This window comes from Streptomyces sp. NPDC057900 (genome assembly GCF_042887885.1).
In the GTDB taxonomy this organism is placed as follows: Bacteria; Actinomycetota; Actinomycetes; order Streptomycetales; family Streptomycetaceae; genus Streptomyces.
In genome coordinates this window covers 509,174-601,418 of the sequence record NZ_JBHVOI010000004.1, presented here as the reverse complement: position 1 = coordinate 601,418, position 92,245 = coordinate 509,174, and the positions used below count along the sequence as shown (strand labels likewise).

At 71.8% G+C, this 92,245-nt stretch carries 84 protein-coding genes (1 of these 84 only partly in view); 34 read left to right on the top strand and 50 right to left on the bottom strand.

Going from position 1 to position 92,245, the window contains the following annotated elements; translation table 11 throughout:
• The 7 genes from ACFVQ0_RS20175 to ACFVQ0_RS20145 all read right to left on the bottom strand — a co-directional run.
• The coding region (locus tag ACFVQ0_RS20175; protein ID WP_390089787.1) for an adenosylhomocysteinase at positions 1-685 on the bottom strand (685 nt) is incomplete at its 3' end.
• Between the two features lie 247 nt (positions 686-932).
• Complete coding sequence (locus ACFVQ0_RS20170) at positions 933-1,937, bottom strand: cation diffusion facilitator family transporter (RefSeq protein ID WP_390089786.1); 1,005 nt, start codon at positions 1,935-1,937, stop codon at positions 933-935.
• An 89-nt stretch (positions 1,938-2,026) separates the two neighbouring features.
• Positions 2,027-3,208 (bottom strand): mannose-6-phosphate isomerase, class I, encoded by a 1,182-nt coding sequence (gene manA, locus ACFVQ0_RS20165; protein WP_390089784.1) that lies wholly within the window; start codon positions 3,206-3,208, stop codon positions 2,027-2,029.
• 116 nt (positions 3,209-3,324) lie between these two features.
• A complete protein-coding gene (locus ACFVQ0_RS20160) occupies positions 3,325-4,461 on the bottom strand; it encodes an SIS domain-containing protein (protein ID WP_390089783.1) in 1,137 nt (378 codons plus the stop codon).
• Positions 4,462-4,513: 52 nt separating this feature from the next.
• Positions 4,514-4,696: a Trm112 family protein gene (locus tag ACFVQ0_RS20155; RefSeq protein WP_073738559.1), complete on the bottom strand. Its 183-nt coding sequence runs from the start codon at positions 4,694-4,696 to the stop codon at positions 4,514-4,516.
• Positions 4,697-4,897: 201 nt separating this feature from the next.
• Positions 4,898-6,265 carry a phosphomannomutase/phosphoglucomutase gene (locus ACFVQ0_RS20150; RefSeq protein ID WP_390089781.1) on the bottom strand — a complete coding sequence of 456 codons (1,368 nt, stop codon included), beginning with the start codon at positions 6,263-6,265 and terminating at the stop codon, positions 4,898-4,900.
• Positions 6,266-6,351: 86 nt separating this feature from the next.
• Positions 6,352-6,732 (bottom strand): DUF3499 domain-containing protein, encoded by a 381-nt coding sequence (locus tag ACFVQ0_RS20145; protein ID WP_390089779.1) that lies wholly within the window; start codon positions 6,730-6,732, stop codon positions 6,352-6,354.
• Positions 6,733-7,056: 324 nt separating this feature from the next.
• Between ACFVQ0_RS20145 and ACFVQ0_RS20140 the strand changes: the two genes are divergently transcribed.
• The gene (locus ACFVQ0_RS20140) at positions 7,057-7,485 is read left to right on the top strand and encodes a metallopeptidase family protein (protein WP_390089777.1); all 429 of its coding nucleotides are present in this window, start codon (positions 7,057-7,059) and stop codon (positions 7,483-7,485) included.
• A gap of 86 nt (positions 7,486-7,571) precedes the next feature.
• Here the strand turns inward: ACFVQ0_RS20140 and ACFVQ0_RS20135 are convergent, their stop codons facing one another.
• The 3 genes from ACFVQ0_RS20135 to ACFVQ0_RS20125 form a co-directional block, all read right to left on the bottom strand.
• On the bottom strand, positions 7,572-9,107 hold the full coding sequence (locus ACFVQ0_RS20135; protein WP_390089775.1) for a DUF5719 family protein: 1,536 nt from the start codon (positions 9,105-9,107) through the stop codon (positions 7,572-7,574).
• On the bottom strand, positions 9,104-12,985 hold the full coding sequence (locus ACFVQ0_RS20130; protein WP_390089773.1) for a glycosyltransferase: 3,882 nt from the start codon (positions 12,983-12,985) through the stop codon (positions 9,104-9,106). Before ACFVQ0_RS20130 ends, ACFVQ0_RS20135 begins: the two co-directional genes overlap by 4 nt.
• Positions 12,986-13,316: 331 nt before the next feature.
• The gene (locus ACFVQ0_RS20125) at positions 13,317-13,580 is read right to left on the bottom strand and encodes a WhiB family transcriptional regulator (protein ID WP_024494319.1); all 264 of its coding nucleotides are present in this window, start codon (positions 13,578-13,580) and stop codon (positions 13,317-13,319) included.
• Positions 13,581-14,303: 723 nt separating this feature from the next.
• Between ACFVQ0_RS20125 and ACFVQ0_RS20120 the strand changes: the two genes are divergently transcribed.
• From ACFVQ0_RS20120 to ACFVQ0_RS20110, 3 genes are read left to right on the top strand one after another with little or no spacing between them, the layout of a single operon-like run.
• Complete coding sequence (locus ACFVQ0_RS20120) at positions 14,304-14,795, top strand: cysteine dioxygenase (protein WP_390089771.1); 492 nt, start codon at positions 14,304-14,306, stop codon at positions 14,793-14,795.
• Positions 14,796-14,847: 52 nt separating this feature from the next.
• On the top strand, positions 14,848-15,804 hold the full coding sequence (gene cofD / locus ACFVQ0_RS20115; protein ID WP_390089769.1) for a 2-phospho-L-lactate transferase: 957 nt from the start codon (positions 14,848-14,850) through the stop codon (positions 15,802-15,804).
• Entirely contained in the window at positions 15,801-17,117 is a 1,317-nt protein-coding gene (locus tag ACFVQ0_RS20110) for a coenzyme F420-0:L-glutamate ligase (RefSeq protein WP_390089767.1), read from the top strand. Before cofD ends, ACFVQ0_RS20110 begins: the two co-directional genes overlap by 4 nt.
• A 118-nt stretch (positions 17,118-17,235) precedes the next feature.
• On the opposite strand, the gene ACFVQ0_RS20105 is transcribed toward ACFVQ0_RS20110, so the two are convergent.
• From ACFVQ0_RS20105 to ACFVQ0_RS20095, 3 genes are all read right to left on the bottom strand, one after another.
• Positions 17,236-18,216: a DNA-3-methyladenine glycosylase family protein gene (locus ACFVQ0_RS20105; RefSeq protein ID WP_390089765.1), complete on the bottom strand. Its 981-nt coding sequence runs from the start codon at positions 18,214-18,216 to the stop codon at positions 17,236-17,238.
• An 89-nt stretch (positions 18,217-18,305) separates the two neighbouring features.
• On the bottom strand, positions 18,306-19,397 hold the full coding sequence (locus tag ACFVQ0_RS20100) for a sugar phosphate nucleotidyltransferase (RefSeq protein WP_390089764.1): 1,092 nt from the start codon (positions 19,395-19,397) through the stop codon (positions 18,306-18,308).
• A gap of 149 nt (positions 19,398-19,546) precedes the next feature.
• A complete protein-coding gene (locus ACFVQ0_RS20095) occupies positions 19,547-20,902 on the bottom strand; it encodes an N-acetylmuramoyl-L-alanine amidase (protein ID WP_390089762.1) in 1,356 nt (451 codons plus the stop codon).
• A 138-nt stretch (positions 20,903-21,040) separates the two neighbouring features.
• On the opposite strand from ACFVQ0_RS20095, the gene ACFVQ0_RS20090 reads away from it, so the two are divergent.
• From ACFVQ0_RS20090 to ACFVQ0_RS20070, 5 genes are all read left to right on the top strand, one after another.
• Positions 21,041-21,790, top strand: coding sequence for a TIGR03089 family protein (locus ACFVQ0_RS20090; RefSeq protein ID WP_390089760.1), 750 nt, complete (start codon positions 21,041-21,043; stop codon positions 21,788-21,790).
• Positions 21,791-22,011: 221 nt separating this feature from the next.
• Complete coding sequence (locus tag ACFVQ0_RS20085) at positions 22,012-23,538, top strand: LCP family protein (protein ID WP_390089758.1); 1,527 nt, start codon at positions 22,012-22,014, stop codon at positions 23,536-23,538.
• Positions 23,539-23,761: 223 nt separating this feature from the next.
• Positions 23,762-25,552 carry an LCP family protein gene (locus ACFVQ0_RS20080; protein ID WP_390089757.1) on the top strand — a complete coding sequence of 597 codons (1,791 nt, stop codon included), beginning with the start codon at positions 23,762-23,764 and terminating at the stop codon, positions 25,550-25,552.
• 49 nt (positions 25,553-25,601) lie between these two features.
• Positions 25,602-27,329: an LCP family protein gene (locus tag ACFVQ0_RS20075; RefSeq protein WP_390089755.1), complete on the top strand. Its 1,728-nt coding sequence runs from the start codon at positions 25,602-25,604 to the stop codon at positions 27,327-27,329.
• A gap of 302 nt (positions 27,330-27,631) precedes the next feature.
• Positions 27,632-28,996 carry an LCP family protein gene (locus ACFVQ0_RS20070; RefSeq protein ID WP_390089753.1) on the top strand — a complete coding sequence of 455 codons (1,365 nt, stop codon included), beginning with the start codon at positions 27,632-27,634 and terminating at the stop codon, positions 28,994-28,996.
• Between the two features lie 33 nt (positions 28,997-29,029).
• Here ACFVQ0_RS20070 and ACFVQ0_RS20065 read toward each other — a convergent pair whose 3' ends face one another.
• A complete protein-coding gene (locus ACFVQ0_RS20065; RefSeq protein ID WP_124284167.1) occupies positions 29,030-29,578 on the bottom strand; it encodes an acyl-CoA thioesterase in 549 nt (182 codons plus the stop codon).
• A 119-nt stretch (positions 29,579-29,697) separates the two neighbouring features.
• On the opposite strand from ACFVQ0_RS20065, the gene ACFVQ0_RS20060 reads away from it, so the two are divergent.
• The 4 genes from ACFVQ0_RS20060 (at position 29,698) to ACFVQ0_RS20045 (ending at position 33,872) form a co-directional block, all read left to right on the top strand.
• Positions 29,698-31,014, top strand: a complete 1,317-nt coding sequence (locus tag ACFVQ0_RS20060) for an LCP family protein (protein ID WP_390089750.1) — start codon at positions 29,698-29,700, stop codon at positions 31,012-31,014.
• A 113-nt stretch (positions 31,015-31,127) separates the two neighbouring features.
• Positions 31,128-31,685 (top strand): TetR/AcrR family transcriptional regulator, encoded by a 558-nt coding sequence (locus ACFVQ0_RS20055; protein ID WP_390089748.1) that lies wholly within the window; start codon positions 31,128-31,130, stop codon positions 31,683-31,685.
• Positions 31,686-31,771: 86 nt separating this feature from the next.
• Complete coding sequence (locus ACFVQ0_RS20050) at positions 31,772-33,433, top strand: alpha/beta fold hydrolase (RefSeq protein WP_390089746.1); 1,662 nt, start codon at positions 31,772-31,774, stop codon at positions 33,431-33,433.
• A 4-nt stretch (positions 33,434-33,437) separates the two neighbouring features.
• On the top strand, positions 33,438-33,872 hold the full coding sequence (locus tag ACFVQ0_RS20045; protein WP_390089743.1) for a VOC family protein: 435 nt from the start codon (positions 33,438-33,440) through the stop codon (positions 33,870-33,872).
• A 34-nt stretch (positions 33,873-33,906) separates the two neighbouring features.
• Here the strand turns inward: ACFVQ0_RS20045 and ACFVQ0_RS20040 are convergent, their stop codons facing one another.
• From ACFVQ0_RS20040 to ACFVQ0_RS20030, 3 genes are all read right to left on the bottom strand, one after another.
• Positions 33,907-34,677, bottom strand: coding sequence for an MBL fold metallo-hydrolase (locus ACFVQ0_RS20040; protein ID WP_390089741.1), 771 nt, complete (start codon positions 34,675-34,677; stop codon positions 33,907-33,909).
• A 64-nt stretch (positions 34,678-34,741) separates the two neighbouring features.
• The gene (locus ACFVQ0_RS20035; protein ID WP_390089739.1) at positions 34,742-35,548 is read right to left on the bottom strand and encodes a class I SAM-dependent methyltransferase; all 807 of its coding nucleotides are present in this window, start codon (positions 35,546-35,548) and stop codon (positions 34,742-34,744) included.
• On the bottom strand, positions 35,545-36,039 hold the full coding sequence (locus tag ACFVQ0_RS20030) for a hypothetical protein (protein ID WP_390089736.1): 495 nt from the start codon (positions 36,037-36,039) through the stop codon (positions 35,545-35,547). The genes ACFVQ0_RS20035 and ACFVQ0_RS20030 overlap by 4 nt, the downstream gene beginning before the upstream one ends.
• A gap of 159 nt (positions 36,040-36,198) precedes the next feature.
• On the opposite strand from ACFVQ0_RS20030, the gene ACFVQ0_RS20025 reads away from it, so the two are divergent.
• Positions 36,199-37,359 (top strand): MFS transporter, encoded by a 1,161-nt coding sequence (locus tag ACFVQ0_RS20025; protein ID WP_390089829.1) that lies wholly within the window; start codon positions 36,199-36,201, stop codon positions 37,357-37,359.
• Between the two features lie 25 nt (positions 37,360-37,384).
• Here the strand turns inward: ACFVQ0_RS20025 and ACFVQ0_RS20020 are convergent, their stop codons facing one another.
• The 5 genes from ACFVQ0_RS20020 to ACFVQ0_RS20000 all read right to left on the bottom strand — a co-directional run bounded on the left by ACFVQ0_RS20020 (position 37,385) and on the right by ACFVQ0_RS20000 (position 43,387).
• Complete coding sequence (locus ACFVQ0_RS20020; RefSeq protein ID WP_390089734.1) at positions 37,385-37,978, bottom strand: GrpB family protein; 594 nt, start codon at positions 37,976-37,978, stop codon at positions 37,385-37,387.
• Between the two features lie 42 nt (positions 37,979-38,020).
• Positions 38,021-38,476: a hypothetical protein gene (locus ACFVQ0_RS20015; protein WP_390089732.1), complete on the bottom strand. Its 456-nt coding sequence runs from the start codon at positions 38,474-38,476 to the stop codon at positions 38,021-38,023.
• Positions 38,477-38,535: 59 nt separating this feature from the next.
• Positions 38,536-40,161 (bottom strand): ABC transporter substrate-binding protein, encoded by a 1,626-nt coding sequence (locus ACFVQ0_RS20010; protein WP_390089730.1) that lies wholly within the window; start codon positions 40,159-40,161, stop codon positions 38,536-38,538.
• Positions 40,162-40,193: 32 nt separating this feature from the next.
• Entirely contained in the window at positions 40,194-42,302 is a 2,109-nt protein-coding gene (locus ACFVQ0_RS20005) for an ATP-binding protein (RefSeq protein WP_390089728.1), read from the bottom strand.
• Positions 42,303-42,400: 98 nt separating this feature from the next.
• Complete coding sequence (locus ACFVQ0_RS20000) at positions 42,401-43,387, bottom strand: hypothetical protein (RefSeq protein ID WP_390089726.1); 987 nt, start codon at positions 43,385-43,387, stop codon at positions 42,401-42,403.
• A gap of 485 nt (positions 43,388-43,872) precedes the next feature.
• Between ACFVQ0_RS20000 and ACFVQ0_RS19995 the strand changes: the two genes are divergently transcribed.
• The gene (locus tag ACFVQ0_RS19995) at positions 43,873-44,769 is read left to right on the top strand and encodes a helix-turn-helix domain-containing protein (protein WP_390089725.1); all 897 of its coding nucleotides are present in this window, start codon (positions 43,873-43,875) and stop codon (positions 44,767-44,769) included.
• A 107-nt stretch (positions 44,770-44,876) separates the two neighbouring features.
• On the opposite strand, the gene ACFVQ0_RS19990 is transcribed toward ACFVQ0_RS19995, so the two are convergent.
• Together ACFVQ0_RS19990 and ACFVQ0_RS19985 are read right to left on the bottom strand one after the other, a co-directional pair.
• Positions 44,877-46,064 (bottom strand): serine hydrolase domain-containing protein, encoded by a 1,188-nt coding sequence (locus ACFVQ0_RS19990; RefSeq protein WP_390089723.1) that lies wholly within the window; start codon positions 46,062-46,064, stop codon positions 44,877-44,879.
• A 117-nt stretch (positions 46,065-46,181) separates the two neighbouring features.
• On the bottom strand, positions 46,182-46,808 hold the full coding sequence (locus ACFVQ0_RS19985) for a TetR/AcrR family transcriptional regulator (RefSeq protein ID WP_390089721.1): 627 nt from the start codon (positions 46,806-46,808) through the stop codon (positions 46,182-46,184).
• Positions 46,809-46,921: 113 nt separating this feature from the next.
• On the opposite strand from ACFVQ0_RS19985, the gene ACFVQ0_RS19980 reads away from it, so the two are divergent.
• From ACFVQ0_RS19980 to ACFVQ0_RS19970, 3 genes are all read left to right on the top strand, one after another.
• Positions 46,922-48,478, top strand: coding sequence for a long-chain fatty acid--CoA ligase (locus ACFVQ0_RS19980; RefSeq protein WP_390089719.1), 1,557 nt, complete (start codon positions 46,922-46,924; stop codon positions 48,476-48,478).
• Between the two features lie 24 nt (positions 48,479-48,502).
• Complete coding sequence (locus tag ACFVQ0_RS19975; RefSeq protein WP_390089717.1) at positions 48,503-49,672, top strand: acyl-CoA dehydrogenase family protein; 1,170 nt, start codon at positions 48,503-48,505, stop codon at positions 49,670-49,672.
• 210 nt (positions 49,673-49,882) lie between these two features.
• Positions 49,883-51,235, top strand: a complete 1,353-nt coding sequence (locus ACFVQ0_RS19970; protein ID WP_390089715.1) for an MFS transporter — start codon at positions 49,883-49,885, stop codon at positions 51,233-51,235.
• A 121-nt stretch (positions 51,236-51,356) separates the two neighbouring features.
• Here ACFVQ0_RS19970 and ACFVQ0_RS19965 read toward each other — a convergent pair whose 3' ends face one another.
• Positions 51,357-52,514 (bottom strand): acyl-CoA dehydrogenase, encoded by a 1,158-nt coding sequence (locus ACFVQ0_RS19965; protein ID WP_390089713.1) that lies wholly within the window; start codon positions 52,512-52,514, stop codon positions 51,357-51,359.
• 177 nt (positions 52,515-52,691) lie between these two features.
• On the opposite strand from ACFVQ0_RS19965, the gene ACFVQ0_RS19960 reads away from it, so the two are divergent.
• Positions 52,692-54,035 carry a UDP-glucose dehydrogenase family protein gene (locus ACFVQ0_RS19960; protein WP_390089712.1) on the top strand — a complete coding sequence of 448 codons (1,344 nt, stop codon included), beginning with the start codon at positions 52,692-52,694 and terminating at the stop codon, positions 54,033-54,035.
• A gap of 14 nt (positions 54,036-54,049) precedes the next feature.
• On the opposite strand, the gene ACFVQ0_RS19955 is transcribed toward ACFVQ0_RS19960, so the two are convergent.
• A complete protein-coding gene (locus ACFVQ0_RS19955) occupies positions 54,050-54,562 on the bottom strand; it encodes a CGNR zinc finger domain-containing protein (RefSeq protein ID WP_390089710.1) in 513 nt (170 codons plus the stop codon).
• Positions 54,563-54,664: 102 nt separating this feature from the next.
• Here ACFVQ0_RS19955 and ACFVQ0_RS19950 point away from each other — a divergent pair, with 102 nt between their 5' ends.
• Positions 54,665-55,024 carry a VOC family protein gene (locus tag ACFVQ0_RS19950; RefSeq protein ID WP_390089709.1) on the top strand — a complete coding sequence of 120 codons (360 nt, stop codon included), beginning with the start codon at positions 54,665-54,667 and terminating at the stop codon, positions 55,022-55,024.
• A 9-nt stretch (positions 55,025-55,033) separates the two neighbouring features.
• Here ACFVQ0_RS19950 and ACFVQ0_RS19945 read toward each other — a convergent pair whose 3' ends face one another.
• Genes ACFVQ0_RS19945 through ACFVQ0_RS19935 form a run of 3 tightly spaced genes read right to left on the bottom strand, consistent with a single transcriptional unit; the run spans position 55,034 to position 57,961 of the window.
• Complete coding sequence (locus tag ACFVQ0_RS19945; RefSeq protein ID WP_390089707.1) at positions 55,034-56,218, bottom strand: dipeptidase; 1,185 nt, start codon at positions 56,216-56,218, stop codon at positions 55,034-55,036.
• Positions 56,219-56,225: 7 nt separating this feature from the next.
• Positions 56,226-56,765 (bottom strand): 5-(carboxyamino)imidazole ribonucleotide mutase, encoded by a 540-nt coding sequence (gene purE / locus ACFVQ0_RS19940; protein WP_073738524.1) that lies wholly within the window; start codon positions 56,763-56,765, stop codon positions 56,226-56,228.
• Positions 56,762-57,961: a 5-(carboxyamino)imidazole ribonucleotide synthase gene (locus ACFVQ0_RS19935; RefSeq protein WP_390089705.1), complete on the bottom strand. Its 1,200-nt coding sequence runs from the start codon at positions 57,959-57,961 to the stop codon at positions 56,762-56,764. The genes purE and ACFVQ0_RS19935 overlap by 4 nt, the downstream gene beginning before the upstream one ends.
• Before the next feature lie 98 nt (positions 57,962-58,059).
• On the opposite strand from ACFVQ0_RS19935, the gene ACFVQ0_RS19930 reads away from it, so the two are divergent.
• Complete coding sequence (locus tag ACFVQ0_RS19930) at positions 58,060-58,617, top strand: GtrA family protein (protein ID WP_390089703.1); 558 nt, start codon at positions 58,060-58,062, stop codon at positions 58,615-58,617.
• Positions 58,618-58,645: 28 nt separating this feature from the next.
• Here the strand turns inward: ACFVQ0_RS19930 and ACFVQ0_RS19925 are convergent, their stop codons facing one another.
• The gene (locus tag ACFVQ0_RS19925; RefSeq protein WP_390089701.1) at positions 58,646-59,911 is read right to left on the bottom strand and encodes an ATP-binding protein; all 1,266 of its coding nucleotides are present in this window, start codon (positions 59,909-59,911) and stop codon (positions 58,646-58,648) included.
• A 15-nt stretch (positions 59,912-59,926) separates the two neighbouring features.
• Positions 59,927-60,604, bottom strand: a complete 678-nt coding sequence (locus ACFVQ0_RS19920; RefSeq protein WP_018104033.1) for a response regulator transcription factor — start codon at positions 60,602-60,604, stop codon at positions 59,927-59,929.
• Positions 60,605-61,023: 419 nt separating this feature from the next.
• Between ACFVQ0_RS19920 and ACFVQ0_RS19915 the strand changes: the two genes are divergently transcribed.
• Complete coding sequence (locus ACFVQ0_RS19915; RefSeq protein ID WP_390089699.1) at positions 61,024-62,520, top strand: peptide MFS transporter; 1,497 nt, start codon at positions 61,024-61,026, stop codon at positions 62,518-62,520.
• Between the two features lie 80 nt (positions 62,521-62,600).
• On the opposite strand, the gene ACFVQ0_RS19910 is transcribed toward ACFVQ0_RS19915, so the two are convergent.
• From ACFVQ0_RS19910 to ACFVQ0_RS19885, 6 genes are all read right to left on the bottom strand, one after another.
• Entirely contained in the window at positions 62,601-63,965 is a 1,365-nt protein-coding gene (locus ACFVQ0_RS19910; protein WP_390089827.1) for a hypothetical protein, read from the bottom strand.
• Positions 63,966-64,003: 38 nt separating this feature from the next.
• Positions 64,004-65,143, bottom strand: coding sequence for a hypothetical protein (locus ACFVQ0_RS19905; protein WP_390089697.1), 1,140 nt, complete (start codon positions 65,141-65,143; stop codon positions 64,004-64,006).
• Positions 65,140-66,156, bottom strand: a complete 1,017-nt coding sequence (locus tag ACFVQ0_RS19900) for a hypothetical protein (protein ID WP_390089695.1) — start codon at positions 66,154-66,156, stop codon at positions 65,140-65,142. Before ACFVQ0_RS19900 ends, ACFVQ0_RS19905 begins: the two co-directional genes overlap by 4 nt.
• Before the next feature lie 45 nt (positions 66,157-66,201).
• Positions 66,202-66,894: a peptidase gene (locus ACFVQ0_RS19895; protein WP_390089694.1), complete on the bottom strand. Its 693-nt coding sequence runs from the start codon at positions 66,892-66,894 to the stop codon at positions 66,202-66,204.
• A 219-nt stretch (positions 66,895-67,113) separates the two neighbouring features.
• The gene (locus ACFVQ0_RS19890; protein WP_390089692.1) at positions 67,114-67,662 is read right to left on the bottom strand and encodes an ATP-binding protein; all 549 of its coding nucleotides are present in this window, start codon (positions 67,660-67,662) and stop codon (positions 67,114-67,116) included.
• Between the two features lie 258 nt (positions 67,663-67,920).
• Positions 67,921-68,289 (bottom strand): STAS domain-containing protein, encoded by a 369-nt coding sequence (locus ACFVQ0_RS19885; RefSeq protein ID WP_311307836.1) that lies wholly within the window; start codon positions 68,287-68,289, stop codon positions 67,921-67,923.
• 282 nt (positions 68,290-68,571) lie between these two features.
• Between ACFVQ0_RS19885 and ACFVQ0_RS19880 the strand changes: the two genes are divergently transcribed.
• A complete protein-coding gene (locus tag ACFVQ0_RS19880) occupies positions 68,572-69,534 on the top strand; it encodes an RNA polymerase sigma factor SigF (RefSeq protein ID WP_390089826.1) in 963 nt (320 codons plus the stop codon).
• A gap of 88 nt (positions 69,535-69,622) precedes the next feature.
• Here ACFVQ0_RS19880 and hutI read toward each other — a convergent pair whose 3' ends face one another.
• The 4 genes from hutI to hutU all read right to left on the bottom strand — a co-directional run bounded on the left by hutI (position 69,623) and on the right by hutU (position 75,232).
• Positions 69,623-70,810: an imidazolonepropionase gene (gene hutI / locus ACFVQ0_RS19875; RefSeq protein WP_390089689.1), complete on the bottom strand. Its 1,188-nt coding sequence runs from the start codon at positions 70,808-70,810 to the stop codon at positions 69,623-69,625.
• Positions 70,811-70,881: 71 nt separating this feature from the next.
• Positions 70,882-72,249 (bottom strand): formimidoylglutamate deiminase, encoded by a 1,368-nt coding sequence (locus ACFVQ0_RS19870; protein WP_390089824.1) that lies wholly within the window; start codon positions 72,247-72,249, stop codon positions 70,882-70,884.
• A gap of 68 nt (positions 72,250-72,317) precedes the next feature.
• Positions 72,318-73,529, bottom strand: a complete 1,212-nt coding sequence (locus ACFVQ0_RS19865; protein WP_390089822.1) for an allantoate amidohydrolase — start codon at positions 73,527-73,529, stop codon at positions 72,318-72,320.
• A 41-nt stretch (positions 73,530-73,570) separates the two neighbouring features.
• Positions 73,571-75,232: a urocanate hydratase gene (gene hutU / locus ACFVQ0_RS19860; protein WP_390089688.1), complete on the bottom strand. Its 1,662-nt coding sequence runs from the start codon at positions 75,230-75,232 to the stop codon at positions 73,571-73,573.
• A 255-nt stretch (positions 75,233-75,487) separates the two neighbouring features.
• Between hutU and ACFVQ0_RS19855 the strand changes: the two genes are divergently transcribed.
• The 4 genes from ACFVQ0_RS19855 to ACFVQ0_RS19840 all read left to right on the top strand — a co-directional run bounded on the left by ACFVQ0_RS19855 (position 75,488) and on the right by ACFVQ0_RS19840 (position 77,674).
• Entirely contained in the window at positions 75,488-75,910 is a 423-nt protein-coding gene (locus ACFVQ0_RS19855) for a hypothetical protein (RefSeq protein WP_390089687.1), read from the top strand.
• Positions 75,907-76,707: a transcriptional regulator gene (locus ACFVQ0_RS19850; protein ID WP_390089685.1), complete on the top strand. Its 801-nt coding sequence runs from the start codon at positions 75,907-75,909 to the stop codon at positions 76,705-76,707. The genes ACFVQ0_RS19855 and ACFVQ0_RS19850 overlap by 4 nt, the downstream gene beginning before the upstream one ends.
• 38 nt (positions 76,708-76,745) lie before the next feature.
• Positions 76,746-77,216, top strand: coding sequence for a roadblock/LC7 domain-containing protein (locus tag ACFVQ0_RS19845; protein ID WP_390089683.1), 471 nt, complete (start codon positions 76,746-76,748; stop codon positions 77,214-77,216).
• Positions 77,217-77,299: 83 nt separating this feature from the next.
• Positions 77,300-77,674 (top strand): hypothetical protein, encoded by a 375-nt coding sequence (locus tag ACFVQ0_RS19840; protein WP_390089681.1) that lies wholly within the window; start codon positions 77,300-77,302, stop codon positions 77,672-77,674.
• A 75-nt stretch (positions 77,675-77,749) separates the two neighbouring features.
• Here ACFVQ0_RS19840 and ACFVQ0_RS19835 read toward each other — a convergent pair whose 3' ends face one another.
• Positions 77,750-78,595, bottom strand: a complete 846-nt coding sequence (locus ACFVQ0_RS19835; protein WP_390089680.1) for a MurR/RpiR family transcriptional regulator — start codon at positions 78,593-78,595, stop codon at positions 77,750-77,752.
• 101 nt (positions 78,596-78,696) lie between these two features.
• Complete coding sequence (locus tag ACFVQ0_RS19830; RefSeq protein ID WP_390089678.1) at positions 78,697-79,143, bottom strand: MarR family winged helix-turn-helix transcriptional regulator; 447 nt, start codon at positions 79,141-79,143, stop codon at positions 78,697-78,699.
• A gap of 59 nt (positions 79,144-79,202) precedes the next feature.
• Here ACFVQ0_RS19830 and ACFVQ0_RS19825 point away from each other — a divergent pair, with 59 nt between their 5' ends.
• On the top strand, positions 79,203-79,556 hold the full coding sequence (locus ACFVQ0_RS19825) for a hypothetical protein (RefSeq protein ID WP_390089676.1): 354 nt from the start codon (positions 79,203-79,205) through the stop codon (positions 79,554-79,556).
• 83 nt (positions 79,557-79,639) lie between these two features.
• A complete protein-coding gene (locus ACFVQ0_RS19820) occupies positions 79,640-80,056 on the top strand; it encodes a hypothetical protein (protein ID WP_390089674.1) in 417 nt (138 codons plus the stop codon).
• Positions 80,057-80,070: 14 nt separating this feature from the next.
• Here the strand turns inward: ACFVQ0_RS19820 and ACFVQ0_RS19815 are convergent, their stop codons facing one another.
• Positions 80,071-80,832, bottom strand: a complete 762-nt coding sequence (locus tag ACFVQ0_RS19815; RefSeq protein WP_390089672.1) for an SDR family oxidoreductase — start codon at positions 80,830-80,832, stop codon at positions 80,071-80,073.
• Positions 80,833-80,980: 148 nt separating this feature from the next.
• On the opposite strand from ACFVQ0_RS19815, the gene ACFVQ0_RS19810 reads away from it, so the two are divergent.
• Entirely contained in the window at positions 80,981-81,796 is an 816-nt protein-coding gene (locus tag ACFVQ0_RS19810) for a helix-turn-helix transcriptional regulator (protein ID WP_390089670.1), read from the top strand.
• A gap of 272 nt (positions 81,797-82,068) precedes the next feature.
• Here the strand turns inward: ACFVQ0_RS19810 and ACFVQ0_RS19805 are convergent, their stop codons facing one another.
• Complete coding sequence (locus tag ACFVQ0_RS19805) at positions 82,069-83,478, bottom strand: cystathionine beta-synthase (protein ID WP_390089668.1); 1,410 nt, start codon at positions 83,476-83,478, stop codon at positions 82,069-82,071.
• A gap of 164 nt (positions 83,479-83,642) precedes the next feature.
• On the opposite strand from ACFVQ0_RS19805, the gene ACFVQ0_RS19800 reads away from it, so the two are divergent.
• From ACFVQ0_RS19800 to ACFVQ0_RS19790, 3 genes are all read left to right on the top strand, one after another.
• Positions 83,643-84,737 (top strand): SGNH/GDSL hydrolase family protein, encoded by a 1,095-nt coding sequence (locus tag ACFVQ0_RS19800; protein WP_390089820.1) that lies wholly within the window; start codon positions 83,643-83,645, stop codon positions 84,735-84,737.
• Between the two features lie 123 nt (positions 84,738-84,860).
• Positions 84,861-86,081 (top strand): acetyl-CoA C-acetyltransferase, encoded by a 1,221-nt coding sequence (locus ACFVQ0_RS19795; protein ID WP_073738500.1) that lies wholly within the window; start codon positions 84,861-84,863, stop codon positions 86,079-86,081.
• 308 nt (positions 86,082-86,389) lie between these two features.
• A complete protein-coding gene (locus ACFVQ0_RS19790; protein WP_390089818.1) occupies positions 86,390-87,253 on the top strand; it encodes a hypothetical protein in 864 nt (287 codons plus the stop codon).
• A 94-nt stretch (positions 87,254-87,347) separates the two neighbouring features.
• On the opposite strand, the gene ACFVQ0_RS19785 is transcribed toward ACFVQ0_RS19790, so the two are convergent.
• The 3 genes from ACFVQ0_RS19785 to ACFVQ0_RS19775 all read right to left on the bottom strand — a co-directional run bounded on the left by ACFVQ0_RS19785 (position 87,348) and on the right by ACFVQ0_RS19775 (position 89,756).
• Positions 87,348-87,665, bottom strand: coding sequence for a hypothetical protein (locus tag ACFVQ0_RS19785; protein ID WP_390089666.1), 318 nt, complete (start codon positions 87,663-87,665; stop codon positions 87,348-87,350).
• A 137-nt stretch (positions 87,666-87,802) separates the two neighbouring features.
• Entirely contained in the window at positions 87,803-88,663 is an 861-nt protein-coding gene (locus tag ACFVQ0_RS19780; protein WP_390089662.1) for a Bax inhibitor-1/YccA family protein, read from the bottom strand.
• A 103-nt stretch (positions 88,664-88,766) separates the two neighbouring features.
• Complete coding sequence (locus ACFVQ0_RS19775; protein ID WP_390089660.1) at positions 88,767-89,756, bottom strand: ArsR/SmtB family transcription factor; 990 nt, start codon at positions 89,754-89,756, stop codon at positions 88,767-88,769.
• 134 nt (positions 89,757-89,890) lie between these two features.
• On the opposite strand from ACFVQ0_RS19775, the gene ACFVQ0_RS19770 reads away from it, so the two are divergent.
• Positions 89,891-91,174, top strand: coding sequence for an MFS transporter (locus tag ACFVQ0_RS19770; protein ID WP_390089658.1), 1,284 nt, complete (start codon positions 89,891-89,893; stop codon positions 91,172-91,174).
• Position 91,175: 1 nt separating this feature from the next.
• Here the strand turns inward: ACFVQ0_RS19770 and ACFVQ0_RS19765 are convergent, their stop codons facing one another.
• Both ACFVQ0_RS19765 and ACFVQ0_RS19760 read right to left on the bottom strand, forming a co-directional pair.
• Entirely contained in the window at positions 91,176-91,769 is a 594-nt protein-coding gene (locus ACFVQ0_RS19765) for a DinB family protein (protein ID WP_390089656.1), read from the bottom strand.
• 40 nt (positions 91,770-91,809) lie between these two features.
• Positions 91,810-92,245: the 3' portion of a class I SAM-dependent methyltransferase gene (locus tag ACFVQ0_RS19760; RefSeq protein ID WP_390089654.1), read on the bottom strand. 365 nt of this gene lie beyond the right edge of the window; only the last 436 of its 801 coding nucleotides appear in the window; its start codon lies beyond the right edge, outside the window — the gene reads right to left on this strand; it ends in the stop codon at positions 91,810-91,812.

Here is a 92,245-nt window from a genome sequence, read left to right as displayed (position 1 = left end):
CCGGGAACAGCAGCGTCCCGTCACGGTGCATCTCGTACAGCCGGTGCACACCCGTCGTGGTCTCCTCCGTCACACCACGGATCTCCGACGCCAGCCGCGTCCACTTCTGCGGCGCCTCACCAAGGGTCCGGTTCAGCGTCGTGAGGATGTGCGCGTACTCCTCACTGTCCGCCGTCGACGGATCCGGAGCCGCACCCGCCTTCTCGAACTCCACACCCTTATGAACCAGGAGCGTGGCGTCACCACCGTCGTCAAGAATCATGTTCGGACCACCGGTGGGCGTGTTCGGCCAGGTCAACGCCTGCTCCGTGCACCACCAGTACTCCTCCAGCGACTCACCCTTCCACGCGAAGACCGGAACACCGGCCGGAGCGTCCGGGGTACCCGTCGGGCCGACCGCGATAGCAGCGGCCGCGTGGTCCTGGGTCGAGAAGATGTTGCAGGAGGCCCACCGGACCTCGGCACCCAGAGCGACCAGGGTCTCGATCAGCACCGCCGTCTGCACGGTCATGTGCAGCGAACCGGTGATACGAGCACCCGCCAGCGGCTGCGCGGCGGCGTACTCCTTACGGATCGACATCAGACCCGGCATCTCGTGCTCGGCCAGAGTGATCTCCTTACGGCCGAAAGCCGCGAGGGAGAGGTCAGCGACCTTGAAGTCCTGTCGATTGGCGACCGTCGTCATAACGGGCTGCTCCTCAGTTGGTTCGAGGGTGGATGGGCGCGCTTTGCGGCCTCGGGCACACGAATGCCCGAGAGGCTCGCAGCGCAGTCCGTCGGAGGCCCTCTCTCCCTCGGCCGGTCCGTGGCTACGGACCGATCGACCGCCATCAGCAGCGACGTCTGGCACTGCCGTCGAATCTACACCGAACGGCCCAGCCGCTCCCAGCCCACCGGTCCGGGAGCGGCCGCGAAGGGCGCGTACGGCGCGTTCAGTGGCTGGTTTCGTTCGGGTCGGAGGGGTCCTCTGTGTTCGCGGAGGGGTCCTCGGTGTTCTTGGCCGGGTTGGTGCCGGAACGGGCTGCGGCCTCGTTGTAGATATCCGGCTCCAGGTAGATGACCCGGGCGATCGGGACGGCCTCGCGGATGCGGGATTCAGCGGCGTTGATCGCGTTGGCGACCTCGGTGGCCGTGTCGTCGTGCTGGACCGCGATCTTGGCGGCGACCAGCAGTTCTTCCGGGCCGAGGTGGAGCGTGCGCATGTGGATGATGCCGGTGACGGTGTCACCGTCCACGACCGCGGCCTTGATCTTGTCGACCTGGTCGGTGCCTGCGGCCTCGCCGAGCAGCAGCGACTTGGTCTCGGCGGCCAGGACGATCGCGATCGCGATCAGCAGGATGCCGATGCACAGGGTGCCGATGCCGTCCCACACACCGTCGCCGGTGCCGATGGCCAGGCCGACGCCGGCGAGGGCGAGAACCAGACCGATCAGCGCGCCGAAGTCCTCCAGGAGGACGACGGGGAGTTCCGGTGCCTTCGCGCGGCGGATGAACTCCGGCCAGGACAGCGCGCCGCGGGTCTCGTTGGACTCCTTGATGGCCGTCCGGAAGGAGAAGCCCTCCGCGATGATCGCGAAGACCAGGACGCCGACCGGCCAGTACCAGGCCTCGATCTCGTGCGGGTGCTTGATCTTCTCGTAGCCCTCGTACACCGCGAACATGCCACCGACCGAGAACAGCACGATGGAGACGAGGAAGGCGTAGATGTAGCGCTCGCGCCCGTACCCGAAGGGGTGCTGGGGGGTGGCCTCGCGCTTGGCCTTCTTGCCGCCGAGCAGCAGCAGCCCCTGATTGCCCGAGTCGGCGAGCGAGTGGACGCTCTCCGCGAGCATCGAGGAGGAGCCACTGAACAGGAACGCCACGAATTTGGCCACTGCGATCGCGAGGTTGGCGCCGAGCGCCGCCACGATCGCCTTGGTTCCGCCTGACGCGCTCATGGGTGCCTGGTGTCCCTTCGTTCGGTGCTGCGGCTCCGGCGGCCGCGGTACGGCCGGACATTGTTGCAGTCCATGGTGCGGACGGTACGTCAGGCCACCACAGTGGCACGGAACAGCGTGCCCGTACCCGAGACTTCGGCCTTCTCGCCGGCCGGTACGAAGACCGAGTCGCCGGGTACGAGACCGAGGTCGCCGGTCCGCGGTGCGCCCGCTGTGCAGAGCAGGATCTGAGGCGTGGCCGCGGTCAGGTCGACGGGGTCGCCGCCCGGTGAGAGGTCGAAGCGGGAGAGCCGGAACTCGTCGACCGGGGTCTCGTACAGCTCCTCGCCGGACGGGGACGCCTCGGGGCGCAGGATGCCCGGATCGGTCGCCTCGAAGCGGACGATGCGCAGGAGTTCGGGTACGTCGATGTGCTTGGGCGTGAGTCCGCAGCGCAGCACGTTGTCCGAGTTGGCCATGATCTCGACGCCGAGGCCGTCGAGATAGGCGTGCGGGACACCGGCGCCGAGGAACAGCGCCTCGCCGGGCTGGAGTTGTACGTAGTTCAGCAGCATGGCCGCGATGACGCCCGCGTCGCCCGGGAAGTGGTGGGCGATGCGCGCGTACGGGGCGTACGCGCCGCCGAGCCGTTCCGCGGCGGCGGCCGCGGCGGTCACCGTCTCCGTCATCTGTGCCGGGTCCGCGGTGAGGATCGCCGTGAGGACCTCGCGCAGGGCGGCCTCCTCGGGGTGGGCGCGGAGCAGGTCGGCGTAGGGCTTGAGGGAGTCGACGCCCAGCGCCTCCATCGCCTCGGCCGCCTCGATGGGCCGGCGGAAGCCGCACAGGCCGTCGAAGGGGGTGAGCGCGCAGATCAGTTCGGGCTTGTGGTTGGCGTCCTTGTACGTGCGGTGGGCGGCGTCGATCGGAACGGACCGGCGCTCCTCGTCCGCGTACCCCTGCTGTGCCTGGGCGAGGTCGGGGTGGACCTGGAGGGAGAGCGGTGCTCCGGCGGCGAGCAGCTTGAGGAGGAAGGGGAGCCGGGGGCCGAACTTTTCGACGGCGGCCCGGCCGAGCTCGCCCACCGGATCGGCTGCGATGACGTCGGTGAGGGGCTGCTCGGTGCCGGATGCGGTGGCGGGTGCGGTGCGGGTTATCCGGGAGGGGGCTCCGGGGTGGGCGCCCATCCACATCTCGGCCTGGGGCTCGCCGGTGGGGGCGACGCCCAGCAGGGCGGGGATGGCTGTGGTGGAGCCCCAGGCGTACGGGCGCACGGTGTTGGAGAGCCGGTCCATGGAGTTCGTCCTCGTGCTGTGTGTGTCGGATGCGTGGATCTCGGTGCTGCGTGAGCTGGGCTGGACTGGGATGCGCCGGGACGCGCCGGGCCGGGTGCGGGTTGCCGCGTGGTGGTTCAGGCGCGGGCTTCCGAGGCCAGGGCCAGGTAGACGGCGGCGAAGTCGGTGACCGCGAGGAGCTCGGCGAGGGCTTCGAGCCGGCTGCCCTCCTCCGGTTCGAGTTCGCTGATCGGCGTCTCGTGGCCCAGGGCGAGTTCGCGGGCCGCCGGGGCCGCGCTCAGGCCGCCGGTGGGCCGGTCCCTGAGCAGGACGACCCGGGCGCGCAGGGCCTCCGGTTCGTCGACCCGGTCGCGGAAGAACTCGTCCGGGTCCGCTCCCGCGGCGAAGGCCCCGGCCAGCAGGCCCCCGTGGGCGGGGAGCGCCTCGGGGAGTTCGGCCGCGAGGGCCGGGCGGCCCGAGAGCTCGGCCAGGACCGCGGCGAAGCGGCGTCCGACCGGGGCCGCGGCCTCGCCCTCGGTCCAGACGAGCGGAAGGCTGTCCGCGAGTTCGGCGGCCAGGGTCTTGGCCGGATTGCTGTACGTGGCGATGGCCGGTCCGCAGCGTTCCGCCGTGCGGTCCAGCCGGTCGGCCACGCTCTGCAGCGTCTCCGGGGGCGCGGTGACCAGGCCGACGCGGTCGAGCAGCGCGAGCAGCGGGGTGAACAGCGCCCACAGGGTGCCGGGTCCCGCGGCCGACGTCTCGGCGTCGTACTCGCCGTGCGGGGCGGAGGCCATGGACACGACGAGGCCGTGCACGCCGTCCACCGCCTCCCGCAGCGGGGACTGTTTGGGGGCGACGGCCACGACGCTGCAGCCGCGCCGGTACGCCTGTTCCGCGACGAGCGCCAGACCGGGCTCCGAGCCGTCCGCGGTGACGATGAGCAGCAGGTCCAGCGAGCCGGCCCAGCCGGGCAGGGTCCAGCGCATCGCGCCCGCGGCGGGGGCGACGCCGGTCGGCTGGATGCGCGTGACCGGCGCGGAGGCTCCGGCGAGGGCGGCGATCAGGTCCGCGACGCCGGACGCGGCGGTGCCGGAGCCGGCGACCAGGACGGCGCGCGGGCGGCCCTCCGGGTTCAGCTCGGGGATCCCGGCCTCCGTCGCGTGCCGGGCGGCGGTGCGGACCCTGGCCCCGGCCTCGGCGGCGCCGCGCAGCAGACCGCGGCGGTCGGCTCGGGCCAGGGCTTCCGGGGCGTCGAGCAACGACTCGTCGAGCATGGGGACGGTCCTCCGATCACACGCTGATCACCGTGCGGGGGTGTGGGCCCGGTTACGCGGGGCGGCGGGCCTCGTCGACGAGGAGGACGGGGATGCCGTCCCGTACCGGGTAGGCCAGTCCGCAGCCCTTGCCCGTGCAGACCAGTTCGGGGCTGTCGGCCGCGGAACGGTCGTCCAGGGGGGCGTGACAGGCCGGGCAGGCCAGGATCTCCAGGAGACCGGCTTCGAGCGGCATGGGGTGGGTCCCTTCGGGCGGGCACGAGTGCGTGTTCTTGTGTCTTGGTTCGGGCGACGTCAGCCTACCGCTGGGGTGGCGGGGGCGCGGCCCGGCCGGGGGTGCTTGTCCGGGGGTGTGGCGGGGTGCGGGTGGGGGCGCCTGCGGCGAGCCGGTTCCGGGGGTGCGGCGGAGGGGTGGAAGCAGGCCGACGACGTTGGATCAGGGCCTGCGGATTACGGCCAGGGCCTCGTCGCGTACCGCTGTCATCGTCTTCTCGTCGCGGGCCTCGACGTTCAGGCGCAGCAGGGGTTCCGTGTTGGAGGCGCGGAGGTTGAACCACCAGTCCGGGGCCGTGACGGTCAGGCCGTCCAGCTCGTCGGTGGTCACGCCCTCGCGGTCCGCGAACGCGGCCCGGACCTCCGCCGTGCGGGCCGGCTGGTCGTCGACCGTGGAGTTGATCTCGCCGGAGCCGGTGTAGCGGTCGTACTGGGCCAGCAGGGCCGAGAGGGGCTCCTCCTGGCCGCCCAGGGCGGCCAGGACGTGGAGGGCGGCGAGCATGCCCGTATCCGCGTTCCAGAAGTCGCGGAAGTAGTAGTGCGCGGAGTGCTCGCCGCCGAAGATCGCCCCGTGTGCGGCCATCTCCGCCTTGATGAAGGAGTGGCCGACCCTGGTGCGGACCGGGGTGCCGCCGTTCTCCCGTACGACCTCCGGGACCGAGTGGGAGGTGATCAGGTTGTGGATGATGGTGCCGCTGCCGCCGTTGCGGGCCAGTTCGCGGGCGGCGACCAGGGCGGTGATCGCCGACGGGGAGACGCCCTCGCCCCGCTCGTCCACCACGAAGCAGCGGTCCGCGTCGCCGTCGAAGGCCAGGCCCAGATCGGCGCCCTCGGCCACCACGCGGGCCTGGAGGTCGACGATGTTCTTCGGGTCCAGGGGGTTGGCCTCGTGGTTCGGGAACGTGCCGTCCAGCTCGAAGTACATCGGGACGAGCTCGACCGGCAGGCCCGCGAAGACCGTGGGGACCGTGTGGCCGCCCATGCCGTTGCCCGCGTCCACGACCACCTTGAGCGGGCGGATCGCGGACAGGTCCACCAGCGACAGCAGATACGCGGCGTAGTCGGTGAGCGTGTCCCGTTCGGTGACCGTGCCGGGGGTGGCGGCCGGCTGCGGAGCGCCGGTCGCGGACCACTGCTCGACCAGGGTGCGGATCTCGGCCAGGCCGGTGTCCTGGCCGACCGGGGCGGCGCCCGCACGGCACATCTTGATGCCGTTGTACCGAGCCGGGTTGTGCGAGGCCGTGAACATCGCGCCCGGCAGGTCCAGTGCCCCCGACGCGTAGTACAGCTGGTCCGTCGAGCACAGGCCGATCATCGTGACGTCCGCGCCCCGGGCTGCGGCACCACGGGCGAAGGCACCGGAGAGACTCGGTGACGTGGGGCGCATGTCGTGGCCGACCACGATCGCGGCCGCGGCCGTCACCTCGACGAAGGCCGCTCCGAACCGCTCGGCCAGGGCCTCGTCCCACTGGTCGGGCACGACTCCGCGCACGTCGTACGCCTTCACGAGCTGCGACAGGTCTGCAGTCACGGGACGGTCCTCCTGAGGGTTTCTTCGGACCGCCAAACTACCCGGCGGCCACGGACTCCCCGCGCGCCGGGCGTACCGGCGACCGCTCAGGACTCGGGCGAGCGCAGCACCCGGAGGTGGCCCCGGCGGGCGACCTCCGCCGGATCCGCGGTGCGACGGCCGCCGGCGCCCCTGGACCCGTCGCCCCGGTCCTGCGGACGCGCCGCTTCCCGTACCGCGTTGGCGAGCGCTTCGAGGTCGTCACCGCTGGGGCGCACGGGCGCGGAGGGGTCGGAGAGCCGGACGACCTCCCAGCCGCGTGGCGCGGTCAGCCGTTCGCTGTGCTCGGCACAGAGGTCGTAACAGTGGGGCTCGGCGTAGGTGGCGAGCGGGCCGAGGACCGCAGTCGAGTCGGCATAGACGTACGTCAGTGTCGCGACGGCAGGGCGGCCGCACGCGGTGCGCGAACAGCGACGTACAGGGCTCACGATGTTGGACGCTACCGCACTCTTGAGCGGGCTGCGACGACTCTCCCCCGGCTCACCCCACCGTGTCGCCCTGTGACCGGCGGTACGGCCGCCTCCGGGACATCTCTCCTGACCTGCGCGGAAGCGCAAGGGGCGCAGGTCGCGGCGGCAACGATTCCGGTCGCCGCTCACCGCGAAAGCGGTCATAGGACAAGAGGAGTTCGGTCACGAGCAGGGCCGGAATCCGGCTCCCCCGTGGCCGGATTGTTCAGAAGCGGACAGGCCGGATTCGTCCCCGCGCAGCCGCCGTCCACTCGTCGCGCGGAGCGTTACGCTGCGTCGGTGATGGACAGTCCTGTACCGCCCCACCCGTCCGAGCCGCGACCTCGGCGCCGAGACCGCCACGGCCGAGGCATGCGCGGGCCCGTCGCACCGCCCCAGGTGCCGCTCTCGGCCAGCCGGGCGGACAGCTTCCGCGATCTCGTCCAGGACTCCGTGGAACGGCTGGAGCGGCGCTGGCCTCAGCTGGCCGAGGTCGACTTCGTGGTCCTCGATGTGCCGAGCACCACGGAGGAGACCGTTCCGCTGGGGAACGCGCTGTCCGCCGAGAAGGGGCGGCCTGCGCAGATCGTGATCTACCGGCGTCCCGTCGAGATCCGTACCAAGAACCGCGACGAGCGCTCACTGCTGGTGCACGAGGTCGTGGTCGAGCAGGTCGCGGAACTGCTCGGACTCGCCCCGGAGTCGGTCGACCCGCGCTACGGGCAGGAGTAGCGGGAAGACGGGGACCGGGGGCGCGTTCGTTCCCTCTCCCCGGCCCTTGGGCCTCCCCTGTCCCCTGCGTCCTGCGTGCTTCGCGTTCAGTCGTCCAGGACCGACAGGTCCTGTTCTGCCTCCGGCACCTCGACCGTTCCGCCGTCGTCCGACAGGGTCTGCACCGTGAACATCGGGATGCCGTCCTGCGGAAGCGCGAGCGTGCGGGCGGCGTGGACCGGGCCGCCCGACTGCGTGTGGACCGTCAGCGCGTACGTGCCCTTGAGGCCGGACGGAACCGGCGGAGTGACCGCGAGCGTCGTGCCCGCGGCGACCTTGTACGTCTTGCTGACCGGGGTACCCGCCTTGCTGCCCGCCGACGCCGTGACCTTCACGGTGCCGGTGGCGCCGGGTGCGGTGAGCGAGAGCGTCGAGCCCTTCGACCGGTTGTCGGCGACGGTCGCCTGCGCACCCACCGGTCCGGTCGCCGGGATGTAACCGACCTCCTGCTTGTCGCCCTTGCCCCGTACCACCCGCAGAGCCGCCACCACGGGAGTGGCCCTGTCCTTCTGGGTGGGGGTCAGCAGCAGGGAGCCCGCCTCGCCCCGGGTGAGGTTCTTCAGGTCCACCCCGGCCGTCATCCGGGACTTCACGTGGAGGTCCTCGTTGCCCACCGGCGCGAAGGGCCCGGTCTTGCCGAGGAGCCGTACGGTGAAGTCCGCGTCGTCCTCGCCGGGGGCGAAGGCCACCAGCCGGACCGAGGTCGCGTCCGCCGGGATGCCGGGCAGCACCAGGGTGCCGGCCGGGGCGGCGGAGGCGGTGAGCCAGTCGCTGCCGGTCTTGCTGTCCGACGTCCTGACGACCGCGCCGACCCGTCCGGTGCGGGTCGTGACGTGGACGGTCACATCGTCGGCGGCCGTGCTGGTCAGCGTCGAGATCAGGACTCGGACGCCGGACCCGGCGGGGACCGTGATGCCCTCGCCGACATCGGACTTGAGCGTGCCGTCCGGTCCGTACAGCTCGATGTCGGCCACCGCGGCGGTGTCGTCCGGGTTGGTGAGGTTGACGTAGTCCTCACGGGTCTTGGCGGTGCTCGCGGCCGGGAACCAGAAGTCGGTGTCGGGTGCCGTGCAGCTGACCCCGAGCACGCCCCGTCCGTCGCCGGCCTCGACCGTGGTGGTCTGCTGGGCGCTCCAGCCGGGCGCGAGCCGGCCGGTGGCGGTGCCGACGAGCGCGGGGGCGCCCGAGCCGGACACGTCTGCGGTGACCGGCTTGCCGGGCTCCTTCAGAGCAACGACAGGCTTGTCCGAATCGGCCGCCTTGGACTTGGACTTGTCCTTGCTCTTGTCCGTGCCCTTGTCCTTCGACTTGTCCTTTTCCTTGTCGGCCGTGGGTGACTTCAGTTCGGCCGTCCCCGCTTCGCCGTCGCCGTTCCCGGGCGGGGTGAAGGACGTGTACGCCGTCTCCGCGAGGTCCGAGAGACCGGGCGCCGGGCAGAGCAGGCTGGACCGCTCCACGGGCAGCCGGGAGGACGCCCCGGCCTCCGTCGTACCGTCGTCCCCCGGCACGGAGAGCGCGGCGAATCCGGTGACTGCGGCGAGGGCGACGGCCCCCGCGATGAGGGACAGGCTGGTGGACTTCACTCGGACTCGCCTCGCGATGTGTTACCGGTCGGCCACGGGTTCTGGCCCGGGGCGGGGTTCTCGTCGGGATTCTGGTTCTGGTCCTGGCTCTGGTTCTGGTTCTGGTTCTGTGGGTCGTACGGCTGCTGATCGCCGTACTGGCCCGTCCCGTACTGGGCGTTGGCGTCGTACGACGGGTCGTACGGGGCGTTGGTGTACTGCCCCTGGGCGTACGACGTGTAGTCGCTCTGCTGCTGCGGATAGCCGTACTGGTCGTACGCGCCGGCTCCGTACTGGCCTTCCTGGTACTGGCCTTCCTGGTACTGCCCGGCTCCGTACTGGCCTTCCTGGTACTGACCCTCCTGGTACTGCTGGTAGTCGGCGCCCTGGTACTGCTGGGCGTCCCACTCCCCGTACTGCTGCTGCTGCGGCACGGCCGCGTACTCACCGGTGTCGCCGTCCGCCTGCTGCGGTACGAAGACCTCCTGGCCGTCGGCGGCGTGCGGTTGCGGCTCGGCGGACGGCTGCTGGGGCAGGGTGTACTCCTCCGGCTCCGCCCCGTTTCCGTCCGCGTTTCCGTCCGCGTTGCCGTCCGCGTTGCCGTCCTCTTCGGCGTCCTCGCCCTCCGCCTGGGCGGCCGCGCGCAGCCTGCGTGCCCGGCGGCCTTCGCCCGCGACCGGCTCGGCGGGGACCGGCACGGACTCCTCCGGCAGGTCGTCGTCGATCTCCCGGCGGCGGCCCGGAAGGGCCAGGACCAGCAGGACCAGGCCGAGCGCCGCCTGGGCCCAGATCCACGCGGAGTGCGTGATCGACGCCTCGTACGTGAGGTTCAGCGAGCCGCCCCCGGTGGGGAGCTCGAAGCCCTGGGCCCAGCCGTCGACGGTCTTGCGGGTCAGCGGCCGGCCGTCGAGCGTGGCCTGCCAGCCGGGGTCCGCGGCATCGGCGATCCGCAGCACCCGGCCCGCGCCGCCCGACGGGATGTCGGTGTGTGCCTCGACCGGGCTGGAGCCGACCGGCAGCGGCTCGGCGTCCGCGTCGGCGGCGGACGGGACGATCATGATCCGGGCGACCTGCCGGTCGACGCGCCAGAGCGCGCTGCCGTCCAGCTGGCTGAGCCGGCTGAGACCGGGCGTCGCGTCGAGCACCCGGCTCATCTGCTTCGGCGCCCCGTCCCGCACGAGGACGTAACGGATCGCGAAGCCGCTGAGCTGGCTGCCCTGGTCGGCGCCCGAGCCCGCGACCAGATTGGCGACGACCTTGTCGAGGTGGCTGTTGCCGCCACCAGCCGCGGCGAGTTCACCGTCACCGAGCCGGGCACCGGAGCCGCGGACCAGGGTGTACGCGACGTGGGAGGGCGATGTGCCGTCGAGCACCAGGGTGCGCGGCTGGTCACGGGTGCCGCTCTCCTCCGCGACGAACGCGGGCACCTGCACCGGGTCGCGCCGCTCCAGCGGGCCCGCCGCGCCGCCGATCATCCAGCCGGCGGCGGCCAGCACGGGGGCGATGCCCGCGGCGAGCGCGATCAGGACGGCGACCGGCTGGCGCCAGCCGAAGCTGAGTTCCGCGACGCGGATGCGCGCGCCGTCCGCGCCGACCAGCGCGGCGGCGATGAGCGCGGCGCCGTAGACGAGGGTGGCGGGGCCCGCCCAGCCGGAGCCGTTGGCGAGCCCGGCGAAGGCCAGGCCGACCAGGGCCACGACCCAGGCGGTCCGGACCGCGAACTGCCGCTCCCCGCGCAGCAGCGCGGCCAGCGCCGCGAGCACGATGCCGAGCAGCAGGACGCCGCCCGCCGCCTTCGGCCCGCCGGGGCTGATGCCGAGCAGGTCGAGGGCGGAGGCCGATCCCGTACCGGCGTCCAGGCCCGCTTCCTTCAGGAAGGACGAGGGGCTGGACAGCAGGGAGAGCGACCAGGGCGCCAGGACGAGCAGCGGGGTGCCGACGGCGGCGAGGAAGCGGAGCCCGTAGGCCGTGATGTCGTTGCGGCGCAGCGCGAGGACACCGACGCCGAGAACCACGGCGAGCGGCCACACGATGGGGGTGAACGCCATCGTGAGGGTGAGGAGGAGGGTGTACGCCCAGGTGGCGCGCCAGCTGCCCCGGCTGTCACCACTGCCGCGCATCCCGTGCGCCGAGACGGCGGCGCGGGCGATCAGGGGCAGCAGGACGAGCAGGACGGCGGTGCCGAGCCTGCCGGTCGCCAGGGCTCCGGTCGCGGCGGGCAGGAAGGCGTACGCGACGCTCGCCCAGGCCCGCAGCAGCCGGGAGGGGATCAGCGGGCGGGAGACGAAGTACGCGGTGAGTCCGGCCAGCGGGACCGAGCAGACCAGCAGCAGGGTGAGCGCGAATCCGGTGGAGCCGAGGAACAGCGCGGAGAGCGCGGAGATCATGGCCAGGTAGGGCGGTGCGGTCTGGGTGCCGCCGGTGCCGACGGTGTGCCAGGCGTCCGCGTACCGGCCCCACAGCTCGGAGACGTCGCCGGGTGCGGGCAGCAGGGCGCCGCCCGCCAGTGCGCCGCCGCCGATGAGGCTGCGGCAGGCGACGAGCGAGACCAGGAGCAGGACGGCGAAGAGCACGGGGCCCGGCTTGCGGCCGACCCGCTTCAACTTGGCGAACTGGTCGATCTCCAGGAAGTCCGCGTCGTCGCCGCCCGGTCCGGACTCCACGGCGCCGTGCCGGGAGCCGCTGGACTCGGCCTCCGTGGAGCCGCCGAAGTTCCCGGCGACCTGTTCCACGGTGGCGCGGACGGTGGCGCCGGGCGCGGGGAAGAGCCCGCGCAGCTCCGCCGGGTCGATGACCCCCTTGCCGCGTTGGCGGCGGGCCGCGAGGATCCGGCCGGGCCGCAGCAGGGTGCCCAGGAGTCCGGCGACCTCGTCGAGGGCCTGTCCCGGCACCTTGCCGACGAGGTAGGCGAGCGTACGCAGCAGGGTGCCGAGCACCAGCCGGAGCAGCGCCCAGAGCAGCAGCTTGCCGCGGGCGTTGACGAGCATCGTGTAGACGGCGCCGGCCTTGTCGACGCGGTGCGGGCTGGAGACGGAACGCCCGGCGCAGTCGATGGGGCGCCGTTCGCGGGCGGACGCCTCGGCGTGCCGCAGGACGGCGTCGGGGGCGATCAGCACCCGGTGCCCGGCCATGTGGGCGCGCCAGCACAGGTCGACGTCGTCGCGCATCAGGGGGAGCCTGCGGTCGAAGCCGCCGAGCTCCTCCCACACGTCACGGCGGATCAGCATGCCGGCGGTGGAGACGGACAGCACGGTACGGACCTGGTCGTGCTGGCCCTGGTCCTGCTCGCGCCGGTCGAGACCGGTCCAGCGGCGCCCGCTGTTGGCGATGGAGACGCCGACTTCGAGGAGCTGCCTGCGGTCGTACCAGCCGCGGAGCTTGGGGCCGACGATCGCGGCGTGCGGGTCGTTGTCGACGACGCGCAGCATCTCGGCGAGCGCGTCGGGCTCGGGCGCGCAGTCGTCGTGGAGCAGCCAGAGCCACTGCACCGGTTCGCCGTGCGGCAGTTCGGGCAGGTCGTAGTTGTCGTCACGCCAGGACCGGGTGACCGGGTCCCAGCCGCTGGGGCGCTTCAGGTACGGCAGGTCGTCCGGGGTGAGTACACCGGCGGTGCGGCTCGCCTCGTCGACTGCGGTGCCGAAGCTCGTACGTCGCGCGAGGTGCAGGACGCGGTCGGCGCCGAGCGCCTCCGTCACCAGCCGCGCGGAGTCGTCGGCGCTGCCGGTGTCGGCGGCGGCGACGCTCTGTACGGGGCGTTCCTGCCCGAGCAGCCCGGCGAGTGCGTCGGGCAGCCAGCGTGCGCCGTCGTGGGAGACGAGCACGGCGGTGACGACATGCCTGGGGAACTCTGGGGCGGCGGCGGCCGCGTACGGCGCCGTCGAATGGCTGTGCACGGACATCGAGGTACGGGCCCTCCGGCCGGGTCCGGGGGAACGTACCCCCGGGGGCTGCATCGGTGTACACGCGCGCCCTGTCGGGTCGTTGGCGCGTCTCGGACGGGGCCCCACACTAACGGTACGGATAACCGGGGTGGCGCGGAGCGGTTGAACGAGAGCGACGGTAGGGGCCGGGGGCGGTGCGCCGGGGCAGTGTGCCGAGCGCTGTGCCGGGCACGGCGATGGCCCGCCGCCTGCGGGCAGGGTGCAGGCGGCGGGCCATGGGCGGGCCGGGTCGGGGCGGGGCCGGGGAGCGGTCAGCTCCGCGGAGTCCGGCGTCTTCGGCCGGTGTGCGTCAGATCGCGGCCTTCTTCAGCCGTCGTCGCTCGCGCTCGGAGAGGCCGCCCCAGATACCGAACCGCTCGTCCTTGGAAAGGGCGTACTCAAGGCATTCCGACCGGACTTCACAGGCGAGACAGACCTTCTTCGCTTCGCGGGTGGATCCGCCCTTCTCAGGAAAAAAGGACTCAGGGTCGGTCTGGGCGCACAGTGCGCGCTCCTGCCAGCCGAGCTCCTCGTCCGCGTCCTCGACCAGCAGTTGCTGGAACAGCTCGGTCATGTGCGCCCCTCGTCTGTCTCTTGCGTCCCCGTGATGCGGCCGTTATCGAATCGGCCGAACGACACGAGTGAAATTACAAGTGTGTAGCTTCGTGCCAGTCAAGCGCAGATCTGCTATTGGGCCCGGTATTCACTCTGCGGCACCAAGCCTATGCGGTAAGTGTTCAAATAGCCAAAAACCTGACATATGCCATGGGCCTCTCGCGTGCCCGTCGCGCGATCACCCGTCACAGGGAGGAACTCCCTGGAGGGCGGGCACGTTGCGATTCGATCACCGAAGCGACCAAGATCACAGTCGGGTCACGGAGCCGCTACCGCGTTTACGGACACTTCCGTTGCGCCATGTCTCCGCCGCAAGCGCTGCACAAACCTTTCTCCGCTCACAGCAACCGGATGAGGTGAAACATTAGCCTCAAATCGGGCATTGGGTTGACAGTCCGGTGGTTCTCCAGCTCTCCTTGATCTCATGCCAGTGACCTCAGCGATGCGCGTCACCCACACCCGTGGGTTCCGTAGCGCTGTCCAGGCTCGCTGTTGCTGTTCCAGCTGTCTCAGCTGTTGAAGCCCTCGCGCTCCAGCCCGACACAGCTCATCCCGGACCCCCGGACCCTCCCCTGCGGCCTTCACGGCCCGTGGTCACCCGGTCCCCACGGTCCTCGCGACACCCCCGCACCCCCACCGGACCCGCACTCCCGTGCACTCCTGCCGAGGAACCACCGCACCCATGAACAGCGACAGCGACCTCCAGATCGCCGGCGACCTCCTTGAGGTCCAGCACCTCCTGCGCCCCGCCCGTGAGCACCCCGCCACGGTGGCGGAGTTCGCCGGCCTCGCCCGCTCCATCGCCGACGACCGCCCCCGCTGGGCCCCGCTCGTCCAGTACGACGCCACCACCCGCTGGTACCACCGGCTGCTCAGCCTCCCCGGGTACGACGTCTGGCTGCTCAGCTGGATCCCGGGCCAGGGCAGCGGGCTGCACGACCACGGCCCGTCCTCCGGCGTACTGACCGTGCTGGAAGGCGAGCTGACGGAGCGTACGGACCGGAGGAAGCGGACGCTGGGCGCCGGCGCCCAGCGCGTCTTCGCCCCCGGCTACGCCCACGAGGTGGTCAACGACTCCCTCGAACCGGCTGTCAGCCTGCACATCTACTACCCGGGACTGACCGACATGCCCATGCACGCCTCGCAGCGAGCCACGGCAACGGTCACCGTCTGAACAGCCCCACCACCCCAACAACGACCGGGCTCCGCCTGACAGACTGTTTCCCATGCGCATTGTGGTTCTGGCCGGCGGTATCGGTGGTGCTCGTTTCCTGCGTGGCCTCAAGGAGGCCGCGCCCGACGCGGACATCACGGTCATCGGCAACACCGGTGACGACATCCATCTGTTCGGGCTCAAGGTCTGCCCCGACCTCGACACCGTCATGTACACCCTCGGCGGTGGCATCAACGAGGACCAGGGCTGGGGCCGTACCGACGAGAGTTTCCACGTCAAGGAGGAACTCGCGGCCTACGGCGTGGGCCCCGAGTGGTTCGGCCTCGGTGACCGCGACTTCGCGACCCATATCGTCCGCACCCAGATGCTCGGCGCGGGCTATCCGCTGAGCGCCGTCACGGAGGCGCTCTGTGCGCGCTGGAAGCCGGGGGTCCGGCTGCTGCCGATGTCCGACGACCGGATCGAGACCCATGTGGCGGTCGACGCGGACGGCGAGAGCAAGGCCATTCACTTCCAGGAGTACTGGGTGAAGCTGCGCGCCTCCGTCCCGGCACGGGCGATCGTGCCCGTCGGCGCCGAGCAGTCCAAGCCGGCGCCGGGCGTCCTGGAGGCGATCGCCTCCGCCGACGTCATCCTCTTCCCGCCGTCGAACCCCGTCGTGTCCATCGGGACCATCCTCGCCGTGCCCGGTATCCGGGAGGCCATCGCGGAGGCGGGAGTGCCGGTCGTCGGCCTCTCCCCCATCGTCGGTGACGCACCGGTGCGCGGGATGGCCGACAAGGTGCTCGCCGCGGTGGGCGTCGAGTCGACGGCCGCGGCGGTCGCCCAGCACTACGGCTCCGGGCTGCTGGACGGCTGGCTCGTCGACACCGTGGACGCGGGCACGGTGCGAGAGGTGGAGTCCGCGGGCATCCGCTGCCGCTCCGTCCCGCTGATGATGACCGATGTCGCCGCCACCGCCGAGATGGCCCGGCAGGCGCTCGCCCTGGCGGAGGAGGTACGGGCATGAGCACTGCTTCGGACGCCTCACCCGCCTTCCGGGTGTGGGCGCTGCCCGGGATTCCCGAGGTGCGGGCCGGTGACGATCTCGCCAAGCTGATCGCCGCCACCGGGCCCGGTCTCCTCGACGGTGACGTACTGCTCGTCACCTCGAAGATCGTCTCCAAGGCGGAGGGCCGGATCGTCGAGGCCACCGACCGGGAGGCGGCGATCGACGCCGAGACGGTACGGGTGGTGGCCCGGCGCGGCACCCTGCGGATCGTCGAGAACCGGCAGGGCCTGGTCATGGCCGCCGCCGGGGTCGACGCCTCCAACACCCCCGCCGGAACGGTCCTGCTGCTGCCCGAGGACGCCGACGCGTCGGCGCGGGCCATCCGCGAGGGGCTCCGGGACACGCTCGGCGTCGAGGTCGGCGTCGTCGTCACGGACACCTTCGGGCGCCCGTGGCGCAGCGGGCTGACGGATGTCGCGATCGGCGCGGCCGGGGTGCGGGTGCTGGACGATCTGCGGGGCGGGACCGACGCGTACGGCAATCCGCTGAGCGCGACCGTGGTCGCCACCGCCGACGAGCTGGCCGCTGCCGGTGACCTGGTCAAGGGCAAGGCGAACGGGCTGCCCGTGGCGGTGGTGCGCGGGCTCGGCCACGTCGTGGACCCGGCGTCCGACGAGGGCGCGCGGGCGATGGTGCGGGGCGCGGCCGATGACATGTTCCGGCTGGGCACGTCGGAGGCGGTACGGGAGGCGGTGACCCAGCGGCGTACGGTGCGCGAGTTCACCGAGGACCCGGTGGACCCGGGCGCGGTGCGGCGGGCCGTGGCCGCGGCGGTGACGGCGCCCGCGCCGCACCACACGACGCCGTGGCGGTTCGTGCTGCTGGAGTCGCCCGAGTCGCGGACCCGGCTGCTGGACGCGATGCGGGACGCGTGGATCGCGGATCTGCGGCGGGACGGGAAGAGCGAGGAGTCGATCGCCAAGCGGGTGCGGCGCGGCGAGGTGCTGCGCCGGGCGCCGTATCTGGTTGTCCCGTGCATGGTGATGGACGGCTCGCACACGTACGGGGACACGCGGCGGGACACGGCGGAACGCGAGATGTTCGTGGTCGCCGCGGGAGCCGGGATCCAGAACTTCCTGGTGGCGCTGGCGGGCGAGCAGCTGGGATCCGCGTGGGTGTCCTCGACGATGTTCTGCCGCGAGGTCGTACGGGAGGTGCTGGCGCTGCCGCCGTCGTGGGATCCGCTGGGGGCGGTGGCCGTGGGGCGTCCGTTGGAGGCAGCGGCGCCTCGGGTGGGGCGCGATGCGGAGGACTTCGTCGTCGTGCGGTGAGGCCGTGCGGCGCGTGGGGGGGGCTCTGCCCCGGACCCCGGTCCTCAATCGCCGGACGGGCTTGTTTTTGCCCGACCTCGGATGTGAAGTGCCGCAGCGGGTCTGATGTCGCCCGGCTCTACAGGCGCGCGATGTCGCCCCTGGTCATCCGGGGCGCGTGGCGGGGCGGGGTGTTGCCCGAGAGCATGATCAGGCGGGTGGCCCGGTGGCGCTGGCCCTCGTACGGGGAGAGCAGGGCCAGCATCTCCTCGTCGTCGGCGTCGCGGTTGCCGGCCAGCGCGTGGCCGACGATGCCGGGCAGGTGGAGGTCCCCGACCGTGACCGCGTCCGGGTCGCCGTTGGAGCGTTGCAGGGTCTCGGCGGCCGTCCAGGGGCCGATGCCCGGGATCACCTGGAGGCGGGCCATCGCCTCGGTCAGCTCCATGGCGGCGGCCTCCTCCATGCGGCGGGCCACCCGGACCGCGCGCAGGATCGTCGCGGAGCGCTTGCTGTCGACGCCCGCGCGGTGCCACTCCCAGGACGGGATCAGCGACCAGGTGCGGGCGTCCGGCATGACGTACAGGCCGTACTCCTGCGGGCCCGGCGCCGGCTCGCCGTACTTGCGGACCAGGAGGCGCCAGGCGCGGTACGCCTCGTCCGTGGTGACCTTCTGTTCCAGCACCGACGGGATCAGGGACTCCATCACCAGGCCGGTGCGCAGCAACCGCAGTCCCGGTCGCCGGTGATGGGTCACGGCGAGCAGCCGGTGGCGCGGGGTGAAGGCCTCCGGTTCGTCGGAGGCGCCCAGCAGTGTCGGCAGCTGGTCCAGCAGCCAGGCCGCGCCGGGGCCCCAGGCCGCCGCCTCGATCCGCCCTTCGCGGGCGACGACATGGAGGGTGCCGGGGCCCGCGGGGGTGCGGCTGGCGCGGCGGACGGAGCCGTCGGCGGACATCCGGAAGGTGGGGTCGGCGGGGCCCCGGCGCAGCGGGCCGAGGACGAGCCGCAGGTCGAACGGGCCCGGCGGGGTCCAGTCGCGGGTCAGCGCCGCCGGTTCGGGCGTCGTCACCTGGCGCGGGACGGCCGCGTGCGGGCCGCTGCGGGGTGCGAATCGTCCTGCCACGGGTGAGGTCCTCGGTAGTCGGGGGTGCCTGTCGAGGGTACGGCTGATTCCGGCCATTCGGGGCGTGCTGCGAGGAGCGGCTCGCCCGGTCATTCGTCCGAGGAGAAGCGCACCGATGCGGCGGGCAGGTGTGCTCCGCACCAGACGCGGACGCCGTCGCGCAGTTCGTTGTCGGCGCCGACCTTGGCCCCGTCCCCGATGACCGCGCCGGCCAGCACCGTACGGCTGCCGACCCTGGCACCCGCTCCGACCAGGGAGTCCGTGATCACCGCACCGGGTTCGACGACCGCGCCCGCCAGTACGGCGGAGCCCTCGATCCGGGCGCCCGCACCGATCACGGCGTCGGCGCCGATGACCGTACCTCCGGTCAGTTTGGCGTCGGGGGCGACCGAGGCGGTCGGCAGTACGAGCCGGTCGCCGCAGCGCCCCGGGACGGCCGGGGAGGGCGCGCGGCCCAGCACCAGGTCGGCGGAGCCGCGTATGAAGGCCTGCGGGGTGCCTAGATCAAGCCAGTATGTGGAGTCGACCATGCCCTGGAGATGGGCGCCGGAGGCGAGGAGTCCGGGGAAGGTCTCGCGCTCCACGGAGACCGGGCGGCCGACCGGGATGGTGTCGATGACCGAGCGGCGGAAGATGTACGCGCCCGCGTTCACCTGGTCGGTGACGATCTCCTCCGGGGTCTGCGGCTTCTCCAGGAACGCGGTGACCCGGCCGGTGTCGTCCGTCGGTACGAGACCGAAGGCGCGCGGGTCCTCGACCCGGGTGAGGTGGAGCGAGACGTCCGCGCCCGAGTCGGCGTGCGAGGTGACGAGCGCCCGGATGTCGAGGCCGGTGAGGATGTCGCCGTTGAAGATGAGGACCGGTTCGTCCGGGCCTGAGGTGAGCCGTGCGGCGACGTTGCGGATGGCGCCGCCGGTGCCGAGCGGTTCGCGTTCGGTGACGTACTCGATGTGCAGGCCGAGCTCCGAGCCGTCGCCGAAGTACGGCTCGAAGACCTCGGCCAGGTAGGACGTCGCGAGGACGATGTGCTCGACCCCGGCGGCACGGGCACGCGCCAGCTGGTGCGTGAGGAAGGGGACGCCCGCCGCCGGAACCATGGGTTTCGGGGTGTGCACCGTGAGCGGGCGCAGCCGGGTTCCCTTGCCGCCGACCAGGAGAATCGCTTCTTTTGCCTCTGTCACAGCACTGTCTCTGCTTCCTGCTGGGGCCGGGCCTGGTAACGGACAACCGCTTCTTCGGCTGGCCAGTGTATGCAGACCTCAGGGGGTGTCCTCGGCCAGCGGCCCGCAGCAGGATCCGGGGCGGCCCGCGCCCTTCGGCTCCTTCCGTGTCAGCGGCCCTGGAGCTTGGCCGAGCTGGTCCGGGTCGTGCCGAGCTTCTTGTAGAGACGCGCTCCGGGGCATTCGGTTGCGAAACCGTCCCGGTGACCGGAGATGACGTTGAGTTTGACCTTCTTGCCCTTCTTGTACTTGTTGCTTCCGCCCGACACCAGGGTCACCTTGCCCTTGGGGTTGGCCTTGAAGAGGCCGAGCTTCCAGGCGGTGAGCTTGGCGACGGCGTTGACGGAGGCGGCGGGCGGGTTGGTGCCGCTGAAGGTCCCGAGCACCACGACGCCCATGGTGTTGGTGTTGAAGCCGAGGGTGTGCGCGCCCATGACGGCCTTCGTCACGCCGCCGGCCCGGCCCTCGTAGATGTTTCCGCACTTGTCGACGGCGAAGTTGTAGCCGATGTCGCGCCAGCCGTTGCTCTTGACGTGGTAGCGGTAGATGCCGCGCAGCACCGAGGGCGCCTGGGAGCAGGTGTAGTTGTTGCCGGTGGCGCTGTGGTGGACGAAGGCCGCCTTGACGGTCTTGGTGTACGCGAAGGCCTTCTCGCGGATCTTCTCGTCGGCGCCCCAGCCCTTGCGGGTGATGATGCGCGGGCGCGGCCCGATGTACGGCTTGGCGCCCGGCGCGTACCCGGCGGCCGCGTCGGTCGCGGACCTGCTCAGGGCGGGGAGCGCGGTGGCGTTCCGGGCCGCGGCGCGGTCGGCGCCGGCCGCGCCGGTGGCGGGCGGCTCCTGCGGGTCCTCGCCGGGGTCGACGAGTTCGAGGTGCAGCCCGGCGGGCAGCGGTACGGGGGCGGCGGACGCGTCGCGGGGGGCGGTGGCGTCCTGGGTGCCGGTGGCCTCTGGGGCCTCCGGGGCCACCCGGACCTCGACGCCGTCGGACGCGCCGACCCAGAGCGGGGCGGTGGCGCCCCGGACGGCGCTCGACTCGCGTTCGGCGGTGCCGGGGTCGGCGGAGTGCTCGGCGTTGTGCGTATCCAGGTCCTGCCAGCCGGACCAGCGGCCGGTCTCCGTGGAGCGGGTACGGACCTGGGCGGTGCCGTGGAGTTCGGTGTTCACGTCGTCCCAGACGACGCCGACCATGGAGAACGGGTGGACGTCGCGCTCGGTCAGCCCCTGCCCGGCGGCCGGCGAGGCGGTCTCACCGGGGGCCCGCGCGGAGGCGGTGGACAGGGGGGTCAGGGCCAGCGACTGCGTCGAGCCGGGCAGCGCGGCGGGTTCGGACGCCGCCGCGGGCACGGAGTCCGCGGTGGCCGGGTGGGCGGGGGTGTCGGAAGCGGCGCCGGCGGGCGCGGCGAGCGGCAGCGCGAGGGCTGCCGCGCAGGTGACACCGATGGAGGATGCAATGAAGGCACGCATACAGATGATCCTGGGCACAAGCGGACAACTCCGGCGACCGGTGTTTCTCCGGGCAATTGACGGCCCGTCTGCCGAACCGGTGTACGGGTCACCCGAGGCACCCGGCTCGGCCCGCCGCCGCCACGTACCCTTGCGCGGATGAACGCCAGCGACCGCACCCCTGCCGACCTGCTGCGTTCCGCGCTCGCCGCGGACCCGGCCCGCCCCATGGTCACTTTCTACGACGACGCCACCGGAGAACGCGTCGAACTGTCGGTGGCCACCTTCGCCAATTGGGTGGCCAAGACCGCCAACCTGCTCCAGGGCGACCTCGCCGCGGAGCCCGGTGACCGGCTCGCCCTGCTGCTCCCCGCGCACTGGCAGTCCGCGGTCTGGCTGCTCGCCTGTTCCTCGGTCGGCGTCGTCGCGGAGGTGGGGGGCGATCCGGCCGCCGCCGATCTGGTCGTCACCGGACCGGACACCCTGGAGGCGGCGCGGTCCTGCCGCGGCGAGCGGATCGCGCTGGCGCTGCGTCCGATGGGCGGCCGGTTCCCGCGGCCGCCGGAGGGCTTCGCGGACTACGCGGTCGAGGTGCCGGGCCAGGGCGACCGGTTCGCCCCGTTCGCCCCGGTGGACCCGGACGCGCCGGCGCTGACCGTGGGCGATGTCGCGCTCAGCTCGGCGGAGCTGGTCGAGCGGGCCCGCGCGGACGGTGCGGCGCTGGGCCTGGGTGCCGGGTCGCGGCTGCTCTCGGGGCGTACGTACGACACCTGGGACGGCCTCAGCGCCGGGCTGTTCGCACCGCTGGCGACCGGGGGTTCCGTGGTGCTGTGCCGGCACCTCGGGGAGCTCGGCGAGGACGGGCTGGCGCAGCGCGTCGAGAGCGAGCGGGTCACGCTGACCGTGTGACAGCGGCCCGCGCGGCGGCGCTCCGGGCGAGTACCGGAGCGCCGCGGTAGGACAAGCGGTACGAGGACCACCCGTCCGGCCCATCGTGGGCCGAGCCCTCCGGGCGAATCGTCAACTCCGGTACATGATCTGCGGTACAGACCACTCAAGGCACAACCAAGCGTGAGGTTCAGCCGTCTACTTCTGCAACCGGCGGCCCATCGCGCCGCCGAACGTGAAGGATGGACGCAGACGTGACCGAAAGTGCCGGCACTCCGGCCGACCCCGACGACTCGGCCGCGGGCGAGGACCAGACGCCGGACGGGTCGCCCGGCGCGGAGCCCGGCGAGCAGCCCGCGCCGGAGAACGCCTCGGAGAACACCTCGGGGAACGCCTCGGCGAACAGCTCCGAGGACACCCCCGCGAGCACCCCCGGCGGCGAGACCCGCAGCGGATCGGGCAGCGGACCGGGAGGCGGGTCAGCCAGCGGGTCCGGTGGCGGATCGGGCGGCGGGGCCTCGGACGGGGCGCCGCCCGAGGGGCCCGGATCCGGCCCGACCCTCGACATCACCGTCAAGCGCAAGCGGCACTGGCTGCGCTGGACCGCGCTCGGGGCCTCGTTCGTCGTCCTCGTCGCGGCCGGCACCGGCTGGTGGCTGTACAAGAAGCTCGACGGCAACATCAAGACGGACACCTCCGCGGCCGCCGAGCTGAAGGCGTACGAGAAGGAGCGCCCGCCCTCCGTTGTCCACAACGCGGAGAACATCCTGCTCATCGGCTCCGACAGCCGGGCCGGGGACAACCGCGAGTACGGCCGCGACGACGGCGGCAGCCAGCGCTCGGACACCACGATCCTGCTGCACCTGGCCGCGAACCGGAAAAGCGCCACCGCGATGTCCATCCCGCGTGACCTGATGGCGAACATCCCGGCCTGCCACAAGGCGGACAAAACTGTCAGCAAGCCGCAATTCGCCCAGTTCAACTGGGCTTTCGAATTCGGTGGAACCGCCTGCACCATCCGTACCGTCGAAAAGATGACGGGCATCCGCGTCGACCACTACATGGTCGTCGACTTCAACGGCTTCAAGGACATGGTCGACGCGGTGGACGGCGTGGAGATCTGCCTCAAGGAACCGATCAACGACAGCGCCGCCCACCTCAAGCTCCCGGCGGGCCGCAAGAAGCTCAACGGCGAGCAGGCGCTCGGGTACGTACGGGTCCGCAAGTCGATCGGCAACGGCAGCGACACCGAACGGATGGACCGCCAGCAGCAGTTCCTTGGCGCGCTCGTCAACAAGGTGCAGAGCAACGGCGTACTTCTCAACCCGACCAGGCTCTACCCGGTACTGGACGCGGCGACGAAGGCGCTCACGACGGACCCGGGGCTCGACACCCTGAAGGACCTGTACGACCTGGTACGCGGCATGCGCAACGTACCGACCGACAAGGTTCAGTTCCTGACCGTTCCCCGGCAGCCGTACGCCGCCAACCGGAACCGGGACGAACTGGTACAGCCCGATGCGGACAGGCTCTTCAAGCAACTGCGCGACGACAAGCCGCTCGCGGTGGTTCCCGCAGATCAGCTCAATGGCGACGACGGCAAGAACACCGACGGCGGGGAGGGTTCGGAACATTCACAGGATGAAGACAGCAACGGCCGGTCCGGTGAGCCCACGGATGGGAAATCGGGTGCGACAGGCGCTCCGGGGCCCAGCCCCACGCCCACCTATTCGGGTAACAACGCCGCGACCGACCTGTGCAAGCAGTAAAGCAATTGCCAAGCAGCCATCAACGTTCGGCGTGCAATGGGAAGAATGCCCGGTTGTAAGGGCCGTGGAATATCTCACGCCCATCGCTCGGCGCCGAACCGGACGGATAGTGTGACGCGATCCGGTTGCTCCGGGCCCCCGGGCCCGGCACTTCCGGAGCGAAAGATTGAGCGCCTTTCGGGGGAGGCGCCTCGCGTGGCACCGACGGAGGACTCAAGCAACCGTGGATGCACAAGGCCGTGGGCGGGCGGAAGACATCGATCCCGCAGACCAATGGGTCCTCAACCCGGACACCGGCGATTACGAACTGCGACTGAACCAACCCGGAGGGGATTCGGGCGCCGGTCGGGCCCCCTCCGCGCCTCGCGGCGGGCGGCGCCCGGACGCCGCCCGTGACAACGCCGGCCGGCGACGGGACTCACCGCGCGACGCCGGGGGACGTGGCGCCGGGCCCAGCCGCGAGGTGCCCAGGCAGGGCGGTCGCCGGTCTGCCCGCGGCCCGGAGACCCGCGCCAAGGAGGGTCCGGGTCCGTCCTCGACGGAGAACGGCGCCGGCCGCCGCAAGCGCAAGGCTCCGAAGGCCCGCCGCAAGAAGGCGCTGATCTGGACGGGCGGTGTGGTGGCCTTCCTGCTCGTCGGGGTCTCGGTCGGCGGTTACGCGCTGTATCAGCACTTCAACGGCAACCTGAACTCCGTGGACATCGGCGACGCCGGCAACAAGGACGTCGTCACCGCCGACGCGCCCCTCAACATATTGGTCATCGGCACGGACAAGCGGACCGGCAAGGGCAACGAGGGCTACGGCGACAAGGGCAGTACCGGCCATGCCGACACCAACATCCTGTTCCACGTCTCCAAGGACCGCACCAACGCCACCGCGCTGAGCATCCCGCGCGACCTCATCACCAACATCCCGGAGTGCAAGTCGAGGCAGCCGGACGGGTCCGACAAGGTCATCCCGGGCACGGAGAACATCCGGTTCAACGTCAGCCTCGGCCAGTCCGGCCGCGACCCGGGCTGCACGATGGAGACGGTCAAGGAGCTCACCGGCCTCAAGGTCGATCACTTCATGATGGTCGACTTCAACGCGGTCAAGGAACTGTCCACGGCGGTCGGCGGCGTCAACATCTGCCTCGCGAGGCCGATCAAGGACGCGGACTCCCACCTCGACCTGCCGGCGGGCGAGCACAAGATCCAGGGCGAGGACGCGCTGGCGTTCGTACGGACCCGGCACGCCTTCGCCAACGGGAGCGACCTGGACCGGATCAAGGTCCAGCAGCAGTTCATCGGCTCGATGATCCGGCAGATGAAGTCGGACGACACCCTGACCAGCCCGACGAAGCTCTTCAAGCTGGCGGACTCGGCGACGAAGGCCCTGACGGTCGACAAGGCCATCGGCTCGGTGCCGAAGCTGACCACGCTCGCCAAGGAACTCACCAAGATCGACACGAAGAACATCACGTTCGTCACGCTTCCGGTGATCGACAACCCGGCGGAGCCGAAGCCGATCACGGTCGTCGTGGACCCGGTGAAGGCGCCGCAGCTGTTCTCGATGATGCAGGCGGACACCTCGCTCACCGAGGTGGCCGCGCAGAAGAAGGCCGCCAAGGGCAAGCAGGACGCCCTCCTCAAGGGCACCAAGGCGGCGGCGGGCGACGTACGCGTCGACGTCTACAACGGCGGCGAGATCCCCGGAGCCGCTCAGCAGACCGTGACCTGGCTGCAGAACGAGAAGGGCGTCCTGAAGTCCACGAACAAGGCCAACGCTCCGGCGAAGGCCGCCAAGACGAAGCTTGAGTACGCCCCGAACCAGGCGGACCAGGCACGGGCGCTCGCCGCGATGATGGGGCTCCCCGGCTCGGCCCTCAAGAAGGGCACCACCGACGCCGAAGGGCTCCAGGCGATGGTCCTGACCCTGGGCGCCGACTTCAAGGGTGCGGGTACCCCGATCACCGGGCCCGCCAAGATCGACATTCCGAAGGCCAGTGCCGACAAGGCAGAGTGCGCCAAGTGACACCGGGTCACTGCGCGATATCGCGAGACTGAGCAGCAGGGGGGTCCCGGTGGGACGCAGCAGCACACCAGGGGAGGGAACGCGACCACGGGTCCGGCATGCCGGTCAACTCGGCTGGGACGACGGTCTCTACGAGGACGGGAAGGGCGACGCCCCGACACCCGACGGAAGCGGAAGCGGGGACGGTGACGGCGACGGCGGCGGTCACTCCGAAGGCGGCGGGGGCGGTCGTCGCGCCGCCGGCCACGGCGGGCGCCGGGGCCGGCCCCACCGCGCCGGCCGGACGAAGAAGCGGCGGATACTGCGCTGGATCGCGTTCTCCCTCGCCTTCGTCATACTCGGCACCGGCGCGGCCGGTTACCTCTGGTACGAGCACCTCAACGGCAAAATCCGTAAGGGGGCGCGCAGCGCGGGCAACAGCGCGGCGAAGAAGACCGCTCCGAACGCCGCCGGCCAGACCCCGCTGAACATCCTGATGATCGGCTCCGACAGCCGCAACAGCGCGGAGAACCTCAAGCTCGGCGGCTCGAAGGAGAGCGTGGGCGGGACACCGCTGGCCGATGTGCAGATGCTGCTCCACGTCTCGGCCGACCGGAAGAACGCCTCGGTCGTGAGCATTCCCCGGGACACCCGCGTCGACATCCCGGCGTGCGAGAACCCCGACACCGGCGAGAAGTTCGCCGCCAAGAACGGCATCATCAACGAGACGCTGCGCGGTGGCGCCGGCTGCACCCTGGACACCTGGGAGAAGCTCACCGGGGTCTACATCGACCACTGGATGATGGTCGACTTCGCGGGTGTGGTGGACATGGCGGACGCCGTGGGCGGCGCCTGGGTGTGCGTCAAGCAGAACGTCAACGACGTGCCCAAGCCCGGTGTGCCCGGTGGCTCCCATCTGCGGCTGACGGCGGGCAAGCACAAGATCCAGGGCGAGAACGCGCTGAAGTGGCTGCGCACCCGGCACGCCTTCGCGAGCGACATCGGCAGGTCCCAGGCGCAGCACATGTACCTGAACTCGGTCCTGCGTGAGCTGAAGAGCCAGAACGCGTTCACGGACTCCGGCAAGCTGTTGAACCTCGCCGAGACCGCCGTCGGCTCGCTCCAGGTCTCCGACGAGATCGGCACGGTGAAGAAGCTGTTCGACCTCGGCATGCAGCTGAAGAACGTGCCGCTGGACAAGATGAACATGCTGACGATGCCGCGGATCCAGGACCCGGAGGATCCGGACGCCCACGTGCTGCCGAAGCCGGGTGCCGCGGACAAGCTCTGGGCGCTGATCCGGGACGACGAGTCGCTCGACCCCAAGGACCGTGCCAAGGCGAAGAAGAAGACGCCGGCCGGACCCAAGGCCGGCGCTCCCGCCTCCCTCGGGGTGACGGTCGTCAACGGCACCTCCGGTGACGGCCAGGCCCCCACCCCGGGCCGTGCCGCGGAGGTCCAGAACCTGCTGAAGGCCAAGGGCTTCACGGAGGCGGACACCTCGACCGATCCCGGCTCCGAGCGGACGACCGAGGTGGCCTACCCGAAGAGCGCGGGCGCCCAGGGCAGGTCGGACGCGCTGTCGGTCGCCAAGGCGCTGTCGATGCCGACGAGCGCCGTGAAGGAGACCCCGGACGGGGCCGGCCTGACGCTCACGGTCGGCTCGGACTGGCGGACGGGTTCCACGTTCCCGAAGGCCGCCGCGGACGACAGCGACCCGTTGCAGGACACCGAGTCGGTCAACGGCGCCAAGTCGGACGAGTGCATGGACGTGTACTGGCCGTACCGCCAGATGTAGCGGACGCGCGGGGCACACAGGGGGGCGCCGGGGGTGAGAACCCTCGGCGCCGGGGGCCGGGAGCCCTCCGGGCGGCAACTTTCGGCCGTCCCGTTACCGCGAATGGGGGAACCCGGAGCGCGCCGCCGGGTTACGGGCCGGGATGCAGATCGTATGGGCCTACCGTGCGACAGGTCCCCCTTGCACCGCGGAGGTGTCCCCCCGTGCCCACGCCGCACCGCTCCCCCCGTCCGCCCCGGCCCCGCGCCGCTCCCCCGCAGCGCCGACGGCCCAGAAAGCAGGACGAGAGACCACGCTGGGGCATGCGGATGGCGACCGGTCTCTCCGTGCTGGTCCTCGGGGCCGGTGGTATCGGCCATGCCGTCGTGACCAATCTGGAGAACGGGATCGACCGCATCGACCCGTTCAAGGACATGAAGAACCGGCCCTCCGGCGGTCACGGCATGAATCTGCTGCTGGTCGGCACCGACGGCCGCGACAAGATCACCAAGGAGGAGAAGGCGAAGTACCGGCTGGGCGGCGCGCCCTGCCACTGCACCGACACGATCATGCTGGTGCACCTGTCGGCGGACAAGAAGCGGGCCAGCATCGTCAGCCTGCCGCGTGACAGTTACGCCGAGATCCCCGAGCACCGGGACCAGACCACCGGCGAGGAGCACGCGGCCCATCCGGTGAAGCTGAACGCCGCCTATGCCGAGGGCGGGCCCGGTCTGACCGTGCGGACCGTCGAGCACATGACCGGCGTCAAGGTCGACCACTACCTGGAGGTCGACTTCACCAGCTTCATGACGACGGTCGACACCCTGGGCGGGGTCCAGATCTGCACCACCAGGCCGATGAAGGACTCCTACACGGGTCTCGATCTCGCGGCGGGCACCCATGAGCTGGACGGTGGCCAGGCGCTCCAGTACGTACGCTCCCGGCACATCGACGGCGCCGCCGACCTGGGCCGGATGCAGCGCCAGCAGAAGTTCATGGCCTCACTGATCAAGCAGGCCACCAGCAGCGGGGTGCTGCTGAATCCGGTGAAGTTCCGCGAGGTCGCCTCGTCGATGCTGAAGTCGGTACGGGCCGACAAGGGCTTCGGTACGCAGCAGATGCTGGACCTCGGCCAGGCGATGCGGGGCTTCTCCGCCGCCTCGTCGGAATTCGCCTCGGTGCCGATGAGCGATGTCGCCTACCCGGTCAAGGGCATCGGCTCGACGGTGAAATGGGACCCGACGAAGTCGAAGCAGCTCTTCCAGGCGCTGCGCGAGGACAAGCCGCTCACGGTGAAGCGGCCAGAGCAGGCGCCGGCGAAGAAGGTGGACGTGCCGCCGCAGCAGATCCGGGTCCAGGTCTACAACGGGACCCCGAAGGACGGCCTCGGCTCCACGGTCGACGCGGCCCTGCACGGCACCGGCTTCGACACCACCCGGGCCCCGCTCAACGGGGAGCAGCGCGACCTCAAGCACACCGTGGTCACGTACGACCCGCGCTGGGACCGGTCCGCGAAGTCCCTGTCCGCGGCGCTGCCGGGGGCGGAGCTGAAGCCGGTGAAGGGCCAGGGCCCCACGATGAAGGTGACCGCGGGCACGGACTACGCCAAGGTGGAGCGGGTCCGGGCCGAGGAGCCCGATCCGAGCAGGTTCGGGGCCGTCACGGGCGACGAGGTGACGTGCCCGTGAGCGCCCGTACGTAACAGCCTCCGGCCCCCGCTCTCAGTCCTCGATGCCGTCGGCGGCGCGCTTCTCGCGCAGTTCCCTGATCGCGCGGCGCCGGGCCAGCCGGTGGGTGCGGCGGATCTGGGCCTCCTGGTAGCGCCGGTTGTCCCGCTCGGTCTCCGGGATGACCGGCGGTACGGCGCGCGGGCGGCCGTCCGCGTCGACCGCCGCGAACACCAGGTAGGCGCTGCCGACCTGCTGCGCCGGGGTCGACTCGTTCCACCGCTCGGCCATGACGCGGACGCCGACCTCCATCGAGGAGCGGCCGGTCCAGTTCACCTGGGCGCGGACGTGAACAAGGTCACCCACGCGGACCGGCTCCAGGAAGACCATCTCGTCCATCGAGGCGGTCACGGCGGGGCCGCCGGAGTGCCGGCCCGCGACGGCGCCCGCCGCGTCGTCGACCAGCTTCATGATCACGCCGCCGTGCACCGTACCCAGCAGGTTCGTGTCGCTGCCGGTCATGATGTGGCTGAGGGTGGTCCGGGACGCCGCGGTCGGCTTGCCCGGAATGTCGCCCTCCGGGCGCGGGGCCTGATCTGTCATGCCCTCCACCTTATGCGGGGGCTTCGGGCCCGTCGCAATGCATCAGCTTCGCAACAGCCCAGGTCCGATTTCACTTACACCCTGTAATAGCAGTGGGCCCGGCCTGCACACTGGATCGCATGAACGATTGGCCCGAGGGCTGGAACGACGACAACCGCGGCGGCAACCGCTACGGGCAGGGAAGCGCGAGCGACCGGCCCGAGAGCGCCCGCGCGATGCCGCACGTCCAGCGCCCCGTCCCGCCCCAGCAGCCCGCTCCCTCGCAGCGGCGCCCCGCGCCGCCGAGACAGCGGCAGGTACCGCAGCAGCCAGGCGGCTACGACGAAGGCCCGCAGTACGACAGCGGCTACAACACGGGCCAGGTCTACGGCGGCGGCAACGGCGGCGGGCGCGGCGGTGGCGGCCAGGGCGGTGGGCCGGGTGACGGCGGATACGTCCAGGGCCGGCCGGCGGCCGCGCCGGACTGGCGGCGCCGGATCAAGATCGGTGCGCTGGTCCTGGTGGTCGTGGTGCTCGGTGTGTCCATCGGCACGTACTTCTGGGCCGACTCCAAGCTGAAGCGCGACGTCGACCTCTCCAAGGTCATCGAGCGGCCGAAGTCGGGCGACGGCACGAACTACCTGATCGTCGGCTCCGACAGCCGCGAGGGCATGACGGCCGAGGACAAGAAGAAGCTCCACACCGGCTCCGCCGAGGGCAAGCGGACCGACTCGATGATGATCCTGCACGACGGCGGCGACGGCCCGACGCTGGTCTCGCTGCCGCGTGACTCGAACGTCGAGATCCCGTCGTTCGTCGGCTCCGAGTCCGGCAAGAAGTACGAGGGCAAGGGCCGCACCACCAAGCTGAACGCCGCGTACGCCGAGGACGGGCCCGAACTGCTGGTCCGTACCGTCGAGTTCAACACCGGCCTGCACATCGACCACTACGTCGAGATCGGCTTCGGCGGCTTCGCCCAGATCGTGGACGCGATCGGCGGGGTCGAGCTCGACATCCCCAAGGCCTTCAAGGACAAGAACTCCGGCGCCGACTTCAAGGCGGGCAAGCAGACGCTGAACGGCGAGGAGTCCCTCGCCTTCGTCCGCACCAGGTACGCCTTCGCGGCCAGCGACCTGGACCGTACGAAGAACCAGCAGAAGTTCCTGGCGGCGCTGGCGAACCAGACGGCGACGCCGTCCACGATCCTCAACCCGTTCAAGCTCTACCCGACGATGGGCGCCGGTCTGGACACCCTGGTCGTCGACAAGGACATGTCCCTCTGGGACCTGGGCCAGATGTTCTTCGCCATGAAGGGCGTCACGGGCGGCGACGGCACGTCGATGAACATGCCGATCTCCGGCTCCACGGGCGGCAACCTGGTCTGGGACAAGGCCAAGGTCAAGCAGCTGGTCGAGCAGCTCAACAACAACGAGAAGGTCACCGTCTCCAGCAACTGAGGCGGACGCTCCGAAACCGGCCCGCGAACGGCCCCGCCCCACCGGGCGGGGCCGTTCGCCGTCTCCGCCCGTGCGGGGTTGTACGAATATGTAGATCGGTCTAGTTTGGCCTCATGGGACAGAAGGGCGCCGAGACGCGGGCACGACTGCTGGACGCGACACAGGAGCTGATCGAGTCCGGGGGGTATTACGGCGCCGGGCTGAACAGGGTGATCGCGGTCAGTGGCACGCCACGCGGTTCGCTCTACTTCCACTTCCCCGAGGGCAAGGACCAGATGGTCGGCGAGTCCGTCCGGCGGGCCGGCCGGACCATCGCCGACGCGCTCGGCGGCCTGGCCGCATCCGAGCCGCCCGCGGCCGAGTTCGTGGCCGGAATGCTGAGCTACCTGGGCGACCGGCTGGAAGCCTCCGACTGGCACAAGGGGTGCCCGGTGGCCGCGGTGGCGCTGGAGACGGCGGCCACCAACGACGCCCTCCAGGAGGCCTGTTCGGACGTCTACGGGTCGTGGGAGGACGCCCTGCGCACGCAGCTGGCCGACCGCCCGGACGCGGACGACCTCGCCGTCACGATCCTGGCCCTGATCGAGGGAGCGCTCCTGCTGGCGCGGGCGCACCGCAGCAGGAAGCCGCTGGACAGCGTCGCGCGGCAGGTCGGCGCACTGCTGAGCTGAGGCCCGGCCCGCCGGCTGCCGACGGGCCTCTCTGTCGTCCAGAAAATATGCAGACCGATCTATTAATCGCTCGCTGGAGGAGAAACATGGACGCGATCGTCTTCGGTGCCACCGGATTCATCGGCCGCTCCCTCGTCGCGGAGCTGCTCACCCGGGGCCGGCGGGTGGCGGCGGCCGTGCGCGAGGACACCCTCACGCCGTGGCTGGCCTCCCAGGGCGTCGGCACCACCCGGCTGGAAGTGGTGACCGCCGACATCACGCGCCCGCTCTCGGGACTGCCCGAAGCGCGCGACGTCTACAACGCCGCGGCCCGGTACGCGTTCGGCCTCGGCATCCAGGAGGCGCGGGCGGTCAACGTCACCGGGGCCCTCCATGTCGTCGAGTGGGCCGCGACGCTGCCCGGTCCGCGCCGGCTGGTCCACATCAGCGGGTACCGGGTGGGCGCGGCGGCCGAGGGCAGCCCCGACCACGCGACGCGGGGCGCCTACGAGGCGTCGAAGACGGAGGGGCATCTCGCGGTGCTGGACCGCGCCCATGCCCTCGGGGTCCCCCTGAGCGTCGTCAATCCCAGCACCGTGATCGGACCGGGCCAGTACCTCGGCCTGGGCACGCTCGTCCAGGACCTGTGGAACGGCCGGCTGCCCGCGGTGCCCGGCGGTCCCGGCACCTTCCTGCCGGTCGTGACGGTCGGCCACTTCGCGCGGTTCCTGGCCGAGGTCCCCGAGGCACCGGCCGGTGAGCACTACTGGGTGCTCGACGACACCACTCCGCCCCTGCCCGAGCTGCTCGGCACGGTCGCCCGGCACACCGGGGTGCGGACGCCCCGCCGGACCGTCCCCGTCGGCCTGCTGCGACGCCTGCCGCGACGGCTGACCGGGGCGGACCCCGAGACCCTGTCGTTCCTGTCAGACGACCGCTACCCGACGGACTCCGCCCGCGCCCTCGCCGCCCGAGCCGGTCTGGAGATGCCCCCGGCGGCCGAAGCCCTGCGCACCTGGGCCGACGATCTGGTGGCCGCCCGCTTCGGCGCCGCGTCGCCCTGGCTGCACCCCTACGGCTTCCGGACCGTGGCGGGCAGCCGCACCTGGGTGGCCGGGGAGCGGCACCGCCCCGCCCATGTCCTGCTGCACGGACTGCCGATGAACGCCGACCTCTGGGCGCCCCTCGCCGACCGGCTGCCCGGCCCGGTCCTGGCCGCCGACCTGCCGGGCCTCGGCCGCTCCGCCGCCACGGACGGCTCCCTGGACGCCTGGCTGGCCGGCCTGATGGAGCCGGTCCGTACCCGCCCGGTGCTGGTCGCGCACGCCCTGGCCGGCGGGCCGGCCCTGCGGTTCGCCGTCGACCGGCCGGACCGGGTCGGCGAACTCGTCCTGATAGCCCCCGCGTTCCTCCAGGCGCCCGTGCCCCGGCTGACCCGCTCGGCACTCGCCGCACCGGTCCTGCGCCGGATGTCCGCCGCCCGGCTGGCCCGGACGCTGGGCGTTCCCGCCGGACCGGCGACGGAGAGCGCGGTGGCCGACCTGCGCCGTCGCGGGGCGGCGCGGCGGGTGGTGGCGGCCATGCGCGCGGGCGCGGCCGCGCGCGAGGAGTCGCGGGCCCTGCTGGACCGGGTGACCGTGCCGGTCCGGATCATCGTGGGCTCGGCCGACCCGCTGACGGCCGCCACCGGCCACCCGGTGACCGAGCTCGCCGGGGCCGGGCACTACCCGCAGCTGACGCACCCGTCCGAAGTCGCGCACCTATGCTGAACCGATGTCAACGATCAGGCAGTTCCAGGTCACCTTCGACTGCGCGGACCCCGAGCGCGTCGCCCGTTTCTGGTGCGAGGTGCTGGGGTACGTCGCCCCTGCGCCTCCGGAGAGGTTCGCCACCTGGGACGACTACAACAGCACGCTGCCGGCCGAGAGCCGGGGCGCGTGGTTCGCCTGCTCCGACCCCTCCGGGGTGGGCCCGAGACTCTTCTTCCAGCGGGTGCCCGAGGGCAAGGCCGTCAAGAACCGGGTGCACCTCGATGTACGGGTCGGCACCGGGCTGGTGGGGGACGAGCGCCTCGCCGCGCTTGAGGCCGAGTGCGCACGCCTGGTCGCGCTCGGCGCGGTCCGCGGACAGCTCCTGCTCGCGGACGACGAGAACGAGTCGTGCCAGCCGATGCAGGACGTCGAGGGCAACGAGTTCTGCCTCGACTGACCCGGCCCGGCCCGGCCCGGCCGAACGGAGGGGCCTAGCCGATCCGGAACACGGCATCGGGTGCGGCGTGGTCGACGGGCCCGGCGAACCGTGCCGAGGCCCGCTCCACCGCCTGCCCCGGCGTGAGGAACGGTCCGACGTGCGTGACGAGCAGCCTGCCCGCCCCGGCCGCGGCGGCGGTGTCGCCCGCCTCCTCCGGTGTGTGGTGCACCTGTTCACCCTCTGCGGGCGGCTGCGCGCTCTCGGCCTCGCACAACAGCACGTCGCAGCCCCCGGCCAGCTCCGTGAGGGCCGCGCAGGGCGCGGTGTCCCCGGAGTACACCAGCGACCTGCCCGCCGCCTCGACGCGCAGGGCGAAGGCGGGCATGCCGTGTGCCACCGCCCGGCTGGTCAGCCGGAGCGGGCCGGTGGTCACCTGGTGTCCGTCGTACAACTCCGTTACGGCGAAGGCGGATTCGACCGGGCTGCGGTCCGGGCCGTTGGTCAGGAAGTGGGCCAGTCTGTCGGCGGTTCCGGGCGGGCCGTAGAGGGGGATCGGCGCTTCGAGGCGGATGTCCGCGTAGAGGGCGCCGTAGTACGCGGTGAGGAGGTCCGCGCAGTGGTCGGCGTGCAGATGCGAGATCCAGATGGCGTCGAGCTCGTCCAGCCGCGCGTGACGCCGCAGCGGGCCGAGCGTCCCGCTGCCCGCGTCGACCCAGACGCGGGTGCCGCCGCTCGACACGAGGTAGCCGGAACACGGGTTGTCCGTACCCGGATACGGGGTCGCGCTGCCCAGAACCGTGAGACTGAAAGGCTCGTCGCTCATCACACGATCATGTCAGCGATATGCGGCCCGTCCAGCGGTTGAGGGCAAAGAGGGCCGCTCGGCGCTACACCCTCCCCTGGGCCAGCAGCGCAAGATGCGGCAGTACCAACTCACCTTCCTCCGAGGCGAATTCCTCGCACAGCACGTCGTACTCGCGCTTCGCCGCCGCCACGCCCTCCGGGCCCCGGCTGTTGACCAGCTGCCCGATCGCGGCGACCCCGGCGGCGGGGCCCGCCCACCAGTCCTCCGCGTCCGCGCGGTGGTCCCAGGCCAGTTGCTCGCTCCGTACGTCCCCGAGCCCGGCCGCCGTGAGGAGGTCCGCGAGGCCGGGGGCGGTGCGCGGGAAGTTGTGCTCCTCGTCCACCGTGGCGAGCCAGTCGGGCCGCACCAGCCCGGCCGCCTCCGCGGCCCGTCCGACCAGCCGCTGGCCGGCGCCCCCCGGCACCTGCCAGATGGTGACGGCGACCCTGCCTCCGGGGCGGGTGATCCGGCGCAGCTCGACGAGCGCGTCCAGCGGCCGGCCCACGTGGTTGAGCACGAAGTTCGCCACGACCGCGTCGAACTCGCCGTCCGGGTACGGGAGCTGGGGCAGCGAGCCGTTGCGCACGTCCACCCCGGGCGCCGCCTTCCGGGTGACGGCGACCATGCCGGGTTCGGCGTCCACGGCCCGTACGACCGCGCCCCTGCCGACGGCGGCGACCGTCACGCTGCCGCTGCCGCACCCCACGTCGAGCAGCCGGGTCCCGGCCCCCACGGCGGCGGCGTCCAGCAGGGCGGGCACGGTACGGGCGCAGAGCCGGGCGAAGGTCCGGGCGTAGCTCTCGGCCCGCCCGTCCCAGATCCGCCGCTCACTCACGTCGAACGCGGTCATGCGATACCTCCGCTCGGGCCTTGCGGCTCCACTTCGTCCAGATCCTCGTGGAGCGCGTCCAGAACCCGCCCCGTGGGCCGCCCCTGGGGCGACAGTTCGGCCAGACGCCAGCCGGGCAGCCGGGCCTCCGTGCCGGGCGGCAGATCGCCGTCCGCCGGTCCGGCCAGTCCCTGGAGCAGACCGAACGCGGTGTCCTTCGCGATCTCCCGGGCGATCTCGCCCAGTTCGTCCGGGGTCAGCCCGAGCCGCAGGGCCCGGCCGACGGCTCCGGCCGCGGGCCCGTGCTCCCGGTAGGCCTCGACCCAGCCGGGCGCCGCCGCGCTCCAGGCGTCGATGTCCTGCCAGACCATGCGCAGGAACCGGAACCGGGCCAGCTGAGGAAGGTTCTCCTCGGCCTCCGACTCCGCCCAGCCCGACGCGTCCTCGGCACCCAGCGCCTCGAACAGGCCGGTCAGCCCCGGCAGGTCCGGCGGCTCGTCGATGTCCGTCATGGGTAGGGAAGGTACGCCACCGGCCCCGGAGCGGCGGAACCGCACCCGCCCCGGGGTCTTACGTTCGGACCGGGTGGCGTTCGCCTTGTCTGCCACACTGTTCGGGTGATCGTCGAGCTCGCCCGGAGGCGGAGAGGCCCTGCGGTGCTCGCCGCCCTGATGCTGGCCGCGTTCACGTTCAACACGGCGGAGAACCTGCCGATCGGCCTCCTGGAGCTCATCGCCGAGGGCCTGCACGTGTCCCTGCCGTCGGTCGGCTACCTGGTCACCGGCTACGGCGTGACGGTCGCCGTCGCCTCCTTGCCGCTGGCCCACTTCACCCGGACGCTGCCCAGGCGCCATGTGCTCACGGGGCTGCTGGCCGCGCTCGTGGTGTCCAGCCTGGTCGCGACGGCGGCCGGTTCGTACGGGACGCTGCTCTCGGCCCGGCTGGTGACGGCTCTCGCCCAGGCGCTGTTCTGGGCGGTGATGGGGCCGGTCGCGGTGGGCCTGTTCCGGCCCGGGATCCGGGGGCGGGTGGTCGGGGCGCTGTCCGTGGCCGGTTCGCTGGCCCTGGTGCTCGGTGTGCCCGCAGGTACGTGGCTGGGCCGGCAGAGCGGCTGGCAGGTGCCGGTCGCGGTGGTGGCGGCCCTGGGGGCGGTCTCCCTGGTCACGATCGCTGCCCTGCTGCCGACCTCCCGCCCGGAGGAGGGGCACGCGGCGTACGGGAGCGCGCCCGACGCCCGCCGGTTCGGCACGGTGCTGGGGGCCGGAGTCCTCTCCGCCACCGGGGCGTTCGCGGGATACACGTACGTCGTGAAGTTCCTGGGCGACGTGGCCGGGTTCTCCGGGAGCGCGGTCAACGCGCTGCTCGTGGTGTTCGGCGTCGCGTGCCTGGCCGGGGTGAGCGTCACCGGAGTGCTGCTGGACCGCTTCCCGCAGTCCGTGCTGGCCGCCGCCGTCGCCGTCCAGGCGGTGGGCATGCTCGGCCTGTACGCGACCGGCGGCGGCCCGGCGGCGGCGGTGGTGTTCCTGGCCCTGACGGGCGCCGCGCTCGGGCCGGTGTTCATGGCCACCCAGAACGAGATGCTGCACTGCGCCCCGGGCCGTACGGACATGGCTCTGGCGGCCAACTCCGGTGGCTACAACGCCGGTATCGCCTCGGGCGCCGCGCTCGGCGGACTGGTCCTGACGCACGCCGACGTACGGACCACCTTCCTGCTGGGCGGCCTGCTGACGGTCGCGGCCTGCGCGGTCCTGCTGGGCGAACGGCTGCTGCCCCGGGGCGCTGCCGGGAGGTCGCACCCCGGGGGCAGGGGCGACGCGCGGCCGACGCCGTAACCGGCCATGATCCGCCGGACAGGCCCTACGGCCGCCAGCCGGTCGCCGCCGCCCAGGGCTCCGCCACGGTGACCACCAGGTCCACCACCGGGTCCTTGACGTCCGCGTACGTCCCCGTGTCCGCGACCGCACCGGCCAGGGTCCGCTTGAAGGCCGCGTAGGCGGGCACCGCCTCCGGGTGGGCCCGGAACCAGTCGCGGAAGAGCAGCGCCAGCCGCTCGTTGGGCGAACCGGCCACCCTCACATGGAGGTTGACGTCCTCACCCCCAGCGCCTGTGCCGCCCCGGCGCACCCACAGCCGCTTGCTCCAGCGCGCCGGGTCGTCGAAGGAACCGGCGGGCACGTGGTCGCGCTCGTACGGCGAACGCCCGAAGCCGAGCCCTGCCAGCGGCTGCTCGAAATCCAGGGACGCCGCCGCGAGGTCCTCGACGCTCGCCTGGAGGTCGAAGACGGGCTTGGCGGCCATGCCGGGGATGGCGGTGGAGCCGATGTGCTCGATGCGCAGGGCCAACGGGCCCATGACGGCACGCAGTTCGTCGGCCAGGGCGCGGCCCCGGTGCTGCCAGGCAGGGTCTGCGGGGGCGAGTACGGGGCGTTCGGATGCTGTGTCGGGGGTCATCCGGCCGAGTCTAGGAGGCCGCCCGCCGGGAGACCCGCCGCCTCAGCCGCGCGTGCTGCGGACGAGCCAGGGGCTGAGCATGGTGCGCGCGATGAGCTCCTTGTACGTCTCGTCCCCGGGCAGCGCCACGACGAGCCAGCGGCCGGCCGGGAAGCGCTTGACCTTCACGTGCGCCGTTCCGCCGTACACGGAGCGCAGGAACGCGGGTACGGAGTCGCGGGGGATGTCGTTGAACTCCACCCCCTCGACGGTGATCTTCGCGTCGTCCTCGGGAAACACCTGGACGGTGACCACGGGCGTGCCGCCCAGTTCGACGAACGCCTCGTGCGGCAGCGCGCCGTCCGCGTCGAGAACGGTGAAGGCGCCCGCCGAGGTGCGCCGGGAGGTCTGGTCCGCGCCGATGTCGTCGGTGACCGTCATCTCCAGGTTGTACGCGCGCGCGACCTCGCGGACCGCGGCGACGGCGGCCTCTGTGGTCGGCAGGTGTGGGTGTCCCATGCCGTCGATCATGCCTCAGCGGGAACGTACGGGTAGAAGCGGCCCGCGACCGCGGCGCCTCAGGGGCAGGAGCCGTCGAAGTTGTCCTCGTAGGTGCGGTAGACCCGGTCGGGCTTCTTCTCCTTGGCGTCCTTGCCGGTGGAGGGCGCGGCCGGGTACTCGATGACGGGAACGGGCTTGCAGACGGCCCACTTCCGGGTGTCGGGGGAATCGTCGAAACCGAAGGTGCCGCTGGCTCCGCGCATGCAGTTCACACAGCTCGCGCCCTTGTCGGTCCCCAGGATGTTCATGTTGACGACGGTGTTGTACACATCGTCGTGGCTGGGCAGTTCCACGGCGCCGGGCTTCTTCCGCCGGTCGCCGCCCTTGTCCTCCCCGGTCTTCCCCTCCCCCTCTTCGCCGTTGATGTCGTCGTACGCCCGGTCGGTGGCCTGGGTGAGTACGGTGAAGGCGTCGTGGTACATCACCGCGTAGCCGTCGTCCAAGGGCTTCGCGCCCCAGGCCGGGTCGTCCGGCATGGTCTTGCGGAGCTTCTCGAACGTCTCCAGGAACCCCTGGGGCCCGGCCGGGAGCCGCGCGGGGTCCTTCCAGCCCAGGGTGTCGACGGAGGCCGCGCCGACGAGGGTGATCCGGGCGGCGCGCAGGTGCGCGGTGATCTTCGTACCGGTCGACTCGGGGTCCATGCCGATCCCCACCTTGAGGATGCGGGTGGGCATGGTGTGGCTGCACGAGGGCTCGCTCGCCAGCTGGTTCACCAGATGCGGCAGGTCGTGATCGCGGCCCGCGAAGAAGACCGTGTCCGCCTTGGTCAGGCAGATGCTCCGGGCCACGTCGGCGAAGCGCTGCGGGACGCCCTTGTCGTCACCGATGAGTCCCAGGTAGGACGCCTGGCGCTGCTTCAGCCCGTACTTCTTGCCGAAGTGCTTGAGGAAGACGTCCCGCAGGTCGGTGGAGTAGCTGTCCTGCTCCCGCCGGTCGGAGACCAGGAAGCCGGTATCGCCTCCCGGGTTCTTCTCCAGGTACGACCCCAGCGCCCGCACCAGGAGGTCGTTCGAGGGTGAGGTCTTGAAGAAGTATCCGGCCTGCATCGTGGTCGACGTCAGGATGGGGCCGATCGTCGGAATCCGGTGGCCGGAAAGGGCCTTGGCCGCCGCGAGCGTGTCCGGGGTGCTGTTGGGCATGCCGAACACGCCGACCAGCGGTGCCTCCTTGTCGGCGGCCATCGGCGCGAGCCGCTCGACGACGGGCTCCCAGTGATCGAGGTCCTTGCCGTCGTTGGCCAGCAGCAGCTGGTACCGGGGCCCGGCCTGCGCGTTGGCCCTGAGCTGGGCCACATGGGCACCGGCCAGCGCACGGGCGATCTGCGCCGTACTCATGGAGCTGGTGGCGTCCGTGGTGAACGGCATCATCAGGGCGATGCGCACGTAGGGGATACGCGCCTGGCCGTTCACCGGGTCCTTCCATCCCTTCTCGACCCGGGCGTTCTCGTCCGCCACGTCGCGTATCAGGCCGTCCAGTTCGGGGTCGCCGTCCAGAACGCCCGCGGTGACGCCGACACATTCCTTCGACGCTTCCTCGAAGCCGTCACCGCACTTCTCCGGCAGCGCCCGTACGACCACGAAGGCGACCGCCGCGAGCAGGACGACGGCCACGATCAGGGCGATGACTCTGTCTCCCGGGCCCATGGCCCGGATCCTGAAACGGTCCAGCACAGTTCTCACTCCTCACCGCGGAGAGGGCCGCGTCCGTAGTCGGGTCCGTGCGTCGGGCAGGGCCTGCGCTCACGTACGGCGGCCGGCCAGGAGCGGGCCGCCTCGTTGAGCACCGCCCGGCCCGACGGATGGCGCATCGACAGGAAGGCCAGCTCGGAGCCGATGTCCTGGCACAGGTCGTCCATCGGTTCCGCGTACGTCTCGGACAGGTACCAGAGGGCGTGCAGCAGCCGGTTGACGGACCGGTGTATGTCGTCGGCCTCCGCGTACAGGTGGTCGTGGGAGCCCCGGGCGATCTCGGCACGGTGGTCGGTCCACCGGTCCCGGGGCGGGTGCGGGGCCGAGGCGACGTGAGGCAGGGCGTCGAGCCAGCGGCCGGCCGGCCAGACCCCGAAGTACTCCGTCAGCCGGCTCACCACCGGTTCCGCGTCCCCGACGGCGAGCATGTGCCGCAGGACGTCCGGCTCGTGGCCGGCTCCGCGCTCCTCGTGGTGCTGCCGCAGCAGTCCGTGCAGGTCGGCCCAGCCCCGTCCCGGCCCGGCCTGCGCGCTGGTCCGGCGGGCCTCGTGGACCAGGAGGGCCCGCAGGAAGGGGTCGGCCACGAATCCCGCCCGCGCACCGGACCCGTCGCCGCCCGCACCGTCCGTCCCGTCCCGCGGGCCGTCGGCCCAGTGCTCCTCCTCCAGATACCGGGCCGCGGTGGGAAGCCCCGCGCCGGGGAGTCCGCCGTCGGCGAGCACGGCCGCCGTGCTCAGGACCTGGGCGGCGGCCCGGTCACGCGCCAGGGCGAGCGGCGCCAGATGGGCGCGCAGCTGCGGCTGGGGCACGAGCCGCTCCAGCAGTACCTCGCCCGCGGGCCGGCCCTCCTCGACGGGCAGGTCGAGGAGGGTCTCGGGGTCGACGGCCCGCTCGGCGCGGACGACCGCCTCGCACAGCACCCGGCTGCCCTGGGGATGCCCACGGGTGAGGGAGTACAGGGCGGACGGCAGATGGCGGGGCAGCGGGACCCGGGCCGCGTCGAGCATCAGCAGCAGGTCGGCACGGGCCAGCGGGGGCAGCGCGACCGTGAGCAGTCCGGCCGACGGCGAAGAGGCGACGGTGCGCTCCCAGCCGGACTCGTGGGTGAGCTCGGGCAGCTCCCGGGCCGTCGCGTCCGGGTAGCGGGCCGCGTCGTCGCCCAGCCGGGTCGCGACGACGACCAGCGGGTCCCGGACGTCCGGTCCCGGCGCGGCCCGGTGGTCGAGCAGCAGGCCGAGGAAACGCCGCCCGGCCCCGGTGTGGGCGTTGTCCAGCAGGACCAGCGGGCGGGGCGCCCGGTTGACGCGCTGCCACCGCCCGTAGGCGTCGGCGAGGTCTTCGAGGAAGGCCGCGATCAGGGTGCGCTCGACGGCGTCCTGGAAGTCACCGCCCTGGTGGAAGCGGAGACTCAGCCGGATCAGGGCGGCCTCCCCGTCCTCCGAGCCGCTGGAGCGGCTCCGGTACCACTCCTGCACCGACTTCCCGGCGCGGGACCGCGCGTGCCGTCCGAAGTACTGCTGGACGACGGCCTCCGTGACCGGTGCCAGGTCGTGCTGCCGCCGGTCCGGGTCCGCGAGGCGCTCACTGACGTCGTACGTCCAGTCCGTACCGTCCCCCTCCGCCCCCTCCGCCCCCTTCGCCAGCCCGCAGGCGACGAGCAGCCGCGCGATCCGGTCACGGGCCAGCGCCTGCTGCTCCTCGTCGCCCCGGTGCCAGCTGGATACGGCGAACAGCCCCGGCAGCAGGCGGGAGAAGCGGAGCCGTACGGCCCCCGGTACCGCCGGGGCGAGTTCGCCGGCCAGTTGCTCCAGGATCTCGACCACCGCGGAGGTGTTGGCCGCCACGGGGCCGAGCCGGTGGGCCTGTTCGACCCGTGCGGCGTCCACCCTGCCGAGCGGGATCCGCCCTCGGTAGGACGCGTCCAGGACGTCCAGGACCGCGGTCCTGCCCATGCCGTGGCTCCCGGACAGCAGCGTCAGGGGAAGGTCTCCCCGGTGCTCCTGGGGCACCAGTTCCCGCCGGTCCGGCGCCATGCCCACCAGGCGGGGAACCAGCCCCCGCACGATCGGATCCCGTGCGTACAAAGGCGTCCGCATCGCCCCTCCCCCGTTCCGCCGTCCTGCTCAGTCCCGCTCCGTCCTGTGCGGACCCCGCCCCGCGTGTCCGCTGCCCCGCCCCCGCCCTGCCCCGCGTGTCAGCCGCCGAGCATCCTGCCCAGTGCCTGGCCGACCGCGTCCATCAGGAGCTGCCGGCCGACCGTGTCGGGGGCGGAGGTGAGGCAGCCCCGAATCCGTTCCATCAGGCCGCGCTGCCGGTCCGGTGGCGGCTCGTCGTCCGGAACACCGCCGCCCGCCAGCGCGTTCGCGCTCCTCAGCAGGTCCGCGAGCGCCTCCGGATCGAGATCGAGCGCCGGGGCCAGCTCCGTGATGAGGCTGGCGAGACCGGCGGGCTGGAGCGCGGTGTGCATCTCGATGGAGGTGTGCACGCTGTGGTCGGAGTCGCCCTGGGTGAGGTTCTCGATCGTCCCGGCCTCTATGTGGGTGTGCTGGGCGGGCCTGCGGTACTCACGCTGCTGTGCCACGTACGCCCCGATGTCCGTGACCCCGGCGAGGACGACCGCCACGCCCTGCGAGGTGAGCGCCACGTGCGAGCCGACGTCGTGGTGGAACGGCGGGCCCTCGCAGGTGATCAGCTCTTCGGCGGCCAGGTAGGTGAGGGCTCGGGCGACCTCGCTCCGGGAGAGGGCGTCGCCGAGGAAGAAGACGTCCGGCGAATCGAGGAACCCGCTGATCCGCAACGGCTGCCGGTGCGTGTTGGCGTGGATCCAGTGCAGTACGGCCCGCGCCGCGTGCCGGGTCCGCTCCGCGGCGTTCGCCCGCAGGGCCTGGAGCCAACGGGCCCGCTCCGCCCCGGCGGCCCGCAGGGTGACCACGGGAGCCCCGGTCACCGCCCCCGGCCCGTCGACCGTCTCGATCAGCTCCTCGGCACACAGGTGGTCCACGAGAAGCCGGACCGCGCTCATGGGGATGCTCTGGAGCGAGCCGAACCCCGCGCAGGAGACGTGCCGGTGCAGCGCGCCCTCCGCCCTGTCCCAGACCCACAGCAGAAGGCGGGGACCGTACCTGTCGACGTATGCGTCAAGGACGTCGTGGCCGGGTAACGCCGGTATGGGATCTGACACAGACAAGGTCCTGTTCCTACTTGTTCTTCGAGGGCTCAGCTGCCGCACCTACCCCAGGTTCATCCCCCTAATCAGCTCCGGTCCACGGGAATGCGCGTCAACTTCGTTACGAAAAACCGGAATTGACGGCTCAGCCGACCATGACCGCGGTGACCGGCACCCTGGATGACCGCCTGCCGCACCGTGACCGATTCCACCGGGTCGCGGGCGCCCGCGACCCACGTGGCCGCGACCCGGTCGGCCGCGACGCGGCGGCCCACGACGTCTAAAGGCTTTTAAAGAACCAAGGGAAATAACCCCACCAAACCCAACCCCACCCCCGCCCGAACGCCCATCACTCGCGCGGGTGACAAATGGCAACTCAGCTGGATTTGGGACGGGTTGGCTGGCATATGCTCGCCGCGACAACCACAGACATGAGACGGCCCCGGCCTGGACTGAGAATCCCGACCGAGGCCTGACCACGAGGAAGCAGAACCTTCCTGATGGATACCCAGCAGATTAGCGCGCCCCCGTGCGCCCAGCCCGACGGCTTCCCCGGCCCCTCCGTCGGCCCCCGCGACGTCACACCGACATCCGGTGTCATTCACGTCAACACCCGCCACGTCTCTGGCTTCACGGTGATCGGCAATCACCTCGCCCAGCACCGCGAGCTCTCCCTCGTAGCGATCGGGCTGGCCGCGCACATCCAGTCGCTGCCCGCCGGGGCGAAGGTCGGCATCAAGGTGCTCACCGACCGCTTCCCGGAGAGCGAGGCCCGTATCGCGGCCGCTTTAAGGGAGTTGGAGGCAGAGGGCTACCTGCACCGGAGCCGCGTGCGCCTCCCCGAGGGCCGAGTGGTGACCCGCACCATCTCGTACAACCAGCCGGGCAGCATCGACGCCTCGAAAGCCCCCGCGCCACGGCCCCGGCCGGCCGCCACCCCACCGCAAGCGGCACCCCCGGAGCCCCCGCAGCAACCCGCTCCCGCGCCCGCGCCGCCTCCCCCGCCCCTCCCCCAGCCGCACATGCCCGCCGAGGGGCTGCACCGGACGGCTGCCACCCTGCTGGCCGACCTGCGCCGCCACGCACCCGAGCTGACGCTCTCCGAGAGAGACGTCCGCGCCCTCACCCCGGGGGTCGCCACCTGGCTCGAACGCGACGCCCACCCCGACACCATCCGCCACGCCCTCACCGCCGACCTCCCCGTCCCCCTGAAACACCCGGCGAAGCTGCTCCGGCACCGGATCACCACCCGCCTCCCGGCACCGCTCCCCGGCACCGCAGACCTCACCGCGCCCCGTCGCAAGGTCGTCGTCATCCCGCTCCAGAACTGCGAGACCTGCGAGCGCGCGTTCCGCGCCACGGAGCCGGGGCACTGCCGCGACTGCAGAAGGGCCTGAGCGTCACCACCGTGACCCCCGAGCCGACCATGGCCCCCACGCGCCGGCCTGACCCGCATCGCCCGGACGGCCGCATCCCGGCCGGTGCGGGGGACTCCGGCCCCTCCTCACCCCTGGAGATGGGTACCGATCGTCAGGAACGCCTGGACCAGGGGAACTTGGGGCACCGCCGGGGAAACGACCTGGGACGCGTAGTGGACGATCACCAGGTCGAGGGCGGGTGAGACGAAGAGGCGCTGGCCGTGAATGCCGCTGGCCATGAAGGAGCCGTAGGGGTCGTTCGGGATCCACCACAGGTCGTGGTACGAGAGCGTCGCGGGCGCCTCGGGCGGTGCCGCGGGGAAGCGGACGCGGCGGGGGTAGCCGTCCGGTACGCCGGAGACGATCGTGGAGGCGACCGCCTCCGGGACGACCTGGCGGCCGGCGACGGCGCCGCCGCAGCGGATCATCTCGCCGAACCTGGCCAGATCGCGGGCCGTGGCACTGAATCCGCCGCAGGCGGCTTCAGTGCCGTCCGCGTCGACGACGTAGTAGGCATCCTCCTCGGCGCCGATCCGCGACCAGACCGTCTCGGACAGCAGGGCCGATGTCGTGGTGCCGGTGACGCGGCGCAGTACCTCGGCCAGCGCTTCCACGTTGCCGTTCTCGTAGCGGAACTCCACGCCCGGCTCGCCGGTCGAGCGGGCTGTGGCGAGGTGTTCGCGGATGGTGGCCGGTCCGGTGTAGGCGTAGGGGCGCAACTGGGGAGCGAGGACCGCGAAGTAGCGCTGGGCCTCCAGCGCCTTGTCGTAGGGGCGGCCCGCGTAGCTCATCCGGGTGCCCATGTGGAGCAGATGGTCGACCTGCGCCTCACCGAAGGCGGTGCCGGTCAGTTCGGGGACGTACTTCGACACCTGGGTGTTGCGGTCGAGTTGGCCTTGGTGGGCGAGGACGGCGGCGACGAGGCCGAGGTAGGACTTGGCCGCGGAGGCGTTGAAGTGCGGGACGTGGGGCCGGTAGCCGTGGAGGTACTGCTCATGGACGAGCGACCCCCTGTGCAGGACGAGCAGGGCGTCGGTCTCGGCCTGGGCGAGCAGTTCGTCGAGGGTGAGCGTCCGCCCGTGCGGGCCGGGGAGGGCGAGGCCGTCCAGGGCGCCGGACGGTGTGGCGGTCAGAGCCGAAGGCCCGCCCGAGCCGCGCCAGACACTGCGGCTCGGAACGAGCTCCCGGCCCGATGTCGTGTGCCGACGGGCCCAGGCCGGATCGGTGTATCCCCGCGCCCAGACGAGGTCGGCCAGGGTGGACATGCCTGTCATACGTCCGCTCCGCTCGGTAGGTCGTACCTTCTGAGCTCGTTACCGTACATCTTGTTCGGTAACTCGCCCAGTGGTCGCCGTGCGGGAGCCGAGACGGAAGCGGGCGCCGGGGGCCGTTCAGGGCGCCAGGTCGAGGGCGCCGGGGGCGTCCGACGGGGCGAGGCCGGTGGCCCAGACGCGGCCGTAGACGGACAGGTCGCGCAGGTGGGCGGTGACCTCGGCGGCGGTGTACCCGGTATCGCTCTCCACCCACCAGGTCAGGACGCCGATGAGCTCCCCCGTCCATGCGCGGGCGACGATGTCGAGGGGAATCCTCGGCGTGACCGCGAGCTGTTCGGCCCGCAGCCGGAAGGCGGCCTCGGCCTGTACGCGGATGAGCTCGGCGAACTCGCGCAGCGCCCGCCCGTCGCCCTCGCCCCGGAGAATGACGCGGTAGACCGGCTTCTCCTGCTCGGCGTGCTCGAAGATGTACTTCACCGGCAGGCCGGTGAAGCCCTCGGCGCGCGCCTGCCGGATCGCCGGCAGCAGACGTTCACGGTCGTCGGCAAGGTCCCGGACGATGCCGATCAGCAGGTCCTCCTTGTCGCGGTAGTGCGCGTAGAACGTGGCACGACCGACATCGGCGCGCTCGGTGATCTGCTCGACGGTGATCGCCTGGAACCCGTTGTCCAGGACCAGTTCGACCAGGGCCTGGCGCAGCGCGGCCCGCGTCCTGCGGACTCGACGGTCTCCCGTCGGCTTCATATCCACTTGGCTTCCTTCTCCTCCGGACCGTTGACCCGACCTTAGCGTTGCGTTTACGTTACCGAACATCAAGCTTTCAATGAGACACATTGTTCGGAAACTCTGGAGTTGCGATGAACCTCGGGCGGTACGTACGCCGGACAGCCGGCCATCAGCCCCATGCCGAAGCGGTGGTCTGCGGCCCCGTCCGGCTGACGTATGCGGAACTCGACGACCACAGCGACCGCCTCGCCACCGCGCTGCGCGGACTGGGCCTGAGCCGGGGCGACAGTGTCGCCACACTCGCCGCCAACCGTGCCGAACTCGTCGTCACCGAGGTCGCCCTGTACAAGGCGGGGCTGACGCGCGCACCGGTCAACGCCCGGCTCGGCACCGTGGAGGTCGCCCATCTGCTCGCGGAGTCGGGCGCCCGGGTCCTCCTCACCGACGCCGCCCACCTCGAATGCGCCCGCGCCGCCGTCCCCGGCACCGCGGTGAGGACGGTGCTCGGCTACGACGGACCCAGCGACCTCGGCCCCGGCTACACCGAGACCCTCGCGGCCACCACCGCCGAGCCCGTGGAGGTGGACTGCGCCGAGAGCGATGCCGCCGTACTCCACTTCACGTCCGGCTCCACCGGCAAGCTCAAGGCGGCGGTGCAGACGTACGGCAACCGCCTGGCGCTGCTGCGCAAGACGGTGATGGGCGACGGGACCAAGGTCGGCCCCGGCGACCGGCAGATCCTGGCCGGGCCGGTCACGCACGCCTCGGGCATGCCACTGATGGGCATCTTCTACGCCGGCGGCTGCGCGATCGTGCTGCCGCGGTGGGATGCCGAGGAGTTCCTCGCCACCGTCCGGCGGGAGCGCGCCACGCACGCCTTCGTCGTGCCCACGATGGTCAACACCGTGCTCGCGCTGCCGAACGCCCGCGATTACGACGTCTCCAGCCTGCGCCGGCTCATCTACGGCGCCGCACCCATGGCACCGGCCCGGATCCGGCAGGCGTGGGACCTCTTCGGCCCTGTGCTCGCGCAGGGGTTCGGATGCGGTGAGACCACCTCCGGCGTGCTGTTCCTCACGACCGAGGACCACCGGCGGGCGATCGACGGGGAGGACGAGGAACTGCTGCTGTCCTGCGGGCGTCCGCTCGCCGAGGCGGAGGTGCGGATCGTCGACGACAGCGGCACCCCCGTCGCCGACGGGGAGATCGGCGAGATAGCCGTACGCGGGCCCGACGTCGTCCCCGGGTACCACAACGAACCGGACCTGACGGCCGAGACCTTCCGCGGCGGCTGGTTCCGCACCGGCGACCTCGCCCGCCGCAGGTCCGACGGGTACGTCTTCATCGTCGACCGCAAGAAGGACATGATCATCTCCGGCGGGTTCAACATCTACGCCGTCGAGGTCGAATCCGTCCTGCACCAGCACCCCGACGTGTACGAGGCCGCCGTCGTCGGCATCCCGGACGAGCAGTGGGGCGAGGCCGTCCAGGCCGTCGTCGTCCCCCGCGACGGCGCCCTCCTGGACACGTCCGAGCTGATCGCCTTCTGCGCCGACCGCCTCGCCCGGATGAAGAAGCCCCGCGCCGTCGACATCGTCGCCGCCCTGCCCCACAACCCCAACGGCAAGATCGACCGCCGCGCGATCCGCGAACGGTACTGGGCGGGCACCGAGCGCCGCGTCCACTGACCCCTCAGAACAGGAACCCGCACCATGCCGTACACCCTCGAACCCTCCTACGACGACAACCCGCCCCTGAGGGACCTGGTCGTCCGACTGCGCTCCTACCTGGCCGACGAACTCATCCCCTACGAGCGGGCCCACGGCATCACCGCCGAGAGCAGGCTCGACCGGCCGACGCTCGAACACGTCTGGAAGCGCAGTGGCGAACTCGGCTTCTACGGCATCAGCCTGCCCCCCGAGCTCGGCGGCCAAGGTCTCGGTTTCACCGAACTGTGCGCCCTGAAAGAGGAGTTGACCGCATCCGGCGCCGCCCTGTCGCACTCCGTCCTCGGGGACATGGGCGGACCGCTGCGCGTCGGGGCGATCGTGAAATACGCCACCGGGCATCAGGTCGAGCGATATCTGATGCCCGTCATCCGGGGCGAGCGGGCGTGCTGCTTCTCCATCACCGAGCAGGACGCGGGCTCCGACGTACGACGCATGAGCACCACCGCCACTCCGGACGGCGAGACCTACGTCCTCAACGGGCACAAGGTGTTCTCCTCCGCCGCCCCCTTCGCGGACTTCGCCATCGTCGTCGCCCGCATGGCCGGCACAGAGGAGACGTACAGCGCCTTCCTCGTCGATCTCGACACCCCGGGCTGCCGGGTCCTGGACGGTGAAGTGCCCATGTCCGGCCAGCAGATGGAAGGTGATCTCCTCTTCGAGGACTGCCGCGTCCCGGCGGCGAACCTGCTCGGCGAGATCGGCCAGGGCCTACGCATCGGCATCGGCCGGATCACCCTCAACCGGCTGCTGCACTGCCCCTCACTGATCGGCGCCGCCCGACGGGCCTGGGAGCTCTCCGTCGCCCACTCCAAGAGCCGCGTCGCCTTCGGACAGCCACTCCTCGCCCTCCAGGCCATCCAGCACAAACTCGCCGACATGGCCACGGATCTCTACGCGGCCCGCTCCATGGTCGCGGCCGCCGCCGCACGCGCCGACCGAGGCGAGAACATCTCCGTCGAGGCCAACATGTGCAAGCTGTTCGTCTCCGAGGCCTGCTTCCGCGTCGCCGACCAGGCCGTACAGATCCACGGAAAGGCGGGGCTGACCCGCGGCCACGAGGTCGAGCAGATCTTCCGCTCCCTGCGCATGTTCCGGATCGTCACCGGCACCACCGAGATCCACAAGAACGCCATCGCCAAGGCCCTCGTCTGAGCACAGCACGGCCCCGACACGCATGGCGCTCGATGCCCCTCCCCGTTCCGTCCGCCCTGCCCACACCGGGTGGCGGGACCGGGGACGGCGACCCACCAGGCCCCCTCGGCAACCGGACACCGCGACTTCTTCCGCGTGAGCCGCCGCGGCCGCGGGACCGGCTTCCCATCGCCCGGCCCCCTGCTTCACCACACCCCGCAGGAGTCACCCATGCCATCCCAGCCCGCCGCGTCCCCGGCCGCCTCCGCGTCCCCCGCGGGTCCCCTCGACGCGTCATCGGCCGACACTCCCTCCTACGACCGACGCCGGGCCTGGCTGGTCACCGCCATGATCGTCACCTTCATGGTGATCAACTTCGCCGACAAGGCCGTCCTGGGACTCGCCGCCGTCCCGATCATGGACGAACTGCACATCAGCCACAGCACCTACGGGCTGATCGCCAGCTCCTTCTTTCTGCTGTTCAGCCTCTCCGGACTCGTCGTCGGATTCCTCTCCTCCCGGATCTCCAGCCGCACCCTGCTCTTCGTCATGACGCTGACGTGGGCCGTCGCACAGCTGCCCGTCCTCGTCGTGGCCGCCGTCCCGGCGCTGATCGCAGGCCGTGTCCTCCTCGGCGCCGCGGAAGGGCCGGCCGCCTCGATGTCCATGCACGCCCTGTACAAGTGGTATCCGCCGCACCGGCGTGGCCTTCCCTCCGCCCTGCAGATCAGCGGCGCCGCCCTGGGCACCCTCATCTCCGCTCCCGCCCTCACCTGGCTCATCGCCCAGCACGGCTGGCGCTCCGCCTACGGCGCGCTCGCCGCGGTCAGCGCGGTCTGGGCACTGCTCTGGTGGCGCATCGGCCATGACGGCCCCTTCGACGAGGCGCGCCCCGCGCACCCCGGTCAACAGGCGCTCGCCCCACTGCGGCTGCCCTACCGCAGGATCCTTCTCACCGGCACGGTCCTGGGCAGCATCTCCAGCGCCTTCGGCGCCTCCTGGGCGCTCGCCCTCAGTCAGGCCTGGCTGCCGTCCTACCTACGGACCGAGCTCGGCATGTCCCCCGGCACGGCGGCGACCACCGTCAGCGCGGTCTCGGCCTTCAGCCTCGTCCTGCTGCTGACCATCTCCCCGCTCATGGACGCGCTCAAGGCTCGCGGCGTCACCAGTCGCTGGTCCAGCGGTGCCGCGCAAGGCATCGCGGTCTGCCTCGCCGGCTGCGCCATGGCCGCCTTCCCCTTCGTCGACGGCACCCCGCCGCGCCTGCTGCTCATCGGGCTGGCCTTCGGTACGGTCGCCGTCGCCATCCCCCTGCACTACATGACCGCCGCCGAAGTCGTCCCCACCGCCCAGCGCGGCGCCGTCTTCGGCATCGTCGCCGCCACCGGCACACTGCCCGGCCTCGTCGCGCCGTACCTCACCGGCCACCTCGTCGACACGGCGGACAGCACGGCTTCCGGTTACACCGCCGCCTTCCTGGTCACGGCCCTCGTCATGGTCCTGGCCGGCCTGCTCGCGGTGGGCTGCATCCGCCCGGAGCACGACGCCCGGCGGCTGCGACCGGCCGGCAGCACGAGCCACTGATCAAGGCCGGGCCGCTCAGGATCCGGGGCTCCGTGCTCCGGAGGGAACGCCGGTCATGACGACGGCCCCCGGCGATGCCGGGGGCCGAAGCGTCTGGGTGCATCGGGTCGGAGCGGGTCCGCTACGGCAGGTTCCGCGCCATGACGATGCGCTGGACCTGGTTCGTGCCCTCGTAGATCTGGGTGATCTTGGCGTCGCGCATCATCCGCTCCACCGGGTAGTCCCGCGTGTAGCCGTAGCCGCCCAGGAGCTGGACCGCGTCCGTGGTGACCTCCATCGCGACGTCGGACGCGAAGCACTTGGCCGCGGCGCCGAAGAAGGTGAGGTCGCCGTCGAGGCGTTCGGACTTGGCGGCGGCCGAGTAGGTGAGCTGGCGGGCCGCCTCCAGCTTCATGGCCATGTCGGCGAGCATGAACTGGATGCCCTGGAAGTCGCCGATCGGCTTGCCGAACTGCTTGCGCTCCTGGACGTAGCCCTTGGCGTAGTCCAGTGCGCCCTGGGCGACGCCGAGGGCCTGGGCGGCGATCGTGATACGGGTGTGGTCGAGGGTCTTCATCGCGGTGGCGAAGCCGGTGCCCTCCTCGCCGATCATGCGGTCGGCGGGGATGCGGACGTTGTCGAAGTAGACCTCGCGGGTCGGGGAGCCCTTGATGCCGAGCTTCTTCTCCGGGGCGCCGAAGGAGACGCCCTCGTCCGACTTCTCGACGACGAACGCCGAGATGCCCTTGGAGCGCTTGGTCGGGTCGGTGACCGCCATGACCGTGTAGTACTCGGAGACGCCCGCGTTGGTGATCCAGCGCTTCACGCCGTTGAGGACCCAGAAGTCGCCGTCGCGGACGGCCTTGGTCTTCATCCCGGCGGCGTCGGAGCCCGCGTCCGGCTCGGAGAGGGCGTACGAGAACATCGCGTCGCCCTTGGCGAGCGGGCCCAGGTACTTCTTCTTCAGCTCCTCGGAGCCGGACAGGATCACCGGGAGCGAGCCGAGCTTGTTCACGGCCGGGATGAGGGAGGAGGAGACGCAGGCGCGGGCCACCTCCTCGATCACGATGACCGTGGCGAGCGCGTCGGCGCCGGCGCCGCCGTACTCCTCGGGGACGTGGACCGCGTGCAGGTCGGCGGCGGTGAGGGCGTCCAGCGCCTCCTGCGGGAAGCGGGCCTCCTCGTCGACCGCGGCCGCGTGCGGGGCGATCTTCGCCTCGGCGAGGGCGCGCACCGTCTCACGGAGCATCTCGTGCTCCTCGGCCGGACGGTACAGGTCGAAATCGGTCGAACCCGCCAAGACTCTCACTCCCCAGGATGCAGCTAACTACCGTTAAGTAACCTAATTTTAGGTGCCCGCCCCCGCAATGGCATACGCGCTGGGGCCGTGAGCTTCGCGACAGCCGGAATGGAGCGTTTCAGGGGCACGACTATGCTCGTTCACCGCACGTCTGTCCGCATCTCCCAGGAGCACTCCATGGCCCTCAGGATCACTGTGATCGGCACCGGCTACCTCGGCGCCACCCACGCCGCGGCCATGGCGGAGCTCGGCTTCGAAGTGCTGGGGCTGGATGTCGTGCCCGAGAAGGTCGAGCTGCTCTCGGCCGGCCGGGTCCCGATGTACGAGCCGGGGCTCGAAGAGATCCTGAAGAAGCACGTCGCGGGCATCGAGGGCGCCAGCGGCCGGCTGCGCTTCACCACCTCCTGGGAGGAGGTGGCGGAATTCGGTGACGTCCACTTCGTCTGCGTGAACACCCCGCAGAAGCACGGCGAGTACGCCTGCGACATGAGCTACGTGGACAGCGCCTTCGAATCCCTCGCACCGCTGCTGACCAGGCCCGCCCTGGTCGTCGGCAAGTCCACCGTGCCGGTCGGCTCCGCGGCCCGGCTGGCCGCCCGGCTCGCCGAGCTGGCCCCCGTGGGCGACGCCGCCGAGCTGGCGTGGAACCCGGAATTCCTCCGCGAGGGCTTCGCCGTCAACGACACGCTGCACCCGGACCGGATCGTCGTCGGCGTGGAGAGCGAGCGGGCCGAGAAGCTGCTCCGCGAGGTGTACGCCGGACCGATCGCCGAGGGCTCGCCGTTCGTGGTGACGGACTTCCCGACCGCCGAACTGGTGAAGACCTCCGCCAACTCCTTCCTCGCCACCAAGATCTCCTTCATCAACGCCATGGCCGAGGTCTGCGAGGCCGCCGACGGCGATGTCGTGAAGCTGGCGGAGGCGATCGGCCACGACGAGCGGATCGGGAAGAAGTTCCTGCGGGCCGGCATCGGGTTCGGCGGCGGCTGCCTGCCCAAGGACATCCGGGCCTTCATGGCCCGCGCCGGTGAGCTGGGCGCCGACCAGGCGCTGACCTTCCTCCGCGAGGTCGACTCCATCAACATGCGGCGCCGCGGCCACATGGTGGAGCTGGCCAGGGAGGCCGTCGGCGGCGACTCGTTCCTCGGCAAGCGGGTGGGCGTCCTGGGCGCCACCTTCAAGCCGGACTCGGACGACGTACGCGATTCGCCCGCCCTGAACGTCGCCGGGCAGATCCACCTCCAGGGCGGCCAGGTCACCGTCTACGACCCGAAGGGCATGGACAACGCCCGCCGCCTCTTCCCCACGCTCGGCTACGCGGACACCGCCCTGGAGGCGGTGCGCGGCGCCGATGTGGTGCTGCACCTGACGGAGTGGAGCGAGTTCCGCGAGCTGGACCCGGTGGCGCTCGGCGAGGCCGCGGGGCGCAAGCTCGTCCTGGACGGGCGCAACGCGCTGGACCCCGTGGTGTGGCGCGAGGCCGGGTGGACGTTCCGGGCGATGGGGCGGCCGAAGGCCTGAGTGGCCGAGCCCTCTCAGCCCTGCCTGGCGCGGTACGCGCGCATCTTCGCGCGGGCCCCGCACACCGACATCGAGCACCAGCGGCGGCGCCCCGCCGGGCTGCGGTCGTAATAGGCCCAGCGGCAGTCCGCCGCCTCGCACACCTTGAGCCGGTCCCAGGTCCCGTCCGCGCAGGCGGCGGCGATGGCCGTCGCGACCCGGGCGGTCAGTCCGGGCGGCTCCTCCACCGCGCGCAGCACCGCCGCACCCGCCTCGTCCACCCGGACCCGCAGGGGCGCCTCAGCCAGCAGCCGGTCCAGCAGGGACACCGAGCCGCCGTCGGGCGGGCGGTGGCCCGCGTGGGCCAGGCAGACGGCGCGCAGGGCCTCCCGGAGCGCGCGGGCCGCCGGGACGTCCGGGCCGGCCAGGGCGAGTTCGGCGCGCCCCTGCGCCGTGTCGAGGGCGTCCGCGCCGGTCTCCACGTCCAGGGTGTTGACCAGGGCTTCGATCAGCGCGAGTCCGCCGGGCGCGGAATCCCTCTCATTCATGGTTGCGACGTTACCTCCATTGCAGGAGCATGCAGTAACGGTGACCGGTTGAGCCGCATTACCGGTAACCACATGCCCGCATCTGCCCAAGGAGGAAGCGTCATGGCTGTAGCCGCACTGGGTGCCGTCGTCCTGGACTGCCCGGACCCCAACGCCCTGGCCCACTTCTACGCCGCGCTGCTCGGCGGGAAGGTCGAGCAGCAGGAGGGCTGGGTGGACCTCACCGGGATCACCGGCACCCCGCTCGCCTTCCAGGCCGCGCCCGGCTACGTACCGCCGAAGTGGCCGCGTCCGGACGGTTCGCAGCAGTTCCATCTGGATCTGACCGTGCCGGATCTGGACGCGGCCGAGCGCGAGGTGCTGGCGCTCGGGGCGACGGTGCTCGAAGCGGACGACCGGGAGCGGACCTTCCGGGTGTACGCCGATCCGGCGGGGCACCCGTTCTGTCTCTGCGCCTGCTGAGCCGGCCGGTCAGCCGTCCAGCTGTTCGATCGTGGCGTGCGACGGGCCCCGGCGGGCGGACAGCTCGCGCGACACGTCCTCGGCAGCGCGCAGCACCCGTACCGCGTTCTTCCAGGTCAGCCGGGCCAGGTCGGCGGTGGACCAGCCCCGGCCGAGCAGCTCCGCGATCAGGTTCGGGTACCCGGCGACGTCCTCCAGGCCCTGCGGGAGGAACGCGGTGCCGTCGTAGTCGCCGCCGATGCCGATGTGGTCGATCCCGGCGACCTCGCGCATGTGGTCGAGGTGGTCCGCGATCGTCGCCACGGTCGCCATCGGGCGGGGGTTGGCCGCCTCGAACGCGGCGTGCACCTTCATGCCCCGCTCGGTGGTGTCCAGGTGGTGCAGGCCCTGGGCGCGCATGTTCTCGTCGGCGGCCTTCGTCCAGGCGACGGCCGCCGGCAGGACGAACTTCGGTACGAAGGTCGCCATGGCGATGCCGCCGTTGGCCGGGAGCTGGGCGAGGACGTCGTCGGGGATGTTGCGCGGGTGGTCGCAGATGGCCCGCGCGGAGGAGTGCGAGAACATCACCGGCGCGGCGGACGTGCGCAGGGCGTCGCGCATCGTCGTGGCCGCCACGTGCGAGAGGTCGACCAGCATGCCGGTGCGGTTCATCTCCCGGACGACCTCGTGGCCGAACGGGGAGAGCCCGCCGACGCCCGGCTCGTCGGTCGCGGAGTCCGCCCAGGCGATGTTGTCGTTGTGGGTCAGCGTCATGTAGCGGACGCCGAGGGTGTGCAGGGCGCGCAGGGTGCCCAGCGAGCTGTTGATGGAGTGGCCGCCCTCCGCCCCCATCAGGGAGGCGATGCGGCCCTCGGCGCGGGCCGCCTCCATGTCGTCGGCGGTCAGCGCGCGGCGCAGGTCCGCCGGGTACCGGGCCAGCAGCTCGGTGACCGCGTCGATCTGTTCCAGGGTGGCGCTGACGGCGTCCTCGCCCGCCATGTCGGACCGTACGTAGACGGACCAGAACTGGGCTCCGACGCCGCCCGCGCGCAGCCGGGGGATGTCGGTGTGCAGATGGGCCGACTGGTCAGCGGCGATGTCGCGGGCGTCCAGGTCGTAGTTGACCTGTTCGCGCAGCGCCCACGGCAGGTCGTTGTGCCCGTCGACCACGGGGTGCTCCGCGAGGAGTTCCCCGGCCTTCTCCAGCTGGTCCATCACTGCCCTACTTTCCGAAGCCGAAGGAGTCCGCGCCGCGCACCTTGGTGCGCAGCCGCTTGCCCTTCTCGGTGGCCTGGTCGTTCAGCTCCTTCTGGAACTCGACCATGCGGGCCTGGAGCTCGCTGTCGTGCGCGGCGAGGATGCGGGCCGCCAGCAGGCCAGCGTTGCGCGCGCCGGCGACCGAGACGGTGGCGACGGGGACGCCGGCGGGCATCTGCACGATGGAGAGCAGGCTGTCCATGCCGTCCAGGTACTTCAGCGGGACCGGTACGCCGATGACCGGCAGCGGGGTGACGGAGGCGAGCATGCCGGGCAGGTGGGCGGCGCCGCCCGCCCCGGCGATGACCGCCTTCAGGCCACGGCCCGCGGCGTTCTCGCCGTACGCGATCATCTCGCGCGGCATGCGGTGGGCGGAGACGACGTCGACCTCATAGGGGATCTCGAACTCGTCGAGGGCCTTGGCCGCCGCTTCCATGACGGGCCAGTCGGAGTCCGAGCCCATGACGATGCCGACGACCGGTGCGGCGGAGGCGGGGGAAGTCATTCGGTGATCGTTCCTCGCAGGTAGTCGGCCGCGTGCCGGGCGCGCTCGCGCACGTCCGCCAGATCGTCGCCGTAGGTGTTGACGTGGCCGACCTTGCGGCCGGGCTTCACGTCCTTTCCGTACATGTGGATCTTGAGCTGCGGGTCGCGGGCCATGCAGTGCAGGTAGGCCTGGTACATGTCCGGGAAGTCGCCGCCCAGGACGTTGCTCATGACCGTCCAGGTGGCGCGCGGGCGCGGGTCGCCGAGCGGCAGGTCCAGGACGGCCCGGACGTGGTTGGCGAACTGCGAGGTGATCGCGCCGTCCTGCGTCCAGTGCCCGGAGTTGTGCGGGCGCATCGCCAGCTCGTTGACCAGGATCTGACCGTCGCGGGTCTCGAACAGCTCGACGGCGAGGTGTCCGACCACGCCCAGCTCGGCCGCGATCCGCAACGCGAGCTGCTGGGCCTCACCCGCGAGCCGCTCGTCCAGCTCGGGGGCCGGGGCGATGACCGTGTCGCAGACGCCGTCCACCTGGATGGACTCGACGACCGGGTAGGCGACCGCCTGGCCGTGCGGCGAGCGGACGATGTTGGCCGCCAGCTCCCGTACGAAGTCGACCTTCTCCTCCGCGAGGACCGGGACACCGGCCCGGAAGGGGTCGGCCGCGTCCGCCTCTGAGCGGACCACCCAGACGCCCTTGCCGTCGTAGCCGCCGCGCACGGTCTTGAGGATGACGGGGAAGCCTCCGACCTCGTGCGCGAAGGCCGCGGCGTCGGCCGGGTCCTTCACGATGCGGTGGCGGGGGCAGGGCGCGCCGATCTCGGTGAGCTTCGCGCGCATCACCCCCTTGTCCTGGGCGTGCACCAGAGCGTCGGGGCCGGGGCGCACGGGGATGCCGTCCGCCTCCAGGGCCCGCAGGTGCTCGGTCGGCACGTGCTCGTGATCGAAGGTGATCACGTCACAGCCGCGCGCGAAGGCACGCAGCGTCTCCAGATCGCGATAGTCGCCTACGACGACTTCATTCACGACCTGGGCCGCCGAGTCCTGAGCGGTGTCACTGAGGAGCTTGAACTTGATGCCGAGGGGGATGCCCGCCTCGTGGGTCATACGGGCGAGCTGACCGCCACCGACCATGCCGACTACCGGGAACGTCACTCCTCCAGGGTATCCGCACGTCCAGGAGTCGCCGGTACGGGTGTCACGGCCGCGCCACACCCGTGCCGGTACTCATGGGCGGCCGGCCGGCGGGCTGGTTAGCATGGCCGGGTTGACGGAACCTGAAGACGAACCGACAGACGGGCTGAGCAATCACCATGAGTGAACGGGGCGCATTGCGGGTCCGGCTGGATCTGCTGGGCCGGGAGATCGCCAAGTTCGGCGCGGTCGGCGCGGTCGGTCTGGTCGTCAATATCGCCGTGTCCAACCTGCTGTGGCGCTACACGGACATCCCGACGGTCCGGGCGGGCCTGCTCGCCACGTTCGTCGCGATCCTCTGCAACTACGTCGGCTTCCGCTACTGGACGTACCGGGACCGCGACAAGAGCGGGCGGACGCGGGAGCTGACACTGTTCCTGCTGTTCAGCGCGGCGGGTGCGGTCATCGAGATGGGTGTGCTGTACGCGGCGACGTACGGGTTCGGCTGGGACACCCCGGTGCAGAGCAATGTCTTCAAGATCCTCGGGATCGGGATCGCGACGCTGTTCCGCTTCTGGTCGTACCGGAGCTGGGTCTTCAAGGCGCTGCCTGACAAAGAGGGCGTACTGAGCGAGGCGGAAGCGGCTGTGCCGCCCGTGTCTCCCGCGGTTCCCGGGCCCGCCGTGCCCGCGCCGGCGGCCGCCGTGCGGGTCGAGGCGGATACGGCTCGGCGGTAGCCCTCCGGGTGCGTCCGGGGCGTTCCGGTTACCTCACCGGGCGTTCCGGTTCTTTTCTGTTCAGGGCCACCCGGCTGAGGAACAGGGCGAAGACCGGGGGCTGCTGCTGGAGCAGTTCGAGGCGGCCGCCGTCCGCCTCCGCCAGGTCCCGGGCGACCGCGAGGCCGATCCCCGTGGAGTTGCGGCCGCTGATGGTCCGCTCGAAGATCCGCGCACCCAGGTCCGCGGGGACGCCCGCGCCCTCGTCCGTCACCTCGATCACCGCCTGGTTGCCGGTCACCCGGGTCCGCAGGGCGACCGTGCCGCCACCGTGCATCAGCGAGTTCTCGATCAGCGCGGCCAGCACCTGCGCGACCGCGCCCGGGGTGCCGACGGCCCGCAGCCCCTGCTTGCCCGAGCGGACGATGGCGCGGCCCTCGCCCCGGTAGGCCGGGCGCCACTCCTCGATCTGCTGCTTGACCACCTCGTCGAGGTCGAAGACGACGGCGGAGCCGGTCCGCGGGTCGCGGGCGTTGGTCAGCAGCCGCTGGACCACGTCCGTGAGGCGCTCGACCTGGGTGAGGGCGATGTTCGCCTCCTCCTTGACCGTCTCCGGGTCGTCGGTGACCGAGATCTCCTCGATCCGCATGGAGAGCGCGGTCAGCGGCGTACGAAGCTGGTGGGAGGCGTCGGCGGCGAGCCGGCGCTCCGCCGTCAGCATCCGGGCGATCCGTTCGGCGGAGGAGTCGAGCACATCGGCGACCCGGTCCAGCTCCGGCACCCCGTACCGCTTGTGGCGCGGGCGCGGGTCGCCCGAGCCGAGGCGCTCCGCGGTCTCGGCCAGGTCGGTGAGCGGCGAGGCCAGCTTGTTGGCCTGGCGCACCGCGAGCAGGACGGCGGAGACGATGGCCAGCAGCGCCACCGCGCCGATGATCATCAGGGTGCGGCCGACCTCGCGGGTGACGGCGGAGCGGGATTCCTCGATGGTGACCCGCTCGCCGTGCTCCCCCACCTCGGTGGCGCTGATCACACTGCCGCTGGGCCGCTCGCCCACCTCGATCGGTTCGCGGCCGACCATCTTCACCAGGGCGTAGCGCTTGTCGTCGACCTGCTCGGCCAGCACTCCGGGGTTGATCCGCTCGGAGCCCAGGAGCCGGCTCTCGATGACGCTGATCACCCGCAGCGCCTCGGAGTCGACGCTCTCCTGGGCGCTGCTGCTGATGGTGCGGGCCTCGACGATGACGAGGGAGACGCCGAAGACGGCGATCACCACGAGCACCACGGCGAGGGTGGAGTTGATCAGTCTTCGGCGCATGAGTGTTTCTGTACGTCAGCTCTTCTCGAAGCGGAAGCCGACGCCCCGGACGGTGGCGATGTAGCGCGGATTCGCGGCGTCGTCCCCGAGCTTCTTGCGGAGCCAGGAGATGTGCATGTCGAGGGTCTTGGTGGACGACCACCAGGTGGTGTCCCAGACCTCGCGCATCAGCTGGTCGCGGGTGACGACCCGGCCCGCGTCGCGGACCAGGACCCGCAGCAGGTCGAATTCCTTGGCGGTGAGCTGGAGTTCCTCCTCGCCCATCCAGGCCCGGTGCGACTCGACGTCGATCCGGACGCCGTGGGTGGCGGGCTGCGGGGCGGGCTCGGTGGCCCCACGGCGCAGCAGCGCGCGGACCCTGGCCAGGAGCTCGGCCAGCCGGAAGGGCTTGGTGACGTAGTCGTCGGCGCCGGCGTCGAGGCCGACGACCGTGTCGACCTCGTCGGCTCGGGCGGTCAGCACCAGCACCGGGACGGTGTGGCCCTCGGCGCGGAGCCTGCGGGCGACTTCGAGGCCGTCCATCCCGGGCAGTCCCAGGTCGAGCACGACCAGGTCGATGCCGCCCTGGAGGCCGGCGTCGAGAGCGGTCGGACCGTCTTCGCGGACCTCGACCTCGTAACCCTCCCGACGCAGGGCGCGGGCCAATGGCTCCGAGATGGATGCGTCGTCCTCGGCGAGCAGTACACGGGTCATGGAGTGATGGTAGTCCGCGCGGCGGACAAGAAGTGAGGTGATCCAAAAGCCCTGCGGGTCTGCGTCCCGTTCAGGTCCAGACCTTCGAATATGGGAGTGTGGTTGCACTCTTGCCTGTGATCCATGTCTCAAGTCCTTTCATATCGGCTTCTGTCGTGTCGTATGGTGTCTCAACGCCTGTTGCACTACTCAAAGACCTTTGGGCAGCTATTAGCGCCCAGGGTCTCTTTTGTGTGCGGGGCTGGTACCCGCCAGCCCGGAAGTCCAGTGAATGACCTGTGGGCCGGGCCCGGAACGCCAACGAAGGCACCGGGCGTGGATCCCGACGCGGTGGGCGTACCCGCGTCGGTGCCGGCCTCCCCCCACCGGGCGCGTACCGCTTCACGAGGCGCCGCGTCCCGAGCAAGCAAGGATCGACCATGGCGTCCAGCCTGACGAAGGACCCTGCCAGCCCCCCTGGCGCAGAGAAGACCTTCCTCGGCCACCCCCGGGGCCTGGCCACGCTCTTCATGACCGAGATGTGGGAGCGCTACAGCTTCTACGGCATGAAGGCACTGCTCCCGCTGTACCTGATCGCGCCCGGCGGCATGCACATGAGTGCCACCACGGCGACGGCGATCTACTCCGTCTACATGGCGATGGTCTACCTGCTCGCCATGCCCGGCGGCTGGATGGCCGACCGCTTCTGGGGGCCGCGCAAGACGGTCGCCATCGGTGGCGGTGTCGTCATCCTGGGTCACATCACGCTCGCCGTGCCCAACTCCGCGACCTTCTTCGCGGGGCTCGTGCTCGTCGCGCTCGGCTCCGGTCTGCTGAAGGCGAACATCTCCACGATGGTCGGCCACCTCTACAACGGCCCGGAGGACCCGCGCCGTGACGGTGGCTTCACGCTCTTCTACATCGGGATCAACATCGGCGCCTTCCTCGCCCCGCTGACCATCGGGACCGTCGGCGAGAACGTCAACTGGCACTTCGGCTTCGCGCTCGCCGCGATCGGCATGGCGCTGGGCCTGGCCCAGTTCATGCTCGGCACCCGCACCCTGAGCCCGGAGAGCGATGTCGTCTCCACTCCGGCGACGGAGCAGGAGAAGCGCTCGGTTCTGCGCAAGGGCCTGGTCTGGCTGATCGTCGCGGTGATCTTCTACGGCCTGCTCGGCATGACCGGCAACTTCGCCGACTGGGCGCTGCTGCCGATCACCATCGCCGGGTTGATCATCCCGGTCGCGGTCCTGGTACGGATGAAGCGCGACAAGGAGCTGACGAACACCGAGCAGTCCAAGCTTTCGGGCTACATCTGGTTCTTCGTGGTCGCCGCCGTCTTCTGGATGATCTACGACCAGAACGGCTCGACCCTGTCGATCTTCGGTGAGAACTCGACGACGAACAGCCTGTTCGGGTTCGACTTCCCGACGTCCTGGTACCAGTCGCTGAACCCGATCTTCATCATGGCGATCGCCCCGGTGGTCGCCTCGGGCTGGCTGTGGCTGAACAAGCGCGGCAAGGAGCCCAGCACCGCCGTCAAGTTCGCGTCCAGCCTCGTGCTGATCGGCATCTCCTTCGTCGTCTTCCTGATCCCGCTGATCGACACCGCCGCCAACGGCGGCCGGGTCAGCCCGATGTGGCTGGTGGCGATCTACTTCATCCAGACCGTCGCGGAGCTCTGCCTCTCGCCGGTCGGCCTGTCGGTCACCACGAAGATGGCCCCGGCGAAGTACAGCTCCCAGATGATGGGCGTCTGGTTCCTCGCGGTCACCGCCGGTGACTCCGTGACCGGTCTCCTGACCTCCCCGCAGCTCGGGGTCGATCTGAACACCTCGGGCGCCGTCGCGGCCGAGGCGGTCCTCGCCGTCATCGCCGGTGTCGGCATCTGGATGTACCGCAGGAAGGTCACCCAGCACATGAGCGACGAGAGCTGACCGCGCCGCACGCACCGAACAGGGGCCGCCGCACCGTTTCCCGGTACGGCGGCCCCTGCCGTATGCCTACGCGCCTCGGCTCAGCGGCCGGAACGCAGCCTGCGCCACGGGGTGAACGTGAACACCGCGCCGCCCAGCAGGATCGCCGTACCGGCGACCAGGCCGAGCGCGCGCAGGGCGCCGTTGTCCTCGGCACCGGTGGCCGCGAGGCCGCCGCCGGAGGCCGTACCGCCGCCCGCCGCGGCCGCCGCTCCGCCGGAGCCGGAGCCCGAGCCGGAGCCCGAGGTGTCGCCGCCGGACGCGCCGCCCTGCTGGGCGGTGGTGTCGAGTTCGAGCGACGCCTTGACGGCGCCCTTGACCGTGCACGGAATGTTGATCTTCGAGCCGCCGAGCGTGACGTCGATCGTCAGGGTGCCCGGGGTGAGCGTGGACTTGCCGGAGGCACCCGGCTTGTACGTGCCGGTCATGTCGGGCAGGTCGACCGGCTTGCCCGTCTTCAGCGGATCGGGGTTCCCCGGTCCGCTGACGGCGACGGAGCCCTTGTCGGCGCCGCCGACGACGATCTGCATGGACGGCTTCAGCGCGCCCGCTGGCAGGTCGGCCGGGCTGTCCATCACGCCCTTGGCCGTCTTGACCGTGAGCCCGTAGCTGCCGCCGTTCTTCTTGGCGTTGACCGTGACCTTGGACTCGATGGAGGCGGGTCCCGGCGACTTGCAGGCGAAGTTGACGGCGACCTCCTTGCCCGGGAAGTCGGTGGCACCGCCGGTGCCGCCCGAGCCCGCGGTGGCGCCCCCGGCGTCCGTACCGCCGGTGTCGCCCCCGGTGGCCGTGCCTCCGGTGTCGGTGCCGCCCGCGTCCGTACCGCCCGCGTCGGTGCCGCCGTCGGTCGTACCCCCGGCGTCCGTGCCGCCGTCGGTGGTACCCCCGGCCGCGGCTCCGCCGCCGTCGGTGACCTTGATCGTCGCGCCCGGCTTGACCGTCTCCTTCGGGGTGCACTTGGTGTCCGTGGAGATCGGCTTGGAGACGTTGATGTTGTACGCGTCCGGCGTCAGCGTCAAGTCACCGGCCTTCTCCAGCTTCAGCGATCCCTTCATGTCGGAGAGGATCATCGCGGAGTTCTTGGGGATCGGCGGGTTCTGCCGGGGTCCCTCCATCTTCAGGTCACCGGTCGCGGCGCCGCCCAGCTTGATGGTGCCGGTCGGCTGGACCGTGTCCTTGCTCAGGTCCAGGACATCGGGGTTCTTGGAGGCGGCCGCGACCGTCTTCCACACCACCTCGACGGTGTCCCCGACCTTCGCCTGCGCGGGTGCGGTCAGCTGCACCTGGGTGGTGCCCTCCACGGGCGGCAGTCCGGAGATGGCCGGGGGTATGCACTCCGTCTTGTACGAGATGTCGGCGGCCTGGGCAGGGCTCGCGGCCAGCAGCATGCCCGCCCCGCCGATCATCATCGCGACTCCCGCCGCGACCGTCCTGCGTTGCGTACTCACGAATGTCCCTTCGTCGTCGGTCTGTGCTCTGACGGTGCGGAATCAGGGGTGAACCACGGCAGCGCGGCCGTGGTGGTGCTGCCCGTGCCCGCCGAGGGCGCGGGGCCCGCCGACGGCTCGGGCGCCCGCCGCAGCTTCGGCAGCCGGGCCGTCACATCGGCGAACCGGTCGGGGCGCCGGCGCGGCCGGGCCGCCGCGTGCGCGGAGCGCGGCCGTACCTTGTCGACGACCGCCATGCCGATACGGAACACGGCGGCGGGCACGACGAGACAGAGCAGGATCCAGAAGAGCGTCACGCCCCACGGGCGGCCGACCCCCCACGGCTGTTCGGCCAGCACCTTGGTGCCGTACTTCAGCGAGACCTGGTAGTCGCCGTGGGCGCCCGCCGTCAGCTCGACGGGCAGTTCGATCCGCGCCTTGCGGCCGGGCTCGACGGTGCCGCGCCACTGCCGCTCCTCCCACTGCGGGGCGTAGACGCCGTGGGCGGTGCCGACCTGGAAGACCGGGTCCTTGACCGGGGCGGAGCCCAGATTGCCCACGGTGAGGACGAGCCGGCGGGACGGCGGGGCGCCGAACCAGGTGAGGATCCCGCTGTCGCCCTCCAGCCGGGTGGTGGCCAGGACGGCGAGCTTCCCGTCACCGTCCTCCTTGGGCAGTGCGGCGACCGGGTGTCCGGCGACGACGAACGCGGCGTCGGCCACGGACTGGTCCCCGGTGACCGTCGCGACGTGCACCACGCAGGGGCACGGTACGGGCGGCTCCGCGACCGGCAGCTTCTTGCTGAACGCGCCCTTGGAGTCGGTGGTGACGGCCCTGCCGTCCGCGTTGGCGCAGGAGTTGGTGCCGCCGATCACTCCCCGGTCGGGGCTGGACCGCCCGCAGACCAGCATCATCAGCAGGGTGTCCGGCCGCCAGCCGGTGCCCTTGACGGTGATCTCGCCGCCCTTGCCCGCCTGCTTCCCGGAGAGCGTGACCGCCGGTTTCGGGTCCGCCGCGCTGCGGCCGGTGGCATGGGCGCCGGTCGCGGTCAGCAGCAGGGCGGGCAGTATCGCGGTGGTCAGCAGGGCGGCGAGCAGCAGGGCCGCCCGCCGGAGGCCGTCGCTCCGGAGTGCCGCCGGTCCGGTCCGTCCAGTCACGATTCCGCTCCCGCCTTCACCAAGTGCCTCTCGTCGGAGTGCTGTTGCCGGTCAGGGGACGGGGCGGCCCCGGTGCCGGTGGAGCCGTGCCCGTAGTGCCCGTCGCGCCGTGCCGCTCGCCGCCTCCGGTGGGCGTACGTGCCCGCGGCGGCCCCGGCCAGGAGCAGCAGCGCGCCCCCGGTGAGCGGCAGCCACGGGACGAAGAGCGCGGAGGCCGTCGCCTCGCTGTGCGCGCCGCCCTCGGCGGTCACGCTCAGCCGGACGGTGGCGGAGTCGAGGGCGGGGGCGTCCCGCCACGGTTCGGTGAGCCGGACCCGCTGGCCGGGCAGCAGCTCGACGGGCAGGGTGCGGGCGTCGCGTCGCAGCAGCGTGCCGAACACCCCGTCGGCGCCGACGGTGAGCCGGGGCGCGAGGACCGCGTTGCCCCGGTTGACCAGCGTGTAGTGGATGGTGCCCCCGGACACCCTGACGTCCTCGACCGTGAGCGCGGCCAGCGTCGGCCCGCCGACCCGGAGCTGGACCCGGACGCCCACCGAGCGGCCGCCGCTCTCCGCGACGACCGCGCCCGGGTGGTCGCCGGGCAGCGCGTCGTCCGGCACCGTGACGGAGACGGGCACCTCCGCTCGGGTGCGGGCGGGCACGGTCACCTTCTCCGTGGCCGTCCGCAGCCAGGCCCCGGTACCGGTGGAGCCGTGCGCGCCGCGTACCGCGAAGCCGCCCTTCGCGGTGTTGTACGCGTCGGCGCCGCGCAGCCGTACGGTCAGCGGGTCCGGTCCCGGGTTGGTGACCGAGAGCCGGTCCTGGAGGACGCTGCCGGGCAGGCCCTCCAGGTAGATGTACGGTCTGCCGCCGTCCCGGTCCGTGCCGTTGGCCGCGGGCCGCGCCGTCCAGGCCGGGGCGGCCGGATGCTCGGTGGCACCGGCCGCCGAGGTCATGGCGGTGGTCCACCACAGGGCGGCGAGCAGCGGTACGGCAAGGGCGAGGCGGGTGAGGTGACCGGTCAACGGCGGCATGGGCGGCTCCCTGGTGCGTGGCGGCGGCTGCGGTTCGCGGGGGAGTCAGCCCGTGGCCCGCTGCCCGCGCCTGGTGAGCCACAGCACGCCGGCCGCGCCGGACAGCAGCACGGTCCCGCCGAGCGTGCCGAGTGCGACGGCCGAGTCGAGCGGGCCGGTCTTGGGCAGCGAGGACCCGCCGTCCGGCGTGCTCCCACCGCCGCCGCTCGCGCTTCCGCCGCCGCTTCCGCCCGCGGCCGTGACGTCGAGGGAGAGCGAGGGGCCCGGGTTGTTGGACGGGGTGCAGGTCGTCGTCGTACCGAGTGCCTTGATGGTGAGCACTCCGGCGGTGAAGTCGACCTTGCCGCTCTTCTTCGGGGTGTACGTCCCCGACAGGTCACTGATCTTGATGGGGCTGTTGGCGGGGATCGCGGCGGAGTTGGCGGCTCCGGACACCTGGACCTGGCCGGGGTCCGCGCCGCCCACCTTGATCACGGCGCTGGGGTTCATCGCGCCCTTGCCCAGTTCGACCGGGCTGGAGGAGACGCCCTTCTGGAAGGACATCGTGAGCTTGTAGCCGCCGTCGCTCTTGACGCTCTTGATGTCGATGGGCGACACGGCGGCCTTGTCCCCGATCGGGGTCTTGCACTTGTAGTTGACGTCGACGACCGTCGCGTGGGCGGCGGGCGCGACCATCAGCACCACCGCCCCCGCCAGCCCGGACGCCAGCGCGAGAGCTGTTCGCTTCTGGTACGACACCTCGAATTCCCCTCATGCCGGGAGTCGCCGTGCGCCGCTTCCGCGCGGCCCAAATAGCTGACGACACATCAGATTTGGCGCTCAAGGTACGCCCGGGGCCTTGTGGAGGGAAGACAAAGAGCGCGCCGATCCGGCGCGCTCTTCGAGGTGCGTGGGGCCCGAGGGGGTACGGCCCCTCGGGCGGGCGGGGGCAAACCCCGCCCGGGAAACCCGTGTCGGCTATACGGGGGCGGCCAGCTCCGCCCAGACGGTCTTGCCGGGTTCGCCCGGCACCCGTACGACTCCCCAGTCCAGGCAGAGCCGCTGCACGATGAACATGCCGTGCCCGCCGGGCCGACCGGCCCGGTGCGGGGTGCGCGGCGCGGGCTGGCCCGCGCCACCGTCGACGACCTCGACCCGCAGCGCCTTCGGCGTGCGCCCGATCCGCAGCTCGTCGGGGCCCTCCGCGTGCAGGCACGCGTTGGTGACCAGCTCGGAGACGACCAGCAGGACGTCCTCCGCGGCCGCTCTGCGGTCGGCGGTGGAGGCGGGCAGCCAGCCCCATTCCTGGAGCGCGGTACGGGCGAAATCACGCGCCGTCGGCACGATGCCGCTCACCTGCCGCAGGGACAGCGTGCGCCACTGCCGCTCGCCCGGACCGGCCGGCCCCTCGGAGGAGGCGCCGGGGCCCGCGTCCGCGCCGGGGCCCGCGTCGGCATGCGCACCCACGCCCGCGCCCTCCGGCTCGCGGCCGAGGTCGCCCGGCGGATGCTGCCGGGTGGTGCTCATCAGCGCTTCACCTCACCGATTCACCATGTCGCCATTGAACAGATACAGATACAACTACAGGTACAGATACGAACGCACATACGAATACGGCCGGGGTGCCGATACAGGCACCGGTCGGACACGGATCGTGCGGCTCACCGCGAGGGCTCACCGGGGACTCTCCTGCCCGGCGGAATCGTGACAACACCCACTTCGGCTACGCGGATCGCGTGACACGAGCAACACGCGGGGCGCACGGGGTGGTGGAAGGCACCACGATCAGTCTTCCAGGGCCTCTTCGAGAGAGCCGTGAACGGTGAAAACCGCTTCGGCCCCGGTGATCTCGAATACGCGCGCCACCACCGGCAGCATCCCGGCCAAATGGACCCCTCCCCCGGCCGCCTCCGCCTTGAGGCGGGCACCGAGCAACACGTTCAGCCCGGTGGAATCACAGAATTCGAGTCGTGAGCAGTCCACCACCAGGCGCGCACGCCCTTGCTCGACCGCGCTCTCCAGGGGCTCGCGCAGCAGGTCCGCCGTGTGGTGATCGAGCTCACCCACCGGCGTCACAACCTCACTGCGGCCCACGGTGCGGGCCTCGACCTGAAGCCGACCCCGGTTCGCGCTGCCGACCGTCCCGCGGTCCATGCCCGTCCCTCTTCGCCGATCGTCACTGTCCGCATAGCTATGCATGCGGATGCGTTGCAGCTGTCGCTGACGTTCTTGAAACAGTACGCGTTTCGTGCGCCACGCGGTAGCCGAAGACCTCAACAAACCGGACATATAGCGGTAATTGGAGCTTGTAACGAGCCATACGGACCGGTAAGGGTAGGGGGACACCCAAAACATGGCCGGCTTTGGAGGCGCCGCTTCACCGCAGGAACACGTATAGGCATCGGCAGCCATATGCCGAGAACGATGGAGGAGACCATGTCACCCCGGCTCGACGAACCGCGTACCCAGAACGCGACGTCAGCATGTCCTCAGGGACTGACCGAATCAGACTCCCCTGCCGCGGCCGTCCTGGACGGCACGCGCTCAAGCACCACCAGCAGTGATTACGGCGATACCGACAGCACCACCGGCGGACTCGTGGACCTTCCCGAGATCCCGCCCGCCTCCGAGATGGGGGCGCTGGACGCCAGGGCGCTCTCCAAGACGCTCTTCGCCCGGCTCGAATCCCTCGAAGAGGGCACCCACGAGTACTCGTACGTGCGCAACACGCTCGTCGAGCTGAACATGGCCCTGGTCAAGTTCGCCGCCTCCCGGTTCCGCTCCCGCAGCGAACCGATGGAGGACATCATCCAGGTCGGCACCATCGGCCTGATCAAGGCGATCGACCGCTTCGAGCTCAGCCGGGGCGTCGAGTTCCCGACCTTCGCGATGCCGACCATCGTCGGTGAGATCAAGCGCTTCTTCCGCGACACCAGCTGGTCCGTGCGGGTGCCGCGCCGGCTGCAGGAGCTGCGGCTCGACCTGGCCAAGGCGGGCGACGAGCTCGCCCAGCAGCTGGACCGCGCGCCCACCGTGGGCGAGCTCGCCGACCGCCTGGGCATCAGCAACGAAGAAGTCGTCGAAGGCATGGCCGCGAGCAACGCGTACACCGCGAGTTCGCTGGACGCCAAGCCCGAGGAGGACGAGAACGACGGCGCGCTGGCCGACCGGATCGGCTACGAGGACCACGGACTCGAAGGCATCGAGTACGTCGAGTCCCTGAAGCCGCTGATCGCCTCGCTGCCCGGCCGCGACCGGACGATCCTCTCGCTCCGGTTCGTCGCCAACATGACGCAGTCGGAGATCGGTGAGGAGCTCGGCATCTCGCAGATGCACGTCTCCCGGCTGCTCTCGCGCACGCTGGTCAAGCTCCGCAAGGGCCTGACGCTGGACGAGTGAGCGCGCACCTCGCGGCGCGCCCGCGAGGACTGCCGGATCAAGGACCTGCCCCGTCGAGGGGCAGGTCCTTCCGCGTTACGGGGCCCGGTCAGCCGCGGTGCGGTGCCACGGCGCGCTCGCCGCGGCGCCAGACCTCGTGCACCAGCGGAACGCCGGGCCGGTAGGCGAGGTGGACGTGGCTGGGCGCGTCGAGGACCACCAGGTCGGCACGGGCGCCGGGGGCGAGGCGCCCGATGTCGGTACGCCGCAGGGCCGCGGCGCCGCCCGCGGTGGCGGACCAGAGCGCCTCGTCGGGGGTCATGCCCATGTCGCGCACGGCGAGTGCGACGCAGAACGGCATGGAAGAGGTGAACGAGGAGCCCGGGTTGCAGTCCGTGGAGAGCGCGACGGTGGCGCCCGCGTCCAGGACACGGCGGGCGTCCGGCCAGGCGGCGCGGGTGGAGAACTCGGCGCCCGGGAGCAGCGTGGCGACGGTGGCGGACTGGGCCAGGGCGTCGATGTCGGCGTCGGTGAGGTGGGTGCAGTGGTCGGCGGAGGCCGCGTCGAGTTCGACGGCGAGCTGGACGCCGGGGCCGTGGCCGAGCTGGTTGGCGTGGACGCGTGGGTGCAGGCCCTTGGCGCGTCCCGCGGTGAGGACGGCACGGGCCTGGTCGCCGTCGAAGGCGCCGCGCTCGCAGAAGACGTCGATCCAACGGGCGTACGGGGCGCAGGCGTCGAGCATCGGGCCGGTGACCAGGTCGACGTAGCCGGCCGGGTCGTCGGCGTAGTCCGGGGAGACGATGTGGGCGCCCAGGAAGGTGACCTCCTCGGTGTGGCGGGCCGCGATGCGCAGGGCGCGGGCCTCGTCCTCGACGGTGAGGCCGTAGCCGGACTTGGTCTCGAAGGTCGTGGTGCCCTGGCGCAGCGCCTCGGCGAGGTAGCGGGCGACGTTGGCGTCGAGCTCGTCGTCGGTGGCGGCGCGGGTGGCGGCGACGGTGGTGCGGATGCCGCCCGCGCTGTAGGCCCGCCCCGACATCCGGGCGTTGAACTCCTGGGTCCGGTCGCCCGCGAAGAGCAGGTGCGAGTGGGAGTCGACGAAGCCGGGAATCACGGCCCGGCCCGCCGCGTCGACGGCGTTGTCAGTGGCGGGTGCTTTGCTGGATTCACCGGTCCAGACGACGCGGTCGCCCTCGATGACGACGGCCGCGTCCTGGATCAGTCCGAGGGGGGAACCGTCACCGAGGGAGGGGTCGTTGGTGACCAGTGCGGAGATGTGGGTGATGGCGGTCGTCGTCATCGGGGGACTGCTCTCCTTGCGTCGGGGCGCTTCCTTGCGTGGGGGCGGCGGAGGGTTCGGGGCCGCGCCGTTCAGTGGTGCAGGGCGGCGATGGCCTTCGCGAGTGCCGCCGGGACGTCGTCGACCAGCGCGTGCCGCCCGTCGCGCACGATGTGCCGTCCGGCGACCACCGTATGGCGCACATCGGCCGCGGAGGCGGCGAATACGGCTGTCTCGGCGGCCAGTCGCGGCACCGGCCCCGCTGTTCTGACGGAGTCCAGGGCGACGGTCGCGAGGTCGGCGGGCGCGCCCGGTTCGAGGATGCCCGCTTCCGGCCGGCCGAGCGCGGCGTGGCCGTCGGCGGAGGCGGCCCGCAGCAGGGCCGCCGCGGTCCAGTGGCCTCGGCTCCTGGTGCGCAGGCGCTCGTTGAGCTCCATCGCGCGCGCCTCCTCGAAGAGGTCGATCACGGCGTGGCTGTCGCTGCCCAGCGAGAGCGGGGAGCCGGCGCGCTGGAGGGCGACGGCGGGGCCGATGCCGTCGGCGAGGTCGCGTTCGGTGGTCGGGCACATGCAGGTGCCGGTGGCCGTGGAGCCGATCAGCGCGATGTCCTCGTCGGTGAGGTGGGTGTTGTGCACGCCGGTGGTGCGCGGGCCGAGCACCCCGTGGTCGGCGAGGAGCCGGGTGGGGGTGCGGCCGTGGGCGGCGAGGCAGGCGTCGTTCTCCGCGGTCTGCTCGGAGAGGTGGACGTGGAGGGGCGCCCGCCGCTCCTCGGCCCACCGGGCGACCGTGGCGAGCTGGTCCGCGGGCACGGCGCGCACGGAGTGGACTGCCGCCCCGATCAGGGCGTGCTCGTCGCCCTTGAGGAGGGAGGCGCGCTCGGCCCAGGCGTCGGCGGTGGTGTCGGAGAAGCGCAGCTGGTGGTGGTCGGGCTTCAGGTACTGGGAGGGGCGGCGGCCGAACCCCGCCGAGAGGTAGGCGGTGTCCAGCAGGGTGATCCGGATGCCCGCCTCGCGCGCGGCCTCGATCAGGGCGGCGCCCATCGCGTTCGGGTCGTCGTACGGGGTGCCGCCGGGCGCGTGGTGCAGATAGTGGAACTCACCGACCGCGGTGATGCCGGCCAGCGCCATTTCGGCGTACACCGCGCGGGCCAGTTCGTAGTACGTGTCGGGGGTGAGCCGGGCCGCGACCTGGTACATGGTCTCGCGCCAGGTCCAGAAGGTCCCGGAGCCGACCTGGACGGTGGAGCGCAGGGCGCGGTGGAAAGCGTGCGAGTGGGTGTTGGCGAGGCCGGGCAGGGTGAGCCCGCGCAGCACGGTGGCGCCGGGCGGCGGGGAGTCGACGCCGGTCCGTACCCCGGCGATCAGCCCGTCGGACACCTCCAGGACGACGCCCGGCTCGACATGGGTGCCGAGCCAGGCGTGCGAGAGCCAGTACGTCGCGGCGACGGGCTTGCCCGTCAGCTCCGTGGCCGGTTCCGTGTCCGGTCCCGTCCCGGACTCCGTCGGGGGCTCTGTCGGGGGCTGCGTTGTCAGCGGCACGCGAGACCTTCCAGTACATCGGCGAGTGCGATCACCCCGGCCACGCAGTCGTCCTCCGCGGCGTGCTCGGCAGGCGAGTGCGAGATCCCGGTGGGGTTCCGGACGAACAGCATGGCGGTAGGGGCCGAAGCGGACAAAATACCCGCATCGTGTCCCGCTCCCGTGCCGAGCACGGGGACGGCGCGGCCGTTGCCCCGGGTGGCGCCCTTCAGGATCGTGCCCAGTTCGTCGCGCAGGGCGTGCTGGAACTCCACGACGGGCGTGAACGACTCCCGTACGACGTCGAGATCGATTCCGGCCCGTTCGGCGTGTTCCCGGGCGGCCCGCTCGATCCCGGTGACGACGGTGTCCAGGGTGTCCTGGTCGGCGGCGCGGGAGTCGAGCCAGCCGCGTACGAGCGAGGGGATGGCGTTGACGCCGTTCGGCTCGACGGCGATCTTGCCGAAGGTGGCGAGGGCGCCGGCCAGCTCCGCCTCCCGGCGGGCGGCCAGGACCGTCTCCGCGTACGTGAGCATCGGGTCGCGCCGGTCGGCGAGCCGGGTGGTGCCCGCGTGGTTGGCCTCGCCCCGGAAGTCGAACCGCCAGCGGCCGTGCGGCCAGATCGCGGAGGCGATGCCGACGGCGTCGCCACTGAGATCGAGAGCGCGGCCCTGCTCGACGTGCAGCTCGACGAACGCGCCGATACGGGCCAGCCGTTCGGGGTCGGGGCCGATGGCGTCGGGGTCGTGTCCGGCCGCCTCCATCGCCTGCGGGAGCGTGACGCCGTCGCCGTCCCGCAGCCGGTGCGCGGCCTCGACGGTCAGCTGTCCGGCGGCGAGCCGGGAGCCGACGCAGGCCAGGCCGAACCGGGCGCCCTCCTCGTCACCGAAGTTGGTGATGGCCAGCGGCCGGGTGAACTCCACTCCCCTGCGGCGGAGTTCGTCGAGCGCGGCGAAGGAGGAGACGACGCCGAGCGGTCCGTCGAAGGCGCCGCCGTCCGGCACCGAGTCGAGGTGCGAGCCGGTGACGACGGCGTCCCCGGCCAGCGGGTCACCGAGCCAGGCCCACTGGTTGCCGTTGCGGTCGGTCTCCAGGGCGAGCCCGCGCGCCTCGGCCTGCGCCCGGAACCATGCCCGGCAGTCGGCGTCGGCGGCGGTCCAGGCGTAGCGGCGGTAGCCGCCGCTGTCCGGGTGCCGTCCGACGGGAGCCAGCTCCCGCCACATGTCCTGGAAGGACAGGGTGGGGCGCGGTCCGCCCGTGGCGCTCACGCCTCGCCCTCCCGCATCGGCACCCGCACGTCCTTGTCGGAGGCGACCGACTCCGCGATGTCGTACCCCGCGTCCACGTGCCGGATGACGCCCATGCCCGGGTCGTTCGTCAGCACCCGCCGGATCTTCTCGCCGGCCAGCTTCGTACCGTCGGCCACCGTCACCTGGCCCGCGTGGAGGGAGCGGCCCATGCCGACGCCGCCGCCGTGGTGGATGGAGACCCAGGAGGCCCCGGACGCCACGTTCACCATGGCGTTCAGCAGCGGCCAGTCCGCGATCGCGTCGGAGCCGTCGAGCATGGCCTCGGTCTCCCGGTACGGGGAGGCCACCGAGCCGCAGTCCAGGTGGTCGCGCCCGATGGCCAGCGGCGCGGCCAGCTCACCGCTCGCCACCATGTCGTTGAACCGCTCGCCGGCCCGGTCCCGCTCGCCGTAGCCGAGCCAGCAGATCCGGGCGGGCAGCCCCTGGAACTGGACGCGCTCGCCGGCCATCTTGATCCAGCGGTGCAGCGACTCGTTCTCCGGGAAGAGTTCGAGCAGCGCCTTGTCGGTCTTGCGGATGTCGGACGCCTCGCCGGACAGCGCCGCCCAGCGGAACGGGCCCTTGCCCTCGCAGAAGAGCGGCCGGATGTACGCGGGCACGAAGCCGGGGAAGTCGAAGGCCCGTCCGTAGCCCGCGAGCTGGGCCTCGCCGCGGATCGAGTTGCCGTAGTCGAAGACCTCCGCGCCCGCGTCCATGAAGCCGACCATCGCCTCGACGTGCTTCGCCATCGACTCACGGGCGCGCAGGGTGAAGTCGGCGGGCTTCTCGGCGGCGTAGTCGGCCATGTCGTCGAAGTCGACCCCGACCGGCAGGTAGGCCAGCGGGTCGTGGGCGCTGGTCTGGTCGGTGACGATGTCGACCGGGGCGCCCTCCGCGAGCATCCGGGGCAGCAGCTCCGCGGCGTTGCCGAGCAGGCCGATGGAGAGCGGCTTGCGGGCGTCCCGCGCCTCGACCGCGAGCTGGAGCGCGTGGTCCAGGTTGTCGGCCTTGACGTCCAGGAAGCGGTGCTCGATGCGGCGTTCGATGGCGCGCGGGTCCACGTCGATACAGATCGCGACGCCGTCGTTCATGGTCACGGCGAGCGGCTGGGCGCCGCCCATGCCGCCGAGTCCGGCGGTCAGCGTGATCGTCCCGGCCAGCGTGCCGCCGAACTTCTTGGCGGCGACCGCGGCGAACGTCTCGTAGGTGCCCTGGAGGATGCCCTGGGTGCCGATGTAGATCCACGAACCGGCGGTCATCTGGCCGTACATGGTGAGCCCGAGCGCCTCCAGGCGGCGGAACTCCTCCCAGTTCGCCCAGTCGCCCACCAGGTTGGAGTTGGCGATGAGCACGCGCGGGGCCCACTCGTGCGTCTGCATGACGCCGACCGGCCGCCCGGACTGGACGAGCATCGTCTCGTCCTGCTTGAGGGTGCGCAGCGTGCGGACCATCGCGTCGAACGAGCGCCAGTCGCGGGCCGCCTTGCCGGTGCCGCCGTAGACGACGAGCTTGTCGGGGTGCTCGGCGACCTCGGGGTCCAGGTTGTTCTGCAGCATCCGCAGCGCGGCTTCCTGCTGCCATCCCAGGGCGCTCAGCTCGGTACCGCGCGGTGCCCGTACGGGGCGGGGTCCTGACATGGCAATGCCTCCTCGCGACTGTGAATTTTCTATTCACATCTTGGTTGGCTGAATAGCTCCAGTCAACAGGGGGGCGCGGACGCTCTCCGGAGGGCCTCCTTCCGGCCTCCGGATGGCTTCCCTCCGGTGTGCGGCGGGGCATTTTCCGTCGGCCACCTGCATGTACCCATGGAAAATGCCAGAACCTCCACCAGCCCTGAGCACAATGCGTAACCTCTGGGTCACAGCCGCACGCCGCGTCGGAGGGGAGTCCGCGTGCCCGGAATCGACGAGTGCCTGCTCGACGTCATGAGACTGCCCGGTGCCCGTGGCGCCGCCGTGGTCGACTGGACCAGCGGTCTCGCTCTCGGCACCATCGGTGACGCGCCCAACGGCGATCACGAGGCCACCGCCGCGGAGACGGCGGAGGTGGCCCGGATGGCGGCCGAACAGTCCGCCTTCACCTCTGAGGGGGCCCGCCCGCCGGACACCGCGGACGGCACGGGCGTCACGGGGGCGGAGCCGCCGGTCGAGGACGTCATCGTCACCACCCGGTCCGGGTACCACATCCTCCGGTTCGTCGAGACGGACTTCGACAGCAGCGTCTTCCTCCACCTGTGGCTGGACCGCGCGGAGGGGAACCTCGCCCTGGCCCGGATACGGCTGGGCGAGACGGCGGAGCGGCTGGTCCTGGCATGAGAACGGCCGCCCCCGTGCCCGCCCCCTCCTCCCCCGCCACCGTGCTCTCGCCGATGCTTGAGCGCCTCGCCGCGGAACGGGCCACCGGCGCCCTGATGCGCGACTGCGGCACCCTCTACCTCGCGGACGGCGAGGTGGTGCACGCCGAGAGCCCGGCGACGCCCGGGATCGACGTCCTGCTCACCCGGGGCGGCGCTCTGCACCGCGACGGCTGGTGGGACGCGGTCGCGCAGGCGGGCGCCCATCGGCGGGTCGGCCGCTACCTGGTGGACAGCGGCCGGGTGGCGGGCGGCGCGCTGGAACTGTGCCACCTGGGGGTGTTGTACGACGCGGCGTTCTTCGCCCTCGCCCCGACCCGGACCCCGGCCCGCTTCCGTTACGGGGTCGCCCACTGGATCGGCCCGGTCCGCCCGGTGCCCGTGGACGCCGTGCAGCGCGAGACGCTCCGGCGCCGGGAGCTGCTGGACCGGATCTGGCCGGAGGCGGCGGGCGACAGCGCCCCGCTCGCCCGGACCGGGGGCCCGCCCGACGGTCCGGTGCCGCCGCGCCAGCAGCGCGTCCTGGGATGCGTGGACGGGGTGCGCACCGCGACGGACATCGCCCAGGAGCTGGGCAGATCGGCGTTCCACACCCTGGTCGACCTGCGGCGGCTGGCCGCCGCGGGGCTGGTCGAGGCGGTCCGGCAGCCGACGGGCCCGGCCGCCTCCGCGACCGCCCGGGTCGAGCTGCCCGAGATCACGGCCGACCCCGATGTCGCCCTGTTGCGCCGGCTCCGAGACGCATTGGAGGCCCTGTGATACGCGCGCTCAGACAGCGTGCCGGGAGGAGACAGCTGATGGTGCCCGAGGCCGAAGTGCGTGATGTCCTGGCCGAACTCCAGCGGCTGCGGGCACGGGTCCCGATGCTCGCCGGCGCCCTGGCGGCCAGCACCGACGGTCTCGTCCTCGCGCACGACACCCCGGGGGTGGAGGCCGAAGGCGTCGCCGCGCTGACCGCGGCCGCGCTCGGCGTCTCGATCCGGATGACGGAGGCGACCGGCCGGGGCGGCTTCCGCGAACTCCTCGTCCGGGGCGAGACGGGCTACATCGCGGCGTACGCCGCGGGCTCCTCCGCCGTGCTGACGCTGCTGGCGGAGGACCGGATCAACGTCGGCAGGCTCCATCTGGAGGGCCGCCGGGCCGGGGCCAGGATCGGCCGGCTCGTCGACACCGCGCTGGAACGCGCACCTCAGTCCCAGCCCGGCGCACGCCCGCCCGCGCCACGCACCCCGCAGCCGCCGGGCACGCTCCCCCACCGCCCGACCTGACCACCTCTCAGCCCAGCGGACCCCTCAGACCCAGAAAACGGAACCGGCCGTCGCGGCCGGTCAGGGAAAGGAAACGAGCACTCATGGCGAACACCGAAGCGTCACTGAAGGAAGCGATGACGAACATCGAGGGCACCCTCGGCGTCGCCCTCGTCGACTACACGAGCGGCATGGCCCTGGGCACCCTCGGCGGCGGCAAGGAGTTCAACCTGGAGGTCGCGGCGGCCGGCAACACCGACGTCGTCCGCGCGAAGCTCCGCACCATGGAACAGCTGGGCATCCAGGACGAGATCGAGGACATCCTGATCACCCTGGGCGCCCAGTACCACCTGATCCGGCTGCTCAGGACCCGTGGCAGCAAGGGGCTGTTCCTCTACCTGGTGCTGGACTCAAGCCGCGCCAACCTGGCCATGGCCCGCCACAAGCTGAAGAAGATCGAGGCCGAGCTGGAGATCTGAGGACTGGCCGGCCGGTGGGTGCGCCTGCCCCGGTGGGTGGGGGCGGTGCCCCACCGGGCAGGGCGCACCCGCGGATCACTCGATGAACAGGCCGCGCGCCGCCGCCCTCGCGTCGAACTCCTCCAGCCGCGCCTGCGCGTCCGGCAGGGCGTCGCACATCGACTCCAGCAGCACCCGCCCGAGCAGCATCGGCGCGCACGCCGTGTCGAAGGCGAGCCCCGTCCCTACGGCGGCCGGGATCAGCAGATCGCTGTGCGCGGCCACCGGGGCGAACGCGGAGTCCGCGACCGAGACCACCGTCAGCCCCTGTTCCCCGGCGTACGCGAGGGCGTCCACGACCTCTCGCGGATGGCGCGGCAGCGCGAAGCAGATCAGCGCGGTGGCCCCGGCCCGCCGGGCGGCGTCGATCCGGTCGTGCAGCATGCTGCCGCCCTCGTCGAGCACCCGGACATCGGGGTGGACCTTGGCGGCGAAGTACCCGAAGCCCCGGGCCTGCGAGGAGGCGGCGCGCAGCCCGAGCACGGGCAGCGGACGCGACCCTGCGAGCAGCCGGCCGGCCCGTTCGACGGGGCCCGGGTCCGCGAGCAGCTCCGCGAGGTGCCGCAGGTTCTCGATCTCGCCGAGCACCGCCTGCTGGTACTCGTTGTACGTGTCCTCCCCGGTCCCCGCGGAGGGCCCGGCCGGGGAGACCTCGCGCAGATGCCTGCGCAGCGCGGGGTAGCCGTCGAAGCCGAGCGCCACGGCGAACCGGGTGACGGAGGGCTGGCTGACCCCGGCGAGCTCGGCGAGCTCGACGCTGGACAGGAACGGGGCGTCACCGGCCCTGCGCACCATCGAGTGCGCGATGCGCCGCTGGGTGGGGGTGAGCCTGCGCCCCTCGAACAGCTGCTGCAACCTCGCGGCCGGGCTGCTCCCGCTCATCCTGTCCCCTCGCTGGATCCGTCGCGCCGCAGTCCGGCGCCGAGGAATCCATTCAGCCAGCAAGGCGTCTGCATGTCCATATGCAGACGCCGTGGCCCGCGCTATCCGGGCAGGCCCGCCCGTGCGGCCAGTACGGCGAGGGTCCGGCGCAGGTTCGTGCGGAACGCGTCGTCGAGCCCGGCCGTCAGCTCCTCGTCGATGGCGCTCGCCGTCTCCGTGCAGCGGGCGAGGAGTTCGCGGCCCCGGTCCGTGAGGCCGAGGATCTGGCGGCGACGGTCGACGGGGTCGCGCTCCCGGGTGACGGCGCCCAGCTCCTCCAGGTGATCGGCGAGCCCGACCACCAGGCTGGGCGTCACCCGCATGGTGCGGGCGATGTCCTGCTGCGAGGCCGCCGCACCGCTGTCCAGCAGGGCCAGCAGTCCGGCGTGCTTGGGCTTCAGGCCGTGGACCGCCAGCCGTTCGGCGAACAGTTCGGCGGTGATCGCGCCGAGCGTGCCGAGCCGGAAGGCCGCGGTGCCGGTCAGCGTCTCCTGCTTGACATCCTTCACGCCCGGCACCGTATCATCACGAAATCATTCATAGAGTTAATGATTCAAGAGGTGACGCAATGCGACGCACTCCGGCTGTCCTCAACGTGGCCATGGCGGCGGGCTCGGCGGTCGCGGCCGTGATCGCGGTGGCCCGCCCCACGCTCCTGCTGCCGGCCGGCACCGAGCCGACGGCCGGCCTCCAGACGTACGCGGAGGCGTACGCGGTCCGCGCGGTCCCGCTCGCCGCCGCGCTGGTGTACGCGCTGAAGGGGGAGCGCCGGGCGCTGGTTCCCGTCCTGGCGGTGGCTGGGGCGGCGCAGTTGGGCGACGCGTACATCGGCGCCCGCCGGGGGGTCACGGGAATGGCCGTCGGCGGGACGGTCGCGGCGGCCACCCACCTCGGCACCGCCTGGTGGCTGATCCGCAAGTAGGCCCGCCCGATGGTGCTCCCGCCCCCGCGAACCGGGGGGCTAGCCCCACTGACCCGGCCGACGCGGCTTCGTAACGTAGAAGGATGGACGCATCCGACACGGAGCTCAAGAAGGAGCTCAACGCTACCCTTCAGGCCCGCAGCGAGCTGGGCACCGAGTACGAGTCCGCGCTCGTCGAATCGTTTCTGGAGAAGGTCGAGCAGCGGCTCGACGGCACGCTCGACCGCCGGGTCAGGCGTCATCTCGCGGAGCAGCAGGTCAGGGGGGCGCGCTCGCCGGAGCGGCCCTCCGGTCATTTCGTCGAGCAGTACGGTTTCGCGATCGTCTCGCTGGTCCTGGCCGTCCCGCTGTCCGCCATCGGTGTCGTGAACGCGGGCTTCCCGGGGATGGTCGTGGCCTGGCTCGGGATCGTCGGCGTCAACGCCTTCCAGGCCTCTCGCGGCGGGCGGCTCTTCGGGCGCCGGGCCGACGAGCGGCGGGAGTCCGACTGGGAGGGCTGAGCGGCGGACGCTCCTCACGCCTGACGGGTCGGCAGCACGACCAGCTGGCGCAGGTTGATGTGGCGGGCCCGGCTGACCGTGTAGGCGATCAGGTCGGCGATCTCGTCGCTCGACAGCCCGCCGAGCGCGTCGAACATGCCGTCGAGCTGGCCGCTGAGTTCCGTGTTGTCGACGTGTCCGGCCAGTTCGGAGTCGGTGAGGCCGGGCTCGATGTTGGTGACCCGGACGTCGCGCGGCCCGAGTTCGGTGCGCAGTGAGGCCGAGAGATAGGTGAGCGCGGCCTTCGTCGCGCCGTACACCGCGTAGTTGGGGAACGTGACGTGCGCGCCGATCGAGGAGATGTTGACCAGGTCGGCGGTGCGGCCGTCGGCGGCGGCCGCCACCAGGTCCGCGGTGAAGGCCCGGATGACGCGCAGGGCGCCCGACACGTTGGTGTCCAGCATCCGCTGCCATTCGTCGGCGCGGCCCTCGTCCACCGGGTTCGGCAGCATCACACCGGCGGCGTTGACCACCAGGTCGACCCGGCCGAACGCGGCGTGCACCCGCTCGGCCGCGGCGTCCACGGACGCCTGGTCGGTGACGTCGGTGGCGACGGCGAGTGCCTGGCCGCCGTCGGCGGCGATCTTCCCGGCGAGCTCCTCCAGCCGCTCCGCGCGGCGGGCCAGCAGCGCCACCCGGACCCCCTGGGCGGCGAGCAGCCGGGCGGTCGCGGCCCCCATGCCGCTGGCGGCTCCGGTGATGACGGCGGTGCGGCCCGCGAGTGTCCCGTACGACATGTCCGTGCTCCCTGGTGCTGTGGGGCCGGGACGTTTCCCCGGCCGAGCACCGACTCTGCCGCCGCGGGCCGCCGCTACCCAGGGACGTGTCTTTCCTGGGTCCGGCAGTACCAGGCTGGGGAACGGCCGGGTCTTCTACGATCGCGGCATGGACGGCGACCTCGGAGACTTCCTCCGCTCACGACGTGCCCGCATACAGCCCGGTGACGTCGGGCTGAACTCCTACGGCCGCAGGCGCGTTCCGGGTCTGCGGCGCGAGGAGGTGGCGCAGCTCGCGGGGGTGAGCGTCGACTACTACATCCGGCTGGAGCAGGGGCGCGGGCCGAGCGTCTCGGATGCCGTGCTGGACGCGGTGGCCCGGGTGCTGGGACTGGACGAGACGGAGCACGCCCACCTGCGCACGGTGGCCCGCCCCAAGCCGCGCACGGCGGCCCCGGCCGCCGAGCAGCGGGTGCGGCCCGGTCTGCGGCTGCTGCTGGACACCCTGGGCGGGGCACCGGCGTTCGTCCTGGGCCGCCGGATGGACGTACTGGCGTGGAACGGGGCGGCCGACGCGCTCCTCGGCTTCTCGCGGCTCTCCCCCGGCGTGCGCAACGTCCCGCGCCAGGTGTTCCTCGACCCGGCCTCCCCCGAGCTCTATCCGGACTGGGCCGCCGTGGCGGCGGAGACCGTCGCCCATCTCCGCCTGGACGCGGGCCTGCACCCGCACGACAAGCGACTGGCCGCACTGGTCGGCGAGCTGTCGGTGAAGAACGAGGACTTCCGCCGGCTGTGGGCGGATCACCAGGTGAAGGCGAAGGCGTACGGCGTGAAGCGGATCAGCCACCCGTCGGCGGGTCTGCTCACGCTCCCGTACGAGACGCTCGGTGTGCCCGGGGATCCCGATCAGTGCCTGGTGGTCTACACCCCGGAGCCGGGTACGGAGTCGGCGGCGCGCCTCGCGCTGCTGACGGCGGCGGCGTAACGAGGTGTATCGCGGGGACCGCCGCACCCCCGGTTTCCCGGAGGGCGGGACGACGGCGGTCCCCGCGAGGGACGCGGTCCGGGTCAGGGCCGGTCTCGCGTCCTGACGACAGTGGAGGTCCGGGAGCCGCTCCGTAGTCCGTGTCGCCGTATCGGTGCCGGCGGGTTTCCCCGCCGACACCCATCAATCTGCCCGATCCGTGTTAAGCCGGTGCTGCGGGTACGTGTCGCGCTCGTACCGTTTTCGCGAAGCCGCCGGTTCCGGCCGCGCGGCTACGGCTTGGTGACCGCCGACGCGTCCTTGGCGAGGAACGCCAGCAGGTCCTGCCTGCTGACCACGCCCTTGGGCTTGCCCTCGACCAGCACGATCGCCGCGTCCGCCGCGCCCGCGCCGCCGAGCACCGCCATCAGGTCCTCGACCGGTTCGCCGGAACCGACCTGCGGCAGCGGCGGCGACATGTGCTTCTCCAGCGGGTCGGAGAGCGAGGCGCGCTGGGCGAAGAGCGCGTTCAGCAGCTCCCGCTCGACCACAGAGCCGATGACCTCCGCGGCCATCACGTCCGGGTGTCCGGCACCCGGCTTCACGATCGGCATCTGCGAGACGCCGTACTCGCGCAGGACGTCGATGGCCTCACCGACGGTCTCCTCCGGGTGCATGTGGACGAGCGTCGGGATCGGGCCCTCCTTGTAGTCGAGGACGTCCGCGACGCGTGCGGAGGGGCCGGTGTTCTCCAGGAAGCCGTAGTCCGCCATCCACTCGTCGTTGAAGATCTTGCTCAGGTAGCCGCGCCCGCTGTCCGGGAGCAGGACGACGACCACGTCCTGCGGGCCCAGCCGCTTCGCGACCTCCAGGGCGCCCACGACCGCCATCCCGCAGGAGCCGCCGACCAGCAGCCCCTCCTCCTTGGCGAGCCGGCGGGTCATCTGGAAGGAGTCCTTGTCGGACACGGCGACGATCTCGTCGGTGACCGTACGGTCGTACGCCGTCGGCCAGAAGTCCTCGCCGACGCCCTCGACCAGATACGGCCGGCCCGAGCCGCCCGAGTAGACCGATCCCTCCGGGTCCGCGCCGATGATCTTGACCGCGCCGTCGCTGACGTCCTTCAGGTAGCGGCCGGTGCCGCTGATCGTGCCGCCGGTGCCGACCCCCGCCACGAAATGGGTGATCTTCCCGTCCGTCTGCTCCCACAGTTCGGGACCGGTGGTCTCGTAGTGGGAGCGCGGGTTGTTCGGGTTGGAGTACTGGTCGGGCTTCCAGGCTCCGGGCGTCTCACGGACCAGCCGGTCGGAGACGTTGTAGTAGGAGTCCGGGTGATCGGGGTCGACCGCCGTCGGGCAGACGACGACCTCGGCCCCGTAGGCGCGCAGCACGTTGATCTTGTCCGTGGACACCTTGTCCGGGCAGACGAAGACGCACTTGTAGCCCTTCTGCTGCGCGACGATCGCCAGGCCCACGCCCGTGTTGCCGCTCGTCGGCTCGACGATCGTGCCGCCGGGCAGGAGCGCGCCGCTCTCTTCCGCGGCCTCGATCATGCGAAGGGCGATCCGGTCCTTGACCGAGCCGCCGGGGTTGAAGTACTCGACCTTGGCCAGGACCGTCGCCTGGATGCCGGCCGTCACACTGCGCAGCCTCACCAGCGGGGTGTTGCCTACAAGGCTGATCATCGAATCGTGGAATTGCACCGTGTACTCCGGGGTCTCCGTGATGGTGCGGCAAGAGTATGCGTACGGGGACCGGATTGGGCGAAGCGATTGAACGACGCCCTCTTGGGGGCAGTTAGCTCTGTGTACGGCGGTACGGCACGTACGGCGACGAGGAGGTGGACCGGACTGTGTCGAGGGCAAGGGTGGCACGGCGGATCGCAGCGGGCGCGGCCTACGGTGGCGGCAGCGTCGGGCTGCTGGGAGCCGCGGCGGTGGGCGTCCTGCTGGCGGAGGTCCAGCTGGCGAAGCGGCTGGTGGGCGGCGGGATCGCACCGGTCCCGCCGAGCGCGGACGGGCGGTACGGGGTGGCGTTCGCCGGGCCGACGGACCCGCTGCGGCTGGGACTGCTGGGGGATTCCACGGCGGCCGGGCAGGGCGTGCGGCGGGCCGGGCAGACCCCGGGTGCGCTGCTGGCCTCCGGGCTGGCGGCGGTCTCGGAGCGGCCGGTGGATCTGCGTAATGTCGCGCAGCCGGGGGCCAGGTCGGACGATCTGGAGCGGCAGGTCTCGCTGCTGCTGGCGGACCCGTCCGGGCCCCCGGACGTCTGCGTGATCATGATCGGGGCCAACGACGTGACGCACCGGATGCCCGCGACCCAGTCGGTGCGCTGCCTGACCACGGCGGTACGCAGGCTGCGGACGGCGGGCGCGGAGGTGGTGGTCGGCACCTGCCCGGACCTGGGCACGATCGAGCCGGTCTACCAGCCGCTGCGGTGGCTGGCCCGGCGGGTGAGCAGGCAGCTGGCGGCGGCGCAGACGATCGGCTCCGTGGAGCAGGGCGGGCGCACGGTGTCGCTGGGCGACCTGCTGGGCCCGGAGTTCGAGGCGAACCCCCGGGAGCTGTTCGGCCCGGACAACTACCACCCCTCCGCGGAGGGGTACGCGACCGCGGCGATGGCGGTCCTGCCGACGCTCTGCGCGGTGCTGGGGCTGTGGCCGGAGTCCGATCATCTGGACGGCGCCCGGCGCGAGGACATGCTGCCGGTGGCCAAGGCGGCGTCCCAGGCGGCCAAGGAGGCCGGTACGGAGGTCACCGGGGCACGAGCGCCCTGGGCGCTCCTCAAGCACCGCAGGCGGCGGCGCCTGCCCGCGGCCACCGAACCGCACCCTCATCCGCACTGGTACCAGCACCGTTCCCCGGGAACACCCGGAAAACAGGAGGAGCACGAGGAGCACGGCGGCTCGACCCGGGTGGACCGGCGTCCGGGCAGCGACACCGGCACCGCCGCCACCGGCTGACTGAGCGGTTGCTTAGAAAAGAGGCCCGCATCACATGCCGGTGCGGGTGACCTCCGCAGTACGTCCGGGTAACTTCCAGAGCAGTCCAGCCAGCCAGCCTTCCAGCCCTCATGGAGCCGCGTGATGCCCGAAGCCGTGATCGTCTCTGCTGCCCGTTCCCCCATCGGCCGGGCCTTCAAGGGTTCGCTGAAGGACCTGCGGGCGGACGACCTGACCGCCACGATCATCCAGACCGCACTGGCCAAGGTCCCGGAGCTGGACCCCAGGGACATCGACGACCTGATGCTCGGCTGCGGCCTCCCCGGCGGCGAGCAGGGCAACAACCTGGGCCGCATCATCGCCGTACAGATGGGGATGGACCACCTTCCCGGCTGTACGGTCACCCGCTACTGCTCGTCCTCCCTGCAGACCAGCCGGATGGCGCTGCACGCCATCAAGGCCGGTGAGGGCGACGTGTTCATCTCGGCGGGCGTCGAGATGGTCTCCCGGTTCGCCAAGGGCAACTCCGACAGCTGGCCGGACACCCACAACCCGCTGTTCGCGGACGCCGAGGCCCGCACCGCGGCCCGCGCGGAGGAGTCCGGCGCGAGCTGGCACGACCCGCGCGAGGACGGCCTGGTGCCGGACGCGTACATCTCGATGGGGCAGACCGCGGAGAACCTGGCCCGGACGAAGGGCGTCACCCGTCAGGACATGGACGAGTTCGGCGTCCGCTCGCAGAACCTCGCGGAGGAAGCCCTCAAGAACGGCTTCTGGGAGCGGGAGATCACCCCGGTGACGACGCCGGACGGCACGGTCGTCGCCAAGGACGACGGTCCGCGTGCGGGCGTCACCCTGGAGGGCGTGCAGGGCCTGAAGCCGGTCTTCCGCCCCGACGGCCTGGTCACCGCGGGCAACTGCTGCCCGCTGAACGACGGCGCCGCGGCGCTCGTGATCATGTCCGACACGAAGGCGCGCGAGCTGGGCCTGACCCCGCTGGCCCGGATCGTCTCCACCGGCGTCTCCGGCCTCTCCCCCGAGATCATGGGCTACGGACCGGTCGAGGCGAGCAAGCAGGCGCTGAAGCGGGCCGGGCTGAGCGTCGGCGACATCGACCTGGCCGAGATCAACGAGGCCTTCGCCGCCCAGGTGATCCCGTCCTACCGGGACCTCGGCCTGCCGCTGGACAAGGTCAACGTCAACGGAGGCGCCATCGCCGTCGGCCACCCCTTCGGCATGACCGGCGCCCGGATCACCGGCACGCTGATCAACAGCCTCCAGTTCCACGACAAGCAGTTCGGCCTGGAGACGATGTGCGTGGGCGGCGGCCAGGGCATGGCGATGGTCATCGAGCGGCTGAGCTGACCTGACCTGAACTGAGCTGAACCGAGTCGAGCTGAAGCGGATCCCGCTCCTGGGCGGGATCCGGCGTACTCGGAGCGGGCGCGATGACCGGTTCCGAGCCCCGACCGTGACCGAATCTCCCCCAGGATGTGACCTATGTCCTGGGGGAGACCCATTCCCGCAGGTCACACCAGCATCAGGGTTAAACCCCGGGCACAAAGACCTGTCCAATTCGTGACGTAATGCACTGACACATGGTGCCGGTACGGGTCAAGCTGATGTAGGAAGTCGGGGGATCGATTGAAACCGGGAGTAAGTCAGTGAGCGCCATGCCTCTTGCCCTGTTGCTGACCACCGCCGCTGCCACGGCCGTGGGCGCTGCTGCTCTGCACGCCGCTCACGGGCTGCGTAAGCAGGTATCGGCCCTTCGGAGGGAGCTGGCCGACGGCCGCGCCCAGGCCGCCTCGGTCCCGGCCCAGAGCCGTAACGACGCCACCCCTGCCTCGGAAATACGCGCGGCCGTGGCCGAGGCGCTGGCCGAGGAGCGCGAGCGGGAGCTCGCGGAGGCGCGGGCCTTCTGGGCCACGCAGGAAGCGCGGGACGCCGCCGACGCCCCGTCCCTGCTGGGCGGACTGTCCGGAGTCGGTGAGGACGCCCCGTTCTTCATGCCGCGCCAGGCGGACTTCGCCGGCCTCGAAGCGATGGACCTCGACGCCACGGAGGCGCTGGAGGAGCTGACGGAACTGGCCGAGCTGACCGAGCTGGCCGACATCACCGAGCTCCCCGAGATCGCGGAGTTCGCGGAGTTCGCCGAGGACTCCCCCGAGCTGGCCGCGGCCCGTCGCCGTCACCCCTCGCACCCGGACTTCGTACCGGTGCAGACACCCGTCGTCACCGACCACGAGCGCACGGTGAACCGCCTGGAGGAGCTGGCCGACAGCCGTACGGAACTCTCCGACGTGCGCCCCGGCCCGCTCGGCACGCTCGATGTGTACGTCTTCGCCGACGGCACCACGCTCTGTATGACCCCCGGCCACCGCGAGACGGCCGAGCGGCTGGCCACATCGCTCCGGGACGGTGAGCACCCGGTACTGCTGGGCGGTTCCGGCGTCTCCGGCGCGTACGCGCTGACGTTCTCGTGCGGCCGGGAGAACGTCTACATACTGGCCGACCGCGTCATCGCGAGCTTCTAGCCCGCCGACCGGTCGTCCGGACCCGCACGCCCCCGACACAGCGGCCCTCGCCGGCCGCTGCCGCAGCCCACCGCCCCAACCGCCCGCGTAACGCCTAGGCGAATGCTCGGGCGGCCGCTTCCTCGACGCATCGCACGGCCTCGTCCAGCTCCGCCGACGGGGCCTTTTCCAGTGCCACGGCCAGGTCACGGCCCGCGACGGCGAGCTGGTCACCGACCGCGAACATCCCGGCGTCCGGCATGGTCCTCGGCTCCCGGTCCGGCGCCTCGACGCGCTGGGCCCGCACCGCCAGCTGCCTGGCCAGGGCCAGTCCCTCGGCCGCCGCACCCCGGCGCAGTCTGCTCTGCGGGGCGGCGCGCAGCCGGTCGGCGAATCGGTCCACGGCGATGATCAGGGGCGTCGTATCGAGCACCCCGCGACCCTACGCGCCCCTGCCCGGATGACCGCCAACGGGCCGGCGCTCGGACCCCCGCGGAACATAAACGGCCCGCAGGCTCCTGCGAAGGAGCCTGCGGGCCGTTCGTTCGCCGTGCCGTCCTGCGGGTTTGTCTAGTCGTCGCCGCTCAGGATGGAGAGCAGGCGCAGCATCTCCAGGTAGATCCACACCAGGGTCATGGTGAGGCCGAAGGCCGCCAGCCAGGACTCCTCGCGCGGAGCGCCGTACGCGACGCCGTCCTCGACCTGCTTGAAGTCCAGGGCCAGGAAGCACGCGCCGAGGATGATGCCGACGACACCGAAGAGGATGCCGAGACCGCCGCTGCGGAAGCCGAGGCCGTCACCGCCACCGAAGGCGGCGAACAGCAGGTTGACCACCATCAGGAGCATGAAGCCCATGGCCGCGGCCATCACGAAGCCGTAGAACCGGCGGGTGACGCGGATCCAGCGCATCTTGTACGCGAAGAGCACACCGGCGAAGACACACATGGTGCCCATCACCGCCTGCATCACGACGCCCGGTCCGATGTACGTGCTGACCGCGCTGGAGATGACCCCGAGGAAGACGCCCTCGAAGGCCGCGTACGCGATGATCAGCGCGGGGACCGGGGTGCGCTTGAAGGACTGGACGAGCGACAGCACGAAGGCGATCAGCGCGGCGCCGATCGCGATGCCGTACGACTTGTTGAGGTTCGCCTCGTCGACCGGGAGCAGGGCCCAGGCGGCGGCGGCGCCGACCACGACCGTGCCCAGCGTCAGCGCCGTACGGGTGACGACATCGTCGATCGTCATCGCACCGGAACGCGCGGGCGCCTGCGGGGCGCCGTACTGGGCGTCCGGCTGGGCGTAGGGGTTGGTGGCGTACGGATTGGCACCCGCTACCGGGGCCCCGGCCTGCGGCGCCGCGTTGACGTTCGCGTAACCGTTGTCGCGGCTGAAGCCCCGTCGCGAGAAGACCGGGTTGCTGCTCCTCATCTCACTCCTCCATGGCCACCCAGCGTGGCCTTGCGACAAGAGTAATGGGTAGGCAAAACAAACTCCCTAGTGCCAGGGGAGGATCTTTCCGCGATCGCGCCGATCACCGTGGGTCGGGACGACCGCCGGCGAGCGCGTCGCCGGCCTCGGTGCGCCGGTAGACGACTCGCCGGCCGATTCTGGTGCCCGCGACCAGGCCCGCGTCTCGCAGGACGGCCAGATGCCCGCCGACGGTGCCGAGCGACTGGCCGAAGTGGCGGGCGAGCTCCGTGCTGGTGGCGGGGCGTTCCAGTTCGTGGAGCACGGCGGCGCGGCCGGTGCCGATCAGCCGCTCCAGGGCGCGGGCGGGCCCCGGCTGCCCGGTGGCGGCGGCAGCGGACCCGCGCGCCGGATAGACCAGGGCGTACCGGGCTGGCGGCTCCTCGCAGAGCCAGGTGCCGCTCGTCACACAGACCGGCACGAACAGCATGCCGTCCGCACCGACGACGCGGTCCGGGCCCGGCTGGTGGCTGAAGCGGATCGCGTCCGCGCCGACCCAGGCGCTGCGCCGGTTCATCCGCTGGAGGGCGCGGGGCCATCCGTAGGCGGCCAGCAGCCCGGCCCGGTGGCTGACGTCCCGCTCCAGCAGCGCCCGGCGGCGCGGCCAGTCCGCGAGGATGTGCGCCTCCCACGTGTCCCGGAACAGACCGGCCGTACGGGCTCCCCAGCCGTGCCCGGTCAGCCACCGCAGGTCGTGCCGTTTCCAGCTGTGCGCCACCGCCGCTTCGAGGTCGGCGCGCACGGCCGCGTCGGAGGCGGCGGCGACCGGCGCCAGCTCCTCGTCCAGGGTGGTGCGCATCCCGCCCGGCGGCGGGAGGGTGATGAAGCCGGGGAGGTACTTGGTCGAGCCGATCAGCTCGACCAGCCCCCTGGCGAAGGGATCGGCGTCCAGGACGGCGCGGAAGGCGTCGTGGTGCCGGGTGTACCCGGGCCCGAGCCACGGATCGGGGCACGGCTTGGTCAGCACGCTCATCGACCCCAGCGTCTCGGCCAGCGGCGACAGCGCGAACCGGGACCTGGACAGGGCCATCGGGCTCAGCCGCAGCAGCACCATCTTTCGCCTCCTGCCGAAACGTTAGCGCGCGCCGGGGCGGGCTCCCCAGAATCCTGCCGGTGCAGCCACCTCCCGCCCCGCCTCCCCCGTCCCCCCTCCCTCCTTCTTCCCCTCCTCTTCCCCGTCCTGGCTCGTTGTTCGGGCAGCCGCGGTTCCGCGCGTTCTACGCCGGACGTCTGGTGTCCCTGCTCGGCAGCTCGATGGCGCCGGTCGCGCTGGCGTTCGCGGTGCTGGACGCCTCCGGCAGCTCCCAGGACCTCGGCGTCGTGCTGGCCGCCCACATGCTGCCGCTGCTGGCGCTGCTCCTGGTGGGCGGGGCCGTCGCGGACCGCTCCTCGCGCCGCGACGTGCTGGTCGCCGTCCATCTGGGCTCGGCGCTCACCCAGGGCGGCGTCGCGGCGCTCCTGCTGACCGGCCACTACTCGCTGATGCCGGTGGCCTTGCTGGAGTTCCTGAACGGCGCGCTCGGCGCGTTCAGCGCACCGGCCCTGCGCGGAGTGCTGCCGCAGCTCGTCGAGCCGGCCGGGCTCCAGCAGGCGAACTCCCTGCTGGGTACGGCCCGCAACGCCACCAAGATCCTCGGGCCGAGCCTGTCGGGGGTGCTCGTCGTGGCGGTGGGCAGCGGCCCGGCGATCGCCTTCGACGCCTTTACGTACCTGCTGGCGGCGGGCTTCCTCGCGCGGCTCACGTTCACCGGCGCCACGGAACCCGCCCGGCGGCGGACGGGCCTGGCCGCCGACATCCGCGAGGGGTGGACGGAGTTCCGCTCGATCCGCTGGGTGTGGACCGGCACGCTGGCGTTCTGCCTGGTGAATCTGGCCCAGACCGGCACCTGGCAGATCCTCGGCCCCCAGCTCACCCGGCGGCTGAGCGGTGAGGAGACCTGGGGACTCGTGCTCAGCGTCCGGGGCATCGGGCTGCTGGTGTCGGGGCTGCTGATGTACCGGCTGGTGGTCCGCCACCTGCTGCGCCTCGGGCAGCTGACGAGCGTCCTCGCCGCGCTCCCCCTGCTCGCCCTGGGCGCCCGGCTGCACGCCCCGTGGCTGCTGGCCGCCGCGTTCGTCGCGGGGCTGGGCTCCGCCGTCACGGCCGTCGCCTGGGACACCTCGCTGCAGGAGCACGTGCCGCCCCAGGTGCTCTCGCGCGTCGCCTCGTACGACGAGCTGCTCTCGTACATCGCGATCCCGGTCGGTCAGCTGTGCGTCGGCCCGCTGGCCGAGGCGTTCGGGGCGTTCCGCGTCGCCTCGGTCGCCGGTGCCGTCTCGGCGGCGGCAGCGGCTCTCCCACTGGCCTCCCGCGCCGTACGCCGCCTGCCCCACGGCGCGGCTCCCGTTCCCGCGGGGGAAGCGGAAGCGGAACCGGAAGCGGCAGCGGGTCCGGAACCGGCCCCGGTGCCCGGCCCGGCGGGTGCGGCGTAGTTCAGGCCCGCGGCGCGTCCGGGGCCTGCCGGGCCGCGCGCTCCACCCGGTCCCGGTGGCCCGCCCACCACGCCGCGTCACCGGGGGCCATGTTGTCGCTCCCGGCGCGCAGGCCCGTGGTCCCGTCGATGAGTTCCCGGACGATGTCGGCGTGCCCGGCGTGCCGCTGGGTCTCGGCGACCATGTGGACGAGGATCCGGTGGAGCGTCAGCTCGGTTCCCGCCTCACCGGGGAGCCGGCCGACGGCGTCCAGCTCCAGCGAGTCGATCGTCGCGTCCGAGTGCGCCCAGACCCGGCGGTACCCCTCGACGATCTCCGCACGCGACTCGTCGGCCGTGGCCCACAGATCCGCGTTCGGCTCGGCGTCACCCGCGATCCAGAGCTCCGGTGCCTCGACCGGCCGGCCGAAGGCGGCACCGAAGTAGAACGCCTCGGCCCCGGTCACGTGCTTGACCAGCCCCAGCAGGTTGGTGCCGGTCGGGGTCAGGGGGCGCCGGATGTCGTACTCGCGGGCCCCTTCGAGCTTCCACAGGAAGGTGTCGCGGGCGTCCTGCAGATACAGGTGAAGGTCTCGCTTGTGGCCGGTCGCGGTCATGGGCCCAAATCTGCCAGGCGCGTGATCCTTGGCCAACCGCTTATCCCGCGCGGGCCACCAGCAACGGCTGGAAGAACCCGGTCCGCTCCGGCATCCGCCACTCGGGCCCGTCGAACCCGGCCCCGGCGGCGAGAGCGGTCAGCCGGTCCCGGCCGAGCGCCCAGTAGGTGGACCGGCGGACCCGGACCCGCCACTCCCCGTCCGGGGCCGCCGGAAGGAGCTGGAAGTGCTCAAGGTCATAGTGCTCGCCGTCGTCGTGCCAGTGCCAGAGCTGGAAGGTGACGGTCCGCTCCGCGTCGCCGTCGGTACGGTGGGTCTGCGGAGCCGTCGAGGCGGGGCGCTCACGCAGGAGTTCGTCGTAGGGGCGGGTGCTGACCAGCAGCAGCCCGCCCGGCCGTAGCACCCGGCGCATCTCCGCGAGTGCGGCGTGCACGTCCTGCGCGGTCAGCAGGTGGGGCAGCGAGTTGTCGGCGCAG

Excerpts from the sequence above, each read along its gene's own strand:
- ACFVQ0_RS20170 (WP_390089786.1), bottom strand. The coding sequence starts at position 1,937 with ATGAGCGCGTCAGGCGGAACCAAGGCGATCGTGGCGGCGCTCGGCGCC.
- manA (WP_390089784.1), bottom strand. The coding sequence starts at position 3,208 with ATGGACCGGCTCTCCAACACCGTGCGCCCGTACGCCTGGGGCTCCACC.
- ACFVQ0_RS20160 (WP_390089783.1), bottom strand. The coding sequence starts at position 4,461 with ATGCTCGACGAGTCGTTGCTCGACGCCCCGGAAGCCCTGGCCCGAGCC.
- ACFVQ0_RS20155 (WP_073738559.1), bottom strand. The coding sequence starts at position 4,696 with ATGCCGCTCGAAGCCGGTCTCCTGGAGATCCTGGCCTGCCCGGCCTGT.
- ACFVQ0_RS20140 (WP_390089777.1), top strand. The coding sequence starts at position 7,057 with ATGGACAGTCCTGTACCGCCCCACCCGTCCGAGCCGCGACCTCGGCGC.
- ACFVQ0_RS20130 (WP_390089773.1), bottom strand. The coding sequence starts at position 12,985 with ATGTCCGTGCACAGCCATTCGACGGCGCCGTACGCGGCCGCCGCCGCC.
- ACFVQ0_RS20125 (WP_024494319.1), bottom strand. The coding sequence starts at position 13,580 with ATGACCGAGCTGTTCCAGCAACTGCTGGTCGAGGACGCGGACGAGGAG.
- ACFVQ0_RS20120 (WP_390089771.1), top strand. The coding sequence starts at position 14,304 with ATGAACAGCGACAGCGACCTCCAGATCGCCGGCGACCTCCTTGAGGTC.
- cofD (WP_390089769.1), top strand. The coding sequence starts at position 14,848 with ATGCGCATTGTGGTTCTGGCCGGCGGTATCGGTGGTGCTCGTTTCCTG.
- ACFVQ0_RS20110 (WP_390089767.1), top strand. The coding sequence starts at position 15,801 with ATGAGCACTGCTTCGGACGCCTCACCCGCCTTCCGGGTGTGGGCGCTG.
- ACFVQ0_RS20095 (WP_390089762.1), bottom strand. The coding sequence starts at position 20,902 with ATGCGTGCCTTCATTGCATCCTCCATCGGTGTCACCTGCGCGGCAGCC.
- ACFVQ0_RS20090 (WP_390089760.1), top strand. The coding sequence starts at position 21,041 with ATGAACGCCAGCGACCGCACCCCTGCCGACCTGCTGCGTTCCGCGCTC.
- ACFVQ0_RS20085 (WP_390089758.1), top strand. The coding sequence starts at position 22,012 with ATGGACGCAGACGTGACCGAAAGTGCCGGCACTCCGGCCGACCCCGAC.
- ACFVQ0_RS20070 (WP_390089753.1), top strand. The coding sequence starts at position 27,632 with ATGCGGATGGCGACCGGTCTCTCCGTGCTGGTCCTCGGGGCCGGTGGT.
- ACFVQ0_RS20065 (WP_124284167.1), bottom strand. The coding sequence starts at position 29,578 with ATGACAGATCAGGCCCCGCGCCCGGAGGGCGACATTCCGGGCAAGCCG.
- ACFVQ0_RS20060 (WP_390089750.1), top strand. The coding sequence starts at position 29,698 with ATGAACGATTGGCCCGAGGGCTGGAACGACGACAACCGCGGCGGCAAC.
- ACFVQ0_RS20055 (WP_390089748.1), top strand. The coding sequence starts at position 31,128 with ATGGGACAGAAGGGCGCCGAGACGCGGGCACGACTGCTGGACGCGACA.
- ACFVQ0_RS20050 (WP_390089746.1), top strand. The coding sequence starts at position 31,772 with ATGGACGCGATCGTCTTCGGTGCCACCGGATTCATCGGCCGCTCCCTC.
- ACFVQ0_RS20045 (WP_390089743.1), top strand. The coding sequence starts at position 33,438 with ATGTCAACGATCAGGCAGTTCCAGGTCACCTTCGACTGCGCGGACCCC.
- ACFVQ0_RS20040 (WP_390089741.1), bottom strand. The coding sequence starts at position 34,677 with ATGAGCGACGAGCCTTTCAGTCTCACGGTTCTGGGCAGCGCGACCCCG.
- ACFVQ0_RS20035 (WP_390089739.1), bottom strand. The coding sequence starts at position 35,548 with ATGACCGCGTTCGACGTGAGTGAGCGGCGGATCTGGGACGGGCGGGCC.
- ACFVQ0_RS20030 (WP_390089736.1), bottom strand. The coding sequence starts at position 36,039 with ATGACGGACATCGACGAGCCGCCGGACCTGCCGGGGCTGACCGGCCTG.
- ACFVQ0_RS20025 (WP_390089829.1), top strand. The coding sequence starts at position 36,199 with ATGCTGGCCGCGTTCACGTTCAACACGGCGGAGAACCTGCCGATCGGC.
- ACFVQ0_RS20020 (WP_390089734.1), bottom strand. The coding sequence starts at position 37,978 with ATGACCCCCGACACAGCATCCGAACGCCCCGTACTCGCCCCCGCAGAC.
- ACFVQ0_RS20015 (WP_390089732.1), bottom strand. The coding sequence starts at position 38,476 with ATGGGACACCCACACCTGCCGACCACAGAGGCCGCCGTCGCCGCGGTC.
- ACFVQ0_RS20010 (WP_390089730.1), bottom strand. The coding sequence starts at position 40,161 with ATGGGCCCGGGAGACAGAGTCATCGCCCTGATCGTGGCCGTCGTCCTG.
- ACFVQ0_RS20005 (WP_390089728.1), bottom strand. The coding sequence starts at position 42,302 with ATGCGGACGCCTTTGTACGCACGGGATCCGATCGTGCGGGGGCTGGTT.
- ACFVQ0_RS19995 (WP_390089725.1), top strand. The coding sequence starts at position 43,873 with ATGGATACCCAGCAGATTAGCGCGCCCCCGTGCGCCCAGCCCGACGGC.
- ACFVQ0_RS19990 (WP_390089723.1), bottom strand. The coding sequence starts at position 46,064 with ATGACAGGCATGTCCACCCTGGCCGACCTCGTCTGGGCGCGGGGATAC.
- ACFVQ0_RS19985 (WP_390089721.1), bottom strand. The coding sequence starts at position 46,808 with ATGAAGCCGACGGGAGACCGTCGAGTCCGCAGGACGCGGGCCGCGCTG.
- ACFVQ0_RS19980 (WP_390089719.1), top strand. The coding sequence starts at position 46,922 with ATGAACCTCGGGCGGTACGTACGCCGGACAGCCGGCCATCAGCCCCAT.
- ACFVQ0_RS19975 (WP_390089717.1), top strand. The coding sequence starts at position 48,503 with ATGCCGTACACCCTCGAACCCTCCTACGACGACAACCCGCCCCTGAGG.
- ACFVQ0_RS19970 (WP_390089715.1), top strand. The coding sequence starts at position 49,883 with ATGCCATCCCAGCCCGCCGCGTCCCCGGCCGCCTCCGCGTCCCCCGCG.
- ACFVQ0_RS19960 (WP_390089712.1), top strand. The coding sequence starts at position 52,692 with ATGGCCCTCAGGATCACTGTGATCGGCACCGGCTACCTCGGCGCCACC.
- ACFVQ0_RS19955 (WP_390089710.1), bottom strand. The coding sequence starts at position 54,562 with ATGAATGAGAGGGATTCCGCGCCCGGCGGACTCGCGCTGATCGAAGCC.
- ACFVQ0_RS19950 (WP_390089709.1), top strand. The coding sequence starts at position 54,665 with ATGGCTGTAGCCGCACTGGGTGCCGTCGTCCTGGACTGCCCGGACCCC.
- ACFVQ0_RS19945 (WP_390089707.1), bottom strand. The coding sequence starts at position 56,218 with ATGGACCAGCTGGAGAAGGCCGGGGAACTCCTCGCGGAGCACCCCGTG.
- purE (WP_073738524.1), bottom strand. The coding sequence starts at position 56,765 with ATGACTTCCCCCGCCTCCGCCGCACCGGTCGTCGGCATCGTCATGGGC.
- ACFVQ0_RS19930 (WP_390089703.1), top strand. The coding sequence starts at position 58,060 with ATGAGTGAACGGGGCGCATTGCGGGTCCGGCTGGATCTGCTGGGCCGG.
- ACFVQ0_RS19925 (WP_390089701.1), bottom strand. The coding sequence starts at position 59,911 with ATGCGCCGAAGACTGATCAACTCCACCCTCGCCGTGGTGCTCGTGGTG.
- ACFVQ0_RS19920 (WP_018104033.1), bottom strand. The coding sequence starts at position 60,604 with ATGACCCGTGTACTGCTCGCCGAGGACGACGCATCCATCTCGGAGCCA.
- ACFVQ0_RS19915 (WP_390089699.1), top strand. The coding sequence starts at position 61,024 with ATGGCGTCCAGCCTGACGAAGGACCCTGCCAGCCCCCCTGGCGCAGAG.
- ACFVQ0_RS19910 (WP_390089827.1), bottom strand. The coding sequence starts at position 63,965 with ATGATCGGCGGGGCGGGCATGCTGCTGGCCGCGAGCCCTGCCCAGGCC.
- ACFVQ0_RS19900 (WP_390089695.1), bottom strand. The coding sequence starts at position 66,156 with ATGCCGCCGTTGACCGGTCACCTCACCCGCCTCGCCCTTGCCGTACCG.
- ACFVQ0_RS19890 (WP_390089692.1), bottom strand. The coding sequence starts at position 67,662 with ATGAGCACCACCCGGCAGCATCCGCCGGGCGACCTCGGCCGCGAGCCG.
- ACFVQ0_RS19885 (WP_311307836.1), bottom strand. The coding sequence starts at position 68,289 with ATGGACCGCGGGACGGTCGGCAGCGCGAACCGGGGTCGGCTTCAGGTC.
- ACFVQ0_RS19880 (WP_390089826.1), top strand. The coding sequence starts at position 68,572 with ATGTCACCCCGGCTCGACGAACCGCGTACCCAGAACGCGACGTCAGCA.
- hutI (WP_390089689.1), bottom strand. The coding sequence starts at position 70,810 with ATGACGACGACCGCCATCACCCACATCTCCGCACTGGTCACCAACGAC.
- ACFVQ0_RS19865 (WP_390089822.1), bottom strand. The coding sequence starts at position 73,529 with ATGTGGCGGGAGCTGGCTCCCGTCGGACGGCACCCGGACAGCGGCGGC.
- hutU (WP_390089688.1), bottom strand. The coding sequence starts at position 75,232 with ATGTCAGGACCCCGCCCCGTACGGGCACCGCGCGGTACCGAGCTGAGC.
- ACFVQ0_RS19850 (WP_390089685.1), top strand. The coding sequence starts at position 75,907 with ATGAGAACGGCCGCCCCCGTGCCCGCCCCCTCCTCCCCCGCCACCGTG.
- ACFVQ0_RS19845 (WP_390089683.1), top strand. The coding sequence starts at position 76,746 with ATGGTGCCCGAGGCCGAAGTGCGTGATGTCCTGGCCGAACTCCAGCGG.
- ACFVQ0_RS19840 (WP_390089681.1), top strand. The coding sequence starts at position 77,300 with ATGGCGAACACCGAAGCGTCACTGAAGGAAGCGATGACGAACATCGAG.
- ACFVQ0_RS19835 (WP_390089680.1), bottom strand. The coding sequence starts at position 78,595 with ATGAGCGGGAGCAGCCCGGCCGCGAGGTTGCAGCAGCTGTTCGAGGGG.
- ACFVQ0_RS19825 (WP_390089676.1), top strand. The coding sequence starts at position 79,203 with ATGCGACGCACTCCGGCTGTCCTCAACGTGGCCATGGCGGCGGGCTCG.
- ACFVQ0_RS19820 (WP_390089674.1), top strand. The coding sequence starts at position 79,640 with ATGGACGCATCCGACACGGAGCTCAAGAAGGAGCTCAACGCTACCCTT.
- ACFVQ0_RS19815 (WP_390089672.1), bottom strand. The coding sequence starts at position 80,832 with ATGTCGTACGGGACACTCGCGGGCCGCACCGCCGTCATCACCGGAGCC.
- ACFVQ0_RS19810 (WP_390089670.1), top strand. The coding sequence starts at position 80,981 with ATGGACGGCGACCTCGGAGACTTCCTCCGCTCACGACGTGCCCGCATA.
- ACFVQ0_RS19795 (WP_073738500.1), top strand. The coding sequence starts at position 84,861 with ATGCCCGAAGCCGTGATCGTCTCTGCTGCCCGTTCCCCCATCGGCCGG.
- ACFVQ0_RS19790 (WP_390089818.1), top strand. The coding sequence starts at position 86,390 with ATGCCTCTTGCCCTGTTGCTGACCACCGCCGCTGCCACGGCCGTGGGC.
- ACFVQ0_RS19780 (WP_390089662.1), bottom strand. The coding sequence starts at position 88,663 with ATGAGGAGCAGCAACCCGGTCTTCTCGCGACGGGGCTTCAGCCGCGAC.
- ACFVQ0_RS19775 (WP_390089660.1), bottom strand. The coding sequence starts at position 89,756 with ATGGTGCTGCTGCGGCTGAGCCCGATGGCCCTGTCCAGGTCCCGGTTC.
- ACFVQ0_RS19765 (WP_390089656.1), bottom strand. The coding sequence starts at position 91,769 with ATGACCGCGACCGGCCACAAGCGAGACCTTCACCTGTATCTGCAGGAC.